Source organism: Photobacterium kishitanii, from assembly GCF_003026355.1.
GTDB lineage: Bacteria > Pseudomonadota > Gammaproteobacteria > Enterobacterales > Vibrionaceae > Photobacterium > Photobacterium kishitanii.
Window position 1 is genome coordinate 1 of record NZ_PYON01000004.1, and the last position, 115343, is coordinate 115343.

General features: G+C 39.0%; 100 protein-coding genes, 1 tRNA gene and 1 pseudogene (1 of these 102 running past the window's edge). 62 read left to right on the forward strand and 40 right to left on the reverse strand.

All coding sequences use genetic code 11. The annotated features are described in order from the left end of the window. The 10 genes from C0W29_RS05860 to galU form a co-directional block, all read left to right on the forward strand. Positions 1-963 (forward strand): MATE family efflux transporter (locus C0W29_RS05860; protein ID WP_208019739.1); only part of this gene is annotated, 963 nt, incomplete at its 5' end. Next, the gene (locus tag C0W29_RS05865) at positions 950-2137 is read left to right on the forward strand and encodes a hypothetical protein (RefSeq protein ID WP_045045399.1); all 1188 of its coding nucleotides are present in this window, start codon (positions 950-952) and stop codon (positions 2135-2137) included. The genes C0W29_RS05860 and C0W29_RS05865, both read left to right, overlap by 14 nt. A 1-nt stretch (position 2138) precedes the next feature. Beyond that, positions 2139-3206 (forward strand): glycosyltransferase, encoded by a 1068-nt coding sequence (locus tag C0W29_RS05870; protein ID WP_107174172.1) that lies wholly within the window; start codon positions 2139-2141, stop codon positions 3204-3206. After that, positions 3193-4260 carry a glycosyltransferase gene (locus C0W29_RS05875; RefSeq protein ID WP_045045400.1) on the forward strand — a complete coding sequence of 356 codons (1068 nt, stop codon included), beginning with the start codon at positions 3193-3195 and terminating at the stop codon, positions 4258-4260. Before C0W29_RS05870 ends, C0W29_RS05875 begins: the two co-directional genes overlap by 14 nt. A 16-nt stretch (positions 4261-4276) precedes the next feature. After that, positions 4277-5335, forward strand: coding sequence for a dTDP-glucose 4,6-dehydratase (gene rffG, locus C0W29_RS05880; protein ID WP_045045401.1), 1059 nt, complete (start codon positions 4277-4279; stop codon positions 5333-5335). Positions 5336-5413: 78 nt separating this feature from the next. Then, positions 5414-6292 carry a glucose-1-phosphate thymidylyltransferase RfbA gene (rfbA, locus tag C0W29_RS05885; RefSeq protein ID WP_045045402.1) on the forward strand — a complete coding sequence of 293 codons (879 nt, stop codon included), beginning with the start codon at positions 5414-5416 and terminating at the stop codon, positions 6290-6292. A 13-nt stretch (positions 6293-6305) separates the two neighbouring features. Further along, a complete protein-coding gene (rfbD, locus tag C0W29_RS05890) occupies positions 6306-7199 on the forward strand; it encodes a dTDP-4-dehydrorhamnose reductase (protein WP_181318123.1) in 894 nt (297 codons plus the stop codon). 20 nt (positions 7200-7219) lie between these two features. Next, entirely contained in the window at positions 7220-7765 is a 546-nt protein-coding gene (gene rfbC, locus C0W29_RS05895) for a dTDP-4-dehydrorhamnose 3,5-epimerase (protein ID WP_045045404.1), read from the forward strand. 122 nt (positions 7766-7887) lie between these two features. Beyond that, on the forward strand, positions 7888-8670 hold the full coding sequence (locus C0W29_RS05900) for a glycosyltransferase (RefSeq protein WP_045045405.1): 783 nt from the start codon (positions 7888-7890) through the stop codon (positions 8668-8670). Beyond that, positions 8670-9584 carry a UTP--glucose-1-phosphate uridylyltransferase GalU gene (gene galU / locus C0W29_RS05905; RefSeq protein ID WP_045045406.1) on the forward strand — a complete coding sequence of 305 codons (915 nt, stop codon included), beginning with the start codon at positions 8670-8672 and terminating at the stop codon, positions 9582-9584. The genes C0W29_RS05900 and galU overlap by 1 nt, the downstream gene beginning before the upstream one ends. A 205-nt stretch (positions 9585-9789) precedes the next feature. Here galU and C0W29_RS05910 read toward each other — a convergent pair whose 3' ends face one another. Next, the gene (locus tag C0W29_RS05910; protein WP_045045407.1) at positions 9790-10065 is read right to left on the reverse strand and encodes a hypothetical protein; all 276 of its coding nucleotides are present in this window, start codon (positions 10063-10065) and stop codon (positions 9790-9792) included. 1292 nt (positions 10066-11357) lie between these two features. Between C0W29_RS05910 and wecA the strand changes: the two genes are divergently transcribed. Beyond that, positions 11358-12431 (forward strand): UDP-N-acetylglucosamine--undecaprenyl-phosphate N-acetylglucosaminephosphotransferase, encoded by a 1074-nt coding sequence (wecA, locus tag C0W29_RS05915; RefSeq protein ID WP_045045408.1) that lies wholly within the window; start codon positions 11358-11360, stop codon positions 12429-12431. Positions 12432-12556: 125 nt separating this feature from the next. Here wecA and C0W29_RS05920 read toward each other — a convergent pair whose 3' ends face one another. Together C0W29_RS05920 and C0W29_RS05925 are read right to left on the reverse strand one after the other, a co-directional pair. Then, positions 12557-13171 (reverse strand): N-acetylmuramoyl-L-alanine amidase, encoded by a 615-nt coding sequence (locus C0W29_RS05920; protein ID WP_045045409.1) that lies wholly within the window; start codon positions 13169-13171, stop codon positions 12557-12559. Next, on the reverse strand, positions 13168-14034 hold the full coding sequence (locus tag C0W29_RS05925; protein ID WP_045045410.1) for a lipase family protein: 867 nt from the start codon (positions 14032-14034) through the stop codon (positions 13168-13170). Before C0W29_RS05925 ends, C0W29_RS05920 begins: the two co-directional genes overlap by 4 nt. A gap of 230 nt (positions 14035-14264) precedes the next feature. Here C0W29_RS05925 and C0W29_RS05930 point away from each other — a divergent pair, with 230 nt between their 5' ends. After that, positions 14265-15632, forward strand: a complete 1368-nt coding sequence (locus tag C0W29_RS05930) for an MBL fold metallo-hydrolase (RefSeq protein ID WP_107174174.1) — start codon at positions 14265-14267, stop codon at positions 15630-15632. 155 nt (positions 15633-15787) lie between these two features. On the opposite strand, the gene mnmC is transcribed toward C0W29_RS05930, so the two are convergent. Beyond that, positions 15788-17923: a bifunctional tRNA (5-methylaminomethyl-2-thiouridine)(34)-methyltransferase MnmC2/FAD-dependent 5-carboxymethylaminomethyl-2-thiouridine(34) oxidoreductase MnmC1 gene (gene mnmC / locus C0W29_RS05935; RefSeq protein WP_045045411.1), complete on the reverse strand. Its 2136-nt coding sequence runs from the start codon at positions 17921-17923 to the stop codon at positions 15788-15790. Positions 17924-18319: 396 nt separating this feature from the next. Between mnmC and fabB the strand changes: the two genes are divergently transcribed. Further along, the gene (gene fabB, locus C0W29_RS05940) at positions 18320-19534 is read left to right on the forward strand and encodes a beta-ketoacyl-ACP synthase I (RefSeq protein WP_036793670.1); all 1215 of its coding nucleotides are present in this window, start codon (positions 18320-18322) and stop codon (positions 19532-19534) included. 329 nt (positions 19535-19863) lie between these two features. Here fabB and C0W29_RS05945 read toward each other — a convergent pair whose 3' ends face one another. Continuing rightward, positions 19864-21117: an aromatic amino acid transport family protein gene (locus C0W29_RS05945; RefSeq protein ID WP_045043280.1), complete on the reverse strand. Its 1254-nt coding sequence runs from the start codon at positions 21115-21117 to the stop codon at positions 19864-19866. A 367-nt stretch (positions 21118-21484) separates the two neighbouring features. Between C0W29_RS05945 and C0W29_RS05950 the strand changes: the two genes are divergently transcribed. From C0W29_RS05950 to purF, 9 genes are all read left to right on the forward strand, one after another. Beyond that, positions 21485-22660 (forward strand): 4-phosphoerythronate dehydrogenase, encoded by a 1176-nt coding sequence (locus C0W29_RS05950; protein ID WP_045043279.1) that lies wholly within the window; start codon positions 21485-21487, stop codon positions 22658-22660. Next, positions 22657-23670, forward strand: a complete 1014-nt coding sequence (locus C0W29_RS05955) for an aspartate-semialdehyde dehydrogenase (protein WP_036793675.1) — start codon at positions 22657-22659, stop codon at positions 23668-23670. The genes C0W29_RS05950 and C0W29_RS05955 overlap by 4 nt, the downstream gene beginning before the upstream one ends. A 299-nt stretch (positions 23671-23969) precedes the next feature. Continuing rightward, the gene (locus tag C0W29_RS05960; RefSeq protein ID WP_045045412.1) at positions 23970-27131 is read left to right on the forward strand and encodes a FimV/HubP family polar landmark protein; all 3162 of its coding nucleotides are present in this window, start codon (positions 23970-23972) and stop codon (positions 27129-27131) included. Positions 27132-27558: 427 nt separating this feature from the next. Further along, complete coding sequence (gene truA, locus C0W29_RS05965; protein ID WP_045043277.1) at positions 27559-28338, forward strand: tRNA pseudouridine(38-40) synthase TruA; 780 nt, start codon at positions 27559-27561, stop codon at positions 28336-28338. Positions 28339-28560: 222 nt separating this feature from the next. Continuing rightward, the gene (accD, locus tag C0W29_RS05970; RefSeq protein ID WP_045043276.1) at positions 28561-29481 is read left to right on the forward strand and encodes an acetyl-CoA carboxylase, carboxyltransferase subunit beta; all 921 of its coding nucleotides are present in this window, start codon (positions 28561-28563) and stop codon (positions 29479-29481) included. 201 nt (positions 29482-29682) lie between these two features. Further along, complete coding sequence (gene folC / locus C0W29_RS05975; protein WP_107174175.1) at positions 29683-30945, forward strand: bifunctional tetrahydrofolate synthase/dihydrofolate synthase; 1263 nt, start codon at positions 29683-29685, stop codon at positions 30943-30945. Between the two features lie 58 nt (positions 30946-31003). Next, a complete protein-coding gene (gene dedD, locus C0W29_RS05980; protein WP_045045413.1) occupies positions 31004-31657 on the forward strand; it encodes a cell division protein DedD in 654 nt (217 codons plus the stop codon). A 64-nt stretch (positions 31658-31721) separates the two neighbouring features. Then, on the forward strand, positions 31722-32213 hold the full coding sequence (gene cvpA, locus C0W29_RS05985; protein WP_036793683.1) for a colicin V production protein: 492 nt from the start codon (positions 31722-31724) through the stop codon (positions 32211-32213). An 86-nt stretch (positions 32214-32299) separates the two neighbouring features. Beyond that, positions 32300-33817 (forward strand): amidophosphoribosyltransferase, encoded by a 1518-nt coding sequence (gene purF, locus C0W29_RS05990; RefSeq protein ID WP_045045414.1) that lies wholly within the window; start codon positions 32300-32302, stop codon positions 33815-33817. A 255-nt stretch (positions 33818-34072) separates the two neighbouring features. Here the strand turns inward: purF and C0W29_RS05995 are convergent, their stop codons facing one another. Further along, entirely contained in the window at positions 34073-34957 is an 885-nt protein-coding gene (locus C0W29_RS05995; RefSeq protein ID WP_036793685.1) for a LysR family transcriptional regulator, read from the reverse strand. A gap of 344 nt (positions 34958-35301) precedes the next feature. Between C0W29_RS05995 and C0W29_RS06000 the strand changes: the two genes are divergently transcribed. Further along, on the forward strand, positions 35302-36351 hold the full coding sequence (locus C0W29_RS06000) for a response regulator (RefSeq protein ID WP_045045415.1): 1050 nt from the start codon (positions 35302-35304) through the stop codon (positions 36349-36351). Positions 36352-36425: 74 nt separating this feature from the next. Here C0W29_RS06000 and C0W29_RS06005 read toward each other — a convergent pair whose 3' ends face one another. Beyond that, entirely contained in the window at positions 36426-37820 is a 1395-nt protein-coding gene (locus C0W29_RS06005; RefSeq protein WP_045045416.1) for a peptide MFS transporter, read from the reverse strand. 446 nt (positions 37821-38266) lie between these two features. On the opposite strand from C0W29_RS06005, the gene rfaH reads away from it, so the two are divergent. Continuing rightward, positions 38267-38770, forward strand: coding sequence for a transcription/translation regulatory transformer protein RfaH (gene rfaH / locus C0W29_RS06010; RefSeq protein ID WP_045045417.1), 504 nt, complete (start codon positions 38267-38269; stop codon positions 38768-38770). Between the two features lie 77 nt (positions 38771-38847). On the opposite strand, the gene folD is transcribed toward rfaH, so the two are convergent. Next, the gene (gene folD, locus C0W29_RS06015) at positions 38848-39705 is read right to left on the reverse strand and encodes a bifunctional methylenetetrahydrofolate dehydrogenase/methenyltetrahydrofolate cyclohydrolase FolD (protein ID WP_045027675.1); all 858 of its coding nucleotides are present in this window, start codon (positions 39703-39705) and stop codon (positions 38848-38850) included. Between the two features lie 338 nt (positions 39706-40043). Here folD and C0W29_RS06020 point away from each other — a divergent pair. From C0W29_RS06020 to C0W29_RS06055, 8 genes are all read left to right on the forward strand, one after another. Next, positions 40044-40120: transfer RNA gene (locus C0W29_RS06020), tRNA-Arg, on the forward strand. A gap of 442 nt (positions 40121-40562) precedes the next feature. Next, positions 40563-41861, forward strand: coding sequence for a trigger factor (tig, locus tag C0W29_RS06025; protein WP_036793690.1), 1299 nt, complete (start codon positions 40563-40565; stop codon positions 41859-41861). A gap of 105 nt (positions 41862-41966) precedes the next feature. After that, entirely contained in the window at positions 41967-42590 is a 624-nt protein-coding gene (gene clpP / locus C0W29_RS06030) for an ATP-dependent Clp endopeptidase proteolytic subunit ClpP (protein WP_036793692.1), read from the forward strand. 111 nt (positions 42591-42701) lie between these two features. Continuing rightward, on the forward strand, positions 42702-43985 hold the full coding sequence (gene clpX / locus C0W29_RS06035; RefSeq protein ID WP_036793693.1) for an ATP-dependent protease ATP-binding subunit ClpX: 1284 nt from the start codon (positions 42702-42704) through the stop codon (positions 43983-43985). A 197-nt stretch (positions 43986-44182) separates the two neighbouring features. After that, complete coding sequence (gene lon / locus C0W29_RS06040) at positions 44183-46546, forward strand: endopeptidase La (RefSeq protein WP_045043268.1); 2364 nt, start codon at positions 44183-44185, stop codon at positions 46544-46546. A gap of 227 nt (positions 46547-46773) precedes the next feature. Continuing rightward, entirely contained in the window at positions 46774-47046 is a 273-nt protein-coding gene (gene hupB, locus C0W29_RS06045) for a nucleoid-associated protein HU-beta (RefSeq protein ID WP_045043267.1), read from the forward strand. A 429-nt stretch (positions 47047-47475) separates the two neighbouring features. Beyond that, positions 47476-49368, forward strand: coding sequence for a peptidylprolyl isomerase (gene ppiD, locus C0W29_RS06050; RefSeq protein ID WP_045043266.1), 1893 nt, complete (start codon positions 47476-47478; stop codon positions 49366-49368). Positions 49369-49505: 137 nt separating this feature from the next. Beyond that, positions 49506-49802 carry a ComEA family DNA-binding protein gene (locus C0W29_RS06055; protein WP_107174176.1) on the forward strand — a complete coding sequence of 99 codons (297 nt, stop codon included), beginning with the start codon at positions 49506-49508 and terminating at the stop codon, positions 49800-49802. Positions 49803-49872: 70 nt separating this feature from the next. Here the strand turns inward: C0W29_RS06055 and rrtA are convergent, their stop codons facing one another. Continuing rightward, positions 49873-50415, reverse strand: coding sequence for a rhombosortase (gene rrtA / locus C0W29_RS06060; protein WP_052671690.1), 543 nt, complete (start codon positions 50413-50415; stop codon positions 49873-49875). Between the two features lie 10 nt (positions 50416-50425). Between rrtA and C0W29_RS06065 the strand changes: the two genes are divergently transcribed. Next, positions 50426-51034: a tRNA-uridine aminocarboxypropyltransferase gene (locus C0W29_RS06065; RefSeq protein ID WP_045043265.1), complete on the forward strand. Its 609-nt coding sequence runs from the start codon at positions 50426-50428 to the stop codon at positions 51032-51034. Between the two features lie 267 nt (positions 51035-51301). Here the strand turns inward: C0W29_RS06065 and C0W29_RS06070 are convergent, their stop codons facing one another. The 3 genes from C0W29_RS06070 to C0W29_RS06080 form a co-directional block, all read right to left on the reverse strand. Further along, a complete protein-coding gene (locus C0W29_RS06070) occupies positions 51302-52669 on the reverse strand; it encodes an anti-phage deoxyguanosine triphosphatase (protein ID WP_045042789.1) in 1368 nt (455 codons plus the stop codon). After that, positions 52669-53253, reverse strand: a complete 585-nt coding sequence (yfbR, locus tag C0W29_RS06075) for a 5'-deoxynucleotidase (RefSeq protein ID WP_045067299.1) — start codon at positions 53251-53253, stop codon at positions 52669-52671. The genes C0W29_RS06070 and yfbR overlap by 1 nt, the downstream gene beginning before the upstream one ends. 163 nt (positions 53254-53416) lie before the next feature. Next, positions 53417-54631: a pyridoxal phosphate-dependent aminotransferase gene (locus C0W29_RS06080; RefSeq protein ID WP_036793708.1), complete on the reverse strand. Its 1215-nt coding sequence runs from the start codon at positions 54629-54631 to the stop codon at positions 53417-53419. A 362-nt stretch (positions 54632-54993) separates the two neighbouring features. Between C0W29_RS06080 and C0W29_RS06085 the strand changes: the two genes are divergently transcribed. Genes C0W29_RS06085 through menE form a run of 5 tightly spaced genes read left to right on the forward strand, consistent with a single transcriptional unit; the run spans position 54994 to position 61322 of the window. Then, positions 54994-56367, forward strand: a complete 1374-nt coding sequence (locus C0W29_RS06085; RefSeq protein WP_080888917.1) for an isochorismate synthase — start codon at positions 54994-54996, stop codon at positions 56365-56367. Then, entirely contained in the window at positions 56367-58097 is a 1731-nt protein-coding gene (menD, locus tag C0W29_RS06090) for a 2-succinyl-5-enolpyruvyl-6-hydroxy-3-cyclohexene-1-carboxylic-acid synthase (RefSeq protein WP_107174129.1), read from the forward strand. Before C0W29_RS06085 ends, menD begins: the two co-directional genes overlap by 1 nt. After that, the gene (menH, locus tag C0W29_RS06095) at positions 58081-58896 is read left to right on the forward strand and encodes a 2-succinyl-6-hydroxy-2,4-cyclohexadiene-1-carboxylate synthase (protein WP_045044917.1); all 816 of its coding nucleotides are present in this window, start codon (positions 58081-58083) and stop codon (positions 58894-58896) included. Before menD ends, menH begins: the two co-directional genes overlap by 17 nt. Before the next feature lie 39 nt (positions 58897-58935). After that, positions 58936-59910 carry an o-succinylbenzoate synthase gene (gene menC / locus C0W29_RS06100; RefSeq protein ID WP_045044916.1) on the forward strand — a complete coding sequence of 325 codons (975 nt, stop codon included), beginning with the start codon at positions 58936-58938 and terminating at the stop codon, positions 59908-59910. Further along, positions 59898-61322, forward strand: a complete 1425-nt coding sequence (menE, locus tag C0W29_RS06105) for an o-succinylbenzoate--CoA ligase (protein ID WP_045042792.1) — start codon at positions 59898-59900, stop codon at positions 61320-61322. The genes menC and menE overlap by 13 nt, the downstream gene beginning before the upstream one ends. A 94-nt stretch (positions 61323-61416) precedes the next feature. On the opposite strand, the gene C0W29_RS06110 is transcribed toward menE, so the two are convergent. The 3 genes from C0W29_RS06110 to C0W29_RS06120 form a co-directional block, all read right to left on the reverse strand. Next, positions 61417-63291 carry an MFS transporter gene (locus C0W29_RS06110; protein ID WP_045044915.1) on the reverse strand — a complete coding sequence of 625 codons (1875 nt, stop codon included), beginning with the start codon at positions 63289-63291 and terminating at the stop codon, positions 61417-61419. Positions 63292-63309: 18 nt separating this feature from the next. Then, complete coding sequence (locus C0W29_RS06115) at positions 63310-63906, reverse strand: TetR/AcrR family transcriptional regulator (RefSeq protein WP_045042793.1); 597 nt, start codon at positions 63904-63906, stop codon at positions 63310-63312. A 143-nt stretch (positions 63907-64049) separates the two neighbouring features. Continuing rightward, entirely contained in the window at positions 64050-64454 is a 405-nt protein-coding gene (locus C0W29_RS06120; RefSeq protein ID WP_036793718.1) for an NINE protein, read from the reverse strand. A 407-nt stretch (positions 64455-64861) separates the two neighbouring features. Between C0W29_RS06120 and C0W29_RS06125 the strand changes: the two genes are divergently transcribed. Next, complete coding sequence (locus C0W29_RS06125) at positions 64862-65743, forward strand: Tim44 domain-containing protein (RefSeq protein ID WP_045044914.1); 882 nt, start codon at positions 64862-64864, stop codon at positions 65741-65743. A gap of 282 nt (positions 65744-66025) precedes the next feature. Then, positions 66026-66271 (forward strand): TIGR02647 family protein, encoded by a 246-nt coding sequence (locus C0W29_RS06130; protein ID WP_045042795.1) that lies wholly within the window; start codon positions 66026-66028, stop codon positions 66269-66271. A gap of 33 nt (positions 66272-66304) precedes the next feature. On the opposite strand, the gene C0W29_RS06135 is transcribed toward C0W29_RS06130, so the two are convergent. Continuing rightward, the gene (locus tag C0W29_RS06135; RefSeq protein WP_036793723.1) at positions 66305-66553 is read right to left on the reverse strand and encodes a YkgJ family cysteine cluster protein; all 249 of its coding nucleotides are present in this window, start codon (positions 66551-66553) and stop codon (positions 66305-66307) included. Between the two features lie 293 nt (positions 66554-66846). Between C0W29_RS06135 and C0W29_RS06140 the strand changes: the two genes are divergently transcribed. Then, positions 66847-67290 (forward strand): YcgN family cysteine cluster protein, encoded by a 444-nt coding sequence (locus tag C0W29_RS06140; protein WP_080888916.1) that lies wholly within the window; start codon positions 66847-66849, stop codon positions 67288-67290. A 79-nt stretch (positions 67291-67369) separates the two neighbouring features. Here C0W29_RS06140 and C0W29_RS06145 read toward each other — a convergent pair whose 3' ends face one another. From C0W29_RS06145 to C0W29_RS06160, 4 genes are all read right to left on the reverse strand, one after another. Next, entirely contained in the window at positions 67370-68353 is a 984-nt protein-coding gene (locus C0W29_RS06145) for an MBL fold metallo-hydrolase (protein WP_036793724.1), read from the reverse strand. A 203-nt stretch (positions 68354-68556) separates the two neighbouring features. Continuing rightward, complete coding sequence (ypfJ, locus tag C0W29_RS06150) at positions 68557-69423, reverse strand: KPN_02809 family neutral zinc metallopeptidase (protein ID WP_045044913.1); 867 nt, start codon at positions 69421-69423, stop codon at positions 68557-68559. Between the two features lie 155 nt (positions 69424-69578). Continuing rightward, positions 69579-70523 carry a tRNA dihydrouridine(16) synthase DusC gene (gene dusC / locus C0W29_RS06155; RefSeq protein WP_045044912.1) on the reverse strand — a complete coding sequence of 315 codons (945 nt, stop codon included), beginning with the start codon at positions 70521-70523 and terminating at the stop codon, positions 69579-69581. Between the two features lie 78 nt (positions 70524-70601). Beyond that, complete coding sequence (locus C0W29_RS06160; protein ID WP_045044911.1) at positions 70602-71279, reverse strand: NAD(P)H-binding protein; 678 nt, start codon at positions 71277-71279, stop codon at positions 70602-70604. A 178-nt stretch (positions 71280-71457) separates the two neighbouring features. On the opposite strand from C0W29_RS06160, the gene C0W29_RS06165 reads away from it, so the two are divergent. Continuing rightward, positions 71458-72111 carry a YecA/YgfB family protein gene (locus tag C0W29_RS06165; RefSeq protein WP_045044910.1) on the forward strand — a complete coding sequence of 218 codons (654 nt, stop codon included), beginning with the start codon at positions 71458-71460 and terminating at the stop codon, positions 72109-72111. Beyond that, positions 72111-72536: a (deoxy)nucleoside triphosphate pyrophosphohydrolase gene (locus tag C0W29_RS06170; RefSeq protein WP_045044909.1), complete on the forward strand. Its 426-nt coding sequence runs from the start codon at positions 72111-72113 to the stop codon at positions 72534-72536. The genes C0W29_RS06165 and C0W29_RS06170 overlap by 1 nt, the downstream gene beginning before the upstream one ends. A gap of 79 nt (positions 72537-72615) precedes the next feature. Here the strand turns inward: C0W29_RS06170 and dsbB are convergent, their stop codons facing one another. Next, positions 72616-73128 (reverse strand): disulfide bond formation protein DsbB, encoded by a 513-nt coding sequence (gene dsbB / locus C0W29_RS06175; protein WP_045042801.1) that lies wholly within the window; start codon positions 73126-73128, stop codon positions 72616-72618. Between the two features lie 142 nt (positions 73129-73270). Next, positions 73271-74859 (reverse strand): annotated as a pseudogene (nhaB, locus tag C0W29_RS06180) (Na(+)/H(+) antiporter NhaB). A 510-nt stretch (positions 74860-75369) separates the two neighbouring features. Between nhaB and fadR the strand changes: the two are divergent. From fadR to C0W29_RS06200, 4 genes are all read left to right on the forward strand, one after another. After that, entirely contained in the window at positions 75370-76221 is an 852-nt protein-coding gene (fadR, locus tag C0W29_RS06185) for a fatty acid metabolism transcriptional regulator FadR (RefSeq protein ID WP_036793734.1), read from the forward strand. A 132-nt stretch (positions 76222-76353) separates the two neighbouring features. Next, positions 76354-77205 carry a winged helix-turn-helix domain-containing protein gene (locus tag C0W29_RS06190; RefSeq protein ID WP_080895379.1) on the forward strand — a complete coding sequence of 284 codons (852 nt, stop codon included), beginning with the start codon at positions 76354-76356 and terminating at the stop codon, positions 77203-77205. Continuing rightward, a complete protein-coding gene (locus C0W29_RS06195; protein ID WP_045044907.1) occupies positions 77199-77684 on the forward strand; it encodes a hypothetical protein in 486 nt (161 codons plus the stop codon). Before C0W29_RS06190 ends, C0W29_RS06195 begins: the two co-directional genes overlap by 7 nt. A 246-nt stretch (positions 77685-77930) precedes the next feature. Beyond that, a complete protein-coding gene (locus tag C0W29_RS06200) occupies positions 77931-78545 on the forward strand; it encodes a porin family protein (protein WP_045044906.1) in 615 nt (204 codons plus the stop codon). 65 nt (positions 78546-78610) lie between these two features. Here C0W29_RS06200 and C0W29_RS06205 read toward each other — a convergent pair whose 3' ends face one another. The 3 genes from C0W29_RS06205 to C0W29_RS06215 all read right to left on the reverse strand — a co-directional run bounded on the left by C0W29_RS06205 (position 78611) and on the right by C0W29_RS06215 (position 83476). Continuing rightward, positions 78611-80140, reverse strand: coding sequence for a SpoVR family protein (locus tag C0W29_RS06205; protein ID WP_045044905.1), 1530 nt, complete (start codon positions 80138-80140; stop codon positions 78611-78613). 105 nt (positions 80141-80245) lie between these two features. Then, positions 80246-81517, reverse strand: coding sequence for a YeaH/YhbH family protein (locus C0W29_RS06210; RefSeq protein WP_045042806.1), 1272 nt, complete (start codon positions 81515-81517; stop codon positions 80246-80248). 24 nt (positions 81518-81541) lie between these two features. Further along, positions 81542-83476, reverse strand: coding sequence for a PrkA family serine protein kinase (locus tag C0W29_RS06215; protein ID WP_045042807.1), 1935 nt, complete (start codon positions 83474-83476; stop codon positions 81542-81544). 548 nt (positions 83477-84024) lie between these two features. On the opposite strand from C0W29_RS06215, the gene C0W29_RS06220 reads away from it, so the two are divergent. Then, positions 84025-84405: a VOC family protein gene (locus tag C0W29_RS06220; protein WP_036793744.1), complete on the forward strand. Its 381-nt coding sequence runs from the start codon at positions 84025-84027 to the stop codon at positions 84403-84405. A 44-nt stretch (positions 84406-84449) separates the two neighbouring features. On the opposite strand, the gene C0W29_RS06225 is transcribed toward C0W29_RS06220, so the two are convergent. Then, a complete protein-coding gene (locus C0W29_RS06225) occupies positions 84450-85325 on the reverse strand; it encodes a D-hexose-6-phosphate mutarotase (RefSeq protein ID WP_045044904.1) in 876 nt (291 codons plus the stop codon). Positions 85326-85662: 337 nt separating this feature from the next. After that, positions 85663-86658: a type I glyceraldehyde-3-phosphate dehydrogenase gene (gene gap, locus C0W29_RS06235; protein ID WP_036793748.1), complete on the reverse strand. Its 996-nt coding sequence runs from the start codon at positions 86656-86658 to the stop codon at positions 85663-85665. A 335-nt stretch (positions 86659-86993) separates the two neighbouring features. Here gap and msrB point away from each other — a divergent pair, with 335 nt between their 5' ends. Further along, complete coding sequence (msrB, locus tag C0W29_RS06240) at positions 86994-87383, forward strand: peptide-methionine (R)-S-oxide reductase MsrB (RefSeq protein WP_036793749.1); 390 nt, start codon at positions 86994-86996, stop codon at positions 87381-87383. A gap of 83 nt (positions 87384-87466) precedes the next feature. On the opposite strand, the gene C0W29_RS06245 is transcribed toward msrB, so the two are convergent. Continuing rightward, positions 87467-88330, reverse strand: coding sequence for a DUF2989 domain-containing protein (locus tag C0W29_RS06245; RefSeq protein ID WP_235869003.1), 864 nt, complete (start codon positions 88328-88330; stop codon positions 87467-87469). Between the two features lie 170 nt (positions 88331-88500). Between C0W29_RS06245 and C0W29_RS06250 the strand changes: the two genes are divergently transcribed. After that, on the forward strand, positions 88501-88824 hold the full coding sequence (locus C0W29_RS06250) for a YeaC family protein (protein ID WP_036793751.1): 324 nt from the start codon (positions 88501-88503) through the stop codon (positions 88822-88824). Here C0W29_RS06250 and C0W29_RS06255 read toward each other — a convergent pair. The 3 genes from C0W29_RS06255 to sppA all read right to left on the reverse strand — a co-directional run bounded on the left by C0W29_RS06255 (position 88815) and on the right by sppA (position 92748). Continuing rightward, positions 88815-89507: a glutathione S-transferase family protein gene (locus C0W29_RS06255; protein ID WP_036793754.1), complete on the reverse strand. Its 693-nt coding sequence runs from the start codon at positions 89505-89507 to the stop codon at positions 88815-88817. The genes C0W29_RS06250 and C0W29_RS06255 overlap by 10 nt on opposite strands. 146 nt (positions 89508-89653) lie before the next feature. Then, positions 89654-90667, reverse strand: coding sequence for an asparaginase (gene ansA / locus C0W29_RS06260; protein ID WP_036793755.1), 1014 nt, complete (start codon positions 90665-90667; stop codon positions 89654-89656). 233 nt (positions 90668-90900) lie between these two features. After that, the gene (gene sppA / locus C0W29_RS06265; RefSeq protein WP_045044903.1) at positions 90901-92748 is read right to left on the reverse strand and encodes a signal peptide peptidase SppA; all 1848 of its coding nucleotides are present in this window, start codon (positions 92746-92748) and stop codon (positions 90901-90903) included. 218 nt (positions 92749-92966) lie between these two features. Between sppA and C0W29_RS06270 the strand changes: the two genes are divergently transcribed. The 4 genes from C0W29_RS06270 to mnmH all read left to right on the forward strand — a co-directional run bounded on the left by C0W29_RS06270 (position 92967) and on the right by mnmH (position 97985). Continuing rightward, on the forward strand, positions 92967-94979 hold the full coding sequence (locus C0W29_RS06270) for an NADPH-dependent 2,4-dienoyl-CoA reductase (RefSeq protein ID WP_045044902.1): 2013 nt from the start codon (positions 92967-92969) through the stop codon (positions 94977-94979). A 76-nt stretch (positions 94980-95055) separates the two neighbouring features. Continuing rightward, complete coding sequence (locus C0W29_RS06275; RefSeq protein ID WP_045042812.1) at positions 95056-95604, forward strand: NAD(P)H nitroreductase; 549 nt, start codon at positions 95056-95058, stop codon at positions 95602-95604. Positions 95605-95862: 258 nt separating this feature from the next. Next, on the forward strand, positions 95863-96897 hold the full coding sequence (gene selD / locus C0W29_RS06280) for a selenide, water dikinase SelD (RefSeq protein WP_036793762.1): 1035 nt from the start codon (positions 95863-95865) through the stop codon (positions 96895-96897). Continuing rightward, positions 96897-97985 (forward strand): tRNA 2-selenouridine(34) synthase MnmH, encoded by a 1089-nt coding sequence (gene mnmH / locus C0W29_RS06285; protein WP_045042813.1) that lies wholly within the window; start codon positions 96897-96899, stop codon positions 97983-97985. Before selD ends, mnmH begins: the two co-directional genes overlap by 1 nt. An 88-nt stretch (positions 97986-98073) precedes the next feature. Here mnmH and C0W29_RS06290 read toward each other — a convergent pair whose 3' ends face one another. Next, entirely contained in the window at positions 98074-98859 is a 786-nt protein-coding gene (locus C0W29_RS06290) for a glucosaminidase domain-containing protein (protein ID WP_045042814.1), read from the reverse strand. 165 nt (positions 98860-99024) lie between these two features. On the opposite strand from C0W29_RS06290, the gene C0W29_RS06295 reads away from it, so the two are divergent. After that, positions 99025-100977 carry a DNA topoisomerase III gene (locus tag C0W29_RS06295; RefSeq protein WP_045044901.1) on the forward strand — a complete coding sequence of 651 codons (1953 nt, stop codon included), beginning with the start codon at positions 99025-99027 and terminating at the stop codon, positions 100975-100977. Positions 100978-101075: 98 nt separating this feature from the next. On the opposite strand, the gene C0W29_RS06300 is transcribed toward C0W29_RS06295, so the two are convergent. From C0W29_RS06300 to C0W29_RS06310, 3 genes are all read right to left on the reverse strand, one after another. Then, positions 101076-101291, reverse strand: coding sequence for a helix-turn-helix domain-containing protein (locus C0W29_RS06300; protein WP_036793789.1), 216 nt, complete (start codon positions 101289-101291; stop codon positions 101076-101078). A gap of 9 nt (positions 101292-101300) precedes the next feature. Beyond that, positions 101301-101849: a DUF2975 domain-containing protein gene (locus C0W29_RS06305; RefSeq protein WP_045042816.1), complete on the reverse strand. Its 549-nt coding sequence runs from the start codon at positions 101847-101849 to the stop codon at positions 101301-101303. A gap of 95 nt (positions 101850-101944) precedes the next feature. Continuing rightward, positions 101945-103558, reverse strand: coding sequence for a GGDEF domain-containing protein (locus C0W29_RS06310; RefSeq protein WP_045067295.1), 1614 nt, complete (start codon positions 103556-103558; stop codon positions 101945-101947). A gap of 251 nt (positions 103559-103809) precedes the next feature. Here C0W29_RS06310 and C0W29_RS06315 point away from each other — a divergent pair, with 251 nt between their 5' ends. Then, positions 103810-104079 (forward strand): hypothetical protein, encoded by a 270-nt coding sequence (locus C0W29_RS06315; RefSeq protein WP_045044900.1) that lies wholly within the window; start codon positions 103810-103812, stop codon positions 104077-104079. Positions 104080-104154: 75 nt separating this feature from the next. On the opposite strand, the gene C0W29_RS06320 is transcribed toward C0W29_RS06315, so the two are convergent. Together C0W29_RS06320 and C0W29_RS06325 are read right to left on the reverse strand one after the other, a co-directional pair. Then, positions 104155-106023: a DUF3413 domain-containing protein gene (locus tag C0W29_RS06320; RefSeq protein ID WP_045042818.1), complete on the reverse strand. Its 1869-nt coding sequence runs from the start codon at positions 106021-106023 to the stop codon at positions 104155-104157. Positions 106024-106077: 54 nt separating this feature from the next. Beyond that, positions 106078-106296 carry a YejL family protein gene (locus tag C0W29_RS06325; RefSeq protein ID WP_036793798.1) on the reverse strand — a complete coding sequence of 73 codons (219 nt, stop codon included), beginning with the start codon at positions 106294-106296 and terminating at the stop codon, positions 106078-106080. Between the two features lie 76 nt (positions 106297-106372). On the opposite strand from C0W29_RS06325, the gene yejK reads away from it, so the two are divergent. Beyond that, positions 106373-107386 (forward strand): nucleoid-associated protein YejK, encoded by a 1014-nt coding sequence (yejK, locus tag C0W29_RS06330; protein WP_036793800.1) that lies wholly within the window; start codon positions 106373-106375, stop codon positions 107384-107386. A 298-nt stretch (positions 107387-107684) separates the two neighbouring features. Continuing rightward, positions 107685-108053, forward strand: a complete 369-nt coding sequence (locus C0W29_RS06335; RefSeq protein ID WP_036796285.1) for a nitrous oxide-stimulated promoter family protein — start codon at positions 107685-107687, stop codon at positions 108051-108053. A gap of 142 nt (positions 108054-108195) precedes the next feature. On the opposite strand, the gene C0W29_RS06340 is transcribed toward C0W29_RS06335, so the two are convergent. From C0W29_RS06340 to C0W29_RS06350, 3 genes are all read right to left on the reverse strand, one after another. Continuing rightward, complete coding sequence (locus C0W29_RS06340; protein ID WP_045044899.1) at positions 108196-109317, reverse strand: M20 family metallopeptidase; 1122 nt, start codon at positions 109315-109317, stop codon at positions 108196-108198. An 86-nt stretch (positions 109318-109403) separates the two neighbouring features. Further along, the gene (locus tag C0W29_RS06345) at positions 109404-109865 is read right to left on the reverse strand and encodes a YjiG family protein (protein WP_036793804.1); all 462 of its coding nucleotides are present in this window, start codon (positions 109863-109865) and stop codon (positions 109404-109406) included. Continuing rightward, the gene (locus C0W29_RS06350; RefSeq protein ID WP_045042821.1) at positions 109865-110596 is read right to left on the reverse strand and encodes a nucleoside recognition domain-containing protein; all 732 of its coding nucleotides are present in this window, start codon (positions 110594-110596) and stop codon (positions 109865-109867) included. The genes C0W29_RS06345 and C0W29_RS06350 overlap by 1 nt, the downstream gene beginning before the upstream one ends. A gap of 485 nt (positions 110597-111081) precedes the next feature. Here C0W29_RS06350 and urtA point away from each other — a divergent pair, with 485 nt between their 5' ends. The 4 genes in view from urtA to urtD are tightly spaced (at most 60 nt apart) and all read left to right on the forward strand, a layout consistent with a single transcriptional unit that may run on beyond the window. Continuing rightward, on the forward strand, positions 111082-112371 hold the full coding sequence (gene urtA / locus C0W29_RS06355; RefSeq protein ID WP_036793807.1) for an urea ABC transporter substrate-binding protein: 1290 nt from the start codon (positions 111082-111084) through the stop codon (positions 112369-112371). A gap of 60 nt (positions 112372-112431) precedes the next feature. Then, positions 112432-114033: an urea ABC transporter permease subunit UrtB gene (gene urtB, locus C0W29_RS06360; protein ID WP_045044898.1), complete on the forward strand. Its 1602-nt coding sequence runs from the start codon at positions 112432-112434 to the stop codon at positions 114031-114033. Between the two features lie 17 nt (positions 114034-114050). Next, positions 114051-115169 (forward strand): urea ABC transporter permease subunit UrtC, encoded by a 1119-nt coding sequence (gene urtC, locus C0W29_RS06365; protein WP_045044897.1) that lies wholly within the window; start codon positions 114051-114053, stop codon positions 115167-115169. Between the two features lie 19 nt (positions 115170-115188). Next, positions 115189-115343: the beginning of an urea ABC transporter ATP-binding protein UrtD gene (gene urtD / locus C0W29_RS06370; protein ID WP_045042824.1), read on the forward strand. It continues 700 nt past the right edge of the window; only the first 155 of its 855 coding nucleotides appear in the window; it begins with the start codon at positions 115189-115191; the stop codon falls past the right edge of the window.

Genomic DNA, 115343 nt, shown 5'->3' on the forward strand with positions numbered 1-115343 from the left:
TTAGATATCAGTATTGGAGTTATAATATTTTTATTGATATTTATTTCCTCACTGAACTCTATTGTTTCCTCTTATTTTAAAGCTGCTGGAGAAATAATCAGAGGTGTGTATTTAGACTCTTTTCTGAACAGATTGGTTTTTACTTTTATTTTATGTGTTATATATTATTATTCTGAAATTAATATAGAAGATATCTTATTATTTAACTTAGTATCATATTTAGTTCCTTTTTTGTATTATATCTATCAATTGAGAAAACGATGTAATTTCAAGATAATTAAATATATCTCATTGAAAAAATCTAAACACTATTTATGGCTAGGGGCTATATTATCAGTAATTGGTATATCTCAAAGTTATTTGAAATTTATTGATATATTTTATATTGAGAGATTATTATCACCTAAATATATATCAATTTATACTATTGCTATGCGATTTAATTTAATGCTTTTTATGATTAATTCAGTTGTAATATCGATAGTAACACCTAAAATTTCAGAATTGTATAAAAAAAACAAAATTCAAAATATAAATTTAGATTGCTCTGTTATGACATATTTTGTATTTAGTATAATCTCTTTTTCTTTATTAGGGTTCTATTTTTTTGGTGATTTTCTTATATCTTTTTTTGGCTATGAAACGAGTGAAATATTTCATGTGACAATAGTGTTAATGATTTTCAGTGCTGTAAATATGCTATTGGGAATATCAGGTGTAATATTATCAATTATAGGGCAGCATAAGTTTGTATTATATGTAATGCTTATTTTTGTTTTATTATCAACTTTATTATATCCTGTTTTTATAAATAATTTCGGTTTTTATGGTGCGGTTTACTTAACTGGATTTATTAGTGTGTTTTGGAAAGCTATACTATCACTATATTTATATTATAAGTTTAAAATACATTCTTTTTGTTCACCAATAACTTGTATTAGATATTTAAATGAAAAAAAATAAATTTAGCTTCGGTCTATTAATTGATCTTGTAATAGTATTCTTATTTATCGAGCCAATAATAGTACTAGGTGTAAACTCACAAATTTTATCAGCATTATATTTTATAAGTGTTTATTTTTTAGTTAAAAGGAGGTTTTATTTAGATGAAAAAATAATTATGTTTTCTTTCTTGGTTATTTTAATTTCATTTCTTGTTTTTATTTGGCATCAAAATATAAATTCATACGCAGTTGTACTTTTTAGAATGATAACTGCAGTTATTATTGCACATTATTTAGTCTTGAAATATAAAGGATATAATTCACTTATTATTGTTTCCTATTCTTCTCTTGTTCATGTTGTTATTATACTTTTACAGATTCTTTTGCCTGGATTTAAAAATGTTTGGTTCATGGTTGTACAAAATACTTCTGCGATAAACTTAGGACAATATACGTTATCGGAAGTATTGATTAGAAGTAATGGAGCAAATGGTTTTCTTTATGCCGATAATGGGATTATTTTTTGTATATCAGCTGTAATATTAACATTTTTTAGCAATAAAAGTTCTATAGTTAATAAAATCGTACTTGTGTGTGGCGGTCTAATTTCAGGTAGAAGTAGTTTTATTGTTTTAATTCCTTTTGTTTATTTTGAGTTTTATAAGAAAAAAATAATATATAAATTTATTTTTTTAGTATCTATCTTTGTTTGTTTAGTTACTGCAATGTTTTACATGAGTCAATTTTTTCCTAATTATTTTAAATGGATTTCTGAACCAATACTTAATTTTATTGATGGGAAATCATTGTCTCAATCATCAGATAGTACATTCCGTCGACATTTATTCTTTTTTTCAGATGTTTACCATAATATTATTGGATATGGTATTTTTAGTATGGATAATAGCCAGTATTTTTCAAAGGCATTATTTCCTAGTGATTCAGGATATATGAGGTTATTGACCTCTGGTGGTTTATTTCAACTTGGTGGATACATATGTAGTATTTTGTACCTTTATTTAATTACGTTGAAGAATACGATTACTACTAAGACAAAAAAGCTATTTATATTTTCATTGTTTTATTATTCTGTGGTTTTTTTATTCTCTTTAAAATCACAATTTATATATTCAAATTTCAATTTTTTAATGATATTTATTTTGTATCTATTATCTAGAATAAAAGGAAAATGATATGAAAATTCTTCATATTGTTCCATCTTTGGGAATTGGCGGTGTCGAAAATGTTTGTATTGGTCTTTTAAATGAGCAGGCCAATAATTTAATATTAGATGTTAATGTTTTATCCCAAGGGAGTATGTTACTGGATGTTAATAGGATTAAATTAAATAACGCAATTAATTATAATGTTATACCCAAGAAAAATAAGAAATGGTTTATAATTGATATGCTAAAATTATTTTTATTTATAAGAAGAAATAATTATGATGTAGTCCATACTCATGGAATTAGTTTTTTTTATGCAGCGATTGCAATAATTTTCTTAAAAATAAAATTTATTCATACTATACATAATGAGCCAAGTAAAGAAACACAAGGCATCAGAAAATATATTAATAGCTTTTTATTTAGGTATAAAAAGGTTAAAACTGTTATTTTAGGACAGAAATTAGTAAATAGTTTTATAGATTACTATGGATTTGAACCTGATATGATAATACCGAATGGTGTTTGTATTAATAGAGAATGTATAAATAGTAATTATGTAAGTCACAATAAAGAAGTTTTTTCTTTCATATCTGTGGGGCGCTTCGATAAACAAAAGAATTTTAATCGATTATTGAAATCATTTAAGAAGCTACTAGATGATGGTTATAATACATCTTTATCTATTTATTGTTCTGTCAATGAAAATGATATTGAATTTCAAAGGTTTAAGGAAGATATAAAAAATATTCCAGTATCATTATATGTCAATAGAGTTGATCTCAGTCAAGAATACCCTAGATATAATTGTTTTGTTCTCGCGTCTGATTATGAAGGGTTACCTTTGACCATTCTTGAGTCTATTGGTTATGGTATCCCTATTGTATCAACAGATGTTGGTTGTATTTCTGATGTAGTAACAAAAGACATCGGATATATATGTAAACCAAATAGCATAGAATTATATAAGAGCATGAAAAGTATAATCGATAATGTTGATAATTTTTCAAAAGATAATATTCGTGAGATATATGAAAAAGAATACTCTTTAAAAATAATGTCAGATAGGTATGTGGATAGTTATGGAACAGAATAGAAAATATGTTATTTTTCGATCTTTACCTTTAGAACGTGATTCCAGAACAAAAAGATATAAAGATTATTTAGGTGATGTGGTTTTTAATTGCTGGGAAGATAATTACGTTGATAAACGTAATGGTATTGATAAAATAAAAATGGGAAGGAAAGATTTTAGGCTGTTTATTACTTACCCATTTTATTTATTTTATCTTTTTGTTTTTTCTGTTTTAAAATTAAATAAAAATACTCATGCTATCTGTATGGATATAGATACTTATATACCAATTAAAATAGGTTCACTATTTGGACGTTCGAAGGTTTATTTAGATATAGTTGATCCTATTAGCCAAACAAAATTTAGGCATGCTTATTTTAATGTTATTTTTGATTATATTGAGTATTTTATTCTTAAAAATAGTAATAATGTTATTCTTCCTGGTGAGTCAAGAGTTAAATATTATCATGACAAGATTAATGTTAATATAAGTTCCATTAATAGATATTATATTTGTGAAAATGTTCCTGTTCTTAGCAAAGATTACTGTAGATTTAAAAAGGAATTTAATATAGATAAAAAAGTTATTGGTTATTTTGGTTCTTTAGATTCAACTCGAGGAATATTAGAGTTAATAAGTTATTTTAAAGATAAAAATGATTTTATTATTTATATAGCAGGGAGAGGAGAGCTAGAATCAGCTATAACAGATTTATCAAATGAAAATGAGAATGTTTATTTTTATGGTTCATATGACTCAACGCAATTAGGTTTTTTATACTCAAATATTGATTTCTGTTGGGCTTTCTATTCTCCTGATGTTTTTCTACATAGATATGCATGCCCTAATAAATATTATGAACATTTAGCATTTAAAACGCCAATAATATTTAATGAAATAGTTCCAATGTCAAATTTAGTAGAAGCTAATAATTCTGGGTTGATTATTTCTGATGTGATTAATGAAGATACCTTTAGAAAATTAGAAGATAAATTGAATTCATTCAATATTAATGTTTCTGATTTTAGTTTATGGGAATCTAGCTATAGCAACTATTCTTTTTCTTTGAAATGATATAGAGAAATATTATATGAAAATTCTAATTACAGGTGGTGCGGGTTTTATTGGTTCTGCTGTTGTTCGTCATATTATTAATAATACTCAAGATAGTATTATTAATGTCGATAAATTAACGTACGCTGGTAATCTTGAATCGTTAACTGAAATTCATTCATCTGATCGTTATTGTTTTGAGCAAGTTGATATTTGTGATCGCGCTGAGTTAGATCGTGTTTTTGCTGAGCATCAACCAGATGCAGTAATGCACTTGGCCGCTGAAAGTCATGTTGACCGTTCAATCGATGGCCCTGCGGCATTTATTGAAACCAATATCGTTGGCACTTATACCATCCTAGAAGCAACCCGCGCTTACTGGAATCAATTAGATGATACTCGTAAGACGGCATTTCGTTTCCACCATATTTCAACAGATGAAGTATATGGTGATTTGGAAGGTACCGATGACTTATTTACTGAAACAACATCGTATGAGCCATCTAGCCCGTATTCAGCATCAAAAGCATCAAGCGATCATTTAGTGCGAGCATGGCTACGTACTTACGGTTTACCAACTATTGTAACTAACTGTTCAAATAATTATGGTCCGTACCATTTCCCTGAAAAACTGATTCCGTTAATTATTCTCAATGCCTTAGATGGTAAAGCATTACCTGTTTACGGTGATGGCATGCAAATTCGAGATTGGCTATATGTTGAAGATCACGCCTCTGCGCTTTATACCGTTGTTACCAAAGGTGAGATAGGTGAAACCTATAATATTGGCGGCCATAATGAAAAAGCCAATATTGAAGTAGTAAAAACAATTTGTGAATTGCTTGAAGAGTTAGTGCCGAATAAACCGCAAGGCGTAACAGAATACCAAAACTTAATTACTTACGTAACAGATCGCCCAGGGCATGATGTCCGTTATGCGATTGATGCTTCTAAAATTGCACGTGAACTTGGCTGGAAACCTGCAGAAACGTTTGAATCAGGTATTCGTAAAACTGTTGAATGGTATTTAGCTAATCAAAAATGGTGGAGCCGAGTATTAGATGGCTCATATAACCGTGAGCGTTTAGGTAACTAATTTATCCACATCTTTCTTTTTTGATTTCGGGTTGAGTATTTATTTTCCAACCCGATATATAACCTCGGATTCTTATTTATGAAAGGCATTATTTTAGCGGGTGGTTCAGGTACGCGTCTTTACCCTATTACGCGTGGTGTATCTAAACAGTTACTGCCTATTTACGACAAGCCAATGATTTTTTACCCGTTATCTACATTAATGTTAGCGGGCATTAAAGATATTCTGATTATTACTACTCCAGAAGATAACCAAAGTTTTCAACGTCTATTAGGTGATGGTAGCGACTTTGGTATTAATCTTGAGTATGCGATTCAACCTTCTCCGGATGGTTTAGCACAGGCATTTATTATTGGTGAAGAGTTTATTGGTGATGACAGTGTTTGTTTAGTACTTGGCGATAATATTTTTTATGGTCAATCATTTGGACAACAGCTGAATCATGCTAAAGAGTTAACATCACAAGGTGTTGCTACTGTTTTTGGTTATCAAGTACATGATCCAGAAAGATTTGGTGTGGTTGAATTTGATAACAATATGAAAGCTATTTCTATTGAAGAAAAACCGCAACAACCGAAGTCAAATTATGCAGTAACAGGGTTATATTTCTATGACAATCGTGTTGTTGAAATGGCAAAACAAGTTAAACCGTCACACCGTGGTGAGCTTGAAATTACCACGCTTAATGAAATGTACTTAAATGATGGTTCATTGAATGTCGAGCTATTAGGTCGTGGTTTTGCATGGCTTGATACGGGGACTCATGAGAGCTTGCAACAGGCAGCATCATTTGTTGAAACCGTACAAAATATTCAAGGCTTAAAAGTTGCTTGCTTAGAAGAAATTTCATGGCGTAATGATTGGTTAACGACAGAACAAGTACAATTGTTGGCTGAACCGATGATGAAAAATGAATACGGTCAGTATTTAATGCGCATTGTTTCTGAAAATAAATAATAAGTGAATAAACATTGTGAAAGTATTAATTACAGGTAGCAGTGGTCAAGTAGGTAGCTGTTTAGTAAAACAGCTACAATCTTGTCCTGAGATTGAATTTTTAGCGGTTGATAGAAATGAACTTGATATTACTTCTGAACAAGAAGTAATAAATACCGTTAATGATTTTATGCCAAATATTATTATTAACGCGGCAGCCCATACAGCAGTAGATAAAGCAGAAGATGAAGTTAAATTATCTTATGCTATAAATCGAGATGGCCCTTTATATTTAGCCCAAGCCGCCGAGCGAGTTAGCGCTGTAATATTACATATATCGACAGATTATGTTTTTGCGGGTGATAAAGAGGGCTTATACAGCGAATTTGATACTGTTAACCCGCAAGGTGTGTATGGTGAAAGTAAATTAGCGGGTGAAAAAGCCGTTATCAATGCTTGCTCTCGCCACATTATTTTACGAACTGCTTGGGTTTTTGGTGAAGACGGTAATAACTTTGTAAAAACCATGCTTCGTTTAGCACAGCAAAGAGATTCATTAGGCATTGTTGCTGACCAGTTTGGTGGGCCAACTTATGCGGGGGATATTGCCGCGGCATTAATTAAAATAGCCAAAGCTATCACTAATTTAAAAAATGAATTTAATAATGATAATTATGGTATTTATCATTTCTCTGGTATGCCACATGTAAATTGGTGCGAATTCGCTCAAGTTATCTTTGATAAAGCAATGGAACAAAAGGTTTTAGTAAAATCTCCTGACGTAAAGAGGATTAAAACTGAACAATATCCTACGCCTGCGAAACGTCCAGCCAATTCAAAATTGAATACAAAAAAAATAACAACAGTATTTAATATTCCAGCAAGTGATTGGCAATCAGCATTAAATCATCTAAGTGATTATGCTTAATACTGAATTAGAGAAAAATAATGAACGTTATAGACACAGAAATTCCTGATGTGAAAATTATTGAACCAACAGTATTTGGTGATGAACGTGGTTTCTTTATGGAAACTTGGAATCATAATAAATTTGAAGAATTAGTTACTGGTAAGCCTACTCAATTTGTACAAGATAATCATTCCAAATCCAAAAAAGGTATTCTTCGTGGTCTACATTACCAAACTGAAAATACGCAAGGTAAATTAGTACGTGTAGTGTCTGGTGAAGTATTCGATGTTGCTGTAGATATTCGAAAGGATTCTCCAACATTTGGTAAATGGGTCGGTGTTTATCTTTCTGCTGAAAATAAACGTCAGTTATGGGTACCTGAAGGTTTTGCTCATGGTTTCTATGTGACCAGTGATGAAGCTGAGTTTGTTTATAAATGTACAGATTATTATAACCCAAAAGCAGAAAACTCTATTTTATGGAGCGATTCAGATATTGGAATTGAATGGCCATTAATTGATATGCCAGTATTATCTGATAAAGATGTAAAGGGTGCTAAATTCAAAAAAATAAAAGGATTGTAATAGTAATAACATCTTTACTCATTAAAAATTAACTTTTAGAAGTGTTTTATTCCCTTTATTCCTATATTTGTTAAATAAATCCTTGCAAAATAATCTTTCTACATGAACTTATTGGTATAGTTATGGATGTATATATTTCAGTTGTTTCTCATGGACACGATAAAATAATAAATAAATTGGGTTGCCTTAAGTCATTATCTGATGATTTTAATATTATAATAAAAAGTAATAAGCAAGGTGATGACTTCAAAGAATTAAATTTATGTAATAATGTTCATTGGATTGATAGTGATTACGGGCTTGGGTTTGGTCATAATAATAACTATGTTTTTTCATATTGTATCAATAACTTAAATATGAAAGACGATGATTTGTTTATTGTATTTAATCCAGATGTCTTAATGGATAGTAATTTTATTTATGAATTAGTGTCTTTAATGAAAACAAATAAAACACATATGAGCTGTATTAATCTTTTTAGGGATAAAGATCATACTATTTATGATTGTTCATTAAGAGATTTCCCAAAACTCCATCAATTTATAAGATCTTTTTTAGGGTTTGGTAATACAGCGATTATAGACAAGAGTACTATTAGTGATACAACGACTGTTGACTGGGCTGCTGGTTCGTTTTTAGCATTTCTAGTGCAAAGGTATAAAAGTCTAGAAGGCTTTGATGAGAGATATTTTATGTATTGTGAAGACATAGATATTTGCTATCGAAGTAATAAACAAGGATACCCTGTCGTCTATTACCCTCAAATAAAAGCATTACACTATGCAAAGCATGAAAATAGAAAGTTCTTTTCTAAACATTTATATTGGCATATAAGTAGTGTGTTTAGATTTTTACTTACTAAAAAAGGTTTAACTACTTCCTCCTCTAGTTTGATAGATAGATAATGAATAACAAAATAAAAAAAGCAGTTATCCCCGTAGCTGGTCTTGGCACGCGTATGTTACCTGCAACAAAAGCTATTCCAAAAGAAATGCTACCAATCGTTGATAAACCTTTAATTCAATATATCGTTAATGAGTGTGTGAATGCGGGTATTAAAGAAATTGTGTTGGTGACCCATTCTTCTAAAAACGCCATTGAAAATCACTTTGATACCTCGTTTGAATTAGAAGCAACCTTAGAAGCGCGTGTTAAACGTCAGTTGTTAGATGAAGTGAAAGCGATTTGTCCGAAAGACGTGACGATTATGCATGTGCGTCAAGGCCAAGCGAAAGGGTTAGGTCATGCAGTGTTGTGTGCGAAACCACTCGTTGGTGATGAGCCGTTTGTAGTTGTGTTACCCGACGTGATTCTAGATGAATACACCGCAGATCAACGTACAGAAAACCTAGCTGCAATGATTGCACGTTTTGAGCAAACAGGGGCTAGCCAAATTATGGTTGAGCCGGTGCCAATGAGTGATGTATCTAAGTATGGTGTAGTTGATTGCAACGGTACTGAGCTTAAAGCAGGTGAGTCTTGCCCAATGATACGTATGGTTGAAAAGCCTGCGGTTGAGGATGCACCATCAAACCTTGCAGTGGTCGGTCGTTATGTTTTATCTCATAACATTTGGGATAAGCTAGCGATGACACCACCAGGAGCGGGTGATGAGATCCAACTGACTGATGCAATTGATATGCTAATGCAAGATGAAACTGTAGAAGCATTTCATATGAGTGGTCAATCTCATGACTGTGGTGACAAGTTAGGTTATGCTAAAGCTTTTGTTGTCTATGCAATGCGCGATAAGGTATTAGGTGAAGCTTTCTCTACTTATATTAAATCATTGAATGAAGCATCGTTTGCTGATTCTTAGATTTAATGCCATTTGCCGATAAAGCTAACGCCTGAGTTTATATTTTCTTAAATAAAAGTCAGTATTGAACCGTTTACAGAAATGGGGAGATTCTGGCTTTTTGTGTTTTAATGGTTTATAAAACTATTTACGTTTATCAAGCGCTATCTGGCATCATAAGCCTACTGAAATAGTAGGCTGTAAATGGTTTTTTCTTTATTACTATTTATTGAGATAGTAGTTGAAAACTATCTTTGTGATAGCATGTTGCGAAGGTCTGATAGCCGTATTGTTGATTCTCGTCATACTCTTTAACCATCGCTTGAATTTCACCAGCTGTTCTTAATTCAGGCGCTGCATCACTACTTTCATAGTTCCATTTTATAACAATATCAGTTTCTGGTGACATATTGAGAACTTCATTCCATGTGTACTCAATAAATTTTATTTCGTTTTGTTTTTTGTTATTTAGCATTGATAGTAAATATTTAATAGGTTTCATAAATGTTGTCTTTTGTTATCAAGCAATAAAGTAAGGTATCAATACATCAACCAGCTAATATAATGAAAACTTATATTTTAGCAGCATATATTCGTCAATGTAAATCATCATATTTTTAGATGTTGATCAAAATAATTATCCTTACGAATAATAATTAAAGATTTTTTTGGCATATTTTGAACTTCATAAGTTCTTGGTTGCATATTAATACTTGTAGGGGGTGGGAATGAGGCTTCGAGGAGCTTGGTTATGCCAAAATAAGGTATGAGTGACAAAGTATTAGGCAAGAGTTAATAACAAGGACTCTACAGCACACGGACAGTAGATTTCCTATCTTGCTCGTAACCTCGCAGTAGGGAATGACGAGGTTTAGCTTTTCCTAGTTCCTAAAATCTAGCCCTCGCTAACTAACTCCTCGTTCCCTTTTTGACTCATAAGATAATCATTAAAGCAGTAAGTATAAAAATAATTTATATTAAATCTTTATTTTTGCTGAAATATGTTCTAGGTGTATGTTTTCCATCTTAAGCATGCTCTATGTGAATTATTTTTATGGATTGCAATTGATATTCTACATATACTCAATAAACAGAGCAGGGGGCTGCTCAGAATATTTATATATTTAAGAGTGAAGTAGTATGCAACTGTTTAAAAAATTTAAGGCGTGGATAAGCAAACTTGATGCGTATGATAAGCAAGCAAAGCAGATACGTTGTGAAGATCGCCGTGGTGAATATGATTACAGTACCGAGTCTATAAAAACAAAAAAATAGCCGCTATTCCACAATATCTAATCATTGATAATGGAATAATAGTAACGGTACTACTCGAATATATAATTAGAATTAAGCTGCAATACATATCTTAATTGAATGGTTGCGGCTTTTTTATCGTTGTTATTTTAATAGCGTTACTAAATATATTCTGTATTGTATGTTTAACTATTATATATAATATTGTTATTATTTGCGTTGCTGATAATATTTGTATTTTTAATATATTCATGTTGATTGTGTGTTGCTATCTCTTGTATGAATAAAATTGTTGTAATAGATTGAATAATAAGGTTTTAATTTTATTTTGAATTGTATTTATTATTTATTATGATTAATTTATCTTAAATGTTCTGCTTTCTTTTATTTTGAGCGTTTATTCCTTTAGCAATTAATTGCTGTGTAATATTGTGGGTGTAGTTTCCGTTAGTAAGTTAATTACAAGGTTATCATTTAAATGAATATCTTTGCTTTAATTGATAACGAACTATTCTTTAAATTACAGGTACGTATTTAATTATGGAATATTCATATATCTTTGTTTTTGTGCTGTCATTTGTAAGCTTATTCATTATGCGTAAGGTTGCAAAAAAAGTTGGCTTAGTCGATAAGCCCAATGCACGTAAACACCATCAGGGCGTTATACCTTTAGTAGGGGGGATTGCCGTCTTTATTGCTTTTGCTATTGCCGCGTTATTGTTTTTACCTGTTAACGTCACTCTTTTACTTTATCTCGGCTGTGGTTTAATTTTATTGGCGGTAGGGGTGATTGATGATTACCTTGATATTAGCTTTAAGATACGGTTGGTGGTACAGGCAGGGATCGCATTGGCTATCATCAGTGTCGGCGGTCATTCATTAGATAATCTTGGTTACTTAATGGGCAGTGAAACCTTACAGTTATCGCCATTCATTGGTGGCATTGTCACTGTAGTTGCGTTTATTGGGGCAATCAACGCCTTTAATATGGTTGATGGTATTGATGGATTACTGGGGGGATTAGCTTCAGTAACGTTCACAGCAATGGGTTATGTATTTTATACTAATGGCAATCCAGATTTAGCTCTGTTTTGTGGTTTATTAGTCGCAGCAATGCTGCCGTATATTATGCTTAATCTAGGATTACCTTTTGGACGTCGGTTTAAAGTCTTTATGGGTGATGCGGGCAGTGTATTTATTGGCTTTACCGTGGTGTGGTTACTCGTTCGTGGTACTCAAGAAGCGGATGTCGTTGCATTTCAACCGGTGACAGCATTGTGGCTGATTGCTATTCCATTAATGGATATGGCGACGATTATGATTCGCCGCGTACGCAAAGGCCAATCACCGTTCAAGCCCGATCGCGAGCACTTACACCATATTTGTCAACGAATTGGTTTATCTTCACGAATGACGTTAGTGGTTATTTGTGTCTTGGCTATCTGTTGCGCAGCGATTGGTATTTGGTGTGAAAGACTTGGGGTGAAAGAATCAACCATGTTTATCGCTTTCTTAGTGATGTTTGGTGGTTACTTTATGATGATTAACCATATTTGGCGTATTACTGCCGCCGTTAAACGTTTGTTCGGTATACCAACAGTACACGAAGCGTAATTATTTGCCAAAGTAGAGTAATAATAAAACGTATCAAGAAAAAAGCATCGCTAACCGTGAATGCTTTATCTTGATACTGCTGTTGATCTTGCTGCTTTTCCTTGTTTACCTATTTCTCTCACCCCTTATTTTTCTCCCTGCACCCATGCTAAAATCCCTTGCACATGATAATCAATGATCTTTTGACGGCCTTGGGGTTGCATTAAAATCAAGCAACATTCGATTTCATTATCCATAAAAAAGTTTTCGGTTAATACTGCTGCCATTTTGGTTTTACGAAGTATATAAAAGTTGCATTCTTTATCGCTGTCGCCATCACTATAATCACTGCGCAGAGGTTTATTAGGAAATTCGTGCCTAAAAGCGCGAGTGAGATGATCAGCAATAATGTCACTGTGAGTTTGACCACGACTAGTATAAATTTCAAAGCCGCTACCACCGCCAGCATTGGCATGCACTGAAATTAATACACAGCGATGATTTGGATATTGAAACGCTAAATGATTAGCGCGATTGACGCGGGTTTGAAGGCTTATATCTTCTCGTTCAGGTACGATAATTTTATTTTCAATCCCATGTAGAGTTAATACTTGGCTGATTCCTTGGGTAATTGCACGATTAAATTCCCCTTCAAATAATTGGCTACCATTGGACCATATTGGTGAGCGCTTGCCGGGTGTTTGGTAGATATTATTAATAATACCGCCATGGCCTGGATCTAATAAAATTAATGGCTTCATAGCGTCACCTTTGGAATGCCGTATTTAGCGATAACATGGCTCCATAAGTAACCGTAAGACTTATGTGAATTACCGGGGTAATCGTTAGTGATATAACAATCTTTGGGTTTTATTTTATGGCGGTTAGCAAGGTAATCATCACTTAAATCATGATCGATACACACGATATCACGCTTATCGCTGACATTGATCCACTGCTCGGTAACACAATCAGGAGTTGCTAACGCTTTAACACTTGGTTGTTGGGTTATCTTTGGTAAAAAACCTTTAACGCTAGTAAGGCCAAGAGGAGATCCAAACGTAAACCAAGTACTAATTTGTGGCGGTGTGGTTTGGCGACTAAGTTGATGCAGGACATTATAAGCGATCACTGTTCCCATTGAGTGACTGAGTAAAATAATTGGTCGATGCTGATATTGATTAAGGAGTTTTACTAATGGCTGTTCGACGGCATGTTGATAGTTTGCATCATGAAAATAGTGGTGAATATCGGGCAGTAGTGATTTTAACAATGGCTTCGCAACAAAAGAGAACACGCTTAATTTATCCTCTATCCATTCTGCGATTTTAGTTCCCCAACGAGGCGTGCTGGTGGAGAGTAATAGCTGCTGATGATGTTGAGGCGGTAATTGTTTAACGGAGTAAATATGTCGAATAGCGGTTTTTGTTGCTGCTGACAGGACTAATGGTTGTTGATAAAAATGATCAGCATAATAGGCCATCTTAAAATCAATTTGCGGATGTAATTGTGACTGGTTGTAGCATTGTAAGCCGTGTTTCAGTGCTTGCTGCCACAGGGCACTCAAGGTGGTGGTTGGCAGTTTATTGCCTCTGCCATGAATCGCAATAATGATCGGATACATAATGGGTAAGCTCTCTTGATAGATTATTAGAGTGCTATTAAATTTACTATGTGTGCAGTTGTATATTTAAAGGTGTTTTTTTGTGATCCATTAATAATTACTTAGTGGCCGTTACATTACATTAAGCGCGTAAAAGCGAATGTTTTCCCGTTCTACCTGTTAATATTTCTAACAATATTAGTGGGCTGTCATTATAGGTGGCTTATTAATTCTTGGCAGAGGAGGTAGCAGTGAATATTGTTCATCACGGTGCAAAAACAGGAGTAACAGGATCATGTCATGAGCTTATCGTCGGTAAAAATAGCTTATTAATTGATTGTGGTTTATTTCAGGGAAAAGAAACGCGTGAGACGTTAGATATTGAGTTTGATATTAACAATATTGCTGCATTATTACTGACTCACAGCCATATCGACCACATCGGGCGGTTGCCGTGGCTACTTGCTGCGGGTTTTGCAGGGCCTATTTATGCCACTGAAGCAACTGCCGCATTGGTACCGTTAATGTTGGAAGATGGGCTTAAAATTCAGTTAGGATTAAATAGTAAACAATGTCAAAAAGCGTTGGCTTTAATTTATCAGCGAATTCGTCCTGTGCCCTATGATTGTTGGGCTCAAATAGTATTGCCAACGGGGGAGTTAATTAAAATTCGCTTTCGACCCGCAGGGCATATTCTGGGGTCAGCTTATATTGAAATTCAATTGCCAACGAATGAAATTGTGGTTTTTAGTGGTGATCTTGGGCCTAAAGATACGCCATTATTAACGGATCCCATAGCCCCGACAATTGCTCATACCTTGGTTATCGAGAGTACTTACGGCGATAAACCACAGCATCAATTTAAGCAGCGACAGCAAGTATTAAAGCAAATTATTGAGCGTTCTTTACAAGATGGTGGCGCAATTATTCTTCCGGCCTTTAGCGTTGGTCGAACCCAAGAATTACTGTTTGATCTTGAAAATATTATCTCCGAAGCTGATGTTGATCCTAATGAATCGAGCAAGCGGATTTGGCAAAGTTTACCGGTGATACTTGATTCGCCATTGGCACAAAAGGTGACTGAGCAATATCGTTATTTTCATGAGCTATGGGCAAAAGAAGCTAAGCAACGGCGTTATATGGGACGTCATCCATTAGCATTTGATCAATGTATTACTATTGATAATCATGCTGATCATATTGAATTGGTTAATCGACTTCAACACACTGGTGAACCTGCAATTATTGTTGCAGCCAGTGGTATGTGCTCCGGTGGGCGAGTGGTTAATTATTTAAAAGCGTTATTAGCCGATAAACGCACTGATGTGATTTTTGCTGGTTATCAAGCGCAAGGTACAACTGGACGGGCATTAGTTGATGGGGAAAAAGTGATTAAAATTGATGATCAAGTCATTGATGTCGCAGCGCAGATCCATCAATTATCAGGTTATTCAGCCCATGCAGCACAGCAAGATTTAGTCAGTTTTGTGGCTGATATAGAGCAAGGGCCAAAGGTAATTAAAGTCGTGCATGGTGATCTTGAAGCGCAAACAGCATTGGCGAAAGAGTTACGAAAGGTAAAGCCAGAAGCTGAGATTATAGTCGCGGCGAGTGAGTAAGGGCGAGTCTCGAGGTGGGAGGTTACGAGTAGCGAGGGGGAGAAAAAGATAGGGAAGAATAGGGGAATTGCGAGTCTCGAAACTAAATCTCTCGAAACTCGCCATCTTTAACTCAGATCTTCCTCGTTCCTGCTTTTTCCTCGCTCCTCGATAGCTTATGACTTCAGCTCTTTGCCGCGCACTAATTTCCTTACCCACATCCGTCCGGGGTGGAGGGCATCAAGTACAGTGTGTGGCAGTGGCAGTGGATCGCCACAAATTTGTGAAGCCAGTAATTCGCCTAATAGTGGCGCTGAACTTAATCCGCGTGAGCCTAAACCGACAATCGCAAATAAGTTTTTATAGACAGGCACATTTTGAGCATAAAGCTGGTTATCTTTTAGATCCTGATACTGCTTAATTAACTCATCATAGCGACAGACATTACCGACAAAGGGTAAATGATCACGGCTAGCACAACGGACACCGACACGAGCACGTTGCTGGGGATCAAACTCGTCAACATCAATCGCATCTATCCATGAGGCAGTGGCTGGGACGCTATCAAGTAAACGTTGTTTATTTTGCTGTTGATCCGCCTCATTGTAATCAAGATCGCAATTACGACGAGCATAGCTGGCGCCTACACAATGGCTTTCAGTATGAATGTTGGCAGGGGTTAGATAACCGTCATAACATAACACTGTTTCAAGTTCTGCTAATGTATCATTGGTTGGTACATGGCTTACTTGACCCCGTACGGAAGAGGTTGGGATCGGTGCTGTTTGTGGATAATGATTAAAGCGATGACCACTGGCAACGACAACGGTAGTGTGATTTACCGCTGTGCCGTCAGCGAAGGTTAATTGCCATTGGTCGCTGTTATCATTCGATTTAATTTGTTCAAGTTCAGTGACGTCACTATTGAGGTGTAAGCTGAGCTTGCCTGTGTTAACGGCTGATTCTATTAATGCTTGAGTTAACTGTTGTGGGCATAGCCAACCACCAAGTGGGTAGTTAATACTGCGACAATCGGTTTCAACACCTGTTATTGCACGCGTTTGTTCGATATCTAACGCGCGAACTAGTTCTTCAGGAAAACCACCACTTAGTATGCAATCTAGCTTCTTAGTCTGACGACCGAGCTTTTTATCATTGGTTGCAAGTGCGAGTTGTTTTTCGGCTTCGGTAAGGTTTTTACCATTTTCATCCCATGCTAATTGGGTAACGCCACACCAATCATGATCGAACTGGCATTGTTGTGCAGCTTGTTCGACAAATTGGCGTGCATAAATAAAGCCAGGGCCGAAAAAGCGTGATAGTGGATCATGTTTACCATTAAGCAGTGGATATACCGCTCCTTGACGATTACCTGATGCTCCTTGTGCTAATTCGCTATCAGCACAATATAAGCTTACCGATTGACCACGACGGATCAGCGCAAGTGCGGTAGTGGCCGAAGCGACACCGCCGCCAATAATTGCAATATCGCTTTTCTGTGTTTGCTGTGGGCTACGCGCAAACCATGGTTTAAAATTAGCTTGCGGGTGGCGATTGGTTATTGTGCCTACGGTCATATGACGTTTGACACCAAACCCTTTGGCTTTTTTGATATCAAAGCCTGCATCACTTAAGCCTCGGCGTACAAACCCAGCGGCAGTAAATGTGGTAATACTACACTCGGGTCGTGCCATATTAGCCATGCCATTAAATAGGTCCTGACTCCACATTTCGGGATTTTTTTTAGGTGCAAAGCCATCTAAAAACCATGCGTCAACAATACCGTTATTGCCAACCCAGACCTGAGGCATACATTCGTGAATATCGCCAAACCATAGATCAAGAGTGATCATGCCATCTTCAAGCACAATACGGTGACAATCAGCAACAGCAGGAGGATAATGCGCGTGCAGCTTTTCTGTGAGTTCAGCCAGTTCTGGCCAAGCGAGATGGGCTTTGATGAGATCTTGTTTGGTCAGCGGATATTTTTCAAAGCTAATATAGTGTAATTCTTTGGTCGCTGCATACGGGTGTTGCTCGCGGAAAGCTTTAAACGTTTGCCATAGTGTTAGAAAGTTAAGTCCGGTACCAAAACCGGTTTCAGCAACGACAAATCGACGTCGATTAAAGTCATGCCAGCGTTCAGGCAGACCATTTTGTTTGATGAACACATAATGTGTTTCTTCCAGTCCATTGTCATTTGAGAAGTAAATATCATTAAAGTCATGGGATAATGGGCAGCCGACGTTGTTCCAATCAAGGACGGCATTTTCAATCCGTGGAGTAGACTTTACGGGAGTTGGACGAGACAAAACGAACCTCTTGCTTAGCTGCTGAGCATTTTGCCACCACTTTATGCATGATAATGCAGCAATTGTGAGCTTTAAATGCGATTGTATGGTGATTTTTACTCGATTGTACCTGAAATACAGGAAAGCTGACCACTTTTCAGGAACAAAGCCGTTATAGTTCTCGTACTAAATAATTGTTAACTTTTTTGTTTTTTTCTTAATAAAAGGGTTAGATTAAGCACTAATGTCGGCCCAAACATCTTTAATATCGCGTGTTTTCGTTCGCTATAGCAAACGAAGAGTGGATGTGAGCGCAGATTTTAAAGCCGTTTGGGACGTATTCTAGCCATTGAAATTGAGCCTTGGTTGTTCTATAAAATGGGTAGGTATTTCCATTAATATCAGTAGGAATTCATCATGAAACGAGCCGTAATTACAGGCATGGGTATTGTATCTAGTATCGGTAACAACGTTGCTGAAGTATTAGAATCCCTAAAAACAGGTAAATCAGGTATCAATTACTCTGAGCAATTCGCAGAAATGAAATTGCGTTCAAATGTTTGGGGTGATCTAAAAATCAATCCTTCTGAGCATATTGATCGTAAGAAAATGCGTTTCATGGGTGATGCTGCTGCGTTTGCTTACCTATCAATGGAGCAAGCGGTTGCCGATTCTGGTCTAGCAGAAGACCAAGTATCAAATGAGCGTACTGGTTTAGTTGCTGGTTCTGGTGGTGCGTCATCATATAACCAATATCATGCAGTCGATACATTGCGTGAAAAAGGCGTTAAGCGTGTTGGTCCTTACATGGTACCGCGTACTATGTCTTCAACAGTTTCTGCATGTTTAGCGACACCATTTAAAATTCGCGGTGTTAACTACACCATGAGTTCTGCATGTGCGACTTCAGCACACTGTATCGGTCACGCAGTTGAACTTATTCAACTAGGCAAGCAAGATGTTGTTTTTGCTGGTGGCGGTGAAGAGCTTGATTGGTCACTAACCATGATGTTTGATGCTATGGGTGCATTGTCTACTAAGTACAATGATGATCCATCAAAAGCATCACGTACATATGATGCTAACCGTGACGGTTTCGTTATCTCTGGTGGCGGCGGCATGGTTGTGGTTGAAGAACTTGAGCATGCATTAGCACGTGGCGCAAAAATTTACGGTGAGATCGTAGGTTATGGCGCAACATCTGACGGCTACGACATGGTAGCACCATCAGGTGAAGGCGCAGTGCGTTGTATGAAGATGGCAATGAAAGATCTTGATGGTCCAGTTGACTACATCAACACCCACGGCACATCGACTCCTGTAGGTGACGTGAAAGAGCTTGGTGCTATTCAAGAACTATTCAGCGAAAACTGCCCAGCAATTTCTGCAACTAAAGCGATGACAGGTCACGCTCTAGGTGCCGCTGGTGTTCACGAAGCTATCTACTCAACATTAATGCTAGAGCACGGTTTTGTTGCGCCAAGTATCAACATTGATAACCTTGATGAAGCAGCTAAAGGCCTTGATATCGTGACTGAGAAGCGTGATGTTGAACTTAAGACTGTTATGTCTAACAGCTTTGGTTTCGGTGGCACTAACGCAACGCTAGTGATTAAGAAATACGAAGCGTAATTGAGGAAGAGCAGGGGCGAGGTTTCGAGTAACGAGATTTCGCGCCTGAAAGTCCACTGCGTAATAGAAAGCGATAGGTGAGAGCCTATCGCTTTTTTTGTGGTTATTTGTAAGCTTCCGCCGCCATTCCCTACAGCGAGGGACGAGCGAGATAGGGAATCTACTCCTACGTGTTGTAGAGTCATTGATTTCACTGTGTCTTTAGGGCTCAGCATGTGGTGAGTAGATCACGGATAGCTCGTACCTCACTTCCGAGATGACGGGTATTGGGCTTAGGAGTACCAAGTCTCGACACTAATAATCTCGCCACTCACCATTCCCTATATCCCCTAAGAAAAAAACGTACCGTAAATGACAGAAGTGATGGCAGCAATACCACAGATAGCTGTGAAGATTCGTGCTATTGGTGATGTTTTGTATTTCGCCATTGCTGGTACAAATTGCATTGCGAATACTGGTAATAAGAATAAAATTGCAGCAATCATTGGTGAGCCGATACTTTCAATCATGTCGAGAATACTTGGGTTAATAATAGCGACAACCCAAGTGACGATAACGATGAAAGCCAGTGAAAATTTTTCTATGGTTTTAACGGGCATTTTAGAGCGAGATTTTATTAAGCCAGTAAGCCCTTCATGAGCGCCTAAAAAGTGACCAAAGTAGCTTGACATGATCGCAGCTAAAGCAATTAGTGGCCCTAAGTATGAAATGATCGGTGAGGCTTTGATGTTAGCTAAGTAAGATAAGACTGAAATATTTTCTGATTTTGCCGTGCTTAATTGTTCTGGTGTCATCGATAATACTACCGAGAATACAAAGAACATCACAAACACCATTAGCATCATCGCGGCACCGCCAGTGATCATATCGGTTTTATTCATTGCCTCGTCACCATAGACACGACGCTGCTCTTTAGAAAATTGACTGATGATTGGACTGTGGTTAAACGAAAACACAATGATTGGAATAGCTAACCAAATAATGAGAGGCATTGATGACCAATCAGTATTGGTATGGATCATTGACATATTCCAGTCTGGAATTAGGTAGATGGAAAGTACTAATAGAATAATAACCAAGGGGTAAACTAGCACTGATGTTACTTTTAACATTAGTTCTTTACCAAAGATAACACTGGCGGTCATTAACCCAATCAGGATGCCTGATAGTAACCACCGTGGAATTGATTCCATCCCCAATTGGTGGATCATAAAGGAATCGACCGTATTGGTAATACCTACACCGTAAATTAAAACAATCGGGAAAATAGCAAAGAAATAAGCAACAGTGATTATGTTCGTTCCTGTTTTTCCAAAGTGCTCTGCAACAGCATCTGTGATATCTGCATCTTTTTTTGATGAAGAAAGGACAAAGCGTGCCAAACTTTTATGTGCAAACCATGTCATTGGAAAGGCAATCAATGCCAAAATAACCAATGGCCAAAAGCCACCTGCGCCAGCTGTTATGGGTAGAAAAAGAATACCAGCACCGACGGCGGTACCAAATAATGATAGCGCCCATGTGAAATCTTTATAGGCCCATCTGGTCTTTTTTGTATTGACTGCAATCGCTGTCTTTTGCATATAAAAATGTCCATCGAGTAAAAAGTGAGGTAGGCACACTAGCTCCAACAATCAGAGAAAAACAGGATATAGCTCTATTTGTGTAACTAAATATATTGATAAAGTGAATAAATAAGAGGTTTATCACATATGACTAGCATTAAATAGTTACTAGTAGGGGCGCTATTTTGTTATTTCCAACAACGAATACACGACTCAGTTATTCTCTATAGGGGATGACGAGGATAGTTTTACTTTCGAGATAACGAAGATAGCCTTGTTTTTGTGAATGGTGAGTTAAATCCTCCTTACTACTCTCTTGTATTGTTCTCCTATATAATATTTATCAGCACGATCCTTTATTTTTTATTCTCTCTACAGGACGTATATGAAAATTCTTATCGATGAAAACATGCCTTACGCGCAACAATTATTTAGCCAACTCGGTGAGGTAATTGCTAAGCCTGGACGAACATTGACTGCTGATGATTTAGTAGATATTGATGCTTTGATGATTCGCTCGGTAACAAAAGTGAATGCAGAATTACTGACGAAAGCGAATAAATTAAAATTTGTTGGTACTGCCACTGCGGGTCAAGATCATGTTGATCAACCATTGTTGAGTGAGCGCGGAATCACTTTTACCTCAGCTCCTGGATGTAATAAGGTCGGGGTTGCTGAGTATGTATTAAGTAGTTTAATGGTGTTAGGACAGCTTCACGATTTTTCTATCTTTGATCGTACTGTGGGGATCATTGGTGCTGGTAATGTGGGTACTTATTTAGCTAAATGCCTTGATGCGTTAGGGATCCGTTATTTGCTCAACGACCCCCTAAAACAAGCTGAAGGTGATACCCGTGAGTTTCATTCCCTTGAAACCTTATTGGCAGAATGTGATGTGATCAGCGCGCATACACCAATTACACGTACGGGTGATCACCCAACCCACCATTTAATTGATGCCGATTTTATCGCAGCAATGCAGCCTAATGCGATTTTAATTAATGCCGCTCGTGGTCCTGTGGTCGATAATCAAGCGTTAAAACAGGCACTACAAGCCGCTGCTAATGGTTCAGGTAAAGCGTTAACTGCAGTATTAGACGTGTTTGAACAGGAGCCAGTGGTTGATCTAGCGTTATTGCCGTTGTTAGCTTTTGCGACGCCGCATATTGCAGGTTACGGCCTTGAAGGTAAAGCGCGCGGTACAACGATGGTATTTAACCGTTATTGCCAATTCTTGAATAATGATCAGCAAGTACAGGCAAGTGATTTATTACCCATCGCGCCGATTCCATTAGTACAATTAAGCCAGCAATGGGATGAAGCGAGCTTATTTAGTCTGACGCAGTTGATTTATGATGTTCGTAAGGATGATGCTATTTTCCGCCGTAAAATGTTAGCCGCTGGTGACGATAACAGCAAAATGGCGACTGCTTTTGATCTAATGCGTAAAAATTACTGGGATCGACGTGAATATAGTGCGATTACAGTAGCGGCGAAGGCCGAGTTTGCGGTAGAGTCGCTGGCTAAATTAGGTTTTACAGTAGTAGAGGTTACACAATGACTCAGGAATATGATATCGCAATACTCGGCGCAACAGGCGCAGTGGGCGAAGCCATGGTTGAAGTACTAGAAGCTCGCAATTTTCCTGTTCGCAATCTTTACTTGTTAGCAAGTGATCGTAGCGCAGGAAAAGCGTTACGTTTTAAAGGTAAATCAACGCGCGTTCGTGATGTTGAAGATTTCGATTGGAGCCAAGTGCAAATTGCTTTGTTCTCTGCTGGTGCTGAAGCATCACGCCATTGGGCGCCAATTGCTACCGAGCAGGGTGTGGTGGTTATCGATAATACTTCTGAATTCCGTTACGAATATGATGTGCCGTTGGTTATTCCTGAAGTGAACCCAGAAGCGATTGCGGATTACCGTAACCGTAACATTATCGCCAATCCTAACTGTTCAACGATTCAAATGTTAGTTGCACTTAAGCCGATTCAAGATGCCTACGGTATTGATCGCATTAATGTGGCAACTTACCAGTCAGTATCAGGTTCAGGCCGTAAAGGTATTGATGAGTTAGCTGGACAGACAGCAAAACTGCTTAATGGTCTACCGATTGAGAAAAAAGCTTACGATAAGCAGATTGCATTTAACTGTATTCCGCAGATTGATGAGTTTATGGATAACGGCTACACCAAAGAAGAAATGAAAATGGTGTGGGAAACACAGAAGATTTTGGGCGATTCAACGATTCGTGTGAATCCAACCTGTGTTCGTGTGTCATCATTCTTTGGTCATGGCGAAGCGGTGCATGTTGAAACGCATCAACCGATTGTATTAGAAGATGTGATCAACTTGCTTGAAAACACTGATGGTCTTGAAGTGTTCCCTGGTAATGAATATCCAACTCAAGTTACTGATGCAGTGGGTAAAGATCATGTAATGATTGGTCGTATCCGTGAGGATATTAGTCATCCATGTGGGCTTAACATGTGGATTGTTGCTGATAACGTTCGTAAAGGTGCAGCAACTAACAGTATTCAAATTGCGGAAAAATTGATTGCAGATTATTTGTAATAAACCTTATTTAAAGTAAGGATTAGATCGCGCTATTAGTGTCTAGTGGCACAATAGTACGAGTAAACTTGCTAACAAAATAATAAAGCGATGGGTGAAAGCCTGTCGCTTTTTTATTTCGTTAGCGACTAGCTTTTCTTTTGCTGATAACTTGACATAATATGCTGCTTATTGTGATTGAATATAACCACTCAAGCTTTGCTTATATTAGTCGTTATAACAAAGAAGCTATTATTTCGAAGTTGTTGCGATGCGACGATTTCGGGCAATTTTATCTCTGCCAAAGAGGAATGTAGGCAGTGTCTGACATCCCAAAAATACTAAAACGTATGGTACTTCCGGTGGCTTTCGTTACTATTTCTTCCTACTTACCGGTAGTGCATGCAAATACTATACGTATCGTCGGCCCAGCGAATGAAGACAGCTCGTACGTGACGCTTAATCGAGAGCCAGCCACGAGCCAGTTGAACGTACCTACAAAACAGTTTTCGACATCATCATTGATGGCACGCAGCTATGGCCCGACGTATGAAAGCGAAACGTTGTGGGCTATTGCGTCTCGTCATTTACCCAATAAAAATGTGTCTATTTTTAAAGTCATAGGTGCTATTTATAATCTCAACCATGATGCCTTTGAAAATAATAATATTCACTCACTATTGCCTGGAAGTTATTTAAAACTGCCGACAATGGATCAAATTGAGCAGCAACGTATTAGCGCTGTTAGTCGAAAATTAGCGGCTGATCAATTACGTGCTCCTTATGCGACTGAATTAGAAAAACGACGTTTGGCTGAGCAACAGGCAACAACGGCAGCTGCTCCGATCGAGGCAAAAAAGACCTCGCCACAGCCAGCAGTAACAGAATCATCACCAGCGACTAAAAATGCACCAGCGGCTGATGTCGCGCCTACAGCAACATCAAATACTGATGCTACAGCGAATATTGAGCCAGCAACGCCACCAACAGCAGTCGCGGCGGCAGTAAAAAAAGCGCTATCAGCAGAGGTTGTTACTGATGTGGTTGATGGCGATAACAATACAATTATTCCTGCGAAACCAGTACAGCCACAGGTTGATGTTACTCATGTAAAGATGAATGCATTGGTCGAAAGTAACCATGCTTTACGGTTACGGTTATCTGAGATGCAGCAAGATATGGCTGCATTGAAAAATCAAGTCACTGAAAGTGATAGCATTCGTCAACAAATGGTGTCGTTTTTAGAACAACAAAAGCAAGTTGCAGCTCCTGTTCCTGAAACATGGTTGGAACGTCTAACCAATAATCCGTGGGCATTAGCTGCGGCAGGTATTATTCCTGGTGGTTTAATTGCCGCATTATTAGCACTACTACTGTTCCGTCGTAAGAAAAATGATCCTGAACCACAATCGTTACCAGCTCCTGTGGCTGATGATGATAATAATAATGTCACTGTTACGCCGCCAATTGACTTGGTGGGTAGTGAACATGATGACGATCTTGATGATTTATTTGCAGACGATGATTTGTTTGCGGATATAGATCAGCTTAAATCGACAGATAAAAATCAAGACCCAAAGCTTAACTCTGCCGTTGAAGAAGATAAATCACCACAGAGTAATGAGCATAATGCGTTAGTGTCATTGTCTGATACTGATTTTGATGACAGCAGTTTTGATAATAGTCTTAGCACTATTTCGGTTACTCACGATGATGCTATCGGTCTTGAGGACATGGAGCGTGCGTTAGATGAGCTTGATACAAAAGCTGAGCCAAGTGCTGATGAAGCATTAGCGGCGTTGTGGGAAAAATCTCTTAGCGAAGAAGATAAAGCTAATTTTGACTTGTCTGAATATGATGAAGCGACTCCTTCAGCAACAGCAACAGCAACAGCAACAACAGAAAATGACAAAGATGCTGAAACACAGCTATCTGACCAAGCGCTATTAGATGAGATCCTACAACAAGCTCAAGCATCAACCTCAGACACTTCTGATCAGGAAAAGGGTACTGAGCCGACGTTAGAGGATAGCAATGTAAACTCTCAAGATGAACTTGATGAACTGTTTTCTCAGTTTAATCATGACTTACCTGAGATTACACCTGCGGCGACTCAAACAGATACGAATGATGATGAATCATTATTTGCTGAAGATAGTACTGAATTATTAGATGATTTAGTCGCAGATGATGCCGATAACGCATTGGGTAGCGAGATTGAATTAGCTGAAAATAGTACTGATTTATTAGATGAATTGCTTGCGGATGAAAATGATAATTTAGCAGCAACCTCTGATATTAAGCTGGACGAAAATAGTACTGCGTTATTGGATGAGCTAATACCTGATGATCAGGCACCGACAACCTTTAGTGTTGATGACCTGCCTGAGTTTGATGAGCAAGCAGCATTTGATCATTATGACGATGAAATGTCAGCTCTACCAGCAGCGGATGCGGTCCATGATAAGCCTTTAAGCCTTGATGATTTGCCTGAGTTTGATGAAAATTCAGCGTTGGATGATCCGCAAGCATCCCCCTTAGAACAGATGGATGAGCGTTCAGAAATTGATGAGCAAGTTGCAATCGACAATGTTACCCGTCAATTACAACAAGCGGCACAAGCAGCAGAGCAACGTCAGCCAGCGGCGGTTGATAATGCGAGTGCTAACGTTGAGCCTGATTACTCGCCGTTTGATACTGCACGTCATTTAGAATATGCGTTTGATAATATTGATGTCAGAGCTTTACCTGAGTTTGATGAAGATGAAGCTTTATTTGCATCATTTGAAGAGCAGCATGAGTTAGAGCAATACGCCATTGAACAAGGCCTTAAGCCGCAGCCATCATCTCCGGGCATTACCACGGTTGATCGTTCTCCAGAAGCTGAGCAAGATCGGGTTGATTCTGCGGGCTTAGATATGGATGCATTACTGTTTGATGATTCACAACCAACAACAGTAACGCCTCAGCGTGGCCTTAATAATGATGAACGAGAGCAGTTATTAGCCTCAACAGCCGATGATAGTTCTATTGCTGATAACGAAGATGTATTAGCAGAAGATGAAGCGGCAGTATGGCGAGGAGTTGTTGCAGAGCCTGAACTTGAGCAGGAAGATTGGTCTAAACAACCGGATCTTGCACAAGCGGATGTTAAAGCGGCAACGACGACATCATCGAATTACATTAGTATCGATGAGTTATTAGCCGATGATCCTAATTATCATCAAGAAGACCCTGATGAGAAGCCATTAAACCTTGATGTTGGTTTAAAGGAATTCCCTGATATGTTTGCTAATATTCGTCAATTTGATGTTGATAGTGCTGGTGAATATGCAGGTCAATTGGATTTGGCTAAAGCGTACCTTGAAATGAATGACATTGGCGGCGCAGTCGACTTACTACAGGATATCGTCTTAAAAGGTGAGGGTGAGACCCAAACTGAAGCAAAGGCTTTACTTGAGAAGTTTAAAGCGCAGAAATAGGGAAGTTTCTAGAGGCGGGGTTTCGAGTAGCGAGATTTCGTGTTTTGAGAGTTCACAGTATAAATAAGAAGCGATGGGTGAAAGCCTGTCGCTTTTTTTGTATCCAACCCCCGTTATTCCTTACAGTGAATGCCCGCGAGGGCGATAGGGAATCTACTATTCGCGCGTTGTGGAGTCACTGGCTTCTTTAAAGCTCAATCACGCGTTGAGTAGATCACGGATAGCTTCGTGCCTCAACTTCCGAGATGACGTCTATTAGGCTGTCTCGACACTAATAATCTCGAAACTCGCCCCTGCTTTTCCTCGCCCCTCGAAATCCCTCCTCTTCCCCTTTGTTGCGCCATCCCCTATACTTCTCCTCTGTTTTGAACAGGCGCTTCAATAACATCGCCTGTGTGTCTATGCTGAATTAAGTCGAAGTGAGATTATGCGAATAGCTTTAGGTATCGAGTACGATGGTGCTAAATATTGTGGTTGGCAACGTCAAGTAGATGTAGATAGTGTTCAAGAACGCTTAGAAAAAGCACTGTCACATATTGCGAATAAACCCATTGCTGTTTTTTGTGCCGGACGTACCGATACAGGGGTTCACGGTACAGGACAAGTGGTTCACTTCGATGTTGATATTGACCGTAAAATGGCAGCATGGACAATGGGTGTAAATGCTTATCTTCCTAAAGATATCGCTGTACGTTGGGCACATGAAGTCAGTGAAGATTTTCATGCACGTTTTTCAGCAACAGCGCGTCGTTACCGTTATGTGATTTACAATCATGCGGTGCGTCCGGCTATTTTTCAACACGGTGTTAGCCATTACCATGGTCATCTTGATGAGCAAAAAATGCATGAAGCTGCTCAACATTTAATTGGTGAGCACGACTATACTTCATTTCGTGCAACCCAATGTCAATCACGGAGCCCATGGCGTCGTCTTGAGCATTTAACGGTTACTCGTAAAGGTGACTTTGTTGTGATTGATATTAAGGCCAATGCATTTGTACACCATATGGTGCGTAATATTGCAGGTAGCCTGATTAAAGTTGGTAAAGGCGAAAAGCAACCAGATTGGATCAAGTGGGTACTTGAGCAAAAAGATCGTCGTATTGCTGGTCCAACAGCAAAATCTGCGGGCCTTTATTTAGTTGATGTTGATTATCCTGCGGAACATAATTTGCCTCGTTCGGTACTTGGTCCATTATTTTTGTAAGCTATTTATGTAGTACAGGTAAAAATTTACGATTAAATGATCGCGATTATGACTGTTTTTAACGTGTACTGGTGTTTTTGTTTAAAAATACCCTAATGACTGACAAAGGTAATACCAGTTTTTTATCTACAGATTAATAAGATTATGTTTTAATCTTAAATAATATTTAATGAATTTGTCTCTTCGGTCTATTGGCGGAAGAATAAAAAAGAAAGGTCATTCATGAGCTGGCTTGAAAAGATTCTAACAAAAAGTAACATCGTATCTTCGCGTAAGGTATCTATTCCTGAAGGTGTATGGACGAAATGTACGTCCTGTGATCAGGTACTGTATCACGCAGATCTCGAACGCAATCTTGAAGTTTGTCCTAAATGTGACCACCACATGCGTATGAAAGCACGTCGTCGTCTTGAAACATTTCTTGATGTTGGTACGCAAGTGGAAATTGCCGCTGAGCTAGAGCCACAAGACAAGCTTAAATTCCGCGACTCTAAGAAATATAAAGACCGTTTATACGCAGCTCAAAAAGCAACCGGTGAGAAAGATGCCTTGATTGCTATGAATGGTGAGCTGCTTGGTCTGCCTGTTGTTGCCTGCGCATTTGAATTCTCTTTTATGGGCGGTTCTATGGGGTCAGTTGTTGGCGCTAAATTTGTGCGTGCGGTTGACTCTGCGATTGAGAATAACTGCCCACTGATCTGTTTCTCAGCTAGTGGCGGTGCCCGTATGCAAGAAGCATTAATGTCACTAATGCAAATGGCGAAAACCAGTGCTGCTTTAGAGCGTTTATCTGCTAAAGGTTTGCCGTTCTTCTCTGTACTGACGGATCCAACTATGGGTGGTGTATCGGCATCACTTGCAATGCTTGGTGATATTAATATCGGTGAGCCAAAAGCACTTATCGGTTTTGCTGGTCAACGTGTTATTGAACAAACTGTGCGTGAGAAACTACCAGAAGGTTTCCAGCGTAGTGAGTTTTTACTTGAACACGGTGCGATTGACATGATTGTTGATCGTCGTGAAATGCGTCAACGTATTGCTGGTTTAATGGCAAAAATGACCAATCAAGCATCGCCATTGTTTGTTTCTGTTGATAGTAAGCCTGCAGCAGAGCCACAACCTGAAGCAGCAAAGCTAGACTAAAAACTTTATCTTTAATCGAGTGTTTTACCAACGGTAGTTACTACGATTAATGTTAATAAATGCCATTCTAATTGATTTAATTAGGATGGCATTTTTGTTTTCTAGACCGAATCACGAATTTATTGTGCTTGATGATTAAGTTATTGGTCATTCAGTGGTAAATTAATGATTCAGTTTGTTACTACAAGTGAATGATTTTTAATGTCAGGATTGACCTCTCCGCAAGCGACAGCCGCGCTTTCAACATGGCTGAAATATCTTGAACAACTCCATACTAGTGCCATTGATTTAGGACTCGATCGGGTTCGATTGGTGGCTGAACAAGCAGATCTGCTTAAACCTGCGCCATGTGTTATTACGGTAGCTGGTACTAATGGTAAAGGCTCGACCTGTGCCATGCTTGAAGCTATTTTATTGGCTGCTGGCTATAAAGTGGGGGTGTATAGCTCTCCTCATTTAGTACGTTATAACGAGCGAGTACGCATTAATAACCAAGAACTTGATGATAGTGAGCACTGTGGTGCTTTCGCAAGTGTGGAAGCTGCTCGTGGTGAAACCAGTTTAAGTTTATTTGAATTCGGCACCTTAGCTGCGCTGACATTGTTTAAGCAGCATCAGGTTGATGTGGTGGTATTAGAGGTCGGTTTAGGCGGACGTTTAGATGCGACGAATATTGTTGACCATGATGTATGTGTCATCACCAGTTTAGCGATTGATCATGTTGATTGGTTAGGCGATAACATCGATGTTATTGGCTATGAGAAGGCAGGGATTTTCCGTAGTGGTAAACCAGCCATTTGTGGTCAACCACACCCGCCAGCAACAGTACCAGCGCATGCCGATGATATCGGTGCAGAGCTTTATCAAGTTGGCTATCAGTTTGATTATCAAGTAGAGGTTGACTGCTGGCATTGGCAAGCGGGTGCCTTTGCGCTGAGTGATTTACCTTTGCCGAGCTTACCGTTACCGAATGCTGCAACAGCATTGATGGCATTGTCTGTTGCTGAGCTTGATATTAGTGATAAAGACATTGTTGAAGGTCTGCGTAATGCATGCTTACCGGGGCGAATGCAACGGGTGAGTGAGCAACCATTAATTATTATGGATGTGGCACATAATCCACATTCAGCTCAATATTTTGCGACTCAGCTAGCCAAAATAAAAGCCCAAGAAGGGAAAAACAAAGTCCATGCGGTGGTGGCGATGCTGCATGATAAAGATATCGCAGCAACCGTTGCTGCGATGCGTGATAGTGTTGATTGTTGGTATCCGGCTTCGCTACAAGGCCCGCGTGCTGCTGTTGCTGCAGAGATATTGCTGCATTTACCAACAGGTTGCAGTGGTTTTGATAGTCCGGAATTAGCTTTTGACCAAGCCTTAACACAAGCAAGTGCTGACGATGTGGTAATCGTGTTTGGCTCGTTTTACACTGTTGGCCAAATAACCACTCATTTAAAGCTGTAGAACGTTAAACAGAGCACATATTGTGCCGTTTTCGTTTTAGATATCAACAGGAGTCATTGTGGCTAGTCAATTTCAAAACCGACTAATTGGAACCATTATTTTAGTCGCGATAGGGGTGATTTTTCTACCCGATTTTTTCGATGGTAAGAAAGAACATTATAAGGAAGAGTTTGCGAGTATTCCGTTGCAGCCAAAGATGGGCGGACAAAGTGAAGCTAAAACAATTCCTGAACCTGAAAATGCTGACGTGGTGTTACCTAAAGAGCCAGTGACGGCGACGACAGATAGCCAAGCATCAACATCAACAGGTGATGAAACATACACTATTGAAGCTGATCATAGTGCAACGGCTGAGCCTGCTGTTAAACCCCAGCCTGTTGCTGCAAAACCTGTAGTTGCTCAACCGGTGGTAAAACCAAATGTACCAACGCCTGCGGTTAAAAAACCAGTGCCAGCAACAACAAGTTCAGCATGGGTAATTAAAATGGGGACTTTTGGTAATTTCGATAACGCTAATGCGTTAGTCGCAAAATTACGATTGAACGGTTATCAGGCACAATTAATTCCACGTAATGCTAAACCTGGTCAATACGTAAAGGTTGTTGTTGGGCCTGATGTATCAAAAGCTAAGCTAACGGGGCAAATTGCAGAATTGAAAAAAATTACTGGCTTAAACGGCAAATTGAACCGATTTGATGCAATAAATCCTTAGGTAAACGTTTGCGTTAGCATTTTTTCTGTTAGAATACCCATCAACAAAACGAGCAATAACAAAAATGATCTGGATTGATTATGTAATACTGGGCGTGATCTGCTTCTCAGCAATGGTAAGTTTGGTCCGTGGTTTTGTTAAAGAAGCACTGTCATTAGTGATTTGGTTTACAGCATTTTTTATTGCTAGTAACTTTTATACGGAATTGGCGGTTTATTTTACCAATTTCAATGACAAGATGTTACGTAACGGTAGTGCTATCGCAGTACTGTTTGTAGCGACGTTGATTGTTGGCGCAGTAGTAAACTACGTTATTGGTCAATTAGTGCAGAAGACCGGTTTGTCTGGTACAGATCGTGTTTTAGGAGTTGTTTTTGGTGCGGTTCGTGGCGTGCTTATTGTTGCTGCGGTATTGTTCTTTATTGATACCTTTACGGGTTTGTCGGACTCAGAATGGTGGAAGAAGTCTGAGTTGATACCTCAATTTGGTGCTGTAATAGAATGGTTCTTCGAATACATCAAAGAGAGCTCTAGTTTTTTACATAGCATTAAATAGTGCAAGATTAACCGCGGTTGCTAGCGTTATTGTTCATAATAGTGACGCTAGCAGCTGTTATTTTATGCAGGACGAGGACTTAGGAAATGTGTGGTATTGTTGGAATCGTGGGCTCAACCCCGGTAAACCAGTCTATCTATGATGCACTTACAGTGTTACAGCATCGCGGCCAAGATGCCGCTGGTATTTGCACCTTAGAAAGCAATCGTTTCCGTCTGCGTAAAGCGAATGGTTTAGTACGTGATGTCTTTGAAGCTAAACATATGCAGCGCTTACAGGGTAATGTGGGTATTGGACATGTACGTTACCCAACGGCAGGAAGCTCAAGTGTTTCAGAAGCCCAGCCGTTTTATGTTAACTCTCCTTACGGTATTTCTTTAGCGCATAACGGTAATTTAACCAATGCGGCTGATATTCGAGAAACCTTATTTGAACAAACAAAGCGTCATGTAAATACTACCTCTGATTCGGAAGTTTTATTGAATGTGCTTGCTAACCAACTTGCACATAGTCAAAGTTATCCAATCAGTCCTAACGATATTTTCAAAGCGGTTAGCGAAGTACATAACATTGTTAAAGGTGCTTATGCTGTCGTTGCTTTGGTGATTGGCCACGGTCTAATTGCTTTCCGTGATCCTAATGGCATTCGTCCATTATGTTTAGGTAAACGTGAAGAAAACGGCAAAATCGAATACATGGTAGCGTCAGAATCTGTGGCATTAGATGCTGTTGGTTTCGACTTTATGCGCGATGTATTACCTGGTGAAGCGGTTTATATTACCTTTGATGGTGAGCTTTACACTCAGCAATGCGCCCTTAATCCACAGCTGAATCCATGTATCTTTGAATTTGTATACTTTGCACGCCCAGATTCGTTTATTGATAAAGTCTCGGTTTATGGTGCACGTTTAGCGATGGGCACTAAACTTGGTGAAAAGATCAAGCGTGAGTGGGCTGATATTGATATTGATGTGGTGATCCCGATTCCTGAAACCTCATGCGATAGTGCACTTGAAATTGCTCGTACGCTAAATAAGCCTTATCGCCAAGGTTTTGTTAAAAACCGTTATGTTGGCCGTACTTTTATCATGCCAGGTCAGCAAATGCGCCGTAAATCAGTTCGTCGCAAATTGAATGCGATTCGTTCTGAATTTAAAGGCAAGAATGTATTGCTGGTGGATGATTCTATTGTTCGTGGTACTACCTCTGAGCAAATTATTGAGATGGCACGTGATGCTGGCGCAAAGAAAGTCTATTTAGCTTCTGCTGCTCCTGAGGTTCGCTTCCCTAATGTGTATGGCATTGATATGCCAAGTGCTAATGAGTTGATTGCGCATGGCCGTGAAGTGGATGAAATTGGTCAATTGATTGGTGCTGATGGTCTGATTTTCCAAGATCTGACTGATTTGGTGGCAGCGGTTGCTGAAGGTAATCCGGATATAACCTTATTTGAAACCTCAGTGTTCAATGGTAATTATGTGACAGGCGATGTTGATCAACAATATCTCGATTACCTTGATGCATTACGCAATGAAGATTCAAAGTTACAGGTGGAATTACAGCAAGATTTAGCTAACCTTGAGTTGTATAACGAAGGGATGTAATTGCAAGGACTGACTAATTAACGACTAAAGCGATAGGCTGATACCTATCGCTTTTTTATTGGTATCGATAATGGATAGTATGATGTTCGCTAGCTTTAGTGGTCTATTAAAATGGCAGTTTATCGATGAATTAACGTAACGAGAGGTACTGTGATGAGAGGTTTGACTAATAAGATAAGTTGTTGCGAAGATAAATGAAAATGCCGCTCCTAATTTATTTGGCGGCATTTTTCTCTGTTTTTGTTCTAAAACTAATTAGTGTTTTTCAAGATCAAAGTAATGACTTGCAAAATCAATAAATAGACGTAGTTTTTCTGGTTGGTAATCACGGTGGTTGTAAATCAAATATACATCACGCGGGTTTGCAGACCAATTTTTAAGCACTTGTACCACGTCACCTGCTGCAATGTATTTTTCTAACATAACATTTGGCATTAATGTGATACCAAGACCAGCTGTACATGCTTTACGAATTACATTAAGTTCGCTAGCTTCAAAACGGGCGCGTTCATTAATAGTAACTGTTTCGCCATTTTGATTGGTTAAACGCCAGCGTAAAAGTGGGTTACCTTTTAATAGCGTATGTTCATGTAGATCCTGAGCATGCTTAGGTTCTGGGTTTTTCTTTAGATAATCAGGGCTTGCGACCAAAATATCTTTTACTTCATTAATACGACGTGCAATAAGCGTTGAATCTCGTTGAGGGCCAACACGGAACATAACGTCCCAATCGGTTGGATCAAGTTGATCGGGTTCATTGCTCATGTACAACTGAATGCTAATCGCTGGGTGTTCTTGCATAAATGCAGTTAGCAACGGCTGTAACATTACTTTAGTAATGTTTGTCGGTGCAGCAATACGCAATTTACCTGCAGCGCCTTTACACTCTTCACTGATGTGTTCAGTCGTATCAAGTAGCTGTTGTAATAACGGCGCACAATCCTGATAAAACTTCTGACCGGCTTCAGTCAGAGACAGTTTACGAGCATGACGATTTAAAAGGCGAATGTTAAGGCCTTCTTCGAGTGCTTGGATACGACGTGTTAGCGTCGCAACAGGTACCTGCGTTTTTCGTGATGCGGCAGTATAACTACCATTTTCCACAACCATGCGGAATAGGTTTAGATCGTCAAGTTTCATATCAAAGTCATTTGTGAAAACTGATAATGGGTAATTGTATAACAAAACGAGTCAAAATCACCCCTTTTTGTTATGAATTTAAAATAAAAATATGTTAGGCCTAATATTTATTGAGTTGGACTCTATTTCTCTATAAATATTAGAAGAGTTTGAACTTGTCTATATTTATAGAACAGATTTTTTGATATTACCTAGAAAAGAATTATTAGTTGTCATTATTTATCTATGCTTAGTGGTGCCACAGCTTTAAATCACCTTGTGATAACAAAGTTTAGTGATCTAGAGTTGGTCTTGCTAATTTTAGCTTATACACTCATAGATGTAGTTATGAAAAGGAGATACTTTTGCTTGCAGGGAAAAATATACTTATCGTAGAAGATGATCCTGTGTTCCGAACCATGATTGTTGGCTTTTTAAATAGCCAAGGTTGTCAGGTGAGAGAGGCAGAAGATGGCTTGTCTGGATTAAAAGCCTTAAAAGATAATATTCCAGATTTATTACTGTGTGATTTGGCGATGCCGATCATGACGGGAATGGAGTTTGTTGAAGAGGTAGCCTTACAGTATCCAATGATCCCTGTGATTGTGATTTCTGGCACTGGAAACATGACTGATGTCGCTCAAGCATTACGCTTAGGTGTTAAAGATTTCTTAATTAAGCCAATTGATAACATTATGACGCTTAAATCTGCGATTGTATCGGTGCTAAAGATGCAAGATAGTGCTCAGCAGAAACAACAAGACTTTTCTCAGCGATGGGTAACGGACGGTGATGACTCAGGTTTAGTCGAAGAAGAGTTACAATGGCACATTTCAGAATTAAAAAATGACCCTCAAGCCGCACGTGAGTTATTGATGGGATTAATGCCAGATCTCCAATCGCGTTGTGGGCGTTGGAAACTCAGTTATCGTGCTTTACAGTCGGCAGATATGTCACCGGTTATCTTTGATTACATCTGGTTAATCGATGGCCAATTAGCATTCTATATGGTTGATACTAGCTCTGGTGGCGAAAATAGTACTGCAACAGCATTATTGATCAGAGCATGTTTTAATGATTTTTTGCGCCGCCAAGGTAATTACTTAAGTAGTGTTCAACATTTAGTGGCGCAAATAGAATTAGGTTTAAAGTATTCAGGTTATGCCACCCCGGTGAAGGGGCTATTTGGGGTCTTTAATCTTGCAGAGAGACAACTACATCTGATTGCTGCTGGTATTGGCGGTAAGCTACAAGTTAGTGAGCAATGTGCAATGATAACCGCAGGGCAATGGCTTGGTGATGATGCGTGTAATAACCCACTAGTCATTTTACCTATGTCTGATGATGGCGGTCGATTATCACTCAGTGATATCAATCATGCTAATTTTAGTGTTAATTTTGAAACAGTGACATAAGCATTATATTAAGACGAGAGCTATAAAAAAGGGGATGCATACATTGCATCCCCTTCGTTTATTTTAAGCCACAATTAAGCATTTGCTGGTTGTGGTTTGGTATCACTATCATCGTTATCAACAGCGCCTTCAGCACCGTGCATCCACGAAATTAATTTGTTAGAGAACAACAGTAGTAATGCACCCGCGATAACTGCAGTAATGGCAATACCTGAGAAGATAGCTAATGGACCAGCTTCACCGATACTTGCACCAACAACACCTGCAATGTAGTTTGCAATAGCGTTGGCACCGAACCATGCACCCATCATTAGTGACGCTAGGCGTAGCGGCGCTAATTTGGTTACCATTGATAGACCAATAGGTGATAAGCATAGCTCACCAATAGTATGGAAGAAGTAGGCACCGACTAGCCACATCATTGATGTTTTCACTGTTACATCGCCGTTTTGTTCTAAAGCTGCACCGATCATACAAGCAAAACCAAGTGCGAGAGAGAACATAGCTAAAGCAAATTTAACGGGTGAGTTTGGCTCACTTTTACCCATACGAACCCAAAGTGCTGCCAAAATTGGTGCACAGATAATAATGAAGAATGGGTTCAAAGATTGGAACCATGCTGCTGGTACTTCAAAATTACCGATCATGCGGTTGGTATATTCTTGTGAGTAAATATTCATTAGGCCACCGGCTTGCTCAAAGCCAGCCCAGAATACGATAACAAAAGTACACATCACTAAAATTACTTTTAAGCGATCACGCTCAATTTTAGTTAATGGTTCTTTCTTACCACTGGCATTGTTTTCCGCATCACGTACAGCAGCAGGTACAGTACCAATATCACCTAAATAACGTTGGGCGAAGAATACTTGGATAAGTAAGCTCATTAACATACCAACACCGGCACATAGGAAACCTGCTTTCCAGCCATAAACGGCTGATGCTGTTCCCGCGATAACACCCGCAAGTAATGAACCGATATTAATACCCATGTAGAAAATAGTGAATGCACCGTCACGGCGATTATCACCTTCTGGGTATAAGTCTCCTACCATGGTTGAAATGTTTGGTTTAAATAGACCGTTACCGACAATAAGGAAGGCTAAACCGATATAAAAGGCACTAACAGCATGCGGATCAACGACACTGTGAGGCAAGGCTAGCGTAAATTGACCTATAGCCATTAATACGCCACCAATAATAATTGAGCGACGTTGACCTAAAATGTTGTCGGCAATCCAACCACCAATAAGAGGAGTAAAATAAACTAAGCCAGTGTAGATACCGTATAAGTTAAGTGCTTCTTCTGTAGTCCAGCCGAGGCCGCCGTTAATGGTTTTATCTGTTAAATATAAAACCAAGATGGCTCGCATCGCGTAATAAGAAAAGCGTTCCCATAGCTCAGTTCCAAATAAAAGGAACAAGCCTTTTGGGTGGCCCAGAAGGGTACCACTACTATTATGACTCATAGGATTCTCTATTTTATTTTAATTTGTGTGTTTGCTCATTCATGTAGGTTTATAAAGCACAATATATTTAACTGCAAGTTTTTACATTTAACAAACAATGATAAAACATTATAAACAACTGATAAGTAAGAGTTTGTGTTTTTTTTGATCAATTATGAAAAATCAAATTTCATCACTCTGTGGTATATCTTACACTATTTATTGGCTCTTATTTGGTTTTTTATATTGTTCTTGAAGTTCATGTTAGTTGCTTATATCACTCCTTGAGAATATTCATATATGTTACAAATTCCAAGCAGTATATTGGTCAATAGTATTGCTAAAACTTATAACTGTAGAATATAAAAATAGATCTCAGTATTAAAAATAGAGCGACTAGGCAAAGATATAAATCACGGTTAATTTTGTATATACTAATCGAAGGTAAGATTTTATTGAGGTTGATGATGAAAGATTGGTATTTACTTTATTGTAAGCGTAGTGAACAAGAGCGCGCAGTGATCAATCTTGATCGTCAAGGGGCTGAATGTTATTACCCTCAGGTCGTTGTCGAAAAAATCGTGCGTGGCAAACGTTGTGAATGCTATGAGCCGCTATTTCCTAGCTATGTTTTTGTGACGTTTGATCCTGAACAATTGAGCTTTACGACTGTGCGTTCAACTCGTGGAGTGGCTGACTTTATTCGTCAGGGAGCGATGCCGCAAGTTGTTAGTGAAGAACTTATCTATAATTTGATGACCAATGAAGCTAATAATTCATATGATCATATGTTTGAGTCATTACCTCAGCAAGGTGATAAATTGATCTTAGAACAAGGTGAATTTAAAGGTCTTGATGCTATTTATCAGGAGCCTGATGGCGAAAAACGTTCATTTATGCTGATTAATTTGCTTGGTAAACAAGTAAAGGTCAGTGTTGAGAATACAGCTTTAGTTAAAAATAAAGCTTAGTTCAATAAAAAAGCGAGTATGCCATTACTCGCTTTTGAATTTTCATTGACGGTATTTATTAATTATATACGCTTGGTTTATGCTGAATGGTATTGCTCGCAGGCAAGCAAGGTATTTTCAATTAAACTGGCTACTGTCATTGGCCCAACGCCTCCAGGTACTGGCGTTATATGTTTTGCGCGCTGACAAGCCACGTCAAATTCAACATCTCCGCATAATTTACCATTTTCAAGACGGTTAATACCTACATCAATAACAGTCGCTCCCTCTTTAATCCAGTTTCCTGGAATAAAATTAGGTTTGCCAACGGCAACCACTAAAATATCAGCTTGGCGAATATGACCTTCAAGATCTTGTGTAAAGCGGTGGCAGGTTGTTGTCGTTGCCCCAGCCAATAATAACTCGAGTGTCATCGGGCGGCCGACAATGTTGGATGCGCCAACAATAACCGCATGTTTACCACGTACTTCAATATTATATCGCTCAAGTAGCGTAATAATGCCTTTAGGTGTACATGAACGTAATTTGGGAATACGCTGACTAAGGCGACCGACATTGTAGGGATGAAAGCCATCAACATCTTTTTCTGGATCGATGCGTTCAAGAATACGCGTACAGTCCATACCCGCAGGTAATGGTAATTGAACTAAAATACCATCCATGGTTGGATCTTGATTGAGTTCATCAATTAAATCGAGTAATTGCTGTTCAGATGCAGTACTTGGCAGATCAAATGATTTTGAAATAAAGCCGACTTCTTCACACGCTTTGCGTTTACTACCAACGTAGATCTGCGAGGCTGGATCTTGCCCTACAAGAACAACAGCTAATCCAGGTGCGCGTAATCCGGCATCGGTGCGAGCTTTAACTCTCGCGGCAACTTCCTGTCGTACAGTTTGGGAGATGATTTTTCCATCAATAATTTGAGCGCTCATGGTGATCCTTGTTGTGTTGGTTGAACGTATCAACGCCAATATTGTGGCAGATTATGAATGGAATAGCTATTAAGCAAACGATTGCTATTTTATTTTATGTTGTGCTATTACTATGACTTGGTGACCAAAGTGGCGCCCAACGATAAAAATACTGTGGTAGTAATTAGCTTAAATAGTCGTACTGAGCCTTTGTTTATCTTAAAAATATCCTTAAAAATGTGTTTTTTGTTGTATCTTTAACCAGTCAGTTGTTTGAAGCATGAAAAATGAAGTAAAGGGATTGACCTTACCTTATAGCTACGTATAATCTTGCCTCGTAACCTCAGTTACACCATGATGCGCCCTTAGCTCAGCTGGATAGAGCACGTCCCTTCTAAGGATGTGGTCGCAGGTTCGAATCCTGCAGGGCGTACCATCTTTCTCTCTTCTTGCTGTAATTTTCCTCGTTAATAAAACTCCCTTTTTCTACTATTGCTATTATTCCAAGCCTATTTTTCTCAGACACTACTGCTGAAAATTTTTCTAATTAGCTCGTTTTTCCAACATTTAAACTAAAAAAAAACGTCTAAAGGCGATTTTTTTCATTTTTCCCCTTGAAATGATATTTATAGGCCCTATCTTGTAATGCAGTTATTAAAGAGATTGTTTCGTTGTAAGGTATCTACCTCGACGTCGCGCTTGCGTGCCGTTATAATAGCGCGCTCTGATAAGTAGGAACTCTACGTATCAGACTCTTTAAGAAAGAATTTAGGCGTTATGGTTTTCGAGCTGTAACACGAAAGGATGCCACCGTCAGTAAATGGCTGTTCGGCAACACCACTCAGAAAACGCTGAGTTAAGTTTTGAGGTTAAATATAATGCAAGTTACCGTTGAAACCACTGAAGGTCTAGAACGCCACCTAACTATTACAGTTCCTGCTGCAAACATCGAAGATGCAGTTGCTGCTGAACTACGTAAAATTGCTAAAACTCGTCGTTTCGACGGTTTCCGCCCAGGTAAAGCACCAATGAAGATGGTTGCTAAAATGTTTGGCGCATCTGTACGTCAAGACATCCTAGGTGAAGTAATGCACCGCCACTTTATCGAAGCTATCGTTAAAGAGCAGATCAATCCAGCAGGCGCACCAACTTTCACTCCAGTAGAAATTGCTGAAGGTAAAGATTTAGTGTTTAAAGCTTCTTTTGAAGTTTTCCCTGAGATCGAACTAGCGGGTCTAGATAAAGTTGTTGTTGAGAAGCCAGTTGTAACTGTAACTGATGCTGACGTTGACGGCATGCTAGATACACTACGCAAGCAGCAAGCAACTTGGACTGATGTTGAAGCAGCAGCTGAAGCAGATAGCCGTGTAACTATCGATTTCGTTGGTACTATCGATGGCGAAGAATTCGAAGGCGGTAAAGCTGAAGGTTTCGCACTTGCTATGGGCCAAGGTCGTATGATCCCTGGTTTCGAAGAAGGCGTTGTTGGTCATAAAGCAGGCGACGAGTTTACTGTAGAAGTAACTTTCCCTGAAGAATACCACGCAGAAAACCTAAAAGGTAAATCTGCAGCGTTTGCTATCACTCTTCATAAAGTTGAAGCACAACAGCTACCTGAACTAACTGAAGAGTTCGTTGCTAAGTTCGGCGTTGAAGACGGTTCTGTTGAAGGTCTTAAGACTGAAGTTCGTAAGAACATGGAACGTGAGCTTAAGCAAGCTGTTAAAGGTCGCATCAAAGATCAAGTTCTTAACGGTCTTGTTGAGCAGAACGACATCGCAGTTCCTACAGCGCTTATCGATCAAGAAATCGAAGCACTACGTAAGCAAGCTGCACAACGTTTTGGCGGCGATGCTAAGAACATGCCTGAACTACCACGTGAATTGTTCGAAGAGCAAGCTAAGCGTCGTGTAGTTGTTGGCCTACTAGTTGGTGAAGTAATTAAAGCAGAAGAGCTAAAAGCAGACGAAGAGCGTGTTAACGCAATTATCGCTGAAATGGCTTCTGCATACGAAGATCCAACAGAAGTAGTTAAATACTACGAAAGCAACGAGCAGCTAATGAACAATATGCGCAACGTTGCTCTAGAAGAGCAAGCAATTGACGCACTTCTAGCTAAAGCTCAGGTTTCAGATAAAGAAGTTAGCTTCAACGATCTAATGAATCCTGCTGCTTAATTTACTGAAATTACTGTAGAGATTTGACATTCTCTCAAGTCTTCTGCTAACAATGGTCCGTGTGAATACTTTCATTCGGGCCATTTATTTTAGGGAAATAAGATTATGAGCTACCAAGCACAAAACGGCATGTCACCGATTATGGATGCGCTGGTACCTATGGTGGTCGAGCAGACTTCTCGTGGTGAGCGTTCTTACGATATTTATTCCCGTCTCTTAAAAGAGCGCGTGATCTTTTTAACCGGTCAGGTTGAAGATCATATGGCTAACTTAGTTGTAGCCCAGTTGCTATTTTTGGAGTCTGAGAACCCAGACAAAGACATCTTCCTTTACATCAACTCTCCAGGCGGTTCTGTAACTGCAGGTATGTCAATTTATGACACCATGCAGTTCATTAAACCAAATGTAAGTACAGTATGTATGGGTCAAGCATGTTCAATGGGTGCATTCCTATTGGCTGGCGGCGCTAAGGGTAAACGTTACTGTCTACCTAATTCACGCGTTATGATTCACCAACCTCTTGGTGGCTTCCAGGGCCAAGCATCGGATATTCAAATCCATGCACAAGAAATTTTAACAATTAAACAACGTTTAAATGGGTTACTGGCTGAACATACTGGCCAACCATTAGAAATTGTTGAGCGTGATACAGATCGTGATAACTTTATGTCTGCAGATCAGGCAGTAGAGTACGGTCTTGTTGATGCGGTATTGAGTAAGCGCGACTAAAACAGTTTTATTTTGCAATTCGCGATGCGGGTTTAGTAAAGCAAAATAAGTCGACTTGTTATACACTCAAGACAAGACAATGATGGGATACCCCAATAAAGAGGTTAGCGAATGACAGATAAGCGAAAAGAGGGAAGTAGTAGCAAGCTACTTTACTGCTCTTTCTGTGGCAAAAGTCAGCATGAAGTTCGCAAGCTAATCGCCGGTCCTTCTGTTTATATTTGTGATGAGTGCGTTGATTTATGCAACGACATTATTCGCGAAGAAATCAAAGAAGTGATGACGAAAAGCGATAGCGACGAGCTGCCTACTCCACAACAAATTCGTAACAACTTAGATGATTATGTCATCGGCCAATCACACGCTAAAAAAGTGTTGGCTGTTGCTGTATACAATCACTATAAGCGTCTACGTAATGGCGACAAGAATAGTGATGGCGTTGAATTAGGTAAGAGTAATATCCTACTTATTGGTCCTACTGGTAGTGGTAAAACATTATTAGCAGAGACATTAGCGCGTATGCTTGATGTACCGTTTACAATGGCTGATGCTACTACCTTAACTGAAGCTGGTTATGTTGGTGAAGACGTTGAAAACATCATTCAAAAGCTGCTACAAAAATGTGATTATGACGTAGCCAAAGCCGAGCGCGGCATTGTGTACATCGATGAGATCGATAAAATCTCACGTAAGTCAGATAATCCATCAATTACACGTGATGTATCAGGTGAAGGTGTTCAGCAGGCATTGCTGAAACTGATCGAAGGTACTGTTGCTTCTGTTCCGCCACAAGGTGGTCGTAAGCATCCTCAACAAGAGTTCTTGCAAGTTGATACTTCTAAGATCCTCTTTATCTGTGGTGGTGCATTTGCCGGCCTAGATAAAGTTGTTGAGCAACGTGTAGCAACAGGTACTGGCATCGGTTTTGCTGCTGATGTACGTTCAAAAGACCAAACAGATACATTAAGTGATTTGTTTAAGAAAGTTGAACCACAAGATTTGGTGAAGTACGGTTTAATTCCTGAATTCATCGGTCGTCTACCTGTTACAGCAACGCTTGGTGAACTTGACCAAGAAGCGCTAGTTCAAATTCTACGTGAGCCTAAGAATGCCCTTACTAAACAGTATGCAGCATTACTAGCACTTGAAAACGTTGAGTTAGAATTCCGCGATGATGCTTTGATTGCAATTGCTAAAAAAGCAATGGATCGTAAAACAGGCGCTCGTGGCCTACGTTCTATTGTTGAAGCAGTGTTACTTGATACCATGTATGAGCTTCCGTCTCTAGAAGGTATTAGTAAAGTTGTTATTGATGAGTCTGTAATTAACGGTGAGTCAGAACCATTACTGATTTTCGAAAATACAGAAACACAAGAAGCGGCTAGTGCTGAGTAAGTGCTTAATATCTGCACATAAAAGCTAAAAAAGGGAGGCTTTTGCCTCCTTTTCTATTTTCTGACATTTCATACATTGAAACTTGATGCTTCACCCCCATATACTCAATATAAGCTAACTCTAATCGTATTAAGTAACTGTACTGTATCCAGTTGGGTTATTTAATACGATTAGTATGGACAGGAAGAGAGAAGAATATGAACCTGGAGCGTTCTGAGCGCCTTGAGATCCCGGTTCTACCTCTACGTGATGTAGTGGTATACCCTCATATGGTTATTCCATTGTTTGTGGGCCGGGAAAAATCAATTCGTTGCCTTGAGTCGGCAATGGAAAACAATAAACAGATCCTGCTGGTTGCTCAAAAAGAAGCTTCCACAGATGAACCGTCGATCACTGATCTTTATGATGTTGGTACTGTTGCAACGATTCTTCAACTATTGAAATTACCAGATGGTACGGTAAAAGTGTTGGTCGAAGGCCAACAACGAGCCAAAGTTGAAGATCTTGCTGATGATGAGTTTTTTACTGCTAATGCTGAATTTTTGGTTACGCCAACAATGGATGAGCGTGAGCAGGAAGTTTTAGTTCGAACTGCAATTAGTCAGTTTGAAGGCTTTATTAAACTTAATAAAAAGATTCCACCAGAAGTATTAACATCCCTTAATGGCATTGATGATGCAGCGCGCCTTGCAGATACTATCGCAGCGCACATGCCTCTGAAATTAGCCGATAAGCAAAAAGTACTAGAAATTGTTGATATCACAGAACGATTAGAGTTCTTGATGGCGATGATGGAATCTGAAATTGATCTACTGCAAGTTGAAAAACGTATCCGTGGACGCGTTAAAAAGCAGATGGAGAAGAGTCAGCGCGAGTACTATCTTAACGAACAAATGAAAGCTATCCAGAAAGAACTGGGTGAGCTTGATGATGCACCTGATGAATTTGAAGCGTTAAAGCTGAAGATTGAAGAATCTAAGATGCCTACTGAAGCTCGTGAGAAAACCGAGCAAGAATTACAGAAACTGAAGATGATGTCACCGATGTCAGCTGAAGCAACGGTAGTTCGTGGCTACATTGATTGGATGCTAAGTGTGCCTTGGCATAAACGCTCTAAAGTTAAAAAGAACCTCGCTAAAGCGGAAGAAATTCTTAACGCTGATCACTATGGTTTAGAGCGTGTTAAAGAACGTATTCTTGAATATTTAGCCGTTCAAAGTCGAGTTAATAAGCTTAAGGGTCCAATCCTTTGTCTTGTGGGTCCTCCTGGTGTGGGTAAAACTTCTCTAGGGCAATCTATTGCAGCTGCAACCGGACGTAAGTACGTACGCATGGCATTAGGTGGTGTGCGTGATGAAGCGGAAATTCGTGGTCATCGTCGTACTTACATTGGTTCTATGCCAGGTAAGTTAATTCAGAAAATGGCAAAAGTGGAAGTGAAAAACCCATTATTCCTATTAGATGAAATTGACAAAATGTCTTCTGATATGCGTGGCGATCCAGCATCAGCATTATTGGAAGTATTAGACCCTGAGCAAAATAGTTCGTTTAACGATCATTACTTAGAAGTTGATTATGACTTATCTGATGTGATGTTTGTGGCAACGTCGAACTCAATGAATATTCCAGGACCATTGCTTGATCGTATGGAAGTTATTCGTCTTTCTGGCTATACCGAAGATGAAAAACTGAACATCGCTAAAAATCATTTACTTGATAAGCAAATCCAGCGTAATGGATTAAAGCCTAGCGAGTTGACGATTGAAGATTCAGCATTAATTGGCATTATTCGTTACTACACTCGTGAAGCGGGTGTACGTAGTCTTGAGCGTGAAATTTCTAAGCTATGCCGTAAAGCAGTAAAAGAAATTTTATTGAACAAAGACATCAAGCACGTTTCTATTAGCCAAGAAAACCTTAAAGATTATTTAGGTGTACAGCGTTGCGATTATGGTAAAGCTGATGAAAGTAACCGTGTTGGTCAAGTAACCGGTCTTGCGTGGACTGAAGTCGGTGGTGATTTATTAACTATCGAAACTGAATCTATGCCTGGCAAGGGTAAACTGACATACACTGGTTCTTTGGGCGATGTGATGCAAGAGTCTATTCAGGCGGCAATGACAGTAGTACGTAGTCGTGCTGAACGTTTGGGCATTGCGAGCGATTTTTACGAAAAACGCGATATTCATGTTCACGTTCCTGAAGGTGCAACGCCAAAAGATGGCCCAAGTGCAGGTATTGCAATGTGTACTGCCTTGGTATCTAGCTTAACGGGAAATCCAGTACGTGCTGATGTTGCTATGACAGGTGAAATCACATTACGTGGTGAAGTATTACCGATTGGCGGCTTAAAAGAGAAGCTATTAGCAGCTCACCGTGGTGGTATTAAGACGGTGTTAATTCCAAAAGAAAATGAGCGTGATCTAGAAGAAATTCCAGAGAATGTGATTGCTGATTTGGAAGTGCGACCTGTACGTTGGATTGATGAAGTGCTAACGATAGCATTGCAGAATAATCCAGCAGGCATTGAGTTAGTCAATGCGCAAAATAGTGACCTATAGCAAAATTAGTTAAAGAAAAAACGCTTTCAAGGCTAAAAACCTTGTCAGCGTTTTTTTGTGTGGCTATAAGGTACATCTAATCCGCATCATGCGAACTGATTTTAAGCGTTGATAGCCATTTACAGTGGGCTATTAAGGCAATAATGTTTTTCTATTTGATTACTATTACGTGACGTATCTATCTAAACATAGCGTTGTAATCAAGGTTCATTTAAGAGGATCTAATTGTGAACAAAAATCAACTAGTTGATAAAATCGCAGAAAGTGCTGATATTTCTAAAGCTTCTGCTGGCCGTGCTCTTGATGCATTCATTGAAACTGTTAGTGAGACCCTACAAAAGGGTGATCAGGTTGCATTAGTTGGTTTTGGTACTTTCTCTGTTCGTGAGCGTGCTGCACGTACAGGCCGTAATCCACAAACAGGTGCTGAGATTCAAATTGCAGCAGCAAAAGTTCCTGGTTTCAAGCCAGGTAAAGCGCTTAAAGATTCTGTAAACTAAAAGCAATGGGTGTAAGCCCACTGTTTTGTCATGTTTTCATGGCTTAAAAATTGCTACCGGAAAGAGTATACTTATTTCGGTACGATAAAGGCGCATCGGTTGATGCGCTTTTTTTACTTATAAAAGAGCCTGATAGACAACGTATTATGACGGATATTAAATGTGATATTCATTATAATGTTGTTTAATTGAGTTTATGTAACAATTCTCTGTGCTGTGTGTGGCTTATCGGTCGCAGGTTATCTATATTGATAAGACTAGGTTAATTAAGACTTGGTTATCGATATAGCAGTAGCTATTCAGTTGTTGTTATATAACATGTAGTAAATAGTATGGTGCGGTCATCATGGTGATGCCGGTAGCATTATGCATAAATTTGATAGTAGTTCGAAACCGAGCCAGATCGAACAGTAGGAGAGACGGCAGATTATGATGGAGCGATTGCGCGAAGGCGCTAACAGCATCTGGGTTAAGATTATTCTAAGCCTAATTATTTTATCTTTTGTATTTGCTGGCGTCGGCAGTTATCTGGCGAGTGGTAATGAGCAAGTTGCAGCAAAGATTAACGGTAAAGAAATCAGCCAACGTCAGTTTGAGCAAGTTTACCAAAATGAACGTAACCGTATGCAACAGCGTATGGGCGATTACTTTTCAACTTTGATGAGCGATCCTGCTTATGTGAAGCAATTCCGTCAAAGTGTATTAGATCGTATGGTCAATGATGAACTGATTCAACAACGTGCTGATAAGCTTGGCCTTAGTGTTAGTGATGCCCAAGTTAAACAAGAAATTCTTGCGATGCCAGCATTTGCCGTTGATGGTGTATTTAATAACGAGCAATACAACATGGCACTACGCCGTGCGGGCTTTACACCGGATCAGTTTGCAGAAACAATCCGTAAAGACATGCTGCGTCAACAGTTCTTATCAGCATTACAAGGTAGTGACTTTGTACTGAGCGATGAAGCTGATGAGTTACGTAAACTTGAATCACAGCAACGTGTTGTACGTACTTTAACGCTGAATTTAGCTGACTTTACTCAAAAAGTGAAAGTGACAGATAAAGAAGCGCAAGATTTTTACGACCAAAACCCGAACTTGTTCACTCGACCTGCACAAATCAAAGTGTCTTACATTGAGCTATCAGGTAAAGGCTTAACCAAAGATATTAAAATCTCAGAGCAAGCTGCTGAAACATACTATAAAGATAATCAAGCTAAGTTCAGCACTGCAGAAGAGCGTGAAGTTAGCCATATATTAGTGAAAGGCGATACAGCAGCCGCGAAAGCTAAAGCTGAAGCATTGCTGGCGAAGCTACAAAATGGCGCTAATTTTGCTGAAGTTGCTAAGCAATCATCTGACGACACATTCAGTGCGAAAGATGGCGGTAAACTAGAATGGTTCACGAAAGGTATGATGGACCCAGCGTTTGAACAAGAAGCTTTTGCTCTTGCAAAACCGGGTGATATGTCAGGTTTAGTGAAGTCATCATTTGGTTACCACATCATTTTACTTGATGGTATTAAACCTGGAAAAGTACAACCATTTGCTGACGTGAAAGCGAAAATTGTTGCCGAATTACAGCAACAACAATCAGCTGATGAGTTCTATAAGCTGAAAAGTAAGTTAGCAGAAGTTGCTTTTGAATCACCTGATTCGCTAGATGCAGCAGCTAAAGCTGTAAATGCAAAAATTGTTCATACTGATTACATCACACCTGCAGCAGAAAAAGGTGTATTGGCGAATAAGCAAGTTCAAGAGACACTACAAAGTCCAGAAGTTCATGATGATGGTATGAACTCAGATGTGATTGAGTTAGGTCCTGAGCATGTGATTGTTGTACGTGTTGATGATGCTCGTGCACAAGCAGTACTGCCATTTAAAGATGTGACAGCGAAAGTAAATGCGATGGTTGCTAGCCAAAAAGGTGAGCAGCAAGCACAAGCGAAAGCTGATGAGATTATTGCAGACTTACGTAAAGGTAAGGACGATATTGTCGCTAAAGATGGCTTAAGCTTCTCTGGTGAACAAACAATTAATCGTTCAGGCCCAGACGCTAATATTTCAAATGTAGCGTTTAGCTTACCTAAGCCAACAGCAGGTAAAGCAACTTACGGTATGGCACGTGATAACAACGGTAATGTTGAAATCATTGCACTGGATAAAGTTGTAAATATGAAGTTGGCTGGCGATAAAGTAAGTAGCCAGTTTGAAGAGCAAATTGGGCAAATGTTTGCTCAAGAAGATCTTGCTGCCACGTTGAAAACATTGCGTGAATCAGCAGAGATTAGCTACCCAATGCAAGACTCATCGAAAGATTAATTGAAACGGTAATGTAAAAAGACGAGCCGTCTTGTGCGGCTCGTCTTTTTTTTTGCTTAAAATAGTCTTGGTTGCTGTTATTAATGGTTCATTGTTGCATATCATTTGTGCTCTAGTTAATTATTAAGGGAATGAAAATGACAGTAAAATATCAGCTGTTTAAAGCTATCGTTGTTGCCGGTACGCTAGTGTTAGCACCTGCGGTTTATGCAAATTCAGACCAACATAAAGGCATTGATATTATTGTAAATATTAATGATGCTAATGCCGAGCAGCTTGATAACTTATTGGTAGGGATTGGACCTGACAAGGCAGAAAATATTATTCAATATAGAACTAAGTATGGCAAATTTGTATCAGTTGATGATCTTGCCAAAGTGAAAGGTATTGGGGCGTCAACGGTGGATAAAAATCGTAATCGAATTAAATTGTAGTCATTAATGGTTTGGGTTTTATCTATCACGACAGGCTTTAGCCTGTCGTTTTTTGCATATTAGAGTGCGTTTATTTTTTAGGAGTAATGCTAAGAGCAATAATTACTCCTGATACTGCTCCAATTAAATGTGCTTGCGTTGCTACTTGTACTCCAATCAGTTCAGCTGAACTGGCTGAGCCACCAAAACATTGTTCCCAGCTTATTTTTGCGATTAATCCCAATAGTAATAACCAGCCACCTTTAGTTTTGGTCTGAATATCACGAATAGCTCCCCAACCAAATAAGCCGTGTAATACGCCTGAAAAGCCCGCGTACCAGCCGATATGAGTAGCAAAAAGGCCTAGCCCAATAATAAGGCTAATCGTGATGATTAATAAGCTATAGCGGGTCGCATTAAAGTGGGCACGAAAAATAAAGCTGATAATAATAAACGCACCAGCATTCATGGAAAGATGAATCCAATTGGTATGGGTGATATTTCCTGTTAGGATCCGCCATACTTCACCATTTAGAATTGCTTGGCGATCCCAAACTAACAGTGGCTGAAGTTGTGGGATTTGGGCAATAATTCCTACAATTAATGCGATAATAATGTAATTGCGAATAGACAAGGCAACCTCAATGAGTCGGTATTGTGAATACTGTGGTAAGGCAAAAAAAGCCTGTATCTGTCACTGGATTGAAACCATCACAGCAACAACTGAAATTTGGATCTTACAGCACCCATCAGAAATTAAACGTGCGATAGGTACCGCAAGAATATTATCACTTTCTCTACCAAATAGCCGACTTTGGGTAGGAGAAGATTTTTCTACTAATGATGAGCTTAATCGCTTACTTGCTGAGCCTGAACGTGATGTGTATATCGTTTATCCAGGAGAGGGGGCGGTGCCCATATCAAGTGTTGCTGCAGCAGCAAGTAATGATCGTTTGCAAACGGTTATTGTATTAGATGGTACTTGGAAAAAAGCTTATAAAATGTGGCAATTGGCAACTAACTTACACCATCTGCCTTTGGTGAATCTAGATAATGCTGATAGTGGTAATTATCGTATTCGTAAATCCCCTAAAGAGCAGGGAGTATCAACAGTCGAAGCCGGTTATTTAGCCTTGTCTGCTTTTGAGGCCGATAATGATAAATTTAGCCCCTTGTTGACGACTTTTAATCACATGATAGATTTTCAAATTAAGCAAATGCCGCAAGGGGTGTTTGAGAAGAATTATTTGTGAGAAGGAAGGGAAGAGCAGGAACGAGTTTGTGAGTGGCGAGGAAGAGCAGAAGCTAGGGAAGAGCAGGGACGAGTTTGCAACAGTAAGTAACGAGAATTTATTATTGATACTTGACTATGAGTTGAGGGTATTGAGAATGTCGAACCCTCGAACCCTCGAACCCTCGAACCCTCGAACCCTCGAACCCTCGAACCCTCGAACCCTCGAACCCTCGAACCCTCGAACCCTCGAACCCTCGAACCCTCGAACCCTCGAACCCTCGAACCTCTACACCCCATGCCCTTCATTACCTATTTCCAGCGTAATCGATGGTTGAAATAGGGTATTGTACAGTCGCTGCGAAAAGCCATCAGTCATGCCTGAAATATAATCTGCAATAATTCGCATTTCATTGTCACCGTTATCAACTGCACTTTGCCAATGTTTACGAGTTGCTTCCGGTAATAAGCGTTCAGGATCTGATGCAAAAGCATCAAACAACTCCATGATTAATTGCTGGCCTTTATATTCTAATAACTGAATCTCTGGTTTTTTTACCACATAATCGCTGACAAATTGCTTCAGTACATTAAGTGCGTTTTCCATGGGTTGTGACAGGTATGCGTTCCATTTTAATAATGGCTCTTCAAAACTATGGATACCGTCTTGCAATGTCGGAGCGATTTTAATCGAAGTCAGTAAGGCATTAACGAGCGCGCCGATAGCATCTTTACGTTGGTGATGACTGGCAAACATATGCTCACTGATCTCACCAATTCGCTGTTCTAGCCAAGGATCACCACATTCGGCGATTTTTGATGCAACGGCTTCTTGCCATTGATCACGATTAACGATGCCCATCACGATAGCGTCTTCAAGATCATGGACACCGTAAGCAATATCATCAGCCAATTCCATGATTGAACAATCAAGTGATTTAAAGCGTGTTTTATGATGTTGCTGAGGTAAATGGCTGTGACTACGCATTTGCTTAAATAACTGGCGATCATGTTCTGAAAGTGGCGCTAATACCCAATCAAAGACAGTTTTATCATCATCGTAGATACCTTTGGCGGGATACCATAACTTGGCTTTTAAATGGCGAAAGTTAGTAACGTCATCCGCTCGCTCTGTAGCAGTAGTTTGACTCAATAATGCGGGGTATTTTAGTAACCCTAATAAGGTCCGTCGTGAGAGGTTCATTCCGTAATGTTCGGTATAAGGTTCTAATAGCGTTACGATACGAAATGTTTGCGCATTACCTTCAAAACCACCGTGATTACGCATCATATAATTAAGTGCGATTTCACCACCATGACCAAATGGCGGATGACCAATGTCGTGGGCTAAACAGATACTTTCCATCAGGCTGGTTGATGATAATAATGAATGGAATTGGGGCTGTTTTAATTTTAATTGTGCCACAATGCCAGTGCCTATTTGTGAGGCCTCAAGCGAGTGAGTTAAACGAGTACGATAGAAGTCATGGTTACCAGCGCCATGGACTTGGGTTTTTGCTTGCAGGCGACGAAATGCTGCCGAGTGTAGGATTCGAGCTCGGTCACGTTGGTAGGCTGAACGGTGATCATCACGCCGCATTTTTTGCTCGTTGCTATGACGCTGTTGCCAACGAGGATCAAGAGTAAAGTTGTCCATTAGCTGATCTCATCGAGTGTTAGATTAAAACTATCGGCAAAAGTGACCAGAAAATAGTCCATCTCTGGTGTTCTACGCTCAGCTAAGGTTTCTTCAAGGCGTTTTTTTGCCTTGGTGAATTCATGATTGCCTGCACTTAATTCTTCTAAACATTTAAGGTAAGCGCACAAGGTATCAGCTTGTTTGACGATAGCTGCATTTTCAGGATCGAGCTTATGGCTATCAAGGAGCGGCGCATAATCATCATGAAATTCTTGCGGTAACATCGACAGCAGTTTTTGCTCTGCGGCAAGCTCGATCTTTTTGTATTCTTCAGCAATCGTTGGGTTGAAGTATTTTATCGGCGTTGGCATATCACCAGTAATGACTTCACTGACATCATGAAACATACCTAATAAAGCAATGCGTTCAGGATTGACATTACCTGCAAATTTGCGGTTTTTAATTAATGCTAGTGCATGGGCGACAAAAGCAACTTGCAGACTGTGTTCTGAAATGTTTTCAGTTTCAACACTGCGCATTAATGGCCAGCGTTGAATTAAACGCATTCGTGCTAGGTGAGCAAAAAAGTGGCTTTTTTCCATGGGATGGTTCCCTCATAGCGAAATATTGATGGATTGAGTATACCAAGTGTGCGGGGATGATAGGGGAATTACTTGGTAAGCATTTTAGTGCAGATAAATAAAAGCCTCGGGGGAACCGAGGCTGAATATATTTTACTGCTCAGTGCTGTTATTGACTTAGCCGTTATTGACGATAAGTATGCAGGAAGCGTTCCAAGCGGGTCATTGCTTGTTCCAAATCATCTACTCGAGGTAGCGTTACAATCCTGAAGTGATCCGGTTTTTTCCAGTTAAAGCCAGTACCATGAACCACTAATACTTTTTCTTGAAGTAAGAAGTCCATTGCAAAGCGCTGATCATCGACAATTTTGAATTTTTTCTGATCTAATTTCGGAAATAGGTATAACGCCCCTTTTGGCTTTACACATGAAATCCCCGGAATTTGAGTCAATAAATCATAAGCTTTATCGCGTTGTTCTAATAAACGTCCGCCAGGTAAGATCAATTCATTGATACTTTGATAGCCACCAAGTGCGGTTTGAATCGCATGCTGCATGGGGACATTGGCGCATAAACGCATTGAAGAAAGCATTTCTAAGCCTTCAATGTAGCCTTTGGCTTTATGTGTGGCACCTGATAACACCATCCAGCCAGCGCGGAAGCCACAAACGCGGTATGATTTAGAGAGACCGTTGAAGGTAATACAGAATACATCTGGTGCTAGCGGCGCAATCGAGGTGTGTTTAGCACCATCATAAAGAATTTTATCGTAGATCTCATCGGCAAAAATAATCAGATTATGCTGACGGGCGATTTCAACGACTTCTAATAGAAATTCACGGCTGTAAACTGCACCTGTTGGGTTATTGGGATTGATCAGCACGATACCGCGGGTATGTGGGCCAATTTTTTTCTTGATATCATTTAGATCAGGATACCAATCAGATTGCTCGTCACAGGTATAGTGTACTGCGGTACCACCAGAGAGTGACACTGCGGCTGTCCATAATGGGTAATCAGGCGAAGGCACTAAAATTTCATCTTTATGATTAAGCAATGCTTGCATCGCCATCACAATCAATTCTGATACGCCATTACCTATAAAAACATCTTCAACATCAATATCTAATAAGCCACATTTTTGGTAATGCTGGACAACGGCTTTACGCGCAGAGTAAATACCCTTTGAATCACAGTAACCTTGTGATGTTGGCAAGTTACGGATCACATCAACCAGAATTTCATCAGGGGCATCAAACCCAAATGGAGCAGGGTTGCCAATATTAAGTTTAAGTATTTTTTGGCCTTCTTCTTCCATGCGTTTAGCATGCTTAAGAACGGGACCACGTATGTCATAACAAACATTATTGAGCTTGGATGACATCCCGAAATTTTGCATATAATACTTTCCTGATGATAATTTTTGGTATCCCCACAAATTACACTATAAAACTGGTTTAAAGGAACACCTTTTAGCACAATATTTGGAAAAATAGTGTTTTGTGTTATTAAGAACCCATAGTAGCTGCGGTATTAACTAGAGTTACTATTAAGGTTTAGCTATTTGTGCTGAAATATCGCCAAAAGGAATGATGTTTACTTCATTAGTCAGATGCTATTGAGTGAGGTAGAATACACAGATCATTCTTCTTTGCTGATAATCAATGATTTGCCTCATCAGGTAAGCGTTGAAATAATGACTATTTTTAGCAAAGAACCAAGTATGTCCATGATTGGCATATTTTTATCTATCAGCCAGGGATGAGCCGTATTGGTGATATTGAGCTGAGCGAGGTTATCTTGACTGCGTTACAACAAGCTGTTGAATTACTGGTTGTTAAAATTAAACAAGCATCAGTAACAACACAACGATTACTAGTGAAACTAGAATTACCTGCAAATACTGATTTAATTGATTGGATGGATGCACAACCTTTATTTCCAAAATTTTACTGGCAATCCCGAGATTGTCGTGAGGAAGTAGTGGCATTAGGGCAAATCCAAACGTTTACTGATCCATTAACGGCTGAAAAAGTCATTAGTGATGAGCAGCGCGTATGGGGCGGACGCTCGTTTGATGGTCGCACCGATCGTAATCGCCGTTGTCTATCCTCTTTTTTCTTTTTGCCGCTACTTGAAATCATTCGTTTTGATGGTGAATGGCACCTTGCTGCGAACATGAGTGATGATAAGTCATTGATGTTAACTATGTTGAAAAAAATAGCGACCAAACCTGAAGTGGTGACGGATATTGATAGCCGTATTTTAAGCCGCAGCTATAGTCCTGATTTTGCGGGCTGGTCAACGATGATTGAACAAGCATTAACCGGCATTGCTAATGATGAGTTTGAAAAAGTAGTGCTAGCTCGACGGACAACGTTACAACTTGATCATCCAGTATTACCAGCACAATTACTCAAAGCAAGTCGTGCAAGTAACAGCAATAGCTTTCATTTTTTGATGGCATTAGATGCTGAACATTGCTTTGTTGGTTCAACGCCTGAACGGTTATTTCAGCGCCATGATCGCGTTTTACAAACAGAAGCGCTTGCGGGCACGATTGGCCGTGGAGTCGATAGCCACGAAGACCAACAGTTGGCTCAATGGCTATTAGCTGATACTAAAAATCGTTATGAAAATCGTTTAGTTGTTGATGATATTGTTGAACGTTTAGTGCCGCAATGTGAATCTATGAATGTCGCTCCAGCGCCTGAATTAGTGCAATTGCGTAAAGTGCAGCATTTGAAACGTAGCATTGATGGTCAACTTAATAATGATGTGTTTAGTGCTAATTTGCTTGATAGTTTACAGCCAACGGCAGCTATTGCCGGTTTACCCCGCGATGCAGCGTTAAACTTTATTGCTGATCATGAACCTTTTGCGCGTGGTTGGTATAGTGGTGCCGTCGGTTATATTGGTCAAAAACACAGTGAATTCTGTGTGGCAATTCGTAGTGCCATGATTAGCGGTGATGATTTACATTTATTTGCTGGCGCAGGTATTGTGCCGGGATCGGTTGCTGATAGTGAATGGAAAGAGCTTGATCGCAAAACATCAACCTTGTGTAGTTTGTTTGAGCAGCCTAGTTTTGATAATGATAAAGTTATGAATAATAGGGGATACAAAAGCGCATGATGCTGCCATCATTAACAACTAGCCAATCCTACCGTGCTGCATTGAATGGCTGCTGGGCAAGTTTAATGCTTGAAGAGTTAGTGAGACTGGGGGTTCAGCATGTATGTATTGCGCCAGGCTCTCGTTCTACACCATTGACTTTGGCTGCAGCAAAATTAGCTCAACTCACTATTCATACACATTTTGATGAACGCGGGCTAGGTTTTTTAGCATTAGGGATAGCTAAAGCATCCCAATCTCCAGTTGCCGTTATCGTGACCTCTGGTACGGCTGTTGCGAATTTATTACCTGCGGTGGCAGAAACAGGGCTCACTGGTGAGAAGCTGGTGTTATTAACCTCTGATCGCCCTGCAGAATTGATTCAATGTGGTGCCAACCAAGCGATTCGACAACATGGCATTTTTTCTGATCATGTTAGCCACTTTTTAGATATACCGAGCCCAAGTTTAGACATTAGCCCGAATTGGTTATTGTGTGCTGTTGATGATGTGATGCAGCAACAGCAACTTCGTGGTGGTTCGGTTCATTTTAATTGTCATTATCCTGAGCCGTTATATGGCGATGATGTTGATTTTAGCGATTATTTGATGCCTATTATGCAGTGGCAACAGGATCATAGTCCGTATTGTCAGCATCAAGCTTTACTTTCTGCAACTACCGCCGATATTAACCATTCGCAGTGGCAAGCGTTATGTGCGCAAAAAGGGGTGATTGTTGCTGGTCGACTCGCCGCAAATGAGCTCAATGCCGTGCGACAATTAGCGACTGGGTTAGGCTGGCCATTGCTGGTGGATCCGCAAGCGGGTGGCAGTAGTGACTATGCAGGTTTTGACGGTTGGTTACAAAATAGTGCCTGTCAGCAGTATCTTCAACAAGCACAAGTCTTATTGCAATTTGGTGGCCGTATAGTTTCCAAACGTTTATTACACTTAATTAGCAATCAGACATGGCAGTTTTTTTTATTGGTAGACCCACTCGCTGGTCGATTAGATCCTAATCACCGTCGGAGTCAACGTATTCAAGCAAATATTGCATTGTGGGCACAAACCGCACTGACATTAACACTTGATTCTCCTCATTCACAATGGGCACAACCATTGACTGAGGCTTCAGGGCGTTATTTTAAAATTGTGATGAGTCACAGTAGACATTTTTCTGAGCTAGGTTTAGCTGCGCATGTCATGAATTGGATTGCACCCCAAACTGAATTGTTTTTGGGCAATAGCATGATTGTTCGCTTATTAGATATGTGCGCTAAATTACCACCAACAGCGACATTTGCTAATCGTGGTGCATCTGGTATCGATGGCTTAATCGCGACAATGGCGGGTGTGCAACGAGCTCGAAAAGCACCTTTAGTGTGCTTAATTGGTGATACCTCGTTACTTTATGACCTCAATTCATTGGCATTATTAAAGCAACAACAATATCCGCTGGTTATTATTGTAACGAATAATGATGGTGGCGGTATTTTTGATATGTTGCCAGTTCCTGCTCAGCAAAAAGATGATTTCTATCGTATGCCTCATGGTTTTGAATTTAGTCATGCTGCAGCAATGTTTGGGTTAAATTATTGTGCACCAACATCATTGATGGCGGCTGAAACTGCAATTCGTGACGGTCAACTTGAGGTTGGTACCACATTAGTTGAGATCAAAACGCCAGCGGGTGAAGCAGGTGAAATGCTTAAAGTGTTATTTGCTGAGGTAGAGCATGCTACTTTATTCTGAAACCTTTGGCGTTAAAACTAACGCTTCTCAGCCGACACTGGTTTTTCTACATGGGTTACTAGGTAATGGTCGTGATTGGCGTTATGTGATTAGTCAATTAGCAGCCACTCAACAATGTATTACTATTGATTTACCTGGCCACGGTTTGAGTGCTTTTGTTAATGCTGAAATGACAACTGAGGCCATTGATGGTGGTTTTGAGGCTATTCATCAAGCGCTGGTTGCAACATTAAAGCAGCGTGGGGTGGGTGATTATGTGCTGATTGGCTATTCAATGGGCGCACGGTTGGCTATGTATCATGCTTGTGCATTGGCAAATCACTCAATATCATCAGTTAATTCACCACGATTAATTAAAGTGTTACTTGAAGGCGGCCATTTTGGGTTGCCTGTTGCTGAACGTGAATCCCGTTATCAGCATGATCAACGCTGGGCAGCTCGCTTTGCGCAACAGCCATTAGCTGAGGTACTACAAGACTGGTATCAACAACCTGTTTTTAGTTCATTGACGGTGGCGCAACGACAAGCATTAGTGGTGAAGCGGAGTGATAATTTAGGTTCTGGTATTGCACAAATGATGTTAGCAACTTCACTTGCTAAACAGCCACAGTTATTGCCTCAATTACAGCAGCTTTCTTTACCCATACATTATCTATGTGGTGAGCGTGATACGAAGTTTTGTCAATTAGCATCGGTTTGTGAGTTAAGTGTTACTGTTATAGATAATGCTGGTCATAATATTCATATTGAACAACCTATTGCTTTTACAACGGCGTTATTAGCGTTTCTTGATAACTAATGTCGTCGCAAAGTGATAGAGAATTATAAGGGAAATGTAATGCGTAGCGCTAAGTTATTTCAATACCAACTTCCAATGGATTCTGGGGTTATTTTACGTGATCAACGCTTGGTTACGCGCGAAGGTTGGGTGATTGAGTTATGTCAAGATCAACAACGGGCTTATGGTGAAATTGCGCCATTACCTGAATTTAGTATTGAGACGGCCGCAGAGGCGGGAGCGCAAGCACAACAGTTACTTTCACAATGGGTTGCGGGTGAAGCGCTTGAGCTTGATACTGCATTTCCATCCGTAGCTTTTGGTATTAGTTGTGCAATGGCGGAGTTAGCGGCTGAGCTTCCCGTTACTGGTAATTATTTGGTTGCGCCATTATGTTCAGGGGATCCTGATGATTTGGTAGTACGTTTGAACCAAATGCCTGGTGATAAAGTCGCTAAGATTAAAGTCGGAATGTATGAAGCTGTACGTGATGGCATTGTTGCTAATATGCTTCTTGAAGCTATTCCCGATATGCGATTACGACTAGATGCTAATCGCCAATGGACGCTATTAAAAGCGCAACAATTTGCTAAATATGTTAAACCTGAACACCGCAGTAGTATTGCTTTTTTAGAAGAACCTTGTCGTGAGCCTAGTGATAGTTTGGCATTTGCACAACAAACTGGAATTAATATTGCTTGGGATGAAACAGTACGTGATGCTGGGTTTGAAGTAAAAGCAGAGCCAGGTGTTGCAGCTATTATTATTAAACCGACGTTGATAGGTTCGCTTGATCGTTGTATTTCATTGATCGAGCAAGCACATGCTGCCGGATTAATTGCTGTAATTAGCTCAAGTATTGAATCAAGTTTGGGTTTAAATCAGTTGGCACGTTTAGCGCAATGGCAAACCCCAAATGTGATCCCTGGGTTAGATACAATGCAATTATTTCAAGTTCAATTAATGCAGTCATGGCCGGGCTGTGAACTGCCGGTGATCCCTTTATCTGAATTAGACGTAGTATGGCACAAATAAAAGCAGCATTTCAGATGTGGCCTTGGCAATATTGGGCCGAACAACGACCTACAGAGGTTGCGATTGCATTAGGTGATGTAAACGCAGACGCTGTGTCGTGGAATTGGATTGAAGTTACAGCGAATATTGAAAAGTATGCGCAACGGTTAGTTGCTCAAGGTGTAAAGCGCGATCAATTAGTTGCAGTCGTTGCACCCAATAGTATTGATGTATTATGGCTGTTACTGGCAATAATTCGGGTTGGCGCGCGTTATGTGGGCCTTAATCCTAAATTGCCCTCTAAAGCACTTACGGAGCAATTAGCACTATTAGGTAATGATTATCTTTGGTGCTCAAGTGCGGAGCTTGCTGAGCAGTTACCAGGGAAAGAGATCTCATTAATGATGGATACGACGTCTAATCGTCTTATTCCTGTTATGTGGCAAGAGCATCGTCCGGTTACGCTGACATTAACATCGGGTTCGACGGGCGCTCCTAAAGCTGTGGTACATCATGCGCAGTCACATTTAGCTAGTGCGAGTGGATTATTAAAACAAATGACATTTACCGCTGATGACAGCTGGTTACTGTCATTACCGTTATTCCATATTTCAGGCTTAGCCATTGTTTGGCGGTGGTTATACCGTGGTGCAAGAATTGTCGTGGTTGAGCCAGAATTGCAACAACAAGCCTTGCAATGGGTCAGTCATGCGTCATTAGTGCCGACACAGCTACAACGTTTTCTTGATTCTGAATATGCACAGCAACATCAACTACAGCAGGTATTATTAGGTGGCGCGACGATTCCAGTCAGTTTAACTACGGCAGCTGAACAAGTCGGTATTGAATGTTGGAGTGGCTATGGGATGACAGAAATGGCGTCGACGATAACGGCTAAACGCGCGAATAGTAGTCCTGGTGTCGGTACCGTTTTACCTTACCGCAAGCTTATTTTACGTGATGGTGAAATTTGGGTGAGTGGTAAAGTGTTATGTTTGGGGTATTACCGTAATCGTACTATTTTCTCCTTAGTAGGATGTAATGACGACGATGAGTGGTTTGCAACCAAAGATTTAGGTGAGTGGCATGATGACGAATTATTTATTCGTGGTCGAGCTGATAATATGTTTATTTCTGGTGGTGAGAATGTACAGCCAGAAGATATTGAACAGGTATTATTACAGCACCCTGCGGTTAACCAAGTGATTGTGTTACCGGTTGCTGATCATGATTTTGGTGCTAGACCGGTGGCGATATTAACAACTGCTCAACCGTTAGATAATTATTTGATTGATCAATTAGTCACTTATATATCGCAAAACGTGGCACCTTATAAGCGTCCAATTCGCTATGTTGAATTACCTGAGAGCTTTACGCAAAGTGTGAAAATTTCACGCACAGAGTTAGCGCAGTGGTTAGCGACACAAGCATAAAAGCAATGCTAATATTAATAAAAAGGCGAAGCATAATAGCTTCGCCTTTTTATTATCGGTTAAATCCCATCGAGCAGTTTATATGACATTATCACTAGCGCTGGTCACCACGTAATGTCATCACTTGTTGGCGCAGTAATTGACTATTGGTTTCCTCTGAAGGTACGCAATTACCCGCAACGATAGTTACTTTAGACCAAAAACGAGTAGGGCATTTAAGTAAAGCATGTCCACCTGCACGACTAAAATAACTGCCCCATAAGCCTTGTAAAGCCACTGGAATAACCTGAACGTTTGAGCGTTTAATAATTAAATCAATACCGCGCATAAAGGGAGCAATTTCACCATCTTGAGTCAGGTGACCTTCAGGGAAAACACACACAATATCGCCATTTTCTAAATACGTTGCCACTTGAGCAAATGCTGTTCGTACTGATTTACGATCATTGGCATCGACAGGTATTGCTTTGCAAGCACGACAAAATGCATTGATAACGGGGAGATTGTAAATATCTTTATCCATTAAAAATCGAATTGGGCGGGGGCAAGCACCTGCTAATAATAGTGCATCCATATAACTAACATGATTACACACTAATAACGTTCCGCCACGTTGAGGCAGATTATTGAGGTTTTTATGACGGACACGATACATGGTGTGAGTCACAATCCACACTACAAACCGCCAAAAAAAGTCAGGAGCTTGGAAATAGATATAAACTAAGACAAGTCCGTTTAATCCTGCTAGTAATAAGAAAAATTGTGGAATAGATAACTGTAATAAAGATAAGCAAACTATTGCTGCAATGGCACTCATCACCATAAAGACCGCATTCCAAATATTATTGGCGGCTATAATTTGAGCGCGTTGATCTTCTTTGGCGCGTTGCTGCATAAGGGTATATAGCGGCACAATGAAAATACCACCGGCCACACCAAGCAATAATAATGAAATAAAGACCGGCCATAATGACGGTTGGGCAATGAATGTTATTATTGAGTTGCTGACGGGAATCACATCGGGTGTCATAACGTATAACCCCAAACCGAAAAAACTGATCCCAAAACAACCAATCGGTACAATCCCTGGATCAACTCGGTGCTGTGATAGACGGTCACATAGCATTGATCCAATAGCAATGCCGATAGAGAACAAGGTTAATAAAAAAGAGACAGATGATGCTTGGCCGCCTAAATTGGTGCGCGCAAAATTTGGAAATTGGGTTAAGTAACAAGCGCCAAGGAACCAAAACCAACTAATACCAAGAATACATTGGAAGATGATTTTATCTTGTTGAGCTATTTTCATGGTATGGCGTGTTTGCTGCCATGGACGCCAATGAAATTTAAGGTGCGGTTGGCTTGGTGGTGCCGCTGGAATAGCTAGCGATGCGAGATAGCCTAAAATGGCAAAGATAATGACACTAATGGCGGCAATATAACGCCCATTGTCACTATTAGCGATCACGCCAGCGATAATTGTACCTAGCAAAATGGCAAGGAATGTGCCTGTTTCAACCAGTGCATTACCAGAGACTAATTCGCTTTTTTTAAGGTGTTGCGGTAATAAAGCATATTTAGCAGGCCCAAAGAAAGCAGATTGAGTGCCCATTAGAAACAGTAAAAACAGTAATGATAAATAGCTTTGGTAAATAAAGGCGATGGCCGCACAAGACATGATAATGACTTCTGCCAGCTTAACCATACGCATGATTTTAGCTTTATCATAAATATCAGCAAGAATACCGGCAGAGGCTGAAAATAAGAAAAACGGAAGGATAAATAATCCTGCTGCTAAATTAATTAATAAATCGGCGTTAAGTGGAAGCGTATGTACTGAGGCATAAGCAATAAAAATAAGTAGAATATTCTTATAAACATTATCGTTAAATGCCCCTAAGGCCTGTGTAAGAAAATAAGGTAAAAACCGACGTTTAGTTAACAGGCTTGATTGAGACTTAGGGGACATTCTGTTGTTCTCGTTAAATTACTTGTGCCATGAATTTAAGTAGGTATCTAATAAATTATTGATCAATGCTTTTCCGTCAACTGGAGCAGAGGTGAACAATTTATCATCCACTGTTAGTAAGGTAATACCGTGTACACCAGCCCAAATAACGCGGCTTGCTTCAAGTACTTGCTCACCACTCATATCACTATTAATTTGACCAATTAATGCTTCTAGCATGCCTGTCATATTATCAATACGATCTGTTTGCCATTCAGGAAGATCTTCACCATTCATTGTATGTTGGAAAATTAACTGCCAACGGTAAGGATGCGCTGTTGCAAAATCAAGATAGCAGAAAGCAAGATTACGCAATGCTTGTTGTGAGGACGTTGAATCACGGACACAAAGTTCAGCTTGTTGGAATAATTCATCTAGTGTTTGAGCAACGGCATGAAGGAGTAATAGATTATAGTTACCGAACACATTAACTAAAGTACTTGGTACATAGCCAATCATCGCTGCGACTTTACGTAAGCTCAGTTCATGATGTGGGTGCTCATCGAGAAAGTTTTTCACTTGCTCAAGAGTCATATTTACCAATTCTTCGCGGGTGTGGTCATTTCTTCTTGCCATGGAGTTATACTCTTTAAATATGTTTGCAATTGTCGTAATTAGCCTAGCTGTAGGCCGCTTTTTTAATTATTTTAATAATTCTCATCCATGAGGCATTATGCGTAACATAAATCAGACATAATACGAATCCATAAATTGATATGTTAAGCGTTTCGTTTCTTGGTATTTTCTAATGATACTTGATCATTTAGCGTCCAAAAATCAATAAGAATACCGATGAGGAAGAAACCACACGTACATAAGTAAAGGATACCGGTGAGCCATTTCCCCATATACATGCGGTGAACACCAAATATTCCAAGGAAAGTCAGTAATAGCCATGCAATGTTGTAATCGATTTCACCGCTAGCGAAACGTAAATCAGATTCACGGTTCATTGATGGGATTAAAAATAAATCGATTAACCAGCCGATGCCGAGTAAACCTAACGTTAAAAACCAGATTGTGCCTGTGACAGGTTTACCATAATAAAAACGGTGAGCACCGGTAAAACCAAAAATCCACAATAGATAACCCACAAATTTACTATGTGTATTGTTCTCTTGCATAGATATCTCCATTGAGAAATATGATAATAATCAAGGAAAGTCCCGTCTTTGAGCCGGTATTGTTCACTTTCGTTGATGACATAAAAAACAGTATATAATAATAAACGTTTACTGCGGATAATATATGGAATGATCTGATAATTTTCACCTTTTAGGTTGTATTAGTTCAATTTATTACACATAAGCATGCATATTAAAGCTATTTATGTTTAATTATATAGAGAATCACAATTGTTAATGTCTATATTGTTAGTGTTAGATGTATGATTATTAGGCTTTTAATTTGTTATATTAGATAATTACAACAATGTTAAACGTTAGTAACAATTTTGATGGGTGATTAAATTGACATTCTGTAGCGAATAGCTACGATGCTTAGAGTTAATGACAAAGGTATATCTATTATCATGAAACGCTTTTTTACCGTATTTGCTCTTATTGTGGCGGTGTCGTTTACAGCACCACATGCAGAAGCAAAAAAATTCGGTGGTGGTAAGTCGTTTGGTAAAAGCTTTAAAACCGCTCCGGTTCGTAAGCAGCAACCACAACAGACTGATACTATCCGTAAACAAAATCCTACCGCAGCGTCATCAGCGAAAAAAGGCCTAATGGGTGGTTTGTTAGGTGGTCTTCTTGCTGGTGGTCTGTTAGCTGCTTTCTTTGGTGGTGCATTTGATGGTATCCAATTTATGGATATTCTTATCATCGGTATCATTGCCTTTGTATTGTTTAAGCTATTTAAAGCAATGCGTGCTAATAAAGGTACTCCTATGGGGCACCGTGAGTCTTATGCGGGCAATTCCCCTCGTCAGTCTCAGCAACAACAACAGCAACAACAGCAACAACAGTTTCGTCAAGGAGCAGCACAACAGCAGCAATCGTCTGGTTATGAATCAACAGACAGTGATGTGCCGTTTAACCTGCCGCCAAACTTTAATATGAATGCATTTTTAAATGGTTCTCGTGATCATTACCGTGTTATTCAAGGCGCTTGGAATCATAACGAATTGGAAAAAATTCGTGAGTATGTGTCTCCAGCGTTGATGGCTGATTTAACTGCTGAGCGTGCAAAACTGACAGGTGAACAGCATACTGAAGTAATGTATGTTGATGCTGAGCTAGTACGTGCAGATTATGACGCTAATATGGCGCAACTAAGCATTAAGTTTAGTGGCCGTTATAAAGACAGTGCTGAAGGTGTGGAAGAAGACATTAATGATGTATGGCATTTAGAGCGTGATTTACGTAAACCTAATGCACCATGGTTAATTGTTGGTATTCAAGCATAATCGCGATAAATCGCAGTCAAAAAAGCCGCTAATAGCAAAAGATTTCATATTATGTGAACTCTTTTCTAAGCGGCTTTTTTATATCTCTCAATAGCTTGGGTTGTTTTTTATACAGTTTTGAAACTGAATGACTGATAGATGTTCAAATTTTTGACACAGATCTCACCCTGATAGAGAAAGATCTTCAGATATTGATCTCTGCACCTAGTTTTCTTACCAACAAACGCTAATATTAAGAATAGATTATTTATCCCGCTGGGATTTTCCATGAAAGAGGTGACTATGCTGTACACTCCCGATATCGTTGATGAAATGAATCTACTGGTAAAATTCCCTATGCATAGCAATATGGAAGGCATTAAGGTTCATAGCGATGCAAGTCCTGCTGTTATCTCTGCAGCGCAACGTTTGTATGCGAAAGGATTAGTGACTGAAGAGGATGGAGGATACTTGACATATTCTGGCCATCAAGTTGTAGAAAATGCTAAAAGTGCATTACGTATCCTTACTGGCGCAGTTAAAGAATAGTTCTATTCTCCAGTAAACGAACGGCAATAACGGTTATGTTATTTGCTCAAGTTCGGTAATAATTGTTAAGGCTTGCTCATTGGTATTACCACAAATATCAGAGCAAGCTTTAAAATTGTGGCATACAGCAGGGCGCTCTGGCTTACCAAATAATTGGCAGAGATTGTTTTCATTTAGTTGAATACAACGAACACCTGCAGGCTTACCGTTAACCATTCCTGGAATGGATGATGATATACTTGGGGCAATACAACATGCTCCACAACCTAAACGACATTCCATCACTCTTCTCTCTTTCTGCTTTGTAAATCGGTTGCGCAAATTACCATTGTTAATCCTAAAAGCCAAATTTAGTTATCGACTTTATTTGTCGTGATCATTTACAGATCGGCTCTTTATTTCTACGCTAAATGATAATGGCTATTATTTCTGTCGATATTAACGATTAATAGGTATTTTTAATTTGCAGTTTACCGTATTGATCGCTATAAAAACCGCCTGCTTTATTTTTTGATAAGCTCATTCATTATTGTGGCGTATTGAGCGACACAAATAACAATACTGGTGTAAGTATCATGACCCATTTTTGGCAACAGAAAGACTTAACGACAATGACAGATCAAGAGTGGGAATCACTTTGTGATGGCTGTGGAAAATGTTGTCTACATAAGTTAATTGATGATGATACTGACGATATCTATTACACCAATGTCGCTTGTAGCTTACTCGATAACCAAACATGTTCATGTAAAGATTATCCTAATCGATTTGAGTCTGGTGAAGAGTGTCTTAAGCTGACTCGTGAGCGAATTGAAGAGTTTGCATGGTTACCTGAAACATGTGCTTACCGTTTACTTGCGGAAGGTAAACCGTTACCTGAGTGGCATCCTTTGCTCACCGGCTCTAAAGAGGCTATGCACAAAGCGGATGAATCAGTACGTAATAAGATTGTGTATGAAATCGATGTGATTGATTGGGAAGATCATATTTTAAATCATCCTAATCGTATCAGTGAATAATAACGATTAACTTGTGGTCGTTGAATAAATAGCGCCTCCGTTACGAAACGGAGGCGCTTTTTTTATAACCAGTAACACGTTATAAGATAAAACGTTCACCCTGAACCGGGAAATGGAATGTCACCCCAAAGGTATTTCCTGCATTAAGTTGCTGCTTAATAATCGATTGTGGATCGATATTTTTAAGTAAGCTGTATTTTATATGGGTGATAACAATAGGTAGTCCAGTTAAACTTCCCTTACCGCCAGCTTTATATTCAAGTACAGCTAATTCCTCTAATAATAATTTAGGCGTTAAATGGCCATATAATGAGCGTTCAGGCACTTTATTGGTGAAGGACGTTTCAATCATGATCCCTTTTAATTGTTTGTTTTTAATATAAGGTGCCAATGTCGACCATAAACTATTTAGATGATCGCTTTGCTCAACGCTGTCAGCACCAGTATCACCAAGATAGACCATCACTTGTTTATGATTATTCTTAATAAGAAATGCCGAGGATTCAATACCAGCATGGCTTAATGGTAGTGCTTTAGCGTGTAAATAAGTGTCTTTAATTGGCAGCCACTTTTGAGCCGATAAATCACGATATTGGTATTTACCTAATTGATAACCTTGGCCACGGTTACCAAAGTTAGGCCAAGCTTGCCAATTAAAATAAGTCTCGGTAATGGTTCCATTGACTGACGGTAAACCATAGATATATTTACGGCTATCATCCGGTGAGGTAATGATCATTCCAGCGAGATGATCTAGGTGTGCGTGACTGATTAAATAACCTTTAATTTTCTCACGTAGCACATAACCAACTTTAGTATAAGGCGAGTCTTTGGGGAGTTTAATGTCTTTAAAAGCTTGCTTTTCATCGGCCACAATAAGGCCATTAACCACGGTTCCTGCATCAAGGGTGACATAATTAGTGTCATGAGTGTCTTTGATAAGAAATGCGGTTAAATTACCATCCTGAATGCCTCCCTTACTGCCTAAAGTGATAACATCAAATCCAGCCTGCGCATAAGCTGAAAAAGAGCATAGTAAGACTAAAAGACTTTTTTTGAACATTCTATTTTCCCTATAGAAATAACAGCAACAGTGTTCATATTTGATTGTTTTGCTGAATAATACGACGTTATAACGGATTGTTGCGCTAGAGAATACGTATAATTGTAAAAAAATGTTATTTGTGGGCAATCGGAATAAAAACGGACCTTATAGCTATATATGATCCGATATTATTCTATTTCTAGGGAGGCTATTCGTCTTGATTATGGACGAGTAAATGTATCGCAGACACTAGGGTTACCTGTTTTAAATCCTTTTTGAAACCATGCGATACGCTGCTGTGAACTACCATGAGTAAACGCATCCGGTTGGACTGCTTTACCTGCGAGTTTTTGCAACCTGTCATCACCGACAGCACTGGCGGCATTAATTCCTTCTTCAATATCGCCAGCCTCAAGCATGCCTTGCTGATTCACATAATAGCCCCATACGCCGGCGTAACAGTCAGCTTGAAGTTCCAAGTTTACACTGAGTTTATTGGCGGTGATCTCATCGCTACGCTGTTGTAGTTGATGAACTTTATCACTGGTTCCAAGTAGTTTTTGAACATGGTGGCCAACTTCATGGGCAATGACATATGCAAATGCAAAATCACCCGATGCGCCTAATTTGTTTAGTTCGTTAATAAAGCCCAGATCAAGATAGATTTTTTGATCTGCGGGGCAATAAAAAGGTCCCGACTGAGCTGATCCTGTGCCACAACCGGTGCGAGTAATATCGTTATATAATACTAATGTTGGCGGTTGGTATTTTCCCGCTAGTTGTTTATCCCATACACTTTCTGTTGAGCCAAGAATAGCGGCTACAAATTGTTTATTCTCATCATTGAGTTGTAATGGCGCTTTTGTGGGGGTGTGTGATTGCTGGATTCCGAGTGAGGTGCCGCCGCCAGTAAAATATTGGTAGGCAAAGAATAATCCACCAACCACTAAGATAATTCGACCTATTTTACTGCGCATCAGTAATGGAACTAAGCGTAATAATCCTGCAATGGGGGGTCCTGCTTGAGTCGGGCTATCGCCGCGTCGATCTTCAATATTTGAGCTTTGGCGAGAGTTCTTCCAACGCATTATCAATCCTTCATTATTGGTAGCCGATGATTCAATAATGGCTCAAAATTTGGGACGCGTGGGATCTTTTTCTTCAACGAGGAGTATTGGAGTGTGCGGTTGTGATAAATTTATCTCCCCTCGTACTATAACCAGTAAAGGGGAGGGAAGAGATATTACAATTGTTGTTGGGCTTGTTCTAAGCGCTCAATAATAGGTGCGGCTTTATTGAGACAGCGAATATCAGTAAAGAGCATTTTAGCCTGTGGGTACTGATGACGCAGGTAAGCAAACCATTGTTTAACCCGATTAGGATAATATAAGCCTTTATCACCTTTAATTTCGAATTGAGAATAGGTAAGTAGCAGTGCTAATACTTGCTCCCAAGTCATTGGATCTTGGTTATGTTTTACTACATTACCTAAGTTGGGTAAGTTCAATGCGCCACGACAAACCATTAACGCATCAGTATTCGTTGCTGCTAAGCAGGCTTGGCCATCAGCATGGTTCCAAACCTCACCATTGGCAATAATTGGCAATTTAACATGCTGGCGAAGCTGGCGAATGTAATCCCATTTTATGGTCTCGGCTTTATAGCCATCATCTTTAGTCCGCGCATGGATCACCATTTCGTCAGCACCCGCTTGAGCAATGGCATCTGCAATTTCAAAACACTGTTGTGGGTCATCCCAGCCTAAGCGTACTTTTGCCGTTACAGGTTTAGTCGGATTGACAGCTTCCCGTGTTGCTTTAACAATTTGATAGATTAATTTAGGCTCTTTGAGCAATACCGCGCCACCGCGACTTTTATTAACTGCTTTGGCTGGACAACCAAAGTTAATATCGATGCCTGCTGAACCAAGATTACAAGCACGATGGGCATTTTCAGCCATCCATTGTGGATATTGACCTAGCAATTGCACACGAACGGGGGTACCTGAGCGTGTTTTACCGCCTTGGTGCAATTCAGGACATAAACGATAGAAAACACTATTAGGTAATAGGCTATCAATGATACGTACAAATTCAGTGACACAAAGATCATAGTCATTAATTTCGGTTAGCATCTCGCGCATTAGGTGATCTAATACGCCTTCCATCGGGCCTAAAATAACTCGCATAGGGGTGGTTGCTCTACTCAGTAAATACGCTAAGGGGCAAGAGTCTAGTGCGAGTTGGCTAGTTTGTCATCTTTGTTTTTATATTGAACGTAGATGATGACCTGAAATAATGGTGGTTGGTTGTAAGTGATGCTTATCACATGCGATTGCCATTTTTAACATGCTAGTTGCCACATCTTCTGCAGGTATTGGAGTAAAGTGTTTTAGGGGGCCAATCATTATTGGATGAATAATTTCAAAAATACGTTGAATGGCTAATTCATCTTTACGAGGTTTATTACGCTCCCCTTTAAGTGGCCCTGGGCGAACAAAAACACAATGTTCAAACGCAAGCGCTGTTAATGCTTGTTCCATCTTACCTTTACAGCGTAAATAATGAGCTGGAGAATGTTGGCATGCACCTAAGCTTGATACGACGACAAGGTGTTTTACGCCGAGGTTTTTCATGGTGATAGCAACATTTTTGACTAAATCGACATCAATAGCTTCAAGAGCCTGATTGCTACCGGCTTCTTTTTTAGTGGTGCCTAAACAGATAAAACCATATTCAGGTATAGGTTGATCGTTTTCCCAAGTAATAATACGTAATTGACTGTCTATAATTTGATGTAATCTCTTACTATGAAAAGGTAATGATCGACGAGTCAGGGCGTAGATGTGATTAAAACGAGGGTGATCGAGTAATTGATGTAATAGCTCAGTACCGATTAAGCCGCTGGCTCCAGCAATAATCGCATTCAGTGAATGGGGTGACATAAGTGTATCCATCATAATAAGTCGAGGGCTATAGATAGCGTATTTTTATCTAATTTGCTTTTAAGTGCATCAAATTTCACTCATTAGGGGCTATTTATGGTGCAGTTATGGCTATCATCACTCATATTCGACGTATAATAGCGTTAAAGTGAATCAAAAGAATTAACTAGGACACCCTATGAACACATTAATCACATTGCCTCCACATTGGCAAGGTATGTCGGCCGCTTTTATTGAAGGCGCTTTATTTGCAGCAAATGCTAACCCTAAGCCAATGGAGCCAGAAGTATGGTTACCTGTGTTAATAAATGGCGGCGGCGATGAAGTAGCAGTAGTGATGGTCGATGAGGCTGATAAAATGCCTATTCTTAATCATTTTGAAATGCAATATCGAATGGTAAAGGCGGGTGAATATCAATTACCTGAGTGTTTGTTGTGGCAACAAGATGGCAGTACAGAGGTTGCATTGCGTGAATTTGCTCAAGGCTTTTTAGCTGTATGGGTATTCATTGAGCCTAACTGGCAGCAACAAACAGTATCAGATGGCACCATGCGGATGTTATCTGCGTTATTGACGACATTAATGTTGCTGGTGGATGAAGCTGAAACGTTAGCTCAAATGGAACAAGCGGGTGTAACGGGCATGCCTGCGGCGAGTGAGTTATATGCACAATTACCATTAATGCTAACCGAAGTGATGATGGCAGCAGATCAATTGCAGATAGGTTCTGGCGCACAGGCAATTAATCCGTTTAAAGGTATTGGACGCAATGATCCATGTCCGTGCGAAAGTGGTAAGAAATTTAAACAATGCTGTGGTAAGACACTGTAATGTTAGTGAATAAACCACGTTTGATTGTAGTTGCCGGCGTGATTGAAAAACAAGGTTATTATTTCATTGCACAGCGGTTAGAGAGTGCAAGTCAGGGTGGTTTGTGGGAATTTCCTGGCGGTAAAGTTGAAGTTGATGAAACGCCAGCACAAGCTCTCGAACGTGAATTGTGTGAAGAGTTGTCTATTGGTACGACAACAGGAGTATGGTTGGCTGATAGTGTCTTTGATTATGGTGATAAAATCGTTGAACTTAAAGGTTATTTAAGTCATTGGCAGCAAGGTGAGATCCAATTAAATAGTCATCAACAAATGGCGTGGGTTTCATTATCACAATTAGATAATTATCGTTTTTGTGCGGCCGACTATCCGATTATCACTGCCTTACATAATCATATGGCGCAGATGAGTAACGCCAAAGGGTAAATATATAGTTGTAGATTAAATTGGCAGATCAAAAAAGCGAAGCATAGTGCTTCGCTTTTTTATGTATTGGCGTATCAGCTTAACGCTTATTACCAAAAAATTGTGCGATAACCATAATAGCCCATACGATAAGATTGGCTGCAAAAATAATCACTAGCCATTGTGGCATTGAAAGGCCAAGGAATCCCCATACGATTTTAGCGCAATCACCATAAGCTTCAAACATCCATGGCGCCCAGTGGTTAAGGGGAGCCCATGATGGGAATTTGACAAATAAATCACAGGTTGCAAATGGCGATGGATTAAATTGAAAACCAACGTGTTGATATGCCAGCTCTAAGCCACGGTATGCACCATAACCCCAGCCAGCTAAACCTAACCAGCGTAATAGACCATTTTTAGGTGCTATTAAACCAATTAGAGCTGCAATACCAATCCCCATCATTGCGACACGTTCATAAACGCACATCACACAAGGTGCAAGGTTCATGACGTGTTCGAAAAAGAGCGCCGAACTTTCAAAGAAAATAATTGAGAGTAGTAGTAGCAACCAAGCTAAACGTGTTTTTGAAAAAGAATTAAGCACTTGCATTATCGGTACTCTAATAACTAACTGGACAAAACAACGCCCTGAACATCAGGGCGTTGAAAAGAGATATGGCATTTATTACGATTCGTTATTCAAGCATAGCTCTAAAGATAAGTAAATCTTCATATAAGTCCGTTGTGTTATTTTAATGACCTACCGCAGGAACTGATGCAGCTGCGTCTATTGTTGCTTGAGTTAACCAGTTCATGCTGTAGAACCAATCCGTCATTGGTACGAGTAACAATTCAATACCCGCTAAACCAACAAAGGTTAAAACGATAGTATAAGGTAAGGCCATATAGACCATACGTCCGTAAGAAAGACGAATTAGAGGAGCAAGCGCAGACGTGAGTACGAATAAGAATGCTGCCTGGCCATTAGCGTTGCAACTGAAGGTAAGTTGGTACCTGTATTGATAGCAACGGCTAACATATCAAACTGATTACGATCGATGACACCATTGACTAATGCAGCTTTAACTTCGTTAATGTATACCGTACCGACAAAAACATTATCCGATACCATCGACAATAAACCATTGGCAATATAGAACATGGTTAATTGAGAGCTACCTTCAAGTGTTAATACCCAACCGATAATTGGTGTAAATAACTGTTGATCAATAATCACAGCAACTACAGAGAAAAATACTGCTAATAATGCGGTGAAAGGTAATGCTTCCTCAAACGCTTTCCCTAAGGCATGCTCTTCCGTGATTCCCGTAAATGCCGTCGCAAAAATGATAACGGTTAGACCAATTAATCCAACAGCCGCTAAGTGCATTGCTAGACCAACAATCAGCCAAACAGCAATAATGCCTTGTACGATAAACTTTGCATAATCAACGTTAGTGCGGCGTTTACGTTCTTCGTTATCGAGGTCTACCAAAATGGCACGAACATTTTCTGGCAATTGCGCTCCATAACCACAAATTTTGAATTTCTCAACCAGAACACAAGTACAAAGACCACAAATGAACACCGGAATAGTGACTGGTGACATACGAATAATAAACTCACCAAACTGCCAGCCAGCTTGGTCGGCAATGATTAAGTTTTGTGGTTCACCGACCATCGTCATTACACCGCCAAGTGCAGTACCGACACCTGCATGCATTAATAAGCTGCGTAAAAAAGCACGATAGTTTTCAAGATCATCACGGCTTAGTTCTTGGACATGATCATCGTCAGTATGATCATGATGAGCATTAGGATCTTGTCCTGAAGCGACTTTGTGATAAATGCTATAGAAACCAACAGTAACGCTGATAACCACCGCAATAACGGTTAGTGCATCAAGAAATGCTGATAGGAAAGCGGCCATGATGCAAAAAGCAAGAGAAAGCAGTATCTTAGATTTAATGCTGATTAATATTTTGGTGAAAATAAACAGTAGCAGCTGCTTCATGAAGTAGATGCCAGCAACCATAAAGACTAATAGTAATAGTACTTCGATATTTGCTACCAGCTCATGCTTCACTTGTTCTGCACTGGTCATGCCAATTGCAACAGCTTCAATGGCGAGCAAACCGCCAGGCTGAAGAGGATAACATTTAAGTGCCATTGCAAGAGTAAAGATAAACTCTACTACCAGTAACCACCCAGCAACAAAAGGATCGACGAGAAAGAAAACCAATGGATTAATGATAAGAAAAGAAATGATTGCAATTTTGTACCAGTCAGGTGCCTTACCTAAAAAGTTTTTTATAAAAGCATTCCCTAGCGATATAGCCATGTTTAAATCTCTTAAATTAGTGCAAGTTTGAAGGTATGAAATGGTACGAATGCGTGCGAGGACTAATCAGCTGATAATTAATCGCATCATGCTAAAAATTTTCAGGAGTGATTGAGTTCTTTAAGATAAACATCATAAATAATGACATTTAACTTAAAGCAGGCAGCAACGTCCATTTGCTCCCAGTTTGTTAATGATAACTCTACCGATTGAATTTTATTAGTCAACCGCATACACATACATGCAAATAAATTGTAACGTTTTCATCACAAATTGAGGCTGGTACCTTAGATATTAGCGCTACAATATACAGAATATTGCAGGCAAAATATCGCAAGCTGATAAAATAATGCAACTAAGGCAATCTTTGAAGGTATAGATGGTTTATTTTTGTACATATCTATCTGCTTAGTGTCAGACTTGTGTACTAGATTTCAGCTATTGAAGAACTAGTGGTATGATGAGTGTTAATAAATAACATAAGCAAGAAGCGAATTGGATTGAACTTAGATGGTTATTAAGGCAGATAGCCCAGCGACGTTTGCTGAGAAATACATTATTGAAAGTATCTGGAATAATCACTTTCCTCAGGGCTCTATTCTTCCTGCTGAGCGTGAACTTTCGGAACTGATTGGCGTAACTCGAACAACATTACGTGAAGTATTGCAGCGTTTAGCACGAGATGGCTGGTTAACGATTCAACATGGTAAACCGACCCGTGTAAATAATTACATGGATACATCTGGTTTAAGCATTTTAGATACGTTAATCACACTAGATGGACAGGATGTCCAACGAGTATTAGCTGATTTATTAGCTGCTCGTACGGATATTAGTAGTGTTTTTATGCGCTATGCTGTCAAAGGTAATCCAGAAAACTCCAGCGAATTAATTCAACATGTTATTGAATCATGTCAGCGATTATTAGCTGCCGAGAGTTTTGCTGAGTTTATTGAAAATAGTGATGACCGATTAAACTTACTCCAAGAAGTAAAGAAAATCGTCGATAAATACGGTAAAAATGATCCTCAGCTATGTGAGGAAATTTGTCGTGCACGCGCTTTTAATTATTATGATTACCGTTTGTTCCAAGGAATGGCGGGAAAATCAGGTAACACGCTTTATGTGCTGACAATCAATGGACTGCGTAAAATTTATACCCGCGTTGGTGGTTATTATTTTATGAATCCGGAAGCGTGCCAATTAGCGCTGAATTTCTATAGTGACCTGCAAGCATATTGTGATGGTCATCAAGCAGAGTTAGTTGCTGATCGTATTAAAAAATATGGCCGAGAAAGTGGTGCGATTTGGTATACCCATCGCGTTAAGATCTCTAAATATTTATATGAAGAAGAGCAGTAAAAATATTGCTAATATAAAAATAAAAAAGAGAGCTTATTAGCTCTCTTTTTTTATAACCATCGTATCTTATTGGATAAAGATGTTAATATAACTAATAATTAGTTATACGTTATGTTAATAGTAAAGATTAAAATGATCAGCAGTAAAATATATCAAATTGGCCCTATTCACTACGATAGTTCAACGCGAGTGTTGACACATAAAAATGGCTATACCGAGTATTTTACGCCGAGAGTGAGTGATGTCTTTTTATTATTGTTAGAGTATCAAGGGCAATGTGTTGAGAAAGATTTATTATTATCTCAATGCTGGGGGGATGTTATTGTCTCTGAGCAGGCGCTGACGAATGTTATTTCTAAATTAAGAAAGATACTGCATAAAAATTGTCCAGATATTTTAACTATCACTACCGTAAGTAAATCAGGTTATTTGCTTGAGGTTGTTGGTAGTGTACAAAAAGAAAGCAATATTAATGATTGTGACGTTACTGCGCCTATTGTTAAAGAACAAACCATTAATAGTGGTACTGCTGCTATACCTTTCGAGAGCAACCGAGCTAAAGCGAGTTGGTTAAGTAGTCATAAAATAACTGTTTTATTAATCTTTTTTTTAGGTGTATTACTAATTTTAACTGCTTATAACTATTATGAAATAAAATCACGACCTTATTTTATTAATAAATCGAGTTATTCTGAAGCAGTTAATATACGTAATAATACTGTTTATATCCATACAGTAAATAACTCTGAATTAGATTCGAGTAAAATTATCGAAGAGATAAAACAAGGAATATCTTCAATCTGTAATGCTGAGGTTTACGTGAGGTTTTATAATAATACGAGAATAAAGAACCATGTAGGGTTAGTTATATTTATTATTACCAATGATGGAAGGGCTTTTAATTTTAGAATGTCTGAATATACAAATGATGATTTAGGAGAGAGGTTGAATTATTATTTGATGGGGAAAAGTGTTGCATGTTAAAGATCGTAAATATTACTTTATCGATAATTGTTATTATTGTATTGCTTGGGTTGTTTATTTTAAAGGTTAAGGATGATCGCCTTGTTACAACACGGTGGTACTGTGATCAATCCAAAAATAGCTTTATATCTAAAGCATACACTGAATATCGTACTTTTACCGAACATATGATTTTTACCTTTAGCTCTGAAGATAGCTTTATGATTCATGAATATATTACAGTAGAGAAAAATAATGGTAATAGATCTCCTATTGAGGTGTTTTATGAGGGTAAATACAACCAAAGAAAGAATGAATTAACGTTAAAATTTGAGCGAGTGAGATTACTTAAAAAATATCAAGACAGTAATATAAATAAGAGCTATCAAGATTATCAGGGCTATAGTATATCGTACGCTTATAAGCAGTTAGGCAACAAGATGTATTTCTACTCAATGAATAAAAGTGATGTTTTTGATATGGTTTGTTATAAAAATTAGTCTGGCTGTATTTTATAAAGCGATTGCAAAGAATCGATCTTTTAATATGTTAACGATTTAATTTTGATAATATTGGATGTATAAAATTATTTTTATTGTTTTTATTAAATTTATTTGAAACTTTTTGTTTTAATTTTTAATCACTTAGTATTTTATTTGGTGATGGTTTTTTTTTGGTTTGTTTTTTTTCGATATAAATTTGTATTCTGTCACCTCTTTTTTATACCCAATTTGGATTTATATCTCATGAAAAAATTAATCGTAGCAGCAGTAATGTGTTCATTATTATCTTCATATGCAGTCGCTAGCGAAAATAATACAGCATTAAATAAGTATAAGGGTTTTTATGTTGGTGGCGGTGTTGGTACAACAGATTTTCATGATAAAGTTTCATCAGAAATGTCTAAGGAACATGGCATCGGTATTTCAACTAAATCAGATACAGCATATAAAGTAATTACGGGTTACCAATTTAACCGTATTGTTTCTATTGAAGCACAATATACTTCTTATGGTGATACTAAATATAATATCGTGTCTGAAGGAGATACAGGAAAATTTAAGGTTAAACAACAGTCATACAGTATCGCAGCGAATGTTGGTTATACGTTTGATAATGGTTTACGTCCTTTTGCAACTGCTGGCCTAGGTCAAATGTTTATTAAATCGGGAAGTTTTAAAAAAGATGGCGGCTTATATCGTTTAGGTGCTGGCGTAGAGTATCAAATTAAACAAGTTCCAGGCTTAGGTATGCGTGTGGCTTATGAGGCAGACTTTTATACTCTTGAAGATAAATATAATAATAAAGATTATGATCAATCAGTTGGTAGCTGGTATGTTGGTACTACATATAAATTCTAAATTATTAAATTTATCATAATATAATAAAACCGCCTTGATATAACAAACAAGGCGGTTTTTATTAATTATATATCGGTATTATATTGTGTATTGGCAGGGCAGGTTGCAATAATTTTCCCACGACCATCAGGTAATTCTTCTTCTAGGGTCACGTTAAATCCCCATAGTCGATGTAAGTGCTTAATGACCTCAGTATGACTCTCTGCGAGAGGAATACGATTATGAGGAATATAGCGTAACGTTAATGAACGATCCCCGCGTAAAGCTACATTCCATATTTGTAAATTGGGCTCATTATTACTGAGATTATATTGTGATGATAATTTCTCACGAATAGCACGGTAGCCTTCTTCATTATGTATTGCACTGACTTCGACATAGTTATGGCGATCATCATCGTCAACAGCAAAGAATTTAAAATCACGCATTAATTTGGGTGATAAAAATTGGCTAATAAAACTTTCATCTTTAAAATTTTCCATCGCAAAATGTAGCGTTTCAAGCCAATCAGAGCCGGCAATATCTGGGAACCAATACTTATCTTCGGCAGTAGGATTTTCGCAAATACGACGTATGTCTTGGAACATTGCAAAGCCTAATGCATAAGGATTAATTCCGTTGTAGTAAGGGCTATTATATTCAGGCTGTGCGACAACATTAGTATGGCTATGTAGAAATTCCATAATGAATCTATCAGTCACTAAACCGTCATCATAAAGATGATTCAAAATAGTGTAATGCCAAAATGTGGCCCAACCTTCGTTCATTACTTGGGTTTGTTTTTGTGGATAAAAATATTGGCTAACTTTACGTACAATACGAACGAGCTCTCGTTGCCATGGCTCAAGTAATGGTGCGTGTTTTTCAAAGAAATACAGAATATTTTCTTGAGGCTCAGTAGGGAAACGCTCTTCTTCAATAACAGTTTCTTTTGTGTGGTGTTGTGGAATGGTTCGCCATAGAGAGTTTACTTGAGACTGAAGGTAATCTTCACGCGCTTTTTGGCGTGCAGTTTCTTCGACTAAGGATATTTTTTGTGGACGTTTATAGCGATCAACGCCGTAATTCATTAGCGCATGACAAGAGTCGAGAAGTTTTTCTACATCATCAACACCATATTTTTCTTCGCACTCAGTTATATATTTGCGAGCGAATAAGAGGTAGTCAATAATCGAACTGGCATCAGTCCAAGTTTTAAAAAGATAATTACTTTTAAAGAAAGAGTTATGCCCATAACATGCGTGCGCCATCACTAATGCTTGCATGGTAATGGTATTTTCTTCCATCAGATAAGAGATACAAGGGTTCGAATTAATAACAATCTCGTAGGCTAAACCCATTTGCCCATGTTTGTAACCCCGCTCAGTTTCAATGAAACGTTTACCAAATGACCAATGGTGATAGTTGATTGGCATTCCGATACTGGAATAAGCATCCATCATTTGTTCGGCAGTGATAACTTCAATTTGATTTGGGTAGGTATCAAGCCGATAGTGTGCAGCTACACGTTTGATTTCGACATGATATTGTTCAAGCAAATCAAAAGTCCAATCTGGTCCATCACTGAGTGGTTTTGTTGTTGTCATTATTGCCATCACTCAATCTCCCCATGTTATTCACTATTTAACGAATAAATAATCATAATCGGCACAGGTTTACGATTGTACCGATTATATTTAGTACCGTGGAATAGCGTTAATTTAACTGACTTGTTTTTTAAATAGCTCCCTAAACACCGGGAAAATATCATCGACTGTTTTAATATTTTGCATTGCGAAATTTTCATGGCCGCTATGTAAGGATTCATACTCTCGCCACAGAGTTTGATGTGCGCGACGAGTGATCTCAATATATGAGTAATAGCGTGTTACTGGCAGTATGTGCTTATCAAGTAATTCACGGCAACCAGGGGAGTCATCCGCCCAATTATCACCATCAGAAGCTTGTGCTGCATAAATGTTCCACTCTTCTGGGCGATAACGTTGTTTAACGATGTCATGCATCATTTTTAATGCACTTGAAACTATAGTGCCACCAGTTTCTTGAGAATAGAAAAACTCATGTTCATCAACTTCTTTAGCTTGGGTGTGATGGCGAATAAACACCACTTCAACATTTTTGTAAGTACGATTTAAAAATAAATACAGCAGTATATAAAACCGTTTAGCGATATCTTTAGTGGCTTGATCCATCGAGCCTGATACATCCATTAAGCAGAACATGACAGCCTGACTTGATGGTTGTGGGCGACGTTCATAGTTTTTGTAACGTAAGTCAAAAGTATCAATAAATGGCGTACTGTTAATTTTTTTCCGTAATACGGTAATTTCTTGTTTAATGCGTTCCTCTTCAAAAGGTTGAGCTGGTTCGGTTGTGAACAGTAATTCAAGGGCTTGTTCAAGTTCACGTACTTTTCGGCGTTTACCTGCGGTCATTGCTGTTCGTCTTGCGAGCGAATTTTGTAATGATTTTACAATCGCAATATTTGACGGTACGCCTTGTGATTTATAACCTGCACGAAATGTTTTCCATTCTACGATCTGACTAATGGCATTTTTCTGTAGATTAGGCAGCTCTAAATCTTCAAATAATAAATCTAGATATTCATCTTTCGATATTTGAAAGACAAAATCGTCCTGACCATCACCATCAGGACTTGCCTGACCTTCGCCTGCACCACCTTGACCGCCACCTCCTTGTGGACGTTCAATACGATCTCCTGGAATAAATTGGTCATTACCGGGGTGGACGACTTCTCGTTGTCCCCCTTTACCTTGATGAAATACTGGTTCGCTAATGTCGCGAGAGGGGATGGTTATATCCTCACCACTATCGACATCAGTAATCGAACGTTTATTTACCGCATCAGCAATAGACTCTTTTATTTGCTGTTTATGACGGCGTAAAAAACGTTGGCGATTGACGGTGCTCTTATTTTTACCGTTGAGCCTTCGATCAATAAAATGTGCCATAGCTCCCCCTTCGTTGTCAGTCGGTTACGACGACTTACGTACGCGTAAGTACCATTCAGACAATAAACGCACTTGTTTACGGGTATAGCCTTTTTCCATCATACGAGCGACAAAATCATCGTGCTTTTTCTGCTCATCGGTTGAGGTTTTGGCATTAAAGGAAATAACCGGTAGTAGTTCTTCGGTGTTAGAGAACATTTTTTTCTCAATCACGGTGCGTAGTTTTTCATAGCTGGTCCAATTTGGATTTTTACCTGCATTATTAGCACGAGCACGAAGTACAAAATTGACGATTTCATTACGAAAATCTTTTGGATTACTGATGCCAGCTGGCTTCTCAATTTTTTCTAGTTCGTTATTGAGAGCCGAACGGTCAAATAATTGGCCAGTATCAGGATCGCGGTATTCCTGATCTTGAATCCAGAAGTCAGCATAACTCACATAACGGTCAAAGATGTTTTGGCCATATTCTGAATAAGACTCAAGGTAAGCGGTTTGAATTTCTTTACCAATAAATTCGACATATTTAGGCGTTAAGAACCCCTTAAGGTGCTCAAGATATTTCTCGGCGATGTCTTGTGGAAATTGTTCACGCTCAATTTGTTGTTCAAGAACGTAGAAAAGGTGAACTGGGTTTGCAGCAACTTCAGCATGATCAAAGTTAAATACTCGCGAGAGGATTTTAAAGGCGAAACGGGTTGAGAGCCCATTCATACCTTCATCAACACCAGCATAATCACGGTACTCTTGATATGATTTTGCTTTAGGATCGGTATCTTTAAGTGTTTCACCATCATAAACACGCATTTTTGAATATACACTGGAGTTTTCAGGCTCTTTAAGACGAGATAACACCGTGAAACGTGCTAGAATTTCAAGAGTACTTGGTGAACATGGTGCGGAAGATAACTCACTGTTTTGTAGTAACTTTTCGTATATTCGCATTTCTTCCGATACGCGTAAACAATAAGGGACTTTAACGATATAGACCCGATCAAGAAAGGCCTCATTCGTTTTATTATTACGGAATGTTTGCCACTCAGATTCGTTTGAGTGCGCTAAAATCATACCGTCAAAAGGTAAGGCTGATAACCCTTCCGTACCGTTGTAGTTACCTTCCTGTGTCGCTGTTAATAAGGGGTGTAGCACTTTTAATGGCGCTTTAAACATCTCTACGAATTCCATTACACCTTGGTTAGCTTTACATAAGGCACCTGAATAGCTATATGCATCTGGATCATCTTGAGAAAAATGTTCAAGCTGACGAATATCGACTTTACCTACTAATGATGAAATATCTTGGTTGTTTTCATCACCGGGCTCCGTTTTTGCAATCGCGATTTGATCAATAATTGATGGGCGAATTTTAATTACTTTAAATTGGGTAATATCACCGCCAAATTCATGTAATCGCTTTGCAGCCCATGGTGACATAATAGTATTAAGGTAACGGCTTGGAATACCATATTCATCTTTAAGCAAGCTACCATCTTCTTGTTTATCAAATAAGCAAAAAGGATGATCATTGACGGGGCTACGTTCACCATTGGCGGTAAGAATATAAATAGGTACTTTTTGCATTAAACTTTTTAGTTTTTCAGCTAATGATGATTTACCACCACCAACTGGGCCTAATAAATACAGAATTTGTTTACGCTCTTCGAGCCCTTGTGCCGCGTGTTTAAGATAGGACACGATTTGCTCAATGGCTTCTTCCATACCATAGAAATCTTTAAACGTGTCATAGCGTGATATTACGCGGTTTGAAAATAAGCGGCTAAGATGTGGATCTTGCGCGGTATCTATCATTTCTGGCTCGCCAATGGCCATTAGAAGACGCTCTGCTGCGTTGACGTAAGAACTACGGTCGTCTTTACAGATATCAAGGAATTGTTGTAATGAAAGCTCTTCGTCCTTAGCTTCTTCGTAGCGCTGACGATAGTGGTCAAAAATACTCATAGTATGCCCCCTCAATCGTTCTTATATTTAAGAGTAATTAATGAAAAACAGAGTGTTTCTACATTGCTTACTTATTTAAGCCTAGTCTGAACTTATCATTTTGTATTGCAGAGTTACTGATTGGTAAATAAATTTTTTGTTAATAAATAGGATGTAATTGCTGATTAAATAACCGATATTGACCACTATCCTTTAATTAAAAGGCTTTCGCAAGTTAAAATGCTACAAAGTTATTGCATATGTGTATTTTTTGTGAATGTAAGTGATGGTTGTGTCAGTTGACTTAAAATGCTTAATATTATGATCTTGTCAGTTTTTATATCTGGTTATTGATTTGAATTTGAATTAAATAATTGAGTATTGAGTTGATACTAGTTTTATTGTGTTTTTTTTGTTATCGAGTATTTTTTTATCCTGTCTCAGGATTAGGAGTAAATGATAAATTGTAAGAATTTACGTTGCTGAACTTACTTTTTAACACAAAAGGGTTGCTGCTGATTTAACCTCAATAAGTAATGATTGTTGTTTAGAGTATGGAGTAAGATCTTATGTCTATTTGTCGTGTTGATACAGTATCGATTCCAGTCTCTGATCAAAATCAAGCACTGCAATTTTATCGTGATGTGTTAGGTTTTGAATTGATTAGAGATCATACTGAGAGCCAACAGACACGATGGGTACAACTTGTGCCTAAAGGTGCAGAAACAACGATTAGCTTAGTCAAACCCTTTGCGGGAATGGAGGCTGGAGGGGTTCAGGGATTGGTGGTTCAAACATATGATATCCAATCAACACATCAGGAGCTGAGTGGTCGAGGGGTGGCGTTATCTGAAATTATTACCATGATGGAAGGGCGATTTGCGACTTTTAATGATCCTGATGGTAATGGTTGGGTACTTATTGAATCAACGGGTACGATGTTGGCATAAATCACTAGCAAGATAGCTACCTTGCTAGTGATGCGTTTTTAAAACTAGCGTTGAACGGCAATACGAGTTGAAAGTGTATGTGTTTGACCTGGTTGTAATTCAATGGTTGGAGTATGAATAGTTGATTCAACACACACCATTGTTTCATAGCTGTTATCTGCCATATCAGCCATATTAATCGATAACTCTTGCCAAGGATTCCAAATAACTGCAGCGTTATGGCCTTGATTTGTAACTAAAATAGCCCGCTGATTATTTTTATCGTCAATAGTAATTGTTGCTAGGGGATGAGTATAAACACGATCTGTCTCAGCTTCGAAAGTTAACACATCTGTGCCATGGCACTCTTTTCCTGCTTGGGTACTATCTAAATATTCGCTGCCCATACCTGTAACTGAAGTATTATTGATATCAGCAATATCAAAGTAGGTATGTAATGCGCCGCCGTATGACCAAGGCTGAGTATCTGTATTGGTTGAGGTTAGGCTTACATTGAGCTCTGAACTCATTTCAAATGTCATTTGATTATGGAATTTATGCGGCCAAATTGCACGTGTATCTTGATTATCTTCGAGCGTTAAAGTGACAATAACGCCGTTATCATTTTCACGGTGTTGTGATAGCGTCCATTCACTTGTACGTGCGAATCCGTGTGATGGTGTTGCAGCTTTGCCAAACCATGGCCAACAAACTGGAATTCCGCCTCGAACTGCTTTTGCTAGATCAAATTCAGCTTTTTCGCTTAACCAAATAACGTCTTTTTCACCAACGGGTTTAAACCAAAGTAAATGACCACCATGGAGAGAAATACCCGCTTCTACCATCGGATGAATGATACGAATAATCTTCATACCTTGATATTCGCATACGGTAACAGCATCAGATAATGCATTGATTGTCGAAAGTTGACGTAAATCCATCTTCTTTTCCTTAATGTTAGGTGGCGAAAGCGCCCATTTTTATGTTTTCGCGTGTATTTAGTCCAAAAATATAAACAATGGAAACTTATTTTTCGTTTTAAAATATCAAAGAATATAAAAATTTATTTGTTATTTTTGTAACGGATTTGATCGAGATATTTCATGATTTATAGTTTAAACGTGTTTGGTTGCTTGTTTTATAACATGCTAACTTACGGCAAAGAGATAAAGTACGGCATTATTAGTGAGTTGATATATTTTAGGTATAAAAAAGGCGACACCCTTAAGCGTCGCCTCTTACTATCAGCTTTCAAAGAAAGTCAGTTAATTGCTTACATTACTTAGAGATGTGAGCGATTAGGTCTAGAACTTTGTTTGAGTAACCGATTTCGTTGTCGTACCAAGATACAACTTTAACGAAGTTATCGTTAAGTGCGATACCAGCTGCAGCATCAAAGATTGAAGTGCGAGTGTCGCCGTTGAAGTCAGTAGAAACAACTGCATCTTCAGTGTAACCAAGAATGCCTTTTAGTTCGCCTTCTGATGCAGCTTTCATTGCAGCACAGATAGCTTCGTAAGAAGCGCCTTTCTCTAGGTTAACTGTTAGGTCAACTACAGAAACGTTAGCAGTTGGTACGCGGAAAGCCATACCAGTTAGTTTGCCGTTGATTTCTGGAAGAACAACGCCTACTGCTTTAGCAGCACCAGTTGATGATGGGATGATGTTCTGAGAAGCACCACGACCGCCACGCCAGTCTTTAGCTGAAGGACCATCTACAGTTTTTTGAGTTGCTGTAGTAGCGTGAACTGTTGTCATAAGACCAGAAACGATACCGAAGTTGTCGTTAAGAACTTTAGCGATAGGCGCTAGACAGTTAGTAGTACAAGAAGCGTTAGAAACGATATCTTGACCAGCGTAAGTTGAATCGTTAACACCCATTACGAACATAGGAGTAGCATCTTTAGATGGGCCAGTAAGAACAACTTTCTTAGCGCCAGCTGTGATGTGCTTACGTGCAGTCTCGTCTGTTAGGAACAGGCCAGTTGCTTCAGCTACTACGTCAACGTTGATTGCATCCCACTTAAGATCTTCAGGGTTACGCTCAGCAGTTACACGTACAGTTTTACCGTTAACGATTAAGTTACCGCCTTCAACTTCAACAGTACCGTTGAAACGGCCGTGAGTTGAGTCGTACTTAAGCATGTATGCCATGTATTCAACGTCGATTAGGTCGTTGATACCAACAACTTCGATGTCAGTGCGCTCTTGCGCTGCACGGAAAACAAAACGACCGATACGGCCAAAACCGTTAATACCTACTTTAATTGTCATTACAGTTGCTCCACAACTTAATTTCTAATGAAATATAACTGGTAGTAAAATTACAGAATCCTTTGTAAGCCTGCAAGCAAAAAAATCGTTTAAATTGCTTAAGGTCAAAAAAAAGTTCGGATCTTTTTTACATTTACACTACAACGACGGTAATTTGTACAAATACTGTTTAAATTACCGTCACAGTAATTGTTAACTTTTAATCATATTTACAAAAACAAAAAACAGTTTTTGAATCTATGTGACTTTTTGCACAAGAAGTATGTGGTACAGTGGACCTAAATAGCAAATATATTTATTCGGTTTACTTAAAACACAACAAAAGGCAACAAAGAATGAATAAAAAAGATAATGCATATTGGCGGGATAAGTTATCTACTGATGCTTATCAAGTTTGTCGTGAGCAAGCAACTGAAGCACCATTTAGTGGCACATTACTACACAATCGTGAAACAGGTATTTATTCATGTACCTGTTGTGGTCAGTCTTTATTTGCTTCTACTAATAAATATGATTCTGGATGTGGTTGGCCAAGTTTTGATGCTCCAATTACCAAAGAATGTATCCGCTATTTGAATGATAATAGTCACGGTATGGTGCGTACTGAGATCCGCTGTTCTGAATGTGATAGCCATTTGGGCCACATTTTTCCTGATGGCCCGCCGTCAACGGGTGAACGGTTTTGTGTAAATTCAATCTCACTACTTTTCTCAAAAGATGATTAATATCGGTGGCTATAGGTTGTACCTATTGCGATTGAGAGTAATGGGTACACTTAAATATAAACTTACTAATAGTTGTATCAGTATTAATATTGGGCAGTGATTTCTGTTCGAGTATATTGCCCATTTTCTAATGCAGCGATTATATTGAGTGCAATTGTATCTAACCGCTGTCGTTCTTTACTCGTTAAAATAAATTGACTTTTAATTAATGAACTTGTCATTTTTTGTTTTTTATTCTGGCTATGATTACTCGCTACGTTTGTCCATACATATGCCGCAGAGATGTCTTTTTGTTGATAATATAATGTCGCAAGTGAATGTAATATATTGATATTGATATCATTATTGGGTTTATAAAGACTAAGACTGTGATGCAATATATCCAACGTTTTAACGGTGTTTTTTCCGATATAATAACTAGCAAGCGCTAACTGCAATTCAGGGTGTTCAAGTTTTTTATTACCTTCAAGGGCGAGAAATTGTTGTTTAGCTTTTTTGTCTCCTTGACCCCAACGATAATAAATAATATGGGGGTCTTGAGATGACAGTAATTCTTGGTTAAGTCGCTCAATACTTTCATAGCTATGATAGAGCGCTTGCATCCGCTTAGTTTTACGCTGCTTTAATTCTGTTGGTTCAATGCGCGCGGCATATTCAAGACAGAATTGGTATTCTTTCGTTGCTTTTAACTCTTTAAATTTGTGTTCATCGGTGGGCATTTGTAACGTGTTATAACGTTGCCATATGAGGTTAGTACGTTGAATTCGACATTGTCCATCATTAAGATTTAATGGTTGGCATAGACTAGGGTTATCATTACATAAGCTATCTGTTGTACGGTAACGATCAAAGCAACCACTAAGTAATAGTGGCAGTAATATTATTACCTTAATGTTATATACATTATAACGAGGCGTGGTAGCTGCTGGTAATGAGACGATGGCCAAAATATGAACTCATTAAAAGATAGAAGCTTAAATTTAACATTATATTTTGTTTTGTAAATGACTTGTTTTTAGTAACTTAAGTTAGCGTGACACCAACGCAATTCAGCAGCACATTTTTTTGTATGCTAGTAGTAAATATCATCATAATCATTATGGTAGGAGGTAATAATATGGATATTAGTCAGTTATTAACAGCGATGACGCCTGAGGTTTATCAGCGTATTTTAACTGCGGTTGAAACAGGAAAGTGGCTCGATGGCTCAGTCTTGACGCCACAATTACGTGATAGTGCGATGCAAGCCGTGATGCTATACCAATCACGACATAATATTAATGCTGATCATATGACGGTAGCCGCTGGTGGTGAGATTAAATTTAAATCTAAAGCTGAATTGAAACGGGATTTTGCAGTTAACTCCTCCGCGACAACTTGCAATGCTGATACCGCTATTAGTGATAATGATATTGCCCGTTTTGAGCATGATCAGTTGTAATCATTATGTTGTGTTGATGAGTGCGGCAAAATCATTGGTTCACAATAAAAATCTTGTAATTGATGATCTTCTTCTGCAATAAAATTTGCAATCCATGGTTCAAGCTCTATCCGTTGTAGATAAGCATGTAACTGTGGATAGTGTGGTTGTAGACGTAGCCCACTCATCCAGCCACTGCGAAATACACTCCATAAACTGATTTCTGCTATTGAAAAATGATCGCTCACATAACCTTGCGGTGGAACTTGCTGGTTGAGGTAGTGCAATACGTCAGGCAGGTGGTGAGTTAAACATTGATTGACAGCTTCTTCATCACAGGTTTTATCCTGCATTTTTTGACGTAATATTTTTTGATAAAATAACACGCCGCCGATTAAAGAGGTTACTCGGGTTGCAGCGTATGATTCGAGCCAGCGTATTTGAGCGCGTTGGTGTGCATTACCGGGATATAAAGGTGGTATCGGGTAGACATCATCTAAATAATGCGCAATAACGGTAGAATCGAGAATGGTTAGCTTTTCATGTTCAAGTACTGGGACCTTTCCCATAGGATGGCGTTTGTGCGCGAGTTCTTTTTCGATATAGGGATTGAGTGGTTGCAGCTCGTAACGAATACCTTTGTAATTGAGCGCTAACATTATTTTGCGTACGGAAGGTGAGATTGATGTGCCGTGTAAAATCATAATGATTACTTATTGCTTGGCTCAATGAGCGATAGTATTGCAATAAGTGTAGTTGCTTTGTTGCTATCAGTAATAGAAAGTCATGATTAAAAAAGAGCCATAAGGCTCTTTTTAGTAATATTGCTGAATGGATGATTTAGAGCCCATTAATGGGTTAGCTCACCACGTAAATCTTGCTGCATCATGCTACGGATAGTTTCTGTAGAGAGGTTTTGGCTTAATAGATAATGTAATTTAGCCAGTGCCGCTTCAGGCGTCATATCATAACCGCTTAATACTCCAGCCTCTGCAAGGGCACAGCCTGTCGCATAACCACCCATATTCACTTTGCCTGATAGGCATTGGGTTAAGTTCATAACAATAACACCGCGATCTGTTGCAGCTTTCAATTGTTCAAGTAGTTGTTTATTTTGTGGTGCATTACCAACACCAAATGTTAGTAATATCATGGCATTGACTGGTTGGCGTAAAGTATTACGAATCACTTCAGAAGAAATACCTGGGTACATAGTGATGACCCCAATAGGTTGAGGTGTAATCGTATGAACTTTAAAAGCACCTTCGGGCTTTTTATCTATTTGAGCAATGCTATTAACGCTAATATTAATACCGGCTTCTAACAGTGGTGGTAAGTTTGGTGAAATAAATGCTCCAAAACCATCAGCGTGTGCTTTAGTACTGCGATTACCACGGATTAATTGATTATTGAAAAACACTGTAACTTCATTGATTGGATAATTAGCCGCAATATGAAGCGCATTAAGTAAATTACTTTGGCCGTCAGAGCGTAATTCAACCAGTGGAATTTGTGAGCCAGTCACAATCACGGGTTTATCTAAATTTTCAAACATGAATGATAATGCCGATGCGGTGTAAGCCATGGTATCGGTACCATGTAAAATCACAAAGCCATCGTATTTATCATAATTAGCTTTAATATCATCAGCAATTCGTTGCCAATCCATCGGTGTCATATCTGACGAATCGATGAGCGGAGTATACTCATTGATAGTAAATTCTGGCATTTCTGAACGATGGAATTCTGGCATGCTTGCCAATTGCTTCTGCATAAAACCAGCAACAGGAACATAGCCATGATCCGATTTTTGCATACCAATAGTGCCGCCAGTGTAAGCGATGTAAATGTGTTTTCTTTCCATTTTGAAGCTCAGAATGAACGAATGAGTGCGCGTATTATACGCAAACTATATGAAGATGCGAGGTTAGTTAGATTTGTAGTGCGATTGTGTGAGTTAAAATGTGATCGTAGTTAACTGTGCTGATTAATTGAGCTGTGATGGTGTAAATTACTGCTTTCACTCTAAATGGAAATGATGATAAAGCAAACAACCCGACCAATAAAACATGGTCGGGTTAGTATGCACTATTATGGTTAATTAACCGTACTGCAGTTTAAGCAGAAGGCATAGCGGCCATTGGGATCATTAAAATTGGTCAGTGAGGTTAGATCTTTTGCTACTTTAGTCACTGGCGCTAAGGTTGATGGCATATCGCCAAATACCATGCTCGCAACTTGAACTTTCACTTCACCTGACAGTTCTTTAAAGAATTGTTGTACTGGTGATAGTGGTTGTTGCATCCACACGAGTTGGTAATCTTTTAGTTTTGCTAATTCAACCGCTGCCGTTATTGCAGTGTCGAAATCACCTAATTTATCCACTAAACCACGTTGTTGGGCATCTTTACCTGTCCATACACGGCCTTGGGCAATTTTATCTGCTTGAGCTAATGACATATGACGGTATTTACTGACTAAGCCAATAAAACGTTGATAGCCATTATCAACCCCAAGTTGGAACACTTTCGCAACGCCTTCTGGCAGTGCACGGGTGACACCAACCCCAGAGAAGGGAGTCGTACCAACACCATCACTGTAAACGCCTAGTTTCTCTAAGCCTTTTTCAAATGTTGTTAAAATGGCAAAGATACCAATTGAGCCAGTAATTGTTGTTGGTTGAGCAATGATTTCACTGGCACTCGATGATATCCAGTAACCACCAGATGCGGCCACACTCGACATTGAAACCACCACCGGTTTGCCCGCTTTTTTCAGTGCATCAACTTCATTACGAATAATCTCCGAAGCAAAAGCACTGCCTCCTGGACTATCAACGCGTAGGATCACTGATTTCACTTGTTTATCAAAGCGTGCTTTACGTAATAGTGCTGCAATAGTGTCACCGCCAGCTGAGCCTTGGCTGCTTTTGCCATCGACAATCGCGCCACTTGCTATAACAACGGCCACTTTATTTGTCGATGGTTGTTGATTATCGACTAAGAGTGGTAGGTAATCGTAAAAGCTAATTTGTTTAAAGCTATGCTTGTCGTTAGCGCCGAATTTTTTGATCAAAAATTGCGTCATTTGATCACGGGTAACCAATGAATCAACTAAGCCTAACTTTTTACTTAACTGAGCAAAATCACCATGGACAGATTCTAGTTGGGTAACAAACTCATCAATGTTTGGGGTTAGAGTTTGTGGCTTAATATCGCGGTTGTTAGCGATATCGTCACTAAATGCGCCCCATAATTGGGTTAACCATACTGTATTGGCTTCTTTCGCTGCCGCTGACATGCCATCACGAATATAAGGTTCAACAAATGACTTATAGGTACCGACACGGAAAACGTGGGTTGTGACGTCTAATTTAGCCAATAAGCTCTTATAATACAGAGTGTAAGTACCATAGCCTGTTAGCATTACACCACCATCAGGTGATAAAAATACCTTATCGGCGTAACTTGCAAGGTAGTATTGGCTTTGGCTGTAATTATCACCATAAGCATAAACAGGTTTACCTGTGGCTTTAAACTCTTCGATTGCTTTCGCAATGTATCGCATCTTAGTTAAGCTGGTTTCAGACATACCTTTGAGATTGAGTACTAAGCCAGTGATGTCTTTATCTGTTGCGGCTGCACGAATAGTTTCGACAACATCAAATAATACATTTTGCTGTACTTCGGGTTTGCCTAATGCCTCACTCATAACGCTATCAAGTGGATTGTCATAGTTCTTTTGTTCAACAATCGGGCCTGATAGGTTGAGTACTAATGCTGAGGGTTCAGTGGTATCGGTAGCTTTATCTTCATCTGTTAATGCAAAAATGATCGCGCCAATAATAAAAACGAACAAAATGTTGAGGACAAATTTGCGAGTAAAGTTAATTAACTTCCCGATAGCAAGGACGAATTTTCCAATCCTTGAGAATATGGCTTTCATGAAAATTCCTGATAATGATGATTGCGATATCGTAGCGTAGTCACTACTGAAATACAGTTTTTTTAGGGTGTTATTGTTAGCAAGGATAAAATAAAAGTATGAGATTGATTATAAATAGTGAGTCGGATCATGTAAATGTTGCTGATCTGTTAAATGGTGGTGGTGTTATTCAGTAAGCTGAAATATACTGGTCAGACCATAACGGTTAGGAGCAGCTCATGGACGATAAAATATATCCATTTTTATTGGCACCGCTGGATCTTGGTTTTACTCAATTACGTAACCGTGTATTGATGGGCTCAATGCATACTGGATTAGAAGAAGAACGCGGCGGTTTTCATAAACTGGCCACGTTTTATGCCACTAGAGCTCAGGCTGGGGTTGGGTTAATTGTCACTGGTGGTTTCTCACCTAATTTTCGCGGTCGGCTACATCCATTAAGCGCTGAGTTTAGTAATAGTCGTCATGTGCGTAAACACCAAATTATTACAACTGCTGTGCATCAGCAAGGCGGTAAAATTGCATTGCAGCTATTGCATGCTGGGCGCTATGCAATGTCACCATTTGCAGTGAGTGCCTCTGCTATTCGTTCTCCTATTTCTAAATTTACTCCCTCTAAAATGAGTCATCGTCAGATTAAAAATACCATTAATGATTTTGCGCATAGTGCTGAGCTTGCACGTGAGGCGGGTTATGACGGCGTTGAATTGATGGGTTCAGAAGGCTATCTCATTAATCAATTTATTTGTCAGCGATCTAATCAGCGTTACGATGATTGGGGGGGAAGTTATGACAATCGAATTCGATTTGCAGTTGAGATAGTACGTGCTGTACGGGCAAGTGTTGGTCGTGATTTTATTATTATTTTTCGATTGTCGATGTTGGATTTAGTTGAGCAAGGTAGCACTTATGATGAAGTGGTACAGCTCGCGACTGAATTAGAAGCTGCAGGAGTGACAATTTTAAATACAGGTATTGGTTGGCATGAGACGCGAATACCCACTATTGCAACTCAAGTACCACGGGCAGCGTTTGCTTGGGTAACCGAAAAAATTAAGCAACAGGTGTCGATTCCGATTGTGACCTGTAATCGTATTAATACCCCACAAGTCGCTGAAAATATTTTATCTCAAGGACAAGCTGATATGGTATCGATGGCAAGACCATTCTTAGCCGATCCTGAGTTTGTCTTAAAAGCTGAGCAAAATCGAGCAGATGATATTAATACCTGTATTGGATGTAATCAGGCATGTTTGGATCATGTTTTTGTTGGTAAGCGCGCGAGTTGTTTAGTCAATCCTCAAGCCTGTTATGAGACTGAGTTGGTATTAACGGCGGTTGCGACATCACGAAAAGTGGCAGTAATTGGTGGTGGTCCAGCTGGAATGGCATGCGCCGTTGCTGCTGCGGAGCGTGGTTTTAAGGTTGATTTATTTGAAAAAAATAACCATGTTGGCGGCCAGTTTAATTTGGCAATGCAGATCCCGGGCAAAGAAGAATTCAAAGAAACTATTCGTTATTTTACGCGCCGATTAGCACAAACGGGGGTTAAGGTACGATTAGGTGTTGAGGCTAAGGTTGATCAATTATTGGATTATGATGAAGTGGTTATTGCGACGGGGGTTCAACCACGAATACCACCAATTGCGGGTATTGAACACCCTAAAGTTATTGATTATCAAACCTTGATTAGCAATAAGATGTCACTTGGGCAAAAAGTAGCCATTATTGGTGCTGGTGGAATTGGGGTTGATGTCGCAACCATGCTAACAGAGCCAGTTGAAAACGATCTTGATAGTTGGTTACGTGAATGGGATATCGATAAAAGCTTGAATTACAGCGGTGGCTTGTTACCGAGCGATGATTATATTAGCCCTCGCCAAGTATGGCTTATGCAACGTCGGCAAGGAAAAGTAGGTAAAGGGCCGGGTCGCACAACGGGGTGGATCCATCGTCGTACTTTAGAAAAACGCGGGGTTAAATTATGGGCTGGTGTGCAGTATCAAGCTATCGACGATCAAGGATTACATCTTATTGTTGATGGGCAAGCTTATACGCTTGATGTTGATAATATTGTCATTTGTACTGGTCAAACCTCGGTCGATAACTTATCACAACAATTAACAGCGCAAGGTATTTCTGTACATGTCATTGGTGGAGCAGAAGAAGCAGGAGAGGTTGATGCCAAACGGGTGATCCGTCAAGGGGTTGAGCTAGCTGCGAAGTTATAAGAGCTGTCGCTTGTGTTCGTTGCTTTAACTATCTTATTATACGCTAAACAATAATTATTTTCATTTTGAGGTTGTTATGGACGCGCTATCACTTCTGCTTAATCGTCGCTCATTACCTAAATTGGTAGAGCCTGCACCAGCAGGGGATGTTCTTGAGAATATCTTTCGTGCCGGACTACGTGCTCCCGATCATGGTGGTTTAACTCCGTGGCGTTTTATTGTGTCTCAAGGTGAGAGTTTAACGAAGCTTGCCAATATTCTGGTTGCTGCAGCTAAAGCTGATAATTTAGATGATTTTGTGATTGAGAAAGCTTCAAAAGCACCTTTTCGAGCACCGATGGTGATCACGGTTGTGAGTAAAGTAACATCAGATCATAAAGTGCCAGTTATCGAACAACATCTTTCGGCGGGGTGTGCTGTACAAGCGATGCAAATGGCGGCGGTAGCACAAGGATATTCTGGTTTTTGGCGTACAGGCTCTTGGGCATATCATCCTGTTGTGCGTGAAGCATTAGGTGTCAAAGGTGAAGATATGATTGTTGGCTTTTTATATCTAGGTTCGATCGGTTGTCGTGAGGCGAAAGTCCATGAGCGCGATCTCACACAATTCGTTGAATATTTGTAACGGTAGCATCACAACAGATGTAACGTTAACGCGTGTTTTAGTCTAAATAGATGTAAATCAGCAGTTAAAAATACAAGGTGATAGTTGTTTTATGGTTTTAAACCGTGAATGACGTCACCTTTTTTGTTGTAAATTGATGACTTTTTCTGCCAATGTTGGTTTGTATCAACGGAAAATAGCGGCTTTTTAGTTGGAAAGATGACAGTTGTCGAGGGCAGGAGTAGAATCGCTGGTTCTTTCTATATTTTGGAGCGTGTCATGGAAAATGTTCGCCTAACACAATACAGCCACGGTGCCGGATGTGGTTGTAAAATTTCTCCCCAAGTACTTGATACTATTCTTCGTACTCAATTAGCACCTTTTGCTGATCCTAATTTACTGGTTGGTAATGAGAGTAAAGATGACGCTGCCGTTTATGATATCGGTAATGGCCAAGCAGTGATCAGTACCACTGACTTCTTTATGCCAATTGTTGATGACCCATTTGATTTTGGTCGTATTGCGGCAACTAATGCGATTAGTGATATTTATGCTATGGGCGGCAAACCGATTATGGCAATTGCTATTTTAGGTTGGCCAGTAAATGTTTTAGCCCCTGAAATTGCTCAAAAAGTTATTGATGGTGGCCGTTCTGTGTGCCGTGAAGCGGGTATTTCTCTTGCTGGTGGTCACTCTATTGATGCTCCTGAGCCAATTTTCGGACTTGCAGTAACAGGGTTAGTAAGTACTGATCGTGTTAAGCGTAATGACAGTGCAGAAGCAGGTTGTCATTTATACCTAACTAAACCATTAGGTATCGGCGTGTTAACTACAGCTGAAAAACAATCTAAGTTGGCTGATGAGCATAAAGGTTTGGCACGTGATTGGATGTGTAAGCTCAATAAACCCGGTGCAGATTTTGCTGATGTTGAAGGCGTGAAAGCATTAACTGATGTGACAGGTTTTGGTTTGATGGGTCACTTAACTGAGATCTGTGAAGGTAGTAACCTGAAAGCTAACATTTGGTTTGATAAGATCCCAACACTACCTGGCGTGTATGATTATATCGCTCAAGGTTGTGTACCTGGTGGTACTGAGCGTAACTTTATGAGCTATGGTCATAAAGTGGGTCAAATGACTGATCTGCAAAAAGCTTTATTGTGCGATCCTCAAACATCAGGCGGCTTATTATTAGCGGTTGATCCAAGTAGTGATGCCGAAGTACAAGCTATTGCTAAAAAACATAACATTTTGCTGGAAGCGATTGGTGAACTTGTGCCGATGGATGGCGATACCTTTATTGAGGTTTGCTAATGCAACGTCCCAATTGCGATGATTTTCGTTCTCTGTTTGTCAATGATACGCCATTAATGGATATGCGAGCACCGGTTGAGTTTCAACAAGGTGCTTTCCCTACATCAACGAGTCAGCCATTAATGACCGATGATGAGCGCGCTGCTGTAGGTACTTGCTATAAAAATAAAGGTCAAGCAGCTGCGATCGAATTAGGGAACTCGTTGGTAAATGGCGAAATAAAAGCAGAGCGTGTAGCGCAATGGAAAGCATTTTGTGAAGCCAATCCCAATGGTTATTTATATTGTTTCCGTGGTGGTTTGCGTTCACAAGTTACTCAGCAGTGGTTAAAAGAAGCGGGAATTGATTACCCGTTTATTACTGGTGGCTATAAAGCATTACGTCGTTATTTAGTCGATACGATTGATGATGTTGCCACTAAGCCAATGTCAATTGTTGCTGGTAATACAGGTAGCGGTAAAACCATTATGGTTAACGTACTTGCTAATGGCCTCGATCTAGAAGGTGCCGCTCACCATCGAGGTTCATCATTTGGTCGTTATGTAACACCGCAGCGAACTCAGATTGCATTTGAAAATGATCTTGCTATTCAGATGCTCAAAAAATTAGATCGTGGCATTGAACACTTTGTGTTTGAAGATGAAGGTAAAAATATTGGTTGTGCAACTGTACCTCTCTCTATTAATCGAGCCATGCAAGAAGCAGATATTGCCGTGATTGATGATCCTGTTGATGTGCGTTTAGCGCGTCTATTGGATGATTATGTGATTAAGATGCAACGCGATTATGTGGCTCATTATGGTGAGGAACAGGGTTGGATTTTATTTGCTGAGTATTTAGAAAAGGGCATGTTTAATATTCGTAAACGTCTCGGTTTTGAACGTTATGAAGTGCTGCTTAAAGCGCAGCAACATGCAGTGAAAATGATGCAAGCTAGCGGTTCATTAGTTGAGCATGATGCTTGGTTAGCGCCGTTATTAGAGCAGTATTATGATCCTATGTATACTTATCAATTAGATAAAAAAGCAGATCGAATTGTATTTAGAGGTGATTATCACCAAGTACAAGAGTGGTTAGCTGCTCGATAATAGAGTAATGGATCATGGGATTATTATAATGCCCGTCTAAATAAAAAAGCCGATTTAACAGTAATTGTTAAATCGGCTTTTTTGTTGATTATGATTCGTTATGTGTGAAATATTGCTGCGGCATAAACTGTTTATTCGTCTGAATCAGTTCAAGTAACTGGCGAATATATTGATGGCCAATCTGTGAATATTGGTCTAAGCCTTGTACTAAAGATTGCGCGCTGATTGGTTGCTGTTGTTGCTGGAGTTTTGCGCGTGTGGCACGTAATCCAGCATAAGCTTGGTTGGTATTGATATTATCAAAATAGGCTTGTACCGCAGCTTGAGTTGATGGGAATTTTTGCACCTCATGATAATTTTGAGGATCAGGTTTAAGCGGAACAATACCGCAGCCTTTGGTAAAGCACCATTGACCAAAGTAGCTATTACCTGCAGTGGCAAAGCGCGAAGTCCCCCATGATGATTCCATTGCCGCTTGAGCAAGTACCATTGGTAGTGGAAGTATATTAACTCGTTGCAATAGTTGTGATAACCATGCGTTATTTATTCCTGTTTTAGGGATTGGCCATTGATATTGGGAGACTAAACGTTGGATCAATTCGCTATTCGGATTGATCTTGGATGGATCCTTGGCCAGAGTGAGGAGTTGTTGTCGATCCGCTAAGATCTGGCGATTAATGTAATCAATATAAGGCGATAAGTAAGCGAAAAAAGCGGTTTTCTTATCATCGGTATCGATAATTTTATTAAAATCAGGTTTAGTAATAGTAATCGGCGGTTTTACTTTATCAGATTGATTATAAAAGAATTTATATCCAATGGTAACTAATGAAAGTATAACGATTAGGCTAATTATTTGATGTTTATTAATCATTTAACCTCTAATGTTTAGTATTCAATACAGTCTATAATGGTAACCTGATTGTTACATGTGAGCAATTATACGCCATCATTACTGGTATTATATCCAGTGTAATCTTGCCGTTAGCATCAGTTTTCGGTACAGTCATAGCATTAATTATTTCAGATAAAGATCCCCATGAGCTGCTTATATATAGCTGAAAAACCAAGCTTAGGTCGAGCAATTGCGGCTGTGTTACCTCGTCCACATAAAAATAATACTGGCTATATTGAAGTAGGTAATGGCGATATTGTTACTTGGTGTATTGGCCATTTGTTAGAGCAAGTCGAACCTGATGCTTATGATGCTCGTTATAAAAAATGGCACTTAGAAGATTTACCTATTGTGCCTCAGCAATGGCAATTAATTCCCCGTAAAGCAGCTAAGCAACAATTGGCAGTAATCAAAAAATTAGCAAAAACGGCGACCTCAGTGGTACATGCAGGCGATCCTGATCGAGAAGGGCAATTGCTAGTCGATGAAGTGATTGATTATGTTAAAATATCAAAAGCTAAAAAAGAATCCGCGCAACGATTATTGATCTCTGATCTAAACCCTGCCGCAGTTAAAAAAGCTTTGGCAACTATGCGTAGTAACCGCGATTTTATTCCGTTGTCAGTATCTGCATTAGCGCGTTCACGTGCCGACTGGTTATATGGCATGAATATGACTCGAGCTTATACTTTATTAGGTCAAAAGGGTGGCTATCGAGGGGTGCTATCCGTTGGGCGTGTACAAACCCCAATTTTAGGGTTAGTTGTCAGACGTGATGATGAAATTGCCAATTTTGTCGCTAAACCTTTTTATGAGGTACTGGCGCTTATCGCTTATGGCGAACAGATTATTTATGCCAAATGGCAACCGAGTAAATCGTGTGAGCCATTTCAAGATTCAGAAGGGCGCGTACTACACCGTAAATTGTGTGAAAACGTAGTTGAACGTATTAAAGGCCAGCCAGCGGAAGTGACTGAATCTGAACGTAAGCAAACGAAACAAGCGCCACCGTTGCCATATTCTTTGTCAGCGTTACAGATTGATGCTGCCAAACGGTTTGGAATGAGTGCGGCTGATGTTTTATCGACTTGTCAGTCACTGTATGAAAAACATAAAGTGATCACTTACCCTCGTTCTGATAGCCGTCATTTACCGTTAGATCATTTCAAACAAGCGAATGATGTGTGTCGCTCAATTGCAGCAACAGATAATCAGTTAGCAACTGCGGTAGATAATGCTAATACTTCCTTAAAATCAAAAGCATGGAATGATAAAAAGGTTGATGCCCACCACGCTATTATACCTACTCCTAAATCATCGTCAGCATTAACTGGCTATGAAGCTAAAATATATCAGTTAATTGCGCGGCAGTACTTAATGCAATTTTACCCCGCGGCTGAATATGCAGATGCTAAGTTAGTGTTCACTATTGCTAATGGCCTATTTATCGCTAAAGGACGACAATTAATGTCACCGGGTTGGCGAGCATTACTTGGGCGAGATGATAAAAAAGAGGACAATGATTTAGCGGATAAAGTACCACCGTTAGATAAGGGGACTGTATTAGTGTGCCGTGACGGTGAAATCAAAGATAAGATGACTGAGCCACCAAAAGCATTTACGGAAGCGACACTATTACAGGCAATGACAGGCATCGCACGTTTTGTCTCTGATGCCTCACTGAAGAAAATTTTGCGTGATACTGATGGTTTAGGCACTGAAGCTACTCGTGCTGGAATTTTAGAAATGTTGTTTAAGCGCCAGCTACTGCAACGTCAAGGTAAAACGATTCACGCCTCTGAAGCAGGTAAAGGGTTGATTTATGCGCTACCTGATACATCAACCTATCCTGATATGACCGCCCACTGGGAACATCAACTGCATGATATGGCAGAGAGAAAATGTGCCTATCAACCGTTTATGGCAGCACTAGAACAACAAGTAACGGCACTGATGGAGCAGGTAAAAGTGAGTGAAGTACCGCCAAGTTTGCGCTCACTAACTTCACCGGAGTTTAAACCGCGCGCTAAAAAGCGCAGTTATGCCAAGAAAGGCACTTCAGCAAAAACAAAATCAGTACCAAAAAGTAAGAGCTAGCAATAATCTCATTGATAATTAGAGGCGATAAAAAAGCAGCTTAAATGCTGCTTTTTTATGACTTACAGCGATATTTATTATAAAAATCAGATATTAAATCAATTATCATCATTTTTTTGAAATTCAAGAATATCCGCTGGCTGACAGTTAAGTGTCTCGCAAAGTTTATCAAGAGTCGAAAATCGAACCGCTTTCGCTTTTCCATTTTTCAGTATAGATAAATTTGCTTCTGTCATATCCATTGCTTGAGCTAATGTTTTTAAGCGTATTTTTCTTTTCGCCATTATTACGTCTAAATTTATAACAATAGTCATAATAAACTCTTAAATGGTGTAATTTTGTTCATCGGCGAGGAGATAACCTTCTTTCATAATCCACGAAATTATAACAATAATCGCGCCTATTAATAAGGTTAAAAAATCAATACCTTCAAAGCTAATTGCAATCATGCGGTGATTAGGCGGATTATTAAAAGTTAATATTAGTGTCATTAATGCTTGATAGAAAATAGATCCTCCAACCCAATAAAAAACACTATAGCCGAGTTTTTGATAGCAAGTTGCATTTTCCAACGTAAATATTTGTCTATTTTCATAGTTACGGAAGAGTTGGATTAGAATTTTCAACGCATACATAATTATCGAGCAATAGATCATGCTGGTTAACATTGCGAGTAAACGAGTACCTAATGTTAATGGTGTTTCTGTTAGTTTATTGATATCAAAAGATGTTTGTACTATGCCGGTATTTCTTAAAAAGTCATAGGGTGTTTCAACCGTTAACCAAAAATAACCGATTAAAATAGGCGTTAAAATTAATAATAGTTGTAATATAACTCTTACTCTATGACTTTGCTGTTGAATCTTTTGCATTGAGATTATCCTTCTAATTTAATGAGGCTAGGATAGAGGATGAAATCATCATTTACAATAATAAATTATCGTTAATCGATAATTTATTATTACAATTAAAGTACTCGATAACAATTTTTACCGTCGGCTTTAGCTTGGTAAAGTGCGGTATCCACCTGTTGGAAAAAATCACAATAGGTGGTTTTTTTCGATGGAATAATGGTACTAACACCAATACTAATAGTGACAACCGCGGGGGTCTTATCATTAGATGTCAAACTTGGAAAAGGCAGAGCTAGTTGATGAATGGCATCAATCAGACGTTTTGCATTCTCAATCGCTGCTTGTTGATCTTGTCCTGGCAGTAAGAGTACAAACTCTTCACCGCCATAGCGTGCAAACAATGTTCCTGCTCGACGTTCAACTTTTGAAAGCGAAGTAGCAATGGTTTTTAAGCATTGATCACCAGCGGCATGGCCGAGTTTATCGTTATAAGTTTTAAAGTTATCAATATCGAGTATAAGTAATGATATTGGTAGTGCGAGTCGACTCGCTCGTCGCCATTCTGTAACGACTGTTTCATCAAATACACGTCGGTTAGCTATATTAGTTAAAGAATCGATACGCGATAATTTTTGTAGTTGTTCATTGGCTTTATTGAGTGCTTCAGTACGACTTTGTACGCGTTGTTCTAAATCATGATTGAGTTGTATTAGGTTATCAGCTGCTTGCAGTCGCAAGATATGTTGGGAAACAATAAAACCATATTGCTTTAGGAGTTGGTGGTGATAATTACGTAATGGTTGTCCAGTCAGTAAATTATCGCAAGCAATCCATCCTATCGGAGTATCTTCGTCCCATAAAGCAATATAGGCACTCCAACCAAAGCCGATTTGTTTTAAATCATGAAATAATGGTGTATTTTCTTGGAACGCAATATATTCTTTATCTTTTAACGTCTTAGATGCATACCATTGATTAGGAATAGGTGAGCTAAAATAAAATTCATCCACTGTCTCACCATCAATATCGGTGCCAAATGTTCCATGCATGTTTTGTTGTTCATCAAATAAAAAAATAGCCATTCTATCGATATGAAGTTGTTTCTTACCTTCATCAATAGCGATAAATAGCATGTCTCTCATTGAACTGCAGCGCCATAACTGAAAAGAAATATCATGCATACTTTGGAGTTGGTTCAGTAATGCTTGTTGCTGCTCTTTCGTTGAAAGTAATTCTTTCTCTGTATTCATTCGACTGAGGCTATGATGTTTAGTTGTCTGTTTTTCTAAGCTAGTTTTAATTTCAGTGGCAAGTAATGATGCCACTATCGCGAGGTGTTTAGGGACGAGATGAGATGTTAATGGCACCGCAATGGTCAGATGCCCAATAATGACTGAACGGTGTTTCAGTGGTATTAAGACATAGCGATAATTAGGTAATATATCAATAGAAGCGGTCGTTTTATTAGCGTAATAATGAATATTTTTATAATAGTGTTCATTTTTTTGCGTTGTTGCTATTGGTGGAAAATGATATTGGATCCCTTTTGAGTTGAGATCTAATAATAATTTCCACTCATTGTTATATTTAATAATGAGTTGAAGATGATTAACGCTAAAAAACTGAATAAGATTGCGGCAGATTAATTCACAAATAGTTCTGAGACTATGAGCGTTACTACATTGTTTAGCGATTGTTTGGTAGAAAAGTGCAACCTGTTCGTTCATTAATACTCTATTCCATGAGTCTGTTTGCGAGTGGCATGCTATTGTTAACTATTCCCTTAAAAATTAGCAAGATATATACCACAAGTTAGTGATATCTTCTTTTTTACACTAAAAAGTGAGATCTAGCGCATATTCATTATAGTCATTATTCCCATTAATTTTACAGTTTAGCATGATGGAAATTACCTATTTTTATTATATTGAATCAAAATTGAGCGACATAGTATTCGTGCTATAAAGGGGGCGCGAAGATGAAGATAATAATATTAGTGGTGATAATTTATCTTAGTCTATTGAGTGGGTGTAGTAGTCGCCATCAACAATTAGCTGAACTGGGTTTTGAGCGAGCTTATCTCGATGGTTACCAAGATGGTTGCTATAGCCGCTCTGTGGCAGGTATCACTCATCAAGAAGGGTTTCGACGTGATCCTGAACGTTCAATAACAGTGAATAAATATCGCCGTGGTTGGCAGGATGGATTTGAACATTGCTATGCTGATGATCGTGATAACTATCTTTAGTTTAGATAGCCTTTAATTCGTCCAGATAAACAAAAAGCAGCTTGAAAGCTGCTTTTTGATAAATATTATTAGCTGTTAATCATTACTACTATTGGGTACGTAGAAACGTTTTAATTCGTGCATAACTTGCATTAATGTTGAAAGCTTAGGCTTATCTTGATCCATTAATTGATAGTTATCATTATAAACACGATAGTTACCATATTTATCGACGACAGTTGTGGTACCTTTTTGAATCACAACAATGTCATTATTATTACCAGCTAAGATCCAACGGCGATCACTGTCATTATCAAACAGACTAATTCCTGAACTGTAATTTGATGGTTTAGAAGCGACATTGAATAATGATTCCATCAATGTTGGTACTAAATCAAGATTACTCGTTGGGCGGGTAACAATTTGAGCCTCATGCTGTGGCCAATGAATAATCATTGGTACTTTTATTTGATATTGGCTGTAATTACTGTCAGAACCCCAACTATTATTACCCGTTTCATTAAACTCAGTACCATGATTTGAGGTCACAACGATAATCGTATTATCCATCATGCCTTGAGCTTTTAGCTGTGCAAATACCTTACCTAAAATACCGTCAATATGATAAGCCGCATTACGGTAGCTATTTTTGAGTAATATACTAGAATTTACTTTTTTATCATGGAGTAGATTACTGCCCAAAGATGGTGTGAATTTGGTTGGGTAATCACTACTTTCTTCATATTGGTCAACTGACGTTAGTTCAAGCAAGCTAAACCATGGGTCATTAACTTTTTGTTTTTCTAGCCAACGGTGCCAATCATTAAAGGCTAAGCGATCGCTCGGTGTGCGTTTGCCGTTATCGAGGTTATCAATTGTGGCCAGTTGAGTTTTAGAAAAAATAGCATCGCGGTAAATTGGCTGTTCGAAACCTTCGCCACTAAATAAACCAAAGTGATAGTCACGATTTTGCAATGTGTCTAATAGTAATGGTGATTTACCTTCTGCTCGAATACTGTTGGCATATCCACTAGGCAGGCCATACAGTAAGCCAAACACACCGCTATTATTATTACTGGTACTGTAGTTATCAGTAAAATTAATATTATTATTAGCAAAAGCGGTAAGGTTTGGCATCGTGTCGGTGTTTACCATATCGCTACGTAAACTATCGACCATAATAATCATTAGATTTTGCTTGGTCCCTTTATCAATAAAACTAATTTTATCAATTGGGTAGCGCATCATTTCACTATTATTAATACCTTGCTGGACTTGACGCTTGGCATATTCTTGACGATCTAATAAGCCATGTTTTTCCATGAAGGTTTTTGCTGTCATAGGGTACGACAATGGAAAATTTGAGCGCTGCATTGTAACTGGGCGATATAGATTAGCATCCGCCCAGATATAAATAATGTGGCTACTTAGAAAGCATAAGCCAAACATGATAGCGATAGGGCCACCAACATTCTTACGGGTTAGCTTTCTAAGTTTACGCCAGATCCATTCTGAGAATATCATCTCTATGAGGAATATGACGGGAACGACAATAAAGAGGTATTGCCAGCGTGTATTTAACTCTGTTTTTTCGCCACTTAATAATAAATCCCATACCAGTGGACTTAAATGTAAGTCAACACTTTGGTATGCATAAGTATCGAGCAGTAGCGTGGTCAGTCCTACGGTTGAAACTAATACCGCAAACACTCGCATTAAGCGCTGTGAAGGGATAAGAAAACTTGCAGGAAAGAGGATTAGTATATAAATACCAAAGACAAGAAAACCAAAATGTCCGATCCAGCTTAATCCTAGATACAGTTGTCCGATCGTTGTCGTCGGCCACTCTGAATAGATAATATAACGCGTGCCAAGTAGCATGGCTGCGATGATATTGAAAAAGCTAAACCAGTGTCCCCAACTAATTAGCTGGGAAACTTTGTCTTTGTATGTGCTGGCGACCATAAATGTCAATTCTTCTCAGTCTTCAATGCTATGTCTAACTTTAACAAGTCAAACTTAATCTTTTTTAATTGAGGCCTGTAGTGCTTTTGCAAATTTTTGTGCAAGAACTTCACGTTGTGCAACAGGCACATTAGCATTGATAATATTAGTAGCAATATCACCAACAACCATAAGGGCTAATTCTGGTGATGTATTATGTTTGTCAAGAACATCGAACACATCATCAATGATTTGTTCAACTTTTTTAGTGCTGTATTTTGAGGTAATTGGCATAAGAAATCTTGTTTAATGTTTAGGATAACGACTTATGATAACCTAGAGTTCAGTTTTCCTGAAAACCTTTTCCATTATGAGTCTTACACTTTCGAACGTCATTCTACACCAATTAGTAAAAAACGACCAAGATGAGCTAGAAATTCATCTTAGAAATCAAACTCTTGATAATGATTCTGCGACTGAGGATCTCGTTGCTGAATTACATCGAATTTATAGCAGTAAGGGCACAAAAGGCTTTGCTCATTTTGCTGTAGATAGTGAGTTTGCGCATTGGTTAAAACAATTCCGTCAAGGAGAGCTAGATTTCCTGACATTTTCTAACCAGTCAGTGCAACGTTTACAAGCTGAATTAGCAAAATATCCGTTTGCTGAAGCGGGTACATTAGTAATGGCTGAATATCAGTCATTAGCGACCGATTATTTGTTTATTGGCATGTTACCGACTTGCCACAGTATGAAAGTGACCGATCAGCTAGGCATTAGCGCTACCGATTATCTTGATATTAATAAGATGGATATTGTGGCACGGATTGATTTGTCATCATGGGAAACTAATCCTGAATCAACACGCTACCTAACTTTTGCTAAAGGACGAGTTGGCCGTAAAATTGCTGATTTCTTCCTCGATTTTATGCAAGCGGAAGTCGGTTTAGACGTAAAAGTTCAGAACCAAGTACTGATGCAAGCGGTAGAAGATTTCTGTGCAGATTCGCGCTTAGATAAAGAAGAAAAGCAGCAATATCGTAAACAAGTTTATGACTATTGTAATGGCCAACTTCAAGCGGGTGATGAAGTTACTGTAAAAGAATTGTCTGGTGAATTACCCGCTGCTGATGATGGCACTAATTTCTATGATTTTACCTCTAAACAAGGTTATGAATTAGAAGAAAGTTTTCCAGCTGATCGCACAGCAATGCGTAAATTGACCAAGTTTGTTGGTTCTGGCGGTGGTATGACGCTTAATTTTGACAGCATGCTGTTAGGTGAGCGTATTTTCTATGATGCGGAAACCGATACTCTGACGATTAAAGGTACGCCACCTAATTTGAAAGACCAGTTATTACGTCGTTTAAATAGCGATAATTAATGCTAGCAGCTGATGAGCTGCGTGATTGATGATCTTATAAGGCCACTGTGAAGTATGCACTCTATGATGAGGTATATTTGACGGTGGCTTTTTGTTATTTAGCGATCAACAACTGACATTATTATTGCTTAAGTTTATTTGTACATTGTTCTAAATTTATTCGAACAATGTATTAAAGTGTAATTAATAACCATCAGTATAAGCGCTATTATGATTTTTGCCCATTAGGTTCTGATTTGGGCGTAAATTTGATCTTTATCATTGGCACTGCGCAAGATGGATGGATAATGGCGCAACTATGATAGTTATTAACAATCATTCAGTTCGTTCGCAGCGTGAACTGAATACAGTGAAAGCGATGATTCGCCTATATTGTAAAACGTTGCACCGTGGAGCCGTAATGTGCTCTGAATGTGAAAGTCTTATCGAGTATGTTGAAGAGAGAGTAACAGGTTGTCGTCTTGGTGAAGAGAAGCCAAGTTGTATGCATTGTATTGGGCATTGCTATCAATCTGCCAAGCGTCTTCAGATGATCCATGTTTTACGCTGGACATATCCGCGTTATTTTTGGCGTCATCCATTTCGGGCTATACAATTTAAGTTAGACAATTTACGTAGTGTCCAAATGTCAGCCGATAAAGCTAATATTATCGCAAAAACGAGTTAAATCTCTATTTATTGAGTTAAACCGATATTGATTTAACCTAACAACTGAAATAGATTGTCCTTCCTTTGGTAATGCCATTAGCATTATTTAAAAGGAAAAAGGCTGCAGAAATGCAGCCTTTTTTAATGTTTTTTATTGGTTATTACTGAGCAATTTTCACGAGTACTTGTTGTAATAAACGGATACGAGGCTCAATAGATGCTAAATCTAACCATTCATCTTCACTATGAAAACCAGCACCAATAGGCCCTAAACCATCAAGCGTTGGAATACCTAATACTGCGGTTAGGTTTGCATCTGAACCACCACCAACAGCTTGCCAAGTAATATCAATCCCTAATTCTTTACCGACTGCTTCTATTTGCGCCATTAACACTTTAGTTTGTGGGCTTGGTGTCATGGACGGCTTATGTGCTTCTCGCTCTGCAGTGATAACGACACCATCAACAAACGGTGTTTCTGTTAATGCGCGAATTTTCGCATCAACAGCCGCATACTCATCGTTATCCCAGAAACGAACATCAACCACGACTTCGGCAAAATCAGGGACAATATTTGCGCCAGCGCCGCCACTTACAACACCTGCATTTAAGGTGGTGCCTGATTCAAAATCAGTCATCGTGTTGATCGCTAAAATCCAATGTGCCATTTCAGTGATAGCACTGCGACCATTTTGTGGTTCATTACCCGCATGGGCTGCTTTACCGTGGAAGCTTAGACGGTAACGTGCCATGCCTTTACGTGCTTTAACCAATGAACCATCAGCACGTGCTGCTTCTGCGACTAAAACATGTTTAGCATTAATCGCAACGCTTTTTAGCCATGACTCGGAGTGCAGTGAACCTATTTCTTCATCTGGGTTCATGCACACACAAATAGATAAAGTATCTAATGTTGTCGAATCAAGATCACGCAGTGCATAAACAACACTTAACAGGCCTGATTTCATATCTGAAACACCAGGGCCATAAGCACGCTCATTATCGTGTGTCATCGGGCGAGCTGCCGCAGTACCGACAGGGAAAACGGTATCCATATGACCAATGAGCATCACATCAATATGATCTGCTTGTGGTTTATTACGTACTTCTAAACCCGTGCCAGCAATACCACAATCAATACGTTTAACATCCCAACCTAAATCAAGGTATTTTTGTGCCATGATCGAAGCAACGACTTCGATGCCATCAACGGTTAATGTGCCACAATCGAGATTAATAAGAGGACGTAGTTCTTCAAGATAATTATTAAGAGAAAAAGACATTTTAATGACTCCAGAGCTGTTTATGGCTCAGTGATAATAAACACAGAGTACGCACTACAACTAAGACGCTGTAGTACGTTAAATTATTACACTAATACATTCATTACGAACATCGCGGCAAAGGCATTGAGTACTGAAATTGCAATCATTACTGGAATATAACGACCTTCAGTACGGATAGGACCCATAATACGGCCCATGTATTGAACCTGTGAGCCCATTAAGTAAATCGCAGGCGCTAGAATAGCAATGTGTTCGCCAGTAAGAATACCTTGGTCAAACAGAGTAATTACCACGCCTACAGCACCGCCCATTGACATCCATGCACCAATCAATACTGCTGCGGCTTCACCAGGAAGTCCAAATATCGCCATGATAGGTGAAAATAGGGTGCCCATCGCATCAAGTGCGCCAGTGATTTGCAGCGCTTTGATGATCACGAAAGCCATTAATACGTTAGGAACGGTTGAGGTTGTTGCAATTACCCAACCTTTCTTTGCGCCTTCAACAAAAATATCAGTAACCATTGGTTTTTTTGTAATAGTCATTATGCGTTTTCCTGAGCAGCAGTCGTTGGTTTAGGGTCTTTATTTTCTTTGCCTTCGGTGATGTTTAAATACACGCGGAAAATGTTAGCCCCGACAAATTTGAAGATAAACATAATCGCAACGGCAAGACCGATAGAAGAACTTACTGCAGGTTCACCTGATGCTGTGGTTAATGTGAACAGCACGGCACCGGATGAGAAAAAGTTAACAATGGCAGCACCCGCTGAGAATTGGAACATGGTGAAAATATCTGTCTCTCGTTTGGTTAAATGACCTTCATCATTTAATTGACGGGTCATTGCTGCTCCGGCATCGGTACTTTGTAGCGATGCAATTAAGGCTAAGCCTGAGTTACCAGGAATACCCATTAATGGGCGCAGTAATGGGGTTAATAATTTGCGAGCTGCATCTAGCGCGCCGTAATGCTCAAGTACATTGATCATACCTAAGGCAAACATTACGGTTGGGATTAACGTTAACGCAAAAATAAAGCCATCGCGTGCTCCACTACCGCCTTTACCACGGAATGAGGTTGATGCTGCTTCAACACCTTCTGCAGTATCGTTTACCGAATAAACCACATTACCAAACGATCCATTTAACGTCGTGAAGTCAAATACGCCATACCATTGATTAGATTGCAGTGCTCCTGAAAAGAAAATGACAGCAAAAGCGAGGGCAAGATAGCTGCCGATGGTAACTTTACGGCCTTCTATTGCGTTGTTGCTCATAGATATATCCTTATAAAATAAAAAATGGTTTCACCAAATGAATGCCGATGATTATTTTGTGGCTATGTTTTCAAATTGTGCGTGTAGTGATTAATTCGGTAATAGCGGTATTTTCATTAAAAATGAATTTGTAATATTGATTGGGGTCAAGGTGTTGGATTGAAAAGTTAGTTTGATGAAATCGAAGTTTCATATTTGTGACCGATATCGATATTGGCCGATATTTTGGGTCAATCTATACCTGCTATGAATGAGTCAGTGAAGGGAGTTACTGGTATTTAGTTGTTTATTAATAAATAAAAGACTGCACCATTAGTGTGATATCAACAAAAAGTTGCACCATCTTCTATCAGTTTTAATATAAGAAAATCTAACGATGAAAAAATATATCATTATAAATTAGTGGCTTGAGAATTATTTGATTGTTTCTTATTTATGGTATGCATATTGGATTAAATAATTATTCACAACAAGGAGAGTAAAAGATGCAAATCAAATCTAAGCTGATAAAGCTGAGTGTACTATCTGTTCTTACATGCTTCTCTCAGATCACCATTGCAGCAGAAGATACAATTAAAGTTGGGGTATTACATTCATTGTCAGGCACGATGGCAATCAGTGAGACAACCTTGAAAGATACAGTATTAATGTTAATTGATGAGCAAAATAAGAAAGGAGGCTTGTTAGGTAAAAAGTTAGAAGCCGTTGTGGTTGATCCTGCATCTAATTGGCCATTATTTGCAGAAAAAGCTCGAGAGTTAATTGAAAAAGAAAAAGTAGATGTTGTGTTTGGTGGGTGGACATCTGTTTCTCGAAAATCGATGCTGCCAGTATTTGAAGAGTTTAATAGTATTTTATTCTACCCCGTACAATATGAGGGTGAAGAATCATCAAAAAATGTCTTTTATACCGGAGCTGCGCCTAATCAGCAGGCCGTTCCAGCCGTTGACTATTTAATGAATGAGTTAGGCGTTAAGCGTTGGGTACTGGCGGGGACTGATTATGTTTATCCTCGAACAACGAATAAGATATTAGCGGCTTATTTAAAAGCGAAAGGCGTAAAAGCTGAAGATATAATGATTAACTATACGCCATTTGGTCATTCAGATTGGCAATCAATCGTGTCTGATATTAAAAAGTTTGGTGCGCAAGGCAAAAAAACTGCAGTTATTTCAACTGTTAATGGCGACGCAAATGTTCCTTTCTATAAAGAATTAGGCGCTCAAGGGGTTGAATCTGATGATATACCTGTTATTGCTTTTTCTGTCGGTGAAGAAGAATTATCAGGTATGGATACATCACCGTTGGTTGGGCATTTAGCGGCATGGAATTATTTCATGAGTGTTGATACCGTGAAAAATTCTGAATTTGTAGAGACTTGGCAAAAGTATATTAAAAATGAAAAACGTGTCACCAATGATCCTATGGAAGCGCATTATATTGGATTTAATATGTGGGCACAGGCGGTAACTAATGCTGGGACAACTGATCCTGAAGCTGTTCAAGATGCGTTAATTGGGGTATCTGTACCGAACCTTTCTGGTGGTCTTTCAACGATGTTGCCCAATCATCATATAACTAAACCAGTATTAATTGGTGAAATTCAAGATGATGGTCAGTTTGAAGTGGTATGGGAAACGACGGGACTTGTAAATGGTGATGCGTGGTCGAACTATTTACCCGGCTCTCGTGATTTATTTTCTAGTTGGAGTAAGCCTTTTGCTTGCGGTAGTTATAATGTGATCGATAAGAAATGTGCTGGCAATACCCATTAATAGAATGACTAAGCCTCTTTCGGGAGGCTTAGTTATTTCACTTTGCAATGGAGCTATGCAATGAAAGTCATTTTATATATTAGTTTGTTTATTTGTTTAATAAGCATAAAGGTACATGCTGCTGAAATTAATTCTTATAGTTCTTTTGTTTCTACAATTTCTGGTAAAAATAATACAGAAAAAATCAATGCTATTAGATGGCTATCTAATACCGATCATATTGAACGTAAGCAAGTGATATTTACGAATTGGGTAAACGGAAAATTATATATAAATAAAAAAGACAAGGTTTTATATAGAATTGAAAAATTAAAGCCTGATCTAAATGGCTTTGCAATTGATGATGGAAAAATCATAACGATTGCTAATAAACGTCACTTTAAAAAAATACGCGTTAATAATAATTTACGGAATGAAATAAAAAAACAAATCGCAATTATAGATTTAACTAATAATAATCCAGCGTTACGTGATAAAGCGATAACAGTATTAATTGATAAAATAGATTTTACGTTATATTCCTTAATGAAAAAGCATGCTGAAGAAGAAAGTAATGATAAGGTTAAACAACAATATCAATTAGCTTTTGCTAACTATCAGGCGCGTAATAGCAGTGGTGAAGAACAACTTCATGCCATTGCTATTTTAGGTAAAAATAAACATCCAATTGTCTATCAAACTTTAACCAAAATTGTAACGGCAAGCCAAAATCCACAAGTGATTGCAGCTGCCCAATATGGTTTAGATGCTTATAAACAACAACAACGTATTTATGCTGGTATAGAAACTGTATTTTTTGGCTTGAGTTTAGGCTCAGTATTGGCTCTAGCCGGTATTGGTTTAGCAATTACGTTTGGTGTTATGGGCGTAATTAATATGGCGCATGGTGAGTTGATTATGCTTGGCGCTTATACCACTTATGTTTTACAGCAATTAATGCCAGATCATTTAGCTGCTGCCTTAATTTTATCTATACCTGCAGCGTTTATTGTTTCAGGTTGTGTTGGAATAATGATAGAGCAAGGTGTTATTAGGCATTTATATGGACGACCATTAGAAACATTATTAGCGACATTTGGTATTAGTTTGATTTTACAACAAGCTGTACGCTCGGTATTTTCGCCGCTAAATCGTTCGGTAATAACACCCGAATTTATGTCAGGTTCATTGACGTTAAATCCGATGCTACTCCTTACTTATAATCGTCTTTATATTATTTTCTTTTGTTTAGCGGTGTTTTTAGTCTTACTTACTATTTTGAAGAAAACATCATTAGGTTTACAAGTTCGTGCTGTATCTCAAAATAGACCGATGGCAAGGGCCATGGGGATTCATTCGCAACGTGTTGATGCTTTAACGTTTGGTTTAGGTTCAGGTATTGCAGGGATTGCAGGAGTGGCATTATCCCAGTTGACAAATGTGGGCCCGAATATGGGACAAAGTTATATTATTGATTCCTTTATGGTCGTTGTCTTTGGTGGGGTTGGTAATTTATGGGGAACGTTAGTTGCAGGATTAAGTTTAGGTATATTTAACAAATTCTTAGAACCATGGTTTGGGGCGGTATTAGCCAAAATAATGGTACTTATTTTTATTATTTTATTTATTCAAAAAAAGCCAAAAGGTTTATTTCCCCAACGTGGTCGAGCTGCCGATAGTTAATAAACTAAGGAGTAGTTATGTTTTTTCGTTCGATATTGACTAAAGACCGAGGAGGAACGATTACTCTGAGTGTCTTATTCTTCATCGCTGTTATTGTACCATTTTGTAATCTAGTTATTCCCAATCACCATCCATTACATATTGATACATTTACAGTTTCATTATTAGGAAAATATTTAAGTTATGCTTTATTGGCGTTAGCAGTCGATTTAGTTTGGGGATATTTAGGGATTCTTAGTTTAGGGCATGGTGCTTTCTTTGCACTCGGCGGCTATGCGATGGGAATGTATTTAATGCGTCAAATTGGTGATCGTGGTGTTTATGGCGATCCAGTATTGACGGATTTTATGGTCTTTCTCAATTGGCAATCATTACCGTGGTTTTGGCATGGCTTTGATCAATTTTGGTTTGCTTGTCTAATGGTTATTCTTATTCCAGGAGCATTAGCATATTTGTTTGGACGATTAGCTTTTCGATCTCGAGTTTCTGGTGTGTATTTATCGATTATGACTCAAGCATTAACTTACGCTTTAATGTTAGCTTTCTTTCGTAATGAAATGGGTTTTGGTGGTAATAATGGTTTAACTGATTTTAAAGAAATTCTTGGGTTTAGTTTGCAAAATGATACCACCAAAGTAATGCTATTTGTGTGCTCTGCAGTTGCTTTAATTATCGCTTATATAGGATGTAAAACGGTGATTAATAGTCGATTAGGTCGAGTGGCTGTCGCGATTAGAGATACAGAGTTACGCACCCGATTTATGGGTTATGACGTTGATAATATTAAATTATGGATATTTGTTTTATCTGCTGTTATTGCGGGAATTGCGGGTGCTCTTTATGTTCCTCAAGTAGGGATTATTAATCCAGGCGAATTTTCGCCATTAAATTCTATTGAAGTGGTAGTTTGGGTGGCATTAGGAGGAAGAGCGACTTTATTTGGCGCTATTATTGGCGCCGTTATTATTAATTATGCTAAAAGTTGGTTTACAGTGGCATTACCAGAAGTTTGGTTATTTGCTCTTGGTAGTTTATTTGTTTTATCGACTTTATATTTACCACACGGTGTAACTGGTTTATTTAATCATTCACCAAAAATAGTAAAAGGATGGCTAAAGCGAGGGTTTAAAACGTAAATATAAAGGAGTTAACCCAATGACTATTATTACCAATCAATTTAAATTTAGATTGCCAATTAAAGAATTAATTGCCAGAGATAAAGTTTTTGGTTTTATGCAACCTCAGCAACATCCGTTAATTGATACTCGACATAATATTTTACTTTATCTTGAAGGGGTAAATAAAACCTT

What these genes read in the sequence shown, in the direction of transcription:
- C0W29_RS05865 (WP_045045399.1), top strand. Translation starts at nt 950, where the DNA reads ATGAAAAAAAATAAATTTAGCTTCGGTCTATTAATTGATCTTGTAATA.
- C0W29_RS05870 (WP_107174172.1), top strand. Translation starts at nt 2,139, where the DNA reads ATGAAAATTCTTCATATTGTTCCATCTTTGGGAATTGGCGGTGTCGAA.
- C0W29_RS05875 (WP_045045400.1), top strand. Translation starts at nt 3,193, where the DNA reads ATGGAACAGAATAGAAAATATGTTATTTTTCGATCTTTACCTTTAGAA.
- rffG (WP_045045401.1), top strand. Translation starts at nt 4,277, where the DNA reads ATGAAAATTCTAATTACAGGTGGTGCGGGTTTTATTGGTTCTGCTGTT.
- rfbA (WP_045045402.1), top strand. Translation starts at nt 5,414, where the DNA reads ATGAAAGGCATTATTTTAGCGGGTGGTTCAGGTACGCGTCTTTACCCT.
- rfbC (WP_045045404.1), top strand. Translation starts at nt 7,220, where the DNA reads ATGAACGTTATAGACACAGAAATTCCTGATGTGAAAATTATTGAACCA.
- C0W29_RS05900 (WP_045045405.1), top strand. Translation starts at nt 7,888, where the DNA reads ATGGATGTATATATTTCAGTTGTTTCTCATGGACACGATAAAATAATA.
- galU (WP_045045406.1), top strand. Translation starts at nt 8,670, where the DNA reads ATGAATAACAAAATAAAAAAAGCAGTTATCCCCGTAGCTGGTCTTGGC.
- C0W29_RS05910 (WP_045045407.1), bottom strand. Translation starts at nt 10,065, where the DNA reads ATGAAACCTATTAAATATTTACTATCAATGCTAAATAACAAAAAACAA.
- wecA (WP_045045408.1), top strand. Translation starts at nt 11,358, where the DNA reads ATGGAATATTCATATATCTTTGTTTTTGTGCTGTCATTTGTAAGCTTA.
- C0W29_RS05920 (WP_045045409.1), bottom strand. Translation starts at nt 13,171, where the DNA reads ATGAAGCCATTAATTTTATTAGATCCAGGCCATGGCGGTATTATTAAT.
- C0W29_RS05925 (WP_045045410.1), bottom strand. Translation starts at nt 14,034, where the DNA reads ATGTATCCGATCATTATTGCGATTCATGGCAGAGGCAATAAACTGCCA.
- fabB (WP_036793670.1), top strand. Translation starts at nt 18,320, where the DNA reads ATGAAACGAGCCGTAATTACAGGCATGGGTATTGTATCTAGTATCGGT.
- C0W29_RS05945 (WP_045043280.1), bottom strand. Translation starts at nt 21,117, where the DNA reads ATGCAAAAGACAGCGATTGCAGTCAATACAAAAAAGACCAGATGGGCC.
- C0W29_RS05950 (WP_045043279.1), top strand. Translation starts at nt 21,485, where the DNA reads ATGAAAATTCTTATCGATGAAAACATGCCTTACGCGCAACAATTATTT.
- C0W29_RS05955 (WP_036793675.1), top strand. Translation starts at nt 22,657, where the DNA reads ATGACTCAGGAATATGATATCGCAATACTCGGCGCAACAGGCGCAGTG.
- truA (WP_045043277.1), top strand. Translation starts at nt 27,559, where the DNA reads ATGCGAATAGCTTTAGGTATCGAGTACGATGGTGCTAAATATTGTGGT.
- accD (WP_045043276.1), top strand. Translation starts at nt 28,561, where the DNA reads ATGAGCTGGCTTGAAAAGATTCTAACAAAAAGTAACATCGTATCTTCG.
- folC (WP_107174175.1), top strand. Translation starts at nt 29,683, where the DNA reads ATGTCAGGATTGACCTCTCCGCAAGCGACAGCCGCGCTTTCAACATGG.
- cvpA (WP_036793683.1), top strand. Translation starts at nt 31,722, where the DNA reads ATGATCTGGATTGATTATGTAATACTGGGCGTGATCTGCTTCTCAGCA.
- purF (WP_045045414.1), top strand. Translation starts at nt 32,300, where the DNA reads ATGTGTGGTATTGTTGGAATCGTGGGCTCAACCCCGGTAAACCAGTCT.
- C0W29_RS05995 (WP_036793685.1), bottom strand. Translation starts at nt 34,957, where the DNA reads ATGAAACTTGACGATCTAAACCTATTCCGCATGGTTGTGGAAAATGGT.
- C0W29_RS06005 (WP_045045416.1), bottom strand. Translation starts at nt 37,820, where the DNA reads ATGAGTCATAATAGTAGTGGTACCCTTCTGGGCCACCCAAAAGGCTTG.
- rfaH (WP_045045417.1), top strand. Translation starts at nt 38,267, where the DNA reads ATGAAAGATTGGTATTTACTTTATTGTAAGCGTAGTGAACAAGAGCGC.
- folD (WP_045027675.1), bottom strand. Translation starts at nt 39,705, where the DNA reads ATGAGCGCTCAAATTATTGATGGAAAAATCATCTCCCAAACTGTACGA.
- tig (WP_036793690.1), top strand. Translation starts at nt 40,563, where the DNA reads ATGCAAGTTACCGTTGAAACCACTGAAGGTCTAGAACGCCACCTAACT.
- clpP (WP_036793692.1), top strand. Translation starts at nt 41,967, where the DNA reads ATGAGCTACCAAGCACAAAACGGCATGTCACCGATTATGGATGCGCTG.
- clpX (WP_036793693.1), top strand. Translation starts at nt 42,702, where the DNA reads ATGACAGATAAGCGAAAAGAGGGAAGTAGTAGCAAGCTACTTTACTGC.
- lon (WP_045043268.1), top strand. Translation starts at nt 44,183, where the DNA reads ATGAACCTGGAGCGTTCTGAGCGCCTTGAGATCCCGGTTCTACCTCTA.
- ppiD (WP_045043266.1), top strand. Translation starts at nt 47,476, where the DNA reads ATGATGGAGCGATTGCGCGAAGGCGCTAACAGCATCTGGGTTAAGATT.
- C0W29_RS06055 (WP_107174176.1), top strand. Translation starts at nt 49,506, where the DNA reads ATGACAGTAAAATATCAGCTGTTTAAAGCTATCGTTGTTGCCGGTACG.
- C0W29_RS06065 (WP_045043265.1), top strand. Translation starts at nt 50,426, where the DNA reads ATGAGTCGGTATTGTGAATACTGTGGTAAGGCAAAAAAAGCCTGTATC.
- C0W29_RS06070 (WP_045042789.1), bottom strand. Translation starts at nt 52,669, where the DNA reads ATGGACAACTTTACTCTTGATCCTCGTTGGCAACAGCGTCATAGCAAC.
- yfbR (WP_045067299.1), bottom strand. Translation starts at nt 53,253, where the DNA reads ATGGAAAAAAGCCACTTTTTTGCTCACCTAGCACGAATGCGTTTAATT.
- C0W29_RS06080 (WP_036793708.1), bottom strand. Translation starts at nt 54,631, where the DNA reads ATGCAAAATTTCGGGATGTCATCCAAGCTCAATAATGTTTGTTATGAC.
- C0W29_RS06085 (WP_080888917.1), top strand. Translation starts at nt 54,994, where the DNA reads ATGAGCCGTATTGGTGATATTGAGCTGAGCGAGGTTATCTTGACTGCG.
- menD (WP_107174129.1), top strand. Translation starts at nt 56,367, where the DNA reads ATGCTGCCATCATTAACAACTAGCCAATCCTACCGTGCTGCATTGAAT.
- menH (WP_045044917.1), top strand. Translation starts at nt 58,081, where the DNA reads ATGCTACTTTATTCTGAAACCTTTGGCGTTAAAACTAACGCTTCTCAG.
- menC (WP_045044916.1), top strand. Translation starts at nt 58,936, where the DNA reads ATGCGTAGCGCTAAGTTATTTCAATACCAACTTCCAATGGATTCTGGG.
- menE (WP_045042792.1), top strand. Translation starts at nt 59,898, where the DNA reads ATGGCACAAATAAAAGCAGCATTTCAGATGTGGCCTTGGCAATATTGG.
- C0W29_RS06110 (WP_045044915.1), bottom strand. Translation starts at nt 63,291, where the DNA reads ATGTCCCCTAAGTCTCAATCAAGCCTGTTAACTAAACGTCGGTTTTTA.
- C0W29_RS06115 (WP_045042793.1), bottom strand. Translation starts at nt 63,906, where the DNA reads ATGGCAAGAAGAAATGACCACACCCGCGAAGAATTGGTAAATATGACT.
- C0W29_RS06120 (WP_036793718.1), bottom strand. Translation starts at nt 64,454, where the DNA reads ATGCAAGAGAACAATACACATAGTAAATTTGTGGGTTATCTATTGTGG.
- C0W29_RS06125 (WP_045044914.1), top strand. Translation starts at nt 64,862, where the DNA reads ATGAAACGCTTTTTTACCGTATTTGCTCTTATTGTGGCGGTGTCGTTT.
- C0W29_RS06130 (WP_045042795.1), top strand. Translation starts at nt 66,026, where the DNA reads ATGCTGTACACTCCCGATATCGTTGATGAAATGAATCTACTGGTAAAA.
- C0W29_RS06135 (WP_036793723.1), bottom strand. Translation starts at nt 66,553, where the DNA reads ATGGAATGTCGTTTAGGTTGTGGAGCATGTTGTATTGCCCCAAGTATA.
- C0W29_RS06140 (WP_080888916.1), top strand. Translation starts at nt 66,847, where the DNA reads ATGACCCATTTTTGGCAACAGAAAGACTTAACGACAATGACAGATCAA.
- C0W29_RS06145 (WP_036793724.1), bottom strand. Translation starts at nt 68,353, where the DNA reads ATGTTCAAAAAAAGTCTTTTAGTCTTACTATGCTCTTTTTCAGCTTAT.
- ypfJ (WP_045044913.1), bottom strand. Translation starts at nt 69,423, where the DNA reads ATGCGTTGGAAGAACTCTCGCCAAAGCTCAAATATTGAAGATCGACGC.
- dusC (WP_045044912.1), bottom strand. Translation starts at nt 70,523, where the DNA reads ATGCGAGTTATTTTAGGCCCGATGGAAGGCGTATTAGATCACCTAATG.
- C0W29_RS06160 (WP_045044911.1), bottom strand. Translation starts at nt 71,279, where the DNA reads ATGTCACCCCATTCACTGAATGCGATTATTGCTGGAGCCAGCGGCTTA.
- C0W29_RS06165 (WP_045044910.1), top strand. Translation starts at nt 71,458, where the DNA reads ATGAACACATTAATCACATTGCCTCCACATTGGCAAGGTATGTCGGCC.
- C0W29_RS06170 (WP_045044909.1), top strand. Translation starts at nt 72,111, where the DNA reads ATGTTAGTGAATAAACCACGTTTGATTGTAGTTGCCGGCGTGATTGAA.
- dsbB (WP_045042801.1), bottom strand. Translation starts at nt 73,128, where the DNA reads ATGCAAGTGCTTAATTCTTTTTCAAAAACACGTTTAGCTTGGTTGCTA.
- fadR (WP_036793734.1), top strand. Translation starts at nt 75,370, where the DNA reads ATGGTTATTAAGGCAGATAGCCCAGCGACGTTTGCTGAGAAATACATT.
- C0W29_RS06190 (WP_080895379.1), top strand. Translation starts at nt 76,354, where the DNA reads ATGATCAGCAGTAAAATATATCAAATTGGCCCTATTCACTACGATAGT.
- C0W29_RS06195 (WP_045044907.1), top strand. Translation starts at nt 77,199, where the DNA reads ATGTTAAAGATCGTAAATATTACTTTATCGATAATTGTTATTATTGTA.
- C0W29_RS06200 (WP_045044906.1), top strand. Translation starts at nt 77,931, where the DNA reads ATGAAAAAATTAATCGTAGCAGCAGTAATGTGTTCATTATTATCTTCA.
- C0W29_RS06205 (WP_045044905.1), bottom strand. Translation starts at nt 80,140, where the DNA reads ATGGCAATAATGACAACAACAAAACCACTCAGTGATGGACCAGATTGG.
- C0W29_RS06210 (WP_045042806.1), bottom strand. Translation starts at nt 81,517, where the DNA reads ATGGCACATTTTATTGATCGAAGGCTCAACGGTAAAAATAAGAGCACC.
- C0W29_RS06215 (WP_045042807.1), bottom strand. Translation starts at nt 83,476, where the DNA reads ATGAGTATTTTTGACCACTATCGTCAGCGCTACGAAGAAGCTAAGGAC.
- C0W29_RS06220 (WP_036793744.1), top strand. Translation starts at nt 84,025, where the DNA reads ATGTCTATTTGTCGTGTTGATACAGTATCGATTCCAGTCTCTGATCAA.
- C0W29_RS06225 (WP_045044904.1), bottom strand. Translation starts at nt 85,325, where the DNA reads ATGGATTTACGTCAACTTTCGACAATCAATGCATTATCTGATGCTGTT.
- gap (WP_036793748.1), bottom strand. Translation starts at nt 86,658, where the DNA reads ATGACAATTAAAGTAGGTATTAACGGTTTTGGCCGTATCGGTCGTTTT.
- msrB (WP_036793749.1), top strand. Translation starts at nt 86,994, where the DNA reads ATGAATAAAAAAGATAATGCATATTGGCGGGATAAGTTATCTACTGAT.
- C0W29_RS06250 (WP_036793751.1), top strand. Translation starts at nt 88,501, where the DNA reads ATGGATATTAGTCAGTTATTAACAGCGATGACGCCTGAGGTTTATCAG.
- C0W29_RS06255 (WP_036793754.1), bottom strand. Translation starts at nt 89,507, where the DNA reads ATGATTTTACACGGCACATCAATCTCACCTTCCGTACGCAAAATAATG.
- ansA (WP_036793755.1), bottom strand. Translation starts at nt 90,667, where the DNA reads ATGGAAAGAAAACACATTTACATCGCTTACACTGGCGGCACTATTGGT.
- sppA (WP_045044903.1), bottom strand. Translation starts at nt 92,748, where the DNA reads ATGAAAGCCATATTCTCAAGGATTGGAAAATTCGTCCTTGCTATCGGG.
- C0W29_RS06270 (WP_045044902.1), top strand. Translation starts at nt 92,967, where the DNA reads ATGGACGATAAAATATATCCATTTTTATTGGCACCGCTGGATCTTGGT.
- C0W29_RS06275 (WP_045042812.1), top strand. Translation starts at nt 95,056, where the DNA reads ATGGACGCGCTATCACTTCTGCTTAATCGTCGCTCATTACCTAAATTG.
- selD (WP_036793762.1), top strand. Translation starts at nt 95,863, where the DNA reads ATGGAAAATGTTCGCCTAACACAATACAGCCACGGTGCCGGATGTGGT.
- mnmH (WP_045042813.1), top strand. Translation starts at nt 96,897, where the DNA reads ATGCAACGTCCCAATTGCGATGATTTTCGTTCTCTGTTTGTCAATGAT.
- C0W29_RS06290 (WP_045042814.1), bottom strand. Translation starts at nt 98,859, where the DNA reads ATGATTAATAAACATCAAATAATTAGCCTAATCGTTATACTTTCATTA.
- C0W29_RS06295 (WP_045044901.1), top strand. Translation starts at nt 99,025, where the DNA reads ATGAGCTGCTTATATATAGCTGAAAAACCAAGCTTAGGTCGAGCAATT.
- C0W29_RS06300 (WP_036793789.1), bottom strand. Translation starts at nt 101,291, where the DNA reads ATGACTATTGTTATAAATTTAGACGTAATAATGGCGAAAAGAAAAATA.
- C0W29_RS06305 (WP_045042816.1), bottom strand. Translation starts at nt 101,849, where the DNA reads ATGCAAAAGATTCAACAGCAAAGTCATAGAGTAAGAGTTATATTACAA.
- C0W29_RS06310 (WP_045067295.1), bottom strand. Translation starts at nt 103,558, where the DNA reads ATGAACGAACAGGTTGCACTTTTCTACCAAACAATCGCTAAACAATGT.
- C0W29_RS06315 (WP_045044900.1), top strand. Translation starts at nt 103,810, where the DNA reads ATGAAGATAATAATATTAGTGGTGATAATTTATCTTAGTCTATTGAGT.
- C0W29_RS06320 (WP_045042818.1), bottom strand. Translation starts at nt 106,023, where the DNA reads ATGGTCGCCAGCACATACAAAGACAAAGTTTCCCAGCTAATTAGTTGG.
- C0W29_RS06325 (WP_036793798.1), bottom strand. Translation starts at nt 106,296, where the DNA reads ATGCCAATTACCTCAAAATACAGCACTAAAAAAGTTGAACAAATCATT.
- yejK (WP_036793800.1), top strand. Translation starts at nt 106,373, where the DNA reads ATGAGTCTTACACTTTCGAACGTCATTCTACACCAATTAGTAAAAAAC.
- C0W29_RS06335 (WP_036796285.1), top strand. Translation starts at nt 107,685, where the DNA reads ATGATAGTTATTAACAATCATTCAGTTCGTTCGCAGCGTGAACTGAAT.
- C0W29_RS06340 (WP_045044899.1), bottom strand. Translation starts at nt 109,317, where the DNA reads ATGTCTTTTTCTCTTAATAATTATCTTGAAGAACTACGTCCTCTTATT.
- C0W29_RS06345 (WP_036793804.1), bottom strand. Translation starts at nt 109,865, where the DNA reads ATGACTATTACAAAAAAACCAATGGTTACTGATATTTTTGTTGAAGGC.
- C0W29_RS06350 (WP_045042821.1), bottom strand. Translation starts at nt 110,596, where the DNA reads ATGAGCAACAACGCAATAGAAGGCCGTAAAGTTACCATCGGCAGCTAT.
- urtA (WP_036793807.1), top strand. Translation starts at nt 111,082, where the DNA reads ATGCAAATCAAATCTAAGCTGATAAAGCTGAGTGTACTATCTGTTCTT.
- urtB (WP_045044898.1), top strand. Translation starts at nt 112,432, where the DNA reads ATGAAAGTCATTTTATATATTAGTTTGTTTATTTGTTTAATAAGCATA.
- urtC (WP_045044897.1), top strand. Translation starts at nt 114,051, where the DNA reads ATGTTTTTTCGTTCGATATTGACTAAAGACCGAGGAGGAACGATTACT.